This is a genomic window from Sphingomonas dokdonensis, from assembly GCF_002197685.1.
Classification (GTDB): domain Bacteria; phylum Pseudomonadota; class Alphaproteobacteria; order Sphingomonadales; family Sphingomonadaceae; genus Sphingomonas; species Sphingomonas dokdonensis.
Genome location: NZ_NBBI01000002.1, coordinates 113,343 through 225,721, shown reverse-complemented (window position 1 = coordinate 225,721; position 112,379 = coordinate 113,343). Strand labels below are relative to the sequence as shown.

Genomic DNA, 112,379 nt, shown 5'->3' with positions numbered 1-112,379 from the left:
CGCTGACGCTGGGTGGCGGATGTGCGGCGGGCTATGTCGTCTTCGCGTCGGAGGCGAACCGGGTGATGCGGTGCGATGCGCTGACGCCGATCTGGCTCAGCGTGTTTGTGGCAGCGGGCGCGGGGTTGGCTTTGCTGGCGCTGCTCTCTCCGGCCGATCGCAAGGTGCGGCTGGTGCTGGCGGCGATCGTCGGAGGAGCGATCGCGGGGGCGTTTGCCACCCTGTTCCCCCAGTGCCTGTCGCGGCCCGAGCAGGTTTCGGACGAGCTTTACTATAGCTGGCTCAGCAATGTGCGTGAGGCCAAGCCGATATATCGCCACCCGTTCCGTACCGGCTTTCCGCTGGCTGCGCTGCCGGTAATGGGGATCATCGGCGCGGGGATTGCGACGTGGCGGGCGCGTGGCACTGCGCGGCTGGTGGGCTGGGCGTGCGTCAGCCTGTTTGCCTCGTTCTCCGCCGCGATGCTGCTGTGGCAGGTACGTGCCGGACCTGCCGCGCAGATGATGGCCATCCCGGGCGTCACGGCGCTCGCCGCGCTGCTGCTGCCTTGGTTGCTCGCGCAGCGATCGATCTTTGTTCGCGTCTTTGCCGGCGCCGCAGTTTTCGCCCTGATTTCCGGGAGTTTCGCGAGCTTGATGCTGCGCACGCTGCCGATCGACCAGCCCGCGCCTTATGTGCAGCGGGTCAATCGCGCGACCGGGCGGTGCCTGACGGTGCCGGCGCTGGAGCCGCTCAATCAAATGCCGCGGACGACGATTTTCACCTTTGTCGACCTTGGTCCGCGGCTGATCACGCTGACACATCATGACGCGATTGCAGGGCCTTACCACCGTAATGGCGAGGCGATCCTGGATGTGCATCATGCGTTCAAGGGATCGCCGGAGCAGGCGCGGGCGATCATGCTGAAACATGGCGCGACGCTGATGCTGGTATGCCCGAACATGGCCGAATCGACGGTGTATCGGGACAAGGCGCCGGGCGGTTTCTATGACCGGCTGGCGCATGGCGAGACGTTCGACTGGCTGACCCCGCTGCCGCTCCCCAAGGGATCGCCGCTGCGGCTGTTCCGCATAAAGGGGGGGCAGCGCTAGCCTGCTTCCGGGCGCACTTCAGCCTCGAACCGCCGCCAAGCGGCCTGTTTCCGGCATCGTTTCGGCCGCGATCGCCCGTCAGGCGGCCGGCAGGCGCAAAATGAAGCGTGCGCCCTCTCCGGGCGCGCTGTCGACGGTCAGATCGCCGCCCATTGCGCGTGCGAGACGCCGCGCGATGTAGAGGCCGAGCCCGCTGCCACCGGGCTCGCTGGTGTCGACCCGCTCGAACTTGGCGAAGATGCGTTCCTGATCCTCGGGCGCGATCCCCTTTCCCTGATCGGCGACGATGGCATAGACGCGGTCGCCGTCACGCTGGAGCCGCAGCCAGACGATCGCGTCTCGCGGCGAATAGCGGACCGCATTGCCGATGAGATTGACCATGATCTGCAAGGTGCGGCGGAACTCGCCGTGCGCCGGCACCGCGCTGTCGAGATCGCCCCGGTCGATCGTCACCCCGGCGTTGGCGGCGCGGACCGACAGCAGCCCGGCGGCGCGGCGGGTGACGTCGGCAAGGTCGATCCCCTCGTCCTCGACGGTGAAATCCTCGCGCTCGATCGCCTCGATATCCGACAGGTCGTCAATGAGACCCATCAGGTGTCGGCCGGCACTGGCGATGTCGGCGGCGTAATCGGCATATTGCGGGTCGATATCGCCATCCACGCCCGCATTGATGCTGTCGGCATTGGCGACGATGCGGCTGAGCGGCCGGCGCAGGATGGTGTCGAGCTGATGATTGAACCGCCCGGCGATCTCCGCATCGGGGGCCACGTCGCGGCGCACCTGGTGATAGGTGGCGCCGACAAAGCCGTTGAACCCGCCGGTCCGGTCCAGCCGGACGTGCCCGGCGAGCAGCACACGCGCGCCGCTGGCGCCGAGCAGCGCGGGCTGATCGGCGAAATGATCCACCGCCGCCACCGCGTCGAGCAACGGCATGGCGCCGGCATCGTCGCTTTCGAGCTCAAACACGCTGGTGAGTGGCTGGCCGATCACCAGCGTTTCGTCCACGCCGTGATCCTGACCGGCGTCGATCAGGAGCTGGCGAAACTTGAGCTGCGCATCCACTTCCCATGCCCAATCGCCGCCGGGCGGTGGTGGGACGGCGGCGGCGAGCGGGGGGCGCCACGCCGGGCGTTCGCGAATAACCGCGAGTGTCAGCGCCACCTCGTCACCAGTCGGCGCGGCGCGGACCCAGCAATCCATGTCCTGATCGGCATCCGCGATCGTCACCACCCGCGCCACCGGAATCGCGAGCCGGCGCGCCAGACGGGCGAGCGCGGCGAGTGGCGGCGCGGCGAGCGGCTGGCCCACCGCCCCGCCGGCGCGGGCATTCAGCGCCGCAAAGGAGGGATCGGCCTCGACCAGCCGATCCTCGCCGTCGAGCGTTGCCGTATAGGAAGCGGCGTCGATCACCGCGCCGTCGCCCGATCGAGCGCGCCGATCGCCGCCCGGAAGGGTGCCGGCAGCGCCAGCAGCGCCAGCCCCTCGGCCGCCTTGTGCGGCGGCAGCGCGGCGGCGGTGGTGACACGTTCGGCCAGCACCTCAAGATCGCGGCGCGGGTCCGCCTCGCTCAACAGAAAGCCGATGCGCGCAATGGTGGCGCGGTCGAGCTCAAGCGCGCGCAGGGCGAGCCACAGCCGCTCGTCCGCCGGGTCGAGCACCAGGGCACGGACGATCGACTGGTCCAGCACGAGTGCGGCGGATACCAGCGCGATGAAGAGCGCGACATGCCCCTCCTCCAGCGCGCCGACCAACTGCGCCGCGAGCAGGCCTTCTTCGCCGCCCATCAGACCGGCCAGCCGGGTTGCGATGCTTTCCAGCCGATCGGCGTCGTCGTGATCGGCGATGCTGGCTTTCACCGCGTCGGCCAATGCGCGATCGACAAGCGGCTGCGCGGACGATCCCGCCGCCCAGTGATCCCGCAAGGCTGCGGCCAGCGACCAGAGCAGCGTTTCGCGGCAGGGCGGCGGCAGATCCGCAGGCGACCCAGGATGCCGGCGGCCATCGGCCGTGACATAGGCGCGCGCCGCATCGGCGGTCGCCGATTCCCGCTCGGCGATCAGCCGGGCAAGCACCGACGCGGACGCATCCGGCGCCCGATTGGCGCGCAGCGTGTCGCCGAGAATATCCTGCCGGACGCGGGCAAAGAGCGCCTCCATCAGCACCGGCTGGCGAAGCAGCCCCGACGCGTGCAGGCGCCGCTGCACCGCTTCGGCGATTTGGTCGCCGGACCGGTCCAGGCCGGGCACCTGATCGACCACGCGTTGCACAAGATCATCAAACAGCGCCAACAGGTTCGCCCGCAGCGTGGCAGCCGCCGCCGCCCGGGTGCGATCGTCCAGCCGATCGGCATCGGCGCGGAAGAAATCATCGACCTGCGCCGCAAGCCGCGCGGCGCCGCGCGATTCGGCCGCGGCGGCGCGCGCGTGGAAAGCGGGCGAATCCGGCGCCGGGGCGGGTGTGATATCGCTGAGATCAACCGACATGCGACCTGCCCTACTGCCGGTCATGTTAAGGCGCTGCTAAACTGGTGGACGAAGTGCTTCAATGGCGAGCGCGAGCGTGACGGCGGCATAAAGCGCCGCGGCGGCAAGGCCGAGGAACGGCAGGCCCAGGATCGTGCCGAGTGCCAGCACCACGAGGTACGCCGGCGGATCGCCCCATCCGGCGGGTCGCGCCGCCGGCATCGCGCGATGGCCGAGCGCGCCGAGCACCACCAGCACCAGCGCCAACAGCCGCGCGGTCAGCTCCCCGGTCTGTGCGTCGAGCGCGTGGCCGAGCAGCAGCGCGGCGAGCGCCGGCACGCCCAGCGCCGTCCAGCCCATCAGGCGCGCCAGCAGTTCCTCGTCGCGCAGCCACGCGAAGGTAGCGACCAGCATCGCGCCGGCCACGCCCACGGTGCCAAGGATGAGGCCGGCGACCAGCTGGCCGAACCACAAGGCGACCAGGCCGGCGAGCGCCGTCGCCGCCGCGCCGCCCGCCAGCGCGCCGGTGGGCAGGTGGCGGCGCATCAGCGCGGGCATGGCGACGCGTGCGAGCGGGCGCACCACCCAGCGATTGAACCAGCCCGGCCGCGCGGCAAGCGTCGCGCCGACCACCGCACGGCTGCGCGCCTCCAGCGTGTCGCGTCGCGCTTCGACGCCATGGCCGCCGCGCGGCTTGCCCTCGGGCAGCACCAGCCGCAGCGTGCCGGCCTGCGCCGCGACGTGGAGCAGCGCGGATTGCACGTCATAATCGCGAGGCATGGCGGCGACCTGCGACAGGAGCCCGCTATCCACGCGGGCGATCCCGGCCCAGGCATCGCCGCCGCCGATCAGCTCGTACCCGGCATCGGCCTCCGCCTCGGGCACGACGAGCAGCGCGTCGGCATGTTCGCGCGCCAGCGGGCCGAGCACGGTATCGGTGGTGATGAGGCCGTCCGCCAGCACCAGCAGGCGCGCGAGCGGATGGAGCCGCGCGGCGGCCTCCGCGGCGCTGCGCACCGTATCCACGGTGACACCACGCCCGCCGATCCGCGCCACCGCGCCGAGCAGCTCGGGCGTCAGCCGCGCGACCACCACCACGATCTGAGAAACGCCGGCGGCGATAAGCAGCCGCGCCTGATATTCGATCACCGTCATGCCGGCGAACGGCAGGGTGGCGGCAAGCGTGCCCGTCGGCTCGTCCGCATCCCGAACGGCAAAGATCAGCCCTGCAAGCATCGGGCGCTGTTAGGGATTGTCGAGCGGCGGAGCAATCATCAAGCGGGCGGAAACACCCCGAAATTCCGCTGCGTCTACGGGCGGTTCAAAGCCGCGCGATCACCGCGCGCAGGCGTTTGAGCATGGCGGGATCACCGACCGGACGCCGCGTCGCCTCCGTCGCCATCGCCACCAGGCGCACGGCACCGAAGCTGGCGGCCAGGCCCTTGATGCGCCAGCATGCGGCGCGCCATGCATCCTCGTCGGCCGCATCCTCCAGCCCCGCGAGGCCGCGCCGCGCACTGTCGACAAATGCCGCGCGCAGTTCGGCGATCAGTGCAGGATCATCCCCCACCGCCGCCGCCAGCGCCGCATCGATTGCTCCCGGATCGATCGCCATTCGCACGACGCTACAATGAAACGCTTAATCGCAAGTTGCCGCTATTCGCTTTGAAGGCCGGGATTTCATGGTACATCTCGCCGCCATGACCGGGGGGCAGACGATCACCGATATTCGTGCGAGCGACGCAAGCGACACGACCACCATGGCGGCAGCGGCCGTGCCGGCCGAGCCGGCGGCGCCCGATCTGGGGGCCGCGCCCGTCGAGGCCGCGCACGACGAGCCGGCAACCTATGCACCCGCGTTCGACGACGTGACGCCGCGCCCGGCGTGGCAGCACCCTGCACCGATCGCGCTGATGGCGATTGCGGTGATCTGGATCGGTGTGCTGCTGTGGCTGGCGCGCGATCAGCTTGGCACCATGCGCCCGCTGGAGATGGCGCAATTCGCCGCGGCGCTGGTCGCGGTACCGGCGCTGGCCGGCATCGTGTGGCTGATCCTGCTGCGCACCAGCCGGACCGAAGCGCTGCGCTTCACCGCGACGGCGCATGCGATGCGCGAGGAAGCGGCGGCGCTAGAATGGCTGGTCTCCTCGCTAACCGGCACGCTGGAGGAAAACCGCGGGCGGCTGGCGGAACAGGCGCGGCAGATCGGCACGATCGGCAACGAGGCCAATGCGCGGCTGGCGGCGATCGGCCGCGGGCTTTCGGAAGAGATCGACCAGGCGGACGTCCATGCCCGCTCGCTCGCCGAAGCGGCGGACAAGGCGCAGACGAGCCTTGCCGCGCTGCTCGACGCGCTGCCCAAGGCGCAGAACGAGGCGGAGGCGCTGATCGGTCGTATCGAGGGCGCGGGCAATGCGGCGGCCGCACACGCCGCGACGCTGGAGGCGCAGATCGCCGCACTTGCGACGCGCGGGCGCGAGGCGGAAAGCGTGGCCGAGGCGGCAGCGGAAACGCTCGCCGGGCATCTAGCGCGGATGGAAGAAACCAGCGCAGTCGCGGGCACCCGGCTGGAAGCGGTGACGGGCGAGATGTCGGCGACCGTCGACGCCTTGCTCACCCGCACCGCCGATGCGGTAGAAAAGTCGCGCAAGAGCCTGTCGGTGCAGGGCGATGCGATGCTGGCGATGGTGAACACCAACCAGGCCGCGCTCGACACGGCGGCGCGCGAAAGCGCCGAGGCGCTGGCCGAGCGCGTGGCGCGGATCGAGGCGGTGATCGAGCGGATCGCCGAGCGGCTCGACAGCCAGCGTGCGGCCGGCGACGGGCTGGTCGGCGACCTGGAAGGCGGCATCGCGCGGGTCGAGGGCCAGCTCGGCCGGCTGCATCAGCAGGGTGTCGAGCGGTCGCAGACACTGGCCGCCTCGATCAGCGCACTCGGCGGATCGGCCGATGCGATGACGCAGGCGCTGGCCGCGGGCGATGCGATGGCGACCAAGGCGATCGGCACGACCGAGGCGCTGCTGATGGCGCTCGACGCCGCCGCGCGCGAGATCGACGAAACGCTGCCCGCGGCGGTCGACCGGCTCGATTCGCGCGTGGTCGCCGCCAAGCAGGTGGTGGCGGCGGCAAAGCCCGAGCTGCTGGCGCTGGTGACGGCGGCGGAAAGCACGCATTCGGCGATCGAGGCGATCGCGCAGGTGATCTCGGACCAGCGCGGCAATGTCGACATGCTCACCGGCAATCTGCTGGAGACGCTTGCGACGGGCCGCGCCAAGGCCGATGCGATGGGGCAGATGGTGGACGAAGCCGCCGACCGCGCCAATCGCTTCGCGGAGGAGGCCGCGCCGCGCCTCATCGAAATGCTGCTGCGGGTGCGCGACACCGCGAGCCAGGCGGCCGAACATGCCCGCGAAGTGCTGGGCCGGGTGATCCCCGAAGCGGCCGACGCGCTGGGCAAGTCGGGCGCCGACGCGCTGCGCCGCGCGGTGAATGCCGGGCTCGACACGCAGATCCACCAGATCGCGACCACCGCCGAGGTGGCGGTCAAGGCCGCCTCGCAGGCGGCCGACCGGCTGGACGAGCGGCTTAAGGAGATCGAGACCGTCTCCGCCGCGGTCGAGACGCGGATCGACCGGGCGCGGACCGAGCGCGAGGAGCAGGAGCTGGAAAGCTTCGCGCGGCGCGCCTCGCAGCTAATCGAGGTGCTGAATTCCGCCTCGATCGACATCACGCGACGCTTCTCCGCCGACGTGTCCGACAGCGCGTGGGCGGCCTATCTGAAGGGCGACCGCGGCGTCTTCACGCGGCGTGCGGTGCGGCTGCTCGACGAGGTGGATCAGGCGCAGATCGCCGATTATTATCACAGCGACGACGCTTTCCGCGACCAGGTGAACCGCTACATCCACGATTTCGAGGCAATGCTGCGCGTGATCCTGACGCAGCGTGACGGGTCGCCGCTGGGCGTCACCCTGCTGTCGTCGGATATGGGCAAGCTGTATGTCGCGCTGGCACAGTCGATCGAACGGTTGAGCTGATCGGGCGATCGGAGGCGCGGATTGGCTCCTGGCGTGATCTCTGCGCAGATTGCCTGATTGGCGCGCTGCTTGCGCCAACCGCAGCACCAATTCCCGTGATCAGCAGGTTATTCCATAACCTTGGCGCAGACCGGGTTCAGTTGCGGTAACACGGCTCGGGCAGGCGGCGAGTTTCAGGACCGCCTTCCCACCTGGACCCCGGCCTTCGCCGGGGTGGCGTTGTTTTTAGGGGTGAGTTCGGCCGTCCCCACGACGGGTGTGTCGCGGGGTGAACGGCGCCCGCCCCTGCCCGATCAATATTTGGTCATGTCGACCATATCGGGGGTGATCCATTCGAACACATAGTTTGCGTAGAAGAGTGCAAACAGGATCGTCGCGACGATCGTGACGCGCAACGCCACCTTGCCGGGGGCGAAATCATGCGGGGCGCTTTCGGCCTGGCCCTTCACGCGCTCTATTCCTGCCTCGTCGCTGGTGCGTACCCCGAAGGGTAGCACCAGGAAGACGGAGAAGGTCCAGAACAGGATGTAGATGGCCAGTGCCGAGGTCCACCGCATGACGCCTCAGACCTCCAGAAGCAGCACGTCGACGATCGGCTTCTTGCCCGTCCAGCGCGTGGCGCAGCGGCGCACCGACAGGCGGATGTCCTCGCGCAGGCGATCGCGGTCGCGCGCGCTGCCCTTCACCGCCTCGGCGGCGGCATCCTCGGCCTCGGCGATGAACTCGGCCTGCTCTTCCTCGACCGGGATGCCCTGCAGGCGGACCTGCGGGGCGCCGGCGAGACGGCCGTTCTTGGTAACGGCAACCGCGACCGAGATCTGGCCGTAGAGGCCGAGGCGGCGACGCTCGTTGATCGTCGCACCGTCGGCGGGCAGGATCACGTCGCCGTCGAGGACGAGGCGACCGACCTGCGCATGGCCGATCTTCTCGGCCTTGCCGGGGGCCAGACGGACGAGATCGCCGTCGGTCTGTACCAGCGCATTGGGAATGCCCTGCGCCTGGCCGAAGCGGGCATGCTCCATCAGGTGGCGCATCTCGCCGTGGACCGGCACCAGCAGCTTGGGCCGCAGCCAGCCGTAGAGCGCGGCAAGCTCGGGCTGGCCGGGGTGACCGGAGACGTGGACGTGCGCCTGCTTTTCGGTCACCATCTTCACGCCCTTGCCGGCGAGCGCATTCTGGATGCGGCCGATGGCGACTTCGTTGCCGGGGATCTGCTTGGACGAGAAGATCACCGTGTCGCCCGAATCGAGCTTGATCGGGTGGCTACCGGCGGCGACGCGGGCGAGCGCGGCGCGCTCCTCCCCCTGCCCGCCGGTGGCGACGATCAGCACCTCGTTGCGCGGCAGGCGCATGGCTTCGTCGGGCGAGATGGTGTTGGGAAAATCGCGCAGATAGCCGCACGCCTTCGCCACCTTGATGATGCGATCGAGCGAGCGGCCCGCGACGCACAAGGCGCGGCCGGTTTCCTCGGCCACCTCGCCCAGCGTCTGGAGCCGCGCGGCGTTCGACGCAAAGGTCGTCACCAGCACGCGGCCGCGCGCCTTAGCGACCGTTTCCATCAGGCCGGTGCGCACGGTGCTCTCAGAGCCCGACGCCTCGGCGTTGAACACGTTGGTCGAATCGCAGACCAGCACGTCGATGCCCTTGTCGCCGATCGCGGTGAGCTGTTCGGCCGAGGCCGGCTTGCCGATCACCGGATCGGCATCAAGCTTCCAGTCGCCGGTATGGAAGACACGGCCGGCCGGCGTGTCGATCAGCAGCGCGTTCGCTTCGGGAATCGAGTGCGACATGGGCACGAATTCGAAGCCGAACGGGCCGACCTTGAAGCCCTGGCCGGGCTGGATCACGCGCAGCTTGATGCGGTCGGCGATCCGCTCCTCCTCCAGCTTGTGGCGGATGAGCCCGGCGGTGAAGGGGGTGGCGTAGATCGGCACGCCGAGTTCGTCGGCGAGATACGGCAGCGCGCCGATGTGATCCTCATGCCCGTGAGTGATGACGATGCCGTCGAGCCTGTCGAGCTGTTCCTCGATGAAGCTGAGGTCCGGCAGCACGAGATCGATGCCGGGATATTGGTGATCGGCGAAAGTTACGCCGCAATCCACCATGACCCAGCGGCCGCGGCTGCCGTACATGTTTACGTTCATGCCGATCTCGCCCGAGCCGCCGAGGGCGCAGAAGAGAAGTTCGTTGTTCTTGGAAATCACAGTCGTCCTTGATGGTCACCCGCGACGATGCCGTGGGTGCAGGCGCGGGTAGGCGCCATACTTTCGGAGCCTCTTTGTATGGGAGAGGCTGTTCCCCAATCTCTTCGTCATCCCGGACCCGATCCGGGATCCATCCCTCCGCGAGCGCTGGGGGCTCAAACGGAGCGAAGCGCTCGCGGCACCTTGGATCCCGGCGCAAGGCCGGGATGACGCTTGAATCTCAATGCCCGATATGGGCGCGCTCCCACATGATCGCCAGCCCCTGGATGGTAAGATCGGGCTCGATCGCGTCGAAGACGTTCGTATGCTGCTCGAACAAGGTGGCGAGGCCGCCGGTCGCGACGACCTTGGCCGGGCGGCCGATCTCCGCCTTCATGCGCGTGACCAGACCTTCGATCATCGCGATATAGCCCCAATAAACGCCGATGTTCATCTGATCGACGGTGTTGCGGCCGATCACGCCGACGTGCGCCTTGGGCGCCTCGATCGCGATGCGCGGCAGCTTGGCGGCGGCATTGACCAACGCATCGAGCGACAGGTTGATGCCCGGCGCGATGATGCCGCCCTTATAGGCGCCGTTGAAGTCCGACACGTCGAGCGTCGTGGCGGTGCCGAAGTCGATGACGATCAGGTCGCCGGGATGGAGCGCGTGCGCGGCGATGGTGTTAACCGCGCGATCGGCGCCGAGGCTCTGCGGCTCGTCGACGTCGAGCGCGACGCCCCATTCCACCGGCGGGCGGCCGGCGATGAGCGGATCGTGGCCGAAATATTTGGTCGAGAGCACTTCGAGATTGTGCATGGCACGCGGGACGACGGTGGAGATGATCACGCCCTCCACGTCGGACCGCTGATACCCCTCCAGCGCGATCAGCTGGCTGAGCCACACGGCATATTCGTCTGCGGTGCGGCGCGGATCGGTGGCGATGCGCCAGCGCGTCTTGATCTCGCGCCCGCCGCCCTCGCCGATCGCGACCAGCGCAAAGACGACATTGGTGTTCCCCGCATCAATCGCGAGCAGCATCGACCTCTCCGTTAAACCAGGAACACATCGCCCGCATGGATGACATGCACGCGCCCATCCGCCAAGCGCAGCCGTAGCGCGCCATCGGGCGCAAGGCCATCGTAAGCGCCGGTGATCGTCCTGCCATCCGCCAGATTGGCGTTGAGCGGCGTGCCGGGCGGGTGGGCATGCGCCTCCCATTGCGCGACCACTGGGGCGAGCCCCTCGGTGCGCCAGCGGTGCAGCCAGCGCGCGAAAGCGGTGGTGAGGTGCTGGTAAAGTTCCTCGGCGGAGTGGATCCACAACCGCCCGGCAAGGCTGGCGGTGCGGCGTCCCTCGATCGAAGGATGGCTGGCGAGGTTGACGCCGAAGCCCGCGACGATCGCGTCGCCCTGCCGCTCCAGGAGAATGCCCGACAGCTTGGCGCCATCGAGCAGCAGGTCGTTGGGCCATTTGATCGTCACTGCCGGGCAGCCGAGGGTCGCGATCGTCTCGGCCAGCGCGACGGCGCAGACGAGGGCGAGCGAGGCGGGCGACGGGTCGCCAGGTCGCGCGCGCACCAGCGTGCTGGCGAAGAGATTACCCGCGGGCGAGCTCCACGCGCGGCCCTGACGGCCGCGCCCGGCGGTCTGCTTCTCCGCGCGCAGCCAGGTGCCTTCCGGCTCGCCCTCGCTGGCGAGCGCGAGGAGATCGGCGTTGGTGGAGCCGGTCTCGCCGACCGTCAGGATGCGAGCCAGCGCGCTGCCCTCAGAACAGCGCCTGCGCCGCTGCCATGGTCCAGCCGCCGAGCAGCGGGATGGCGAGATAGCCGAGCGGCGAGACGACAACGGCAGCAGCGGCGATCAGGCCGCCCTCCAGCTTGTCGCCTTCGCCGAACTCGGCGGTCGGCTCGTCGAAGTACATCGTCTTGACGACGCGGAGGTAATAATAGGCGCCGATCGTGCTCGCCGCGATGCCCACCACCGCGAGCGGGAAGAGCCCGGCGCGCACCGCCGCATCGAACACCGCAAACTTCGCCCAGAAGCCGAAAAGCGGCGGGATGCCGGCGAGGCTGAACATGAAGATGGCGAGCGCAGCGGCCAGACCGGGGCGCGTGCGCGACAGGCCGGACAACGACGCGATCGTCTCGATCGGCTGACCGTCCGACGCGCGCATCTGCAGCACGACCAGGAACGAGCCGAGCGTCATGACGACGTAGATCGCCATGTATGTCAGCACCGCGGCGACACCCTCCGGCGTACCGGCGGCCAGGCCGATCAGCGCGAAGCCGACGTTGTTGATCGACGAATAGGCGAGCAGGCGCTTGATGTTGCTCTGCCCGATCGCGGCGACCGCACCGAAGATGATCGAGGCGAGCGCCGCGAAGATCACGATCTGGCGCCATTGCGCTTCGGCCGGGCCCATCGCCTCGATCGCGACGCGGGCGGCAAGGCCCATGGCGGCGACCTTCGGCGCGGAGGCGAAGAACGCCGTTACCGGGGTCGGCGCGCCCTCGTAAACGTCGGGCGTCCACATGTGGAACGGTACGGCGCTGATCTTGAACGCGATGCCCGCGAACACGAAGACGAGCCCGAACATCAGCCCGATCGACTTGCCGTCGCCCGACAGCGGGGCTGCGGCATAGGCGCCGGCGATCTCGTAGAAGAGCGTGGAGCCGGTGAAGCCGTACACCAGGCTGATGCCGTAGAGCAGGATGCCGCTGGCGAGCGCGCCGAGCACGAAATACTTCAGCCCCGCCTCGGCCGAGCGCTGGTCCTGCCGCATGAAGCTGGCGAGGACGTACGCCGCAAGGCTCTGCAGCTCGAGGCCGATGTAAAGCGTCAGCAGGTCGCCGGTGGACACCATGATGCCCATGCCGATCGCCGAGAGGAGGATCAGCACCGGATATTCGGGGCGCAGATCGTCACCCGCCGTGCGCTCGAAAAAGCTCGGCGCGAGCAGGATCGCCACCGCCGCCGCGATGTAGATCAGCACCTTGGAGAAGCCGGCGAAGGCGTCCGCATGATACATGCCGTCGAATGCCGACAGGCCGCTCGTCGCGGGGCCGATCAGCGCGAGGCACGCGCCGCCGAGCACCGCCACCGCGGTCCACGACACGGCGCGCGTCGACGACGGACCGCCCCAGGCAGCCACCAGCATCAGCGCCAGCGCGCCGAGCGCCAGCACGATCTCGGGAAGGGTCATCGCGACCTGCGATGCGTAGGTCATTTAGTGCGCCTCCCCGTGCGCGATAGGTTCAGCATGGGCGGCGGGAACGATCCCGGTGCCGGGCGTCGGGCGCGAGTCGCTCACCGGCTGGGCACGCTCGATGCGGGCGAGCAGCCGCTGGGTATCGGCGCGCATCGGCGCGATGAAGCTTTCCGGATACACGCCCATCCACATCACCACGGCGGCGATCGGCGCGAGCAGCCAGAGCTCGCGGCGCGACAGGTCGGGCATGGCGCGGACTTCGTCGGACTTGATCTCACCCCAGACGACGCGGCGGTACAGGTACAGCATGTACGCCGCGCCCAGGATGATGCCGGTGGTGCAGAGCAGCGCGATCGTGGTCGACACCTGATAGGTGCCCATCAGCGCGAGCAACTCGCCCGGGAAGTTGCTGGTGCCCGGCAGGCCGATCGAGGCCATGGTGAACAGCAGGAACAGGATGGCGTAGCGCGGCATGTTGTTCGCAAGGCCACCGTAGCGCGCGATCTCGCGGGTATGCAGGCGATCGTAGATCACGCCGACGCACAGGAAGAGCGCACCCGAGACGAGCCCGTGGCCCAGCATCACCAGCATCGCACCCTCGATGCCCTGCGCGTTGAACGCGAACAGGCCGATGGTAACGATCGCCATGTGCGCGACCGACGAATAAGCGATCAGCTTCTTCATGTCGGACTGCACCAGCGCGACGAGGCTGGTGTAGATCACCGCCACCGCGCTGAGGCCGAACACCAGCCAGACGAGCTGCGCCGAAGCCTCCGGGAACATCGGCAGGCTGAAACGCAGGAAGCCGTAACCGCCGAGCTTCAGCAGCACGCCCGCCAGGATCACCGAGCCCGCCGTCGGCGCCTGCACGTGCGCGTCGGGCAGCCAGGTGTGGACCGGCCACATCGGCATCTTCACCGCGAAGGAGGCGAAGAAGGCGAGCCACAGCCAGGTCTGCACCTCGGGCGGGAAGTCGTAATTCATCAGCGCCGGGATCGACGTCGTATCGGCGGTGATGCTCATGTAGAGCATCGCGATGAACATCAGCAGCGAGCCGAGCAGCGTGTACAGGAAGAACTTGTACGACGCGTAGATGCGGTTCGCGCCGCCCCAGATGCCGATGATCAGGAACATCGGAATGAGGCCGGCTTCGAAGAAGATGTAGAACAGGAAGATATCCTGCGCCGCGAAGGTGCCGATCATCAGCACCTCAGTCAGCAGGAACGCCGCCATATATTCCGGCACGCGCTTCTCGATCGCCTGCCACGAGGCGCCGATGCAGATCGGCATCAGGAAGACGCTCAATGCGATCAGCAGCAGCGCGAAGCCGTCGATGCCGAGCGCCCAGGCGAAGCGGCCGAACAGCGGGGCATATTCGACGAACTGCCACTGCGCGCCGCCCACGTCGAAGCTGAGCCACAGGATCACGCCGAGCGCGAGATCGGCGAGCGTCGCGCCCAGCGCGAGCCAGCGCGCGCTCTGCGCGGACAGGAAGAGGCAGACGACCGCGGCGATGGCCGGGATCGCGAGCATCAGCGAAAGGATCGGGAAGGAAGTCACGCGTTAACGTCCGTTCGCCCTGAGCAGATAAGGAATGGGGTGAGGCTCATCCTGCGATCACCCAGGTTGCCGCGGCGGTCAGACCGATCAGCATGACGAAGGCATAGGTATAGACGTACCCCGTCTGCACCCGGCCGGCGACGCGGCTGGAGAGTGCCACCACCCACGCCGACCCGTTCGGGCCGAAGCGGTCGATCGTGCCTTCGTCGCCCTTGTGCCACAGCAGCCGTCCGATCGCGAAGGCGGGCCGGACGAACAGCAGGTGGTACAATTCGTCGAAATACCATTTGTGCGCAATGAAATCGTACAGCGCGTCGAAAGTCGTGGTGAACCGCTTCGGCAGGTCGGTGCGGCGGATGTAGGCCATCCACGCGCCGAACAGGCCGATCAGCATCACGATCGTCGCGGCGAGTTTCACCATCAGCGGCACGGCATGCATTTCGTGCATCAGATGTTCGTTGAAGAACAGGCTGCCGCGCCAGAACGTCTCTCCCGCCTCCGGCTCGATGAACCAGTGATGGAAGACGAAGCCGGCGAACACCGCACCGAGCGACAGCACGATCAGCGGGATCAGCATGACCAGCGGGCTTTCGTGCGGGTGATACCCGCCGGTGCCCGTCGGCACTTCCTCCGCGTCGGGGCCGTGCGCGTGCGGCGAATGGCCGGCATCCTCGTGCGCGACGCCGCCACCATGCGCCTCGGCAGCATGGTCGTCCGCATCCTGGACCGGGTGATCGTGATGATGCGCGTCGTGAACCGCGTGCTGGATATGCTCCGACCCGGCCCAGCGTGGCTTGCCCCAGAAGGTGAGGAACATGAGACGCCAGGAGTAGAAGCTCGTCAGCAGGGCCGCGATCGTCCCGACCCAGAAGGCACCCTGCCCGCGGCCGGACGCCCAGGCCACTTCGAGGATCGCATCCTTCGAATGGTAGCCGGCGAAACCACCCACGCCATAGATGCCGACGCCCGTGATCGCGAGCGTGCCGAGCAGCATCGCCCAGAAGGTGATCGGGATGTGCTTACGCAGGCCGCCGTAGAAGCGCATGTCCTGCTCGTGGTGCATCGCATGGATGACCGAGCCGGCACCCAGGAACAGCAAAGCCTTGAAGAAGGCGTGCGTGAACAGGTGGAACATCGCTGCGCCATAGGCGCCAACGCCCGCGGCGAAGAACATGTAGCCGAGCTGCGAACAGGTCGAATAGGCGATCACGCGCTTGATGTCGGTCTGCGTCGTGCCGATCGTTGCGGCAAACAGACAGGTCGCGGCACCGATACCGGTGACGAAGGTCAGCGCGGTGGGCGATGCCTCGAACATCGGCGACAGGCGGCAGACCATGAAGACGCCCGCGGTGACCATGGTCGCGGCGTGGATCAGCGCCGATACTGGGGTCGGCCCCTCCATCGCGTCCGGCAACCAGGTGTGGAGGCCGAGCTGCGCCGACTTGCCCATCGCGCCGACGAACAAGAGCAGGCAGAGCACCGTCATGGTGTCGAAGCGATAGCCGAGGAAGCCGATCGTCGAACCGGCCATGCCGGGCGCGGCCTGAAGGATCGCGGGGATCGAGACGGTGTCGAACACCAGATAGGTGCCGAAGATGCCGAGCATGAAGCCAAGGTCGCCGACGCGGTTGACGACGAACGCCTTGATCGCGGCGGCCTGCGCGCTCGGCTTCTTGAACCAGAAACCGATCAGCAGATAGCTGGCGAGACCGACGCCTTCCCAGCCGAAGAACATCTGGATCAGATTGTCGGCCGTCACCAGCATCAGCATCGCAAAGGTGAACAGCGACAGATAGGCGAAGAAGCGCGGCTGATCCGGGTCCTCGCTCATATAGCCCCAGCTATAGAGGTGGACGAGCGCCGACACGCTGGTGATCACCACCAGCATGACGCTGGTCAGCGCATCGACGCGCAGCGACCAGGATGCGTCAAACGAACCCGAGGTGATGAAGTGCAGCACCGGCGTGACGCTGGCTGCCATGCCGCCGGTCATGAAGCCGATGAAGATCGGCCACGACAAGGCGCACGACACGAACAGCGCACCGGTGGTGATGCCCTTGGCGACGGTGCCGGGAATCGACTTGTTGCCGAAGCCCGCGACGATCGCCGCGAGCAGCGGCAGGAAGACGATGAAGAGGATCGAGGTCACGGGTCGTTCAGCCCTTCATCCGGCTGGGATCGTCAACCGAGATCGAGCCCCGGCCGCGGAAGAAGATGACGAGGATCGCCAGCCCGATCGCCGCCTCGCCGGCGGCGACGGTCAGCACGAACATCGCGAACACCTGGCCGACGAGATCGCCCAGCGCCGCGCTGAACGCGACGAGATTGATGTTCACCGCCAGCAGGATCAGCTCGATCGCCATCAGAATGACGATGATGTTCTTGCGATTGAGGAAGATGCCCAGCACGCCCATCGTGAACAGCAGCGCCGCCACGACGAGATAGTGGATGAGCCCGATCGACCCGTTCACAGCTGCACCCCCTGTCCGATTTCCGGCCGCATGTTGCGCGTCGCGTCCTGCGGACGGCGCGCCACCTGCTGCGCGATGTTCTGCGGGCGGACGCCCTGGCGCTGACGATGGGTCAGCACGATCGCGCCGATCATGGCGACCAGCAGCACCAGCCCCGCGCCTTCGAACACGAAGAGATAGCGCGTGTAGAGCAGGTTGCCGATCGCCTGGATGTTGGGGATCGTCGGATCCACCGGCGCGCCGCGACGGGCAAGATCGACACCGCCCGCGCTCCATGCGCCGACTGCAATCAGGATCTCGCACACCAGTGCGACCGCCAGCACCAGCCCGATGCCGAAATAACGAACAAAACCAGCGCGCAATTCGGCGAAGTCGATGTCGAGCATCATGACCACGAACAGGAACAGCACCGCGACCGCGCCGACATAGACGATGACGAGCAGCATCGCGATGAACTCGGCGCCGACCAGGACCATCAGCCCCGCCGCGTTGAAGAACGCCAGGATCAGCCACAGCACGCTGTGCACCGGATTGCGCGAGGCAATCGTCATCGCGCCGGAAACCAGCACGACGATCGCGAAAATGTAGAAGGCGATGGCCTGGATCATGCCGCCACCCCTGAAAGCCGTTGAATCATCGCGCGCCGCCTATCGGTATGCCGCGTCGGCGGCAAGGTTCGCCGCGATGGCGCTTTCCCAGCGATCGCCGTTATCGAGCAGCTTGGCCTTGTCGTAGATCAGCTCTTCGCGCGTCTCGGTGGCGAATTCGTAGTTCGGCCCCTCGACGATCGCATCGACCGGGCACGCTTCCTGGCACAGGCCACAATAGATGCACTTGGTCATGTCGATGTCGTAGCGCGTCGTGCGGCGGCTGCCGTCGTCGCGGGGCTCGGCCTCGATCGTGATCGCCTGTGCCGGGCATACCGCCTCGCACAGCTTGCACGCGATGCAGCGTTCCTCGCCATTGGGATAGCGGCGCAGCGCATGTTCGCCGCGGAAGCGCGGCGACACCGGATTGCGCTCGAACGGATAGTTGATCGTCGCCTTGGACTTGAAGAAATACTTCAAGGTCAAGGCGTGCGCCTTCACGAACTCCCAGAGCGTGAAAGCCTTGATCGTCGATGCGATACCCATATCAGATCCCAACCCGGTTCAGCATCAGCACGCCGGACACGAGGAATACCCAGAACAGCGAGACCGGCAGGAACACCTTCCAGCCCAGCCGCATCAGCTGGTCGTAGCGGTACCGCGGCACCGTCGCCTTCACCCAGCTGAAGCAGAAGAAGAAGAACAGGATCTTGGCGAACAGCCAGATGATCCCCGGCACGTAATACAGCGGCGCCCAGTCGAGCGGCGGCAGATAGCCACCCCAGAACAACGTCGCGTTGAGCGTGCACATCAGAATGACATTGGCATATTCGCCAAGCCAGTAGAGCGCGAAGCTCATCGACGAATATTCGGTCTGGTAGCCCGCGACGAGCTCCGATTCCGCCTCGGTCAGGTCGAACGGTGCGCGCTGCGTTTCCGCGAGCGACGAGATGAAGAACATCACCGCCATCGGGAACAGCAGCGGGTTCAGGAAGAAGCCGTTGACCGGCGTGTTCAGGACGCCACGCTGCGCCTCGACGATCGAGGTGAGGTTGAACGATCCCGCCCACATCACGATCGAGATCAGGATGAAGCCGATCGCGACTTCATAGCTGACCATCTGCGCCGCGGCGCGGATCGCGGAAAAGAACGGATATTTGGAGTTCGACGACCAGCCCGCGAGGATGATCCCGTACACGCCGAGCGACGACGCCGCGAGGACGTAGAGCAGCCCGACGTTGATGTCGGCGAGCACCACGCCGATGTCGAACGGCACCACCGCCCAGACGATCAGCGCCACGGTGAAGGTGATGATCGGCGCGAGCAGGAACAGGCCGCGATTGGCCGCTGCCGGAACGATCGTTTCCTGCAGGAAGACCTTGAGGCCGTCCGCGAAGGATTGCAGCAGGCCGAACGGGCCGACCACGTTGGGGCCGCGGCGTAGCGCCATGGCAGCCCAGATCTTGCGATCGGCATAGATGATCATCGCGACGGCGAGCATCAGCGGCAGCGCGATCACGAGGATGCCGATCAGCGTGGCGAGGAACCACGCCCAGCCGTAGCTCATCGTGATGTGAAGCGCCGACAGGCCGAACAGATTGAAGTCTTGGAAGAAGGCGGTCATTCCGCGGCCTCCGCGAAGGTTTCGCCGTGCACGAGCTCGGCCGAGCAGCGCTGCATCGTCGGCGAGGCGCGGCAGATGGCGTTGGTCAGGTAGAAGTCCTTGATCGGATAGCCGGCGAGCACGCCCTGCGCCTCGGTGCCGAGCGACGGCGGGTTCCAGGCAAAGGTCACCAGACCCTCTTGAGCAAGATCGGGGCAGTCGAGCGCCATGGCGGCACGCAGTTCCTCGATCGTGTCGAACGGCAGGACGTTGCCCAGCCGCTCCGACAGCGCACGCAGGATCGTCCAATCCTCACGGGCATCGCCCGGCGGGAATACCGCGCGATTGCCACGCTGCACGCGGCCTTCGAGGTTGACGTAGGTGCCCGACTTTTCGGCATAACTTGCGCCCGGCAGCACGACATCGGCCGCAGCCGCGCCCTTGTCGCCGTGGTGGCCGATATAGACCTTGTATCCGGTGAACTTGGCGAAGTCCGCCTCGTCCGCACCAAGGAAGAACGCGAGCTTCGCGCCGTGAAGCGCTGAAATCCCGTCCTTTTGTGCATAGCCGAGCATCAGCCCACCCATGCGCGCGGCGGAGAAGTGCACGACATTGTAGCCGTTCCAGCCGTCACGCACGAGGTTCAGCGATTTGGCGAGCTCAAGCGTGGCGCCCTGCGCACCCTTCAGCGCGGCGCCGCCGACGATCACCGCCGGCCGCTCGGCCTTGCCGAATGCCTCGGTCACCGCCTCAGGCAGATCGCCCAGCACGGCCAGATCGTCGCCGAGCCACTCGACCTTGTAGGTCAGCTCGGTCTCGGGGCCGATCGCCCACACCTTGGCGCCGCGCTTGATCGCCTTGCGCACCCGCGTGTTGACGAGGCTCGCCTCCCAGCGGAGGTTGGTGCCGACCAGCAGGATCGCGTCCGCGCGCTCCACACCCGCGATGGTGGTGTTGAAGTTCACCGCGGCGAGGCTCGACGTATCGTACGTCATGCCGGTCTGCCGCCCTTCGAGCAGCGACGAGCCCATCGACTTGAGCAAAGCCTTGGCCGCGAACATCGTCTCGCAATCGACGATGTCGCCCGCCACGGCGGCGACGCTGTCACCGGCGGTCCTGGCGACGTCCGCAATCGCGGCGAACGCCTCGTCCCAGCTTGCGGGCACGAGCTTGCCGTCGCGGCGCACATAGGGGCGGTCGAGCCGGCGGCGCACCAGGCCATCGACGGCGTGGCGCGTCTTGTCGGTCGCCCACTCCTCGTTCACGTCCTCGTTGATGCGCGGCACCGCGCGCAGCACCTGCCGGCCACGGCTGTCGAGCCGGATGTTGGTGCCGACCGCGTCCATGACGTCGATCGTCAGCGTCTTCTTCAGCTCCCACGGCCGCGCCTCGAAGGCATACGGCTTGCTGGTCAGCGCGCCGACCGGGCACAGGTCGACCACGTTGCCGCTGAGCTCGCTCGTCACCGCCTCTTCGAGATAGGAGGTGATCTGCATGTTCTCGCCGCGATAGATCGCGCCGATTTCCTCCACGCCCGATACTTCCTCGGCGAAGCGGACGCAGCGCGTGCACTGGATGCACCGGGTCATGACCGTCTTGACGATCGGGCCCATGTACTTCTCGGTGACGGCGCGCTTGTTCTCCTGGAACCGGCTCTGGCCGCGGCCGTAGGCGATCGACTGATCCTGCAGATCGCACTCGCCGCCCTGATCGCAGATCGGGCAATCGAGCGGGTGGTTGATCAACAGGAATTCCATGATGCCCTCACGGGCATGCTTCACCATCGGCGTGGTGGTGAAGACCTCCTGGTTGTCCGCCGCCGGCAGCGCGCACGACGCCTGCGGCTTGGGCGGGCCGGGCTTCACCTCGACCAGGCACATGCGGCAATTGCCCGCGATGCTCAGCCGCTCGTGATAACAGAAACGCGGGATTTCCTTGCCAGCCGCCTCGCACGCCTGGAGCACGGTGGCTCCGGCGGGCACCTCGACCTCGATCCCATCTACCTTAAGCTTGGGCATTATTCTGCAGCTTCCTGCATGGGGGCGAGACCGCCGCCCTGACGTTCGGTGATGCGGCGTTCCAGCTCGGGGCGGAAATGCTTGATGAGGCCCTGGATCGGCCAGGCCGCGGCGTCGCCCAGCGCGCAGATCGAGTGGCCCTCGACCTGCTTGGTGACCTGCTGGAGCATGTCGATCTCACCGATCTCGGCGTCACCGGTGCGCAGCCGCTCCATGACGCGCCACATCCAGCCGGTGCCTTCGCGGCACGGCGTGCACTGGCCGCAGCTCTCGTGCTTGTAGAAGTACGAGATGCGGCTGATCGCGCGGACCACGTCGGTGGACTTGTCCATGACGATGATGGCCGCGGTGCCGAGGCCCGAGCCGACCGCCTTCAGGCCGTCGAAGTCCATCGGCGCGTCCATGATCTCCTTGGCCGGCACCAGCGGCACTGACGAGCCGCCCGGGATGACGGCCAGGAGATTGTCCCAGCCGCCGCGAATGCCGCCGCAATGCTTCTCGATCAGCTCGCGAAACGGGATGCTCATCGCTTCCTCGACCACGCAGGGCTTTTCGACATGCCCGCTGATCTGGAACAGCTTGGTGCCCTTGTTGTTCTCGGCGCCGAAGCTGGAGAACCATTCCGCACCGCGCCGCAGGATCGTCGGCGCGACCGCGATGCTCTCGACGTTGTTGACCGTCGTCGGGCAGCCATAAAGCCCCGCACCCGCCGGGAACGGCGGCTTGAGGCGCGGCTGGCCCTTCTTGCCCTCGAGGCTCTCGATCATCGCGGTTTCTTCGCCGCAGATGTACGCGCCAGCGCCGCGATGGACGAAGACGTCGAAGTCGTAGCCCGAGCCGCAGGCGTTCTTGCCGACGAGACCGGCGTCATACGCCTCCTGCACGGCGGCGAAGAGCGTTTCGGCCTCGCGGATATATTCGCCGCGGATGTAGATGTACGCGGCGCGCGCGCGCATCGCGAAGCCGGCGACCAGCGCGCCCTCGATCAGCTTGTGCGGATCGTGGCGGATGATCTCGCGGTCCTTGCACGAGCCGGGCTCGGACTCGTCGGCGTTGATGACCAGGAAGCTCGGCCGCTCGGGGCTCGGCGTCTTGGGCATGAACGACCATTTGGTGCCGGTCGGGAAGCCCGCGCCACCGCGACCGCGCAGGCCCGAGGCCTTGATCACGTCGATGATCTTGTCCTGCCCGAGATCGAGCAGCGCCTTGGTATTGTCCCAATCACCGCGCTGGCGGGCGGCCTGCAGCGTCCACGGCTGATAGCCGTAGAGGTTGGTGAAGATGCGGTCCTTGTCCGTTAGGGACGTGATGACGCTCATGCGCTCGCTCCCACGGCCGGCGCGTTCCACTCGGAACGGTAATCGTGATTCTCGTTCACCATCGCGGTGAGCGTGGTCGGCCCGCCAAGCGGCTCCACCGTGTGGCGGCCCGGCTCCTGCGTCCCCGCCTTGGGCTGCTCGCCGCGTGCCAGCGCGTCGAGGATCGCGATCGTGCGATCGTAATCGAGGTCTTCGTAATTGTCGTCGTTGATCTGCACCATCGGGGCCGAGGCGCAATTGCCCAAGCATTCGACTTCGGTCAGCGTGAACAGGCCGTCGGGCGTGGTCTTGCCCTTGATCAGCCCCTTGTTCTTGCACGCCGCCATCACGTCGTCCGACCCGCGCAGCATGCACGGCGTGGTGCCGCAGACCTGCACGTGGAAGCGGCCGACGGGGGCCAGGTTGAACATCGTGTAGAAGGTCGCAACCTCGTACACGCGGATGTACGCCACGCCGATCTCGCGCGCGACGAACTCGATCACGGGCACGGGCAGCCAGCCTTGCGTCTGCGTCTCGGCGCCGACCTGGCGCTGTGCGAGGTCGAGCAGCGGGATCGAGGCGGACTGCTCGCGACCGGCCGGATAGCGCGCGAGGATCGCATTGCGCTTTTCACGGCTTTCGTCGGTCCACTGGAAATTGCCCCAGCGGGCGCGAACCTCTGCCTCGTCTGGGATCTGGGGTGCGTCAGCCATCAGCGGTCACATTCACCAAAAACGATATCCATCGCGCCGAGAATGGCGGTGGTGTCCGCAAGCATGTGGCCGCGGCTCATGAAATCCATTGCCTGGAGGTGCGAGAAGGCGGTCGGGCGGATCTTGCACCGGTACGGCTTGTTGCTGCCGTCCGAGACCAGGAACACGCCGAATTCGCCCTTGGGGCTTTCGGTCGCGACATACACTTCGCCCGCGGGGACGTGATAGCCCTCGGTGTAGAGCTTGAAGTGATGGATCAGCGCTTCCATCGACTGCTTCATCTCGGCGCGCTTGGGCGGCACCACCTTGCGGTCGAGCGAGGCGATCGGCCCTTCGGGCATTTCAGCCAGGCACTGCTTCATGATCCGCGCGGACTGGCGGACTTCCTCGACGCGCACCATGAAGCGATCGTAGCAATCGCCCTTGGTGCCGACCGGGATCTCGAAATCCATCCGGTCGTACACGTCGTACGGCTGCTGCTTGCGCAGATCCCACGGAATGCCGGCGGCGCGGATCATCGGGCCCGAGAAGCCCCAGCGGATCGCGTCGTCGCGGCTCACCACCGCGATGTCGACGTTTCGCTGCTTGAAGATGCGGTTGTCGGCGACGAGGCTGATCGCATCCTCGAACAGGCGCGGCAGGCGCGTGTCGAGCCATTCCGCGATGTCGGTCAGCAGCTTCAGCGGCACGTCCTGGTGAACGCCGCCGGGACGGAAATAATTATGGTGCATGCGCGCACCGGTCGCGCGCTCCAGGAAGCCGTAGCAATCCTCGCGAATCTCGAACAGCCACAGGTTCGGCGTCATCGCGCCCACGTCCATGACGTGCGACCCGAGGTTCAGCATGTGATTCGAGATGCGCGTCAGCTCGGCGAAGAACACGCGCAGATATTGCGCACGCAGCGGCACTTCGATGTCGAGCAGCTTCTCGATCGCCAGCACGAAGCTGTGCTCCATGCACGCCGGCGAGCAATAATCGAGGCGATCGAAATAGGGGATCGCCTGCGCATAGGTCTTGTATTCGATCAGCTTCTCGGTGCCGCGATGCAGCAGGCCGACGTGCGGATCGATCCGCTCCACGATCTCGCCGTCGAGCTCCATGACGAGCCGAAGCACCCCGTGCGCCGCGGGGTGCTGCGGGCCGAAGTTGATCGTGTAGTTCTGGATCGCGACATCGCCATGGGTGTCGTGCGCGTCATCGAGCGCGCCGACGGTCTTCGCGACGGCGGGATCGACGTTGGGGTCTACGAGCGTATCGGTCACTGGTTCTGCCCTCCCTTGCCGGGAACGACATCGGGGTCGGATGGCTTGGGTGTCGCGTTGGGGTGCGGGTTGCCCGCGCCGGTTTCGGCGGTGCTTTCCGCGTCTTCCTTGGCATAGGGCTGGCTGGGCGCATCGGCCGGCTTCTTGTCCGACTGATCGTCGCCAGCCTTGCGGATCTGCTCCGCCGTCACCGGCGTCGGCGCACCCTTGGCCTGCGGCAACGCGGCCTTTTCGTCACCCGGCAGCACGTATTCGGCGCCTTCCCACGGGCTGGTGAAATCGAACGTGCGGAAATCCTGCGCGAGCTGCACGGGCTCGTACACCACGCGCTTCGCTTCTTCCGAATAACGCAGCTCGACATAGCCGGTCAGCGGGAAGTCCTTGCGCTGCGGGTGGCCGCGGAAGCCATAGTCGGTCAGGATGCGGCGCAGGTCCTGGTTGCCGGCGAACAGCACGCCGTACATGTCGTACACCTCGCGCTCGTACCAGCCGGCGACCGGCCACAGCTCGGTCACGCTCGGCACCGGCGTGTCCTCGCTGGCGGTCACATGGACGTGCAGGCGATGGTTGCGGGTGAGCGAGAGGAGGCAATAGACCACCTCGAACCGCTCCTCGCCGCGATCGGGGTAATCAACCCCGGCGATGTCCATCAGCTGCTGATATTCGAGGCCAGGCGTGTCGCGCAGCGCCGTCAGCGCCGCGATCAGGTGATCGCGGTGGACGTGCAGCTGGATCTCGCCGACGTGCGCAAAGGCGTCCTTCAGCCCGTTCGGAATGGCGGAACGCGCCGCATCGAGCGTCGCGTCGTTGAGCTCATAGGCCCAGCGGGGTGCCGGCGCCTTCACCGTTCGATGCTCCCCGAGCGGCGGATCTTCCGCTGCAGCTGCATGATGCCGTAGAGCAGCGCCTCGGCGGTCGGCGGGCAGCCCGGGACATAGATGTCGACCGGCACCACGCGGTCGCAGCCGCGCACGACGCTGTAGCTATAGTGATAATAGCCGCCGCCGTTGGCGCACGAGCCCATCGAGATGACGTATTTCGGCTCCGACATCTGATCGTACACGCGGCGCAGCGCCGGGGCCATCTTGTTGCACAGCGTGCCGGCAACGATCATCACGTCCGACTGGCGCGGGGACGCGCGCGGCGCGGCGCCGAAGCGCTCCAGATCGTAGCGCGGCATGTTGACGTGGATCATCTCCACCGCGCAGCAGGCGAGGCCGAACGTCATCCACCACAGCGAGCCGGTGCGCGCCCACTGGAACAGCTCCTCGGTCGAGGTGACGAGAAAGCCCTTGTCGGTCAGTTCGCCGTTCAGATCGTTGAAGAAGCCGGGATCGGGCTGAACGAGGCCCGTGCCGCTCGAAATGGGGCGGGCGTCGCGCGGCAATTCTACGGGGCCGGAGTGCATGGTCATTCCCAATCCAGTGCGCCCTTTTTCCAGGCGTAAACAAGGCCGAGCGCAAGCTCGCCGATAAAGATCATCATGCTGATCCAGGCCGTCCAGCCGAGATCAAACACGCTGACCGCCCACGGAAATAGGAACGCGGCCTCGAGATCAAAGATGATGAAAAGAATTGCAACAAGATAGAAACGCACGTCAAATTGCGCGCGGCTGTCTTCGAATGCGGGAAAGCCGCACTCATATTCGCTCAGCTTTTCGACCGAAGGCTTGTGCGCGCCGGTCAGCCGCGCAACGGCCATGGGCAGAAACACGAACGCCGACGAAAGCACGAGGGCCACGCCGAGGAACATCAGGATCGGCAGGTATTGCGACAGGTCAACCATCGGCGCTCTTTCGGGGCTTTTCTCGCACAGGCGATCGGAACAGGGCGAACGGAACGGGGGCGCTTTAGGCCCGCCGGGCTGGCGGGGCAAGGCATGGGGCCGGTGAGAATCACTCGCATCTGGCAAGGGGTGGCCGCGTGTCGGGCCTTCGGCTAGCAACCGGCGGCATGACAGCTTTAACGCAACGCGAGGAACAGGCGGTGGCGGCGGCGCATGCCTCACCCATGCTTGAGCGGACGCGCGCCTGGTCGGCAGTGAACAGCGGCACGGGCAATATCGACGGGCTGGCGCAGGTGGCCGAGATGCTGGCGCGCGACTTCGGCGCCCTGCCCGGCACATTGCGGCTGGTCGCGGCGAGCGCGGCCGAGCGCGTGGGTACCGACGGCAGCGTCTCGGCGGTGCCGCACGGCCAGCATCTGCACCTATCGGTACGCCCCGATGCACAACGACGCCTGCTGCTGACCGGGCATATGGATACGGTCTATCCGGCGGATCACCCGTTTCAGACGCTGACCGATCGGCCGGACGGCACGATCAACGGGCCGGGCGTCGCCGACATGAAGGGCGGGCTGGCCGTGATGCTCGCCGCGCTCGAAGCGGTGGAGGCGGTCGGCTGTCCGATCGGCTATGACGTCGTGATCAATTCCGATGAGGAGACGGGCTCCTTCTCGTCGGCCGAGCTGATCGCGGCGACCGCGCGGGGGAAGCTCGCGGCGCTGACATACGAGCCGGCGCTGCCGGACGGCACGCTGGCGGGCGCGCGCGGCGGAACGGGCAATTTCTCGATCGTGGTGCGGGGCCGCGCGGCACACGCCGGGCGCAATCCCGAGGACGGACGCAACGCGATCGTCGCCGCCGCTGCGCTGGCGCTGGCGCTGAACGCCGCCAAGAGCCCGCGGCTGTCGGTGAACCCGGCGCGGATCGATGGCGGCGGGCCGAACAATGTGGTGCCCGACCTTGCCGTGCTGCGGGTCAACTTTCGGCCGAAGGACCTCGCCGAGATCGATCGCGCGCGGGCGTCGATCGATACGGCCGTCGCCGACGTCGCCGCCGCGCACGATGTGTCGATCGAGGTGCATGGCAGCTTCAACCGCCCGCCCAAGCCGATCGACGCGGGCGCGCAGCGCTTGTTCGATCTGGTGCAGTCGGTCGGCGCGGACATGGGCCTGCCGATCGCCTGGCGCGACACGGGCGGCGTGTGCGACGGCAACAACATCGCCGCCGCCGGCACGCCGGTGATCGACACCATGGGCGTGCGCGGCGGGGCGATCCACTCATCGGACGAATATCTGATCGTCGACAGCCTGGCCGAACGCGCCGCTTTGTCCACGATCACCATCCTGCGACTGGCGGAGAACGGCTTGTGACTTTCGTGGTTCGCGCGGCGCGCGACGAGGATCTGGCGCATCTGTACGAGATGGCGAAGCTGACCGGGGGTGGCTTCACCAACCTGCCGCCCGATCGCAGCGCGCTGCGCGCCAAGCTGGAGCGCAGCCACGCCGCCTTCGCGCGCGAGGAAGAGGGCGTGGAGGACGATCTGTTCGTCCTGATTCTGGAAAACACCGCAACGGGTGAGGTGCGCGGCACCTGCCAGATCTTCACCCAGGTCGGGCAGCGGCACCCCTTTTACAGCTATCGTATCAGCATGCTGACGCAGCACAGCCGCGAGCTCGACCGGACGTTCCGCGCCGAGATGCTGTCGCTGACCACCGATCTCGAAGGATCGAGCGAGGTCGGCGGGCTGTTCCTGCACCCCGGCGAGCGCGCGGGCGGGCTCGGCCTGTTGCTGGCGCGCAGCCGCTATCTGTTCATCAAGGCGCACCGCCAGCGGTTCGGCGACCGGATCCTCGCCGAATTGCGCGGGGTGATTGACGAGGCGGGCGGCTCGCCCTTCTGGGACGGCTTGGCGGGGCGCTTCTTCGGGATGAATTTCCAGGATGCGGACGCGTTCAATGCGATCCACGGGCATCAGTTCATCGCCGACCTGATGCCCAAGCATCCGATCTATACCGCCATGCTGTCCGAAACGGCGCGCGCCGCGATCGGCCTGCCCCACCCGTCCGGCCGCGCGGCGATGCGGATGCTGGAGAATGAGGGGTTCGCGTTCGAGAAGTACGTCGACATCTTCGACGGCGGGCCGACGATGACGGCGCGGATCGATGCTGTCCGTTCAATTCGCGACGCGCAGGAAGCGCGCGTCGCGGCGATCGGGCGCGATGCCGGCACCGAGGCGCTGGTGGCGCACGGGCGCTTGTCCGACTTCCGCTGCGCCTTCGGCACGGTGCGCGGCGCCGATGGGGAAATCGTGATCGATCCCGATTGCGCCGCCGCGATCGGGGCGGATGCGCAATCGACCGTGCTGCACGTCGCGCGGGTCTGAGCGAGAGGCGGCATGATCCAGGAAATTAATTTCGACGGCATCGTCGGGCCGAGCCACAATTATGCCGGCCTAAGCCCCGGCAATCTTGCCGCGACGCGAAGCGCGGGCGCCACGGCGCATCCGCGTGCCGCCGCGTTGCAGGGGGTGGCGAAGATGCGCGCCAATCTCGCACTGGGGCTGGCGCAGGGCGTGCTGTTGCCGCACCCCCGCCCCGATCATGACTGGCTGGCGGCGCTGCACACCGATTATGCCGCCGCGCCGGCGCATCTGAAGGCGCGCGCCTTTTCCGCCTCGCCGATGTGGGCCGCCAATGCCGCCACCGTTTCGCCCGCGCCCGATACGGCGGACGGGCGCTGCCACCTGACCGTCGCCAACCTCGTGACCATGCCGCATCGCAGCCACGAATGGCCGGCGACGCTGGCGCAGCTGCAACTCGCCTTCGCGCACGAGGGCTTTGCGGTTCATCCGCCGGTGCCGGCGCCGTTCGGCGACGAGGGCGCGGCCAATCACATGCGGCTGTGCGCGGCGCATGATGCACCGGGGGTCGAGGTGTTCGTCTATGGCGTCTCGGGCGGGCCGTTCCCGGCGCGGCAGCATCGCGAGGCGTCCGAAGTGGTCGCGCGGGCGCACGGGCTTGATCCCGCGCGTACGTTGTTTGTCGAGCAATCGCCCGAGGCGATCGCGGCGGGCGCGTTCCACAATGACGTGGTTGCGGTGGCGAACGAGCACGTGCTGTTCGCGCACGAACAGGCGTTTGCCGATCGCGAGGCTTTCTATGCGGATCTGCGCCGGCTGCTGCCGTCGGTCGAGATCGTCGAGGTGCCCGCCGCGCGCGTGAGCCTGGGGGACGCGATCCGCTCCTATCTGTTCAACGCGCAACTGGTGACGGCGGCGTCGGGCGCGCAGACGCTGATCGTGCCGGGTGAGGCGCGCGAGAACGAGGCCGTCTGGTCATGGCTACAGGAGCATCTGGCAGGCAACGGCCCGATCCGCGCGGTCGAGGTGGTGGACGTGCGCGAATCCATGTCGAACGGTGGTGGGCCGGCGTGCCTGCGGCTGCGCGTGGCGTGTGATCCGGCGCTGGTCGATCATCGCTTCCTAGTCGATGACGCCAGGCTGGACAGGATCGCGGGAGTGATCGCGCAGCATTGGCCCGAGGCGATCGCCGCGGATGCGATCGGCGACCCGGCGGTGGTGGCGCAGGTGATCGCAGCGCGGCGTGCGCTGTACGAAACGCTCGATCTTGTCGGATTGCTTGACAGCTGACGGAGCATGGGCCGTGCTGAATGGCGGTTTTCCGCCGTTGGCCCGGCTCTTGCTGTGTTAATGATATGTTTACCAAGATCGCCCGGTTGTTCACGATCAAGACGAAGTTCGAGGCCTTTATGGTGATCTACGGCCTGGGGCTGGGCGCCACCGAGCGCGGCGTGCATTACCTGCGCGACTATCCGGGATTTGGCGGTTGGCTGCTGTTCGCGGCCTGCCCCGTCGCCGTGTTCATGGCGGGCGGGCGCATCCTTGAATCGGTGGAGCGCAACGCCGAGTGAGTGCGGGCGGGTGCCCGACCCCCTGTCGGCGCGCCTTACATCATGACGGGCGCGCGATCCGGTAGGTCACGGTGCGGCGGCGCGGATCGTCGGCGGCAAAGCTGGCGTGATCAAAGGTCATCGTCGGTTCGTGCATCATGCCGAGCCGCTCCATCAACCGGCGGCTCTTGGCGTTCTGCGCCGCCGTGATCGCAACGATCGTATCTTCCGGGCGATTGGCCCAGCCCCAGGCGATCGCCGCCGCCGCCGCCTCGCGCGCATAGCCGCCACCCCAGTACGGCAATGCCAGCATCCAGCCGATCTCGAGCATCCCGGCGATCGGCGTTTCGGGCGCGCCCGGCTTCAGCCCGCAAAAACCGATCGTCGCGCCGCTCTCGCGCAAGATCACAGCGCGAAAGCCAAGCGGTGCATAGGAAGCGTGGCGGGCGATCGAGGCGTCGCTTTCGGCGGCATTCTTCACCGGCGCTAGATCGGCCATCACCGCCGGATCCGCCCACATCGCGTGGAGCGGCAGGCGGTCCTGCGGCAAGGGCGCGCGCAGCAGCAGGCGATCGGTTTCGATCGGCGGCACCGCGGCGGGATGCATCAGCCGAGCAGGCGCGCGGCGTGCACCGCATGATAGGTCAGCACGCCCGAACAGCCCGCGCGCTTGAATGCGGAGAGCGTTTCCAGCACCATGGCGTCGCGATCGGCCGCGCCCGCCGCGACCGCCGTCTCGATCATCGCGTACTCGCCGGACACCTGATAGGCGAACACCGGCACCTCGAACCGCTCCTTCACGCGGCGCGCGATATCGAGGTACGGCAGGCCGGGCTTTACCATCACGCTGTCCGCGCCCTCGGCGAGATCGAGTGCGACTTCGCGCAGCGCTTCCTCCGCATTGCCGTAATCCATCTGGTACGTCTTCTTGTCGCCCTTGAGCAGCCCGCGGCTGCCCACCGCATCGCGGAACGGCCCATAGAAGGCGGAGGCATATTTGGCGGCATAGGCCATGATCTGGACATTGTGGTGCCCCGCCCCCTCCAGCGCGGCGCGGATCGTGCCGATGCGGCCGTCCATCATGTCCGACGGGGCGACGATGTCGGCGCCCGCCGCCGCCTGATTGAGCGCCTGGCCGACCAGCACCTCCACCGTCGCATCATTCAGCACATAGCCGCGACCGTCGACCAAGCCGTCGTGCCCGTGCGCGGTGTAAGGATCGAGCGCGACGTCGGTAAGGATACCGATGTCGGGCACCGCCTGCTTGATCGCCCGAATGGCGCGGCACATCAGATTGTCGGGGTTCAGCGCCTCGCGGCCATCGTCGCTGCGCAACGCGCCGGGCGTGTTGGGGAACAGCGCGAGGCATGGGATGCCCAGCGCATGCGCCTCCTTCGCGCGCGCGACGATCAGGTCCACCGACCAGCGCGAGACGCCCGGCAGGCTGGCGATCGGCTCCTCGGCGCCCTCCCCTTCGGCGATGAACAAGGGCCAGATGAGGTCGGCCGGGGTCAGCATCGTCTCGCGATGGAGGCGGCGGCTCCAGTCGGCGGCACGGGTTCGGCGCAGGCGCAGGGCGGGGAAAGACGCGGTCATGCCGCTGCCTTGCGCCCCTCCTTTTCGTCACGCAAGCGTTACGGGGGCGAATCGGCGCGCCGTGCGTTGGGCGCGCATGAGCGAGATCCGGTCGGCGGCGTTGATCGTCAATGCGAAGTCCCGCAAGGGGCAGAAGCTGTTCAAGCAAGCATGCGAGCGGCTGCACGGCCTGCCGTTTCCGGTCGATGCGCATGCGGTCGAGAAGCCCGAGCATCTCGAGCGGACGGTGAAGCGGGCGCTGGCGAAGAAGCCCGATTTGGTGATCCTGGGCGGCGGCGACGGTACGGTGAGCGGGCTTGTCGACCTGCTGGTCGGGCCTGACGTGATCCTGGGCGTGCTCCCGCTCGGCACCGCCAATAGCTTCGCCCGAACGCTGGGCGTGCCGCTCGATCTCGACGGCGCGATCCAGGTGCTGGCTGATGGCGTGCCCAAGCGCATCGACCTTGGCATGATCGACGGCGATTATTTCGCCAATTGCGCCGCCATGGGCCTGTCGCCGCAGATCGCCGAAACGGTGCCGCACAATCTGAAAAAGGTGCTGGGCCGGATCGGCTATCTCGGCTGGGCGGGGTTGCAGTATCTGCGGTTCCGCCCGTTCATCCTGACGGTGGACGACGGCGTCGAGGAGAAGCGGATGCGCGTGGTGGAGGTGCGTATCTCCAACGGCCCCTATCATGGCGGCACCTGGCTGGTGGACGAGGCAAAGGTCGATTCGGGGCAGATCGTGGTGCAGGCCGTCACCGGCCGGTACCGGCGCACCTTGCTGAAGAACTGGTTCGCCAGCTTTTTCGGGCTGGCCGCGCGGCATCAGGACACCGTGACCTTCTCGGGCAAGAGCCTGAAGGTGGAGACGCGGCCGCCCTTGCCGATCTCGATCGATGGCGAGGTGCTGGCACGCACGCCGGTGGAGGCGAAGATCGCCGCGCAGGCGATCCGCGTGATGGTGCCGCGCGATCCGGCGGAGCGCGGCGCCCTGCTGGACAGCTGAATCAGGCGGCGGGCTTCAGCGTGCCCGCCGGCTCGATGTCGGCGTGGCTGCGCTCCTCGCAATGCTCCTCGGGCACCAGCAGGCCGCCCTCGCGCCAGCCGCCATAGCGATAGTATAGCGCGGCGAGCAGCGCATTGGCGCCCGATCCAACCGGGAAACTCCACCACAGCGCGTCCGCGCCGATGATCGGCAGCAAGGCATAGGCGACCCCGAGCCGCACCGGGAACATCGACACGGTCATGATGAGCAGCGGACCCCAGACGGCGCCGTTGGCGCGGATCACGCCGAACAGCACCATGGTCGCGCCGAACATGATGAAGCCCCAGGTCGCCAGCAGGTTGATATGGCTGGCGATCGGCACGACCGGGCTGCCGCCGGGAATGAACAGGCCGATGATGTTGCCGTCGAACAGCAGCACCAGCGCCACCGTCGCGCCGGTGATGAGGATGTTGTAGGTGATGCCGGCGCGGGTAATGCGTGCAACGCGATCCCAGCGGCCCGCGCCGATATTCTGCGCCGCCATCGCCGATACCGCCGCGCCGATCGCCATGGCGGGCATCTGCACATAGCCCCACAATTGCTGCACGATGCCATAAGCGGCGACCGTGTCGATGCCGTTGCGGTTGACCAGCCCGACCATCGTCAGCGCCGAGACGGACAGCACCAGCATCTGCGCGCCGATCGGCACGCCCTTGCTGACGATGGTGCGCACCAGCTCGCGCTCGGGCAGGATGTAGCGGATCTCCGCGCCCTTCAGCCGCAGCGGCAGATCGCGCCAACGAATCCACGCGACCAGCGCGCCGAGCGCGACGATGTTGGCAAGCAGCGTCGCGGTGGCGGAGCCGGCGATCCCCATGCGCGGGAACGGCCCCATGCCGGCGATCAGCACCGGGTTCATGCCGGCATCGACCAAGACCGCGAGGCCCATGAACCACAAGGGCGTGACCGAATCGCCGGTGCCGCGCAGCCCCATGAACATCAGCACGAGCAGCATCGACGCGGGCAAGGCGAGAAAGATGACGCGCAGGTAATCGAGCGCCGGCTCGAACGCGTCGGGCGGCGTCGCCAGCAGGCGCAGGATCTGCGGCGCAAAGATCCAGCCAAGCGCGCCGACGATGATCGATCCCATCAGCACCAGCCCGATCGCGGAGCCGAACGCGCGCCGCGCCGCATCCACATCGCGCCGCCCCCAGCTCTGGCCGACAATGATCGTCGCGGCCATGCCGAAGCCGAACACCGCGCCGAACATCAGGAACATGATGATGTTGGCGTTGGAGGTGGCGGCGAGCGCCCCCTCGCCCAGGAAGCGCCCGACCCAGATCGTGTTGATCGAGCCGTTCAGCGATTGGAGGACATTGGACGCGAGCGTCGGCAGCGCGAAGAGGAGCAGCGCGGAGCCGATCGGCCCGGTGGTGAGATCACGCTGACCGGGACGGCCGTGAACCTGCGCACCCGGTTCGTCCATATCCGCCCCCTTTCCTTCCTGCTATGCCGGTTTGCCCGATCGTCGATTGCCCATGCGGCACCCACGGCCGCCCGACAAGGCGCTTTCACCGGCGAGGGTGGCGGCCGGTCTTCTGCCAGACGTCGCGATGGCGGTGGTGCGAGCGGCTCAATCCGCGACGCGTGCGACACCCAGGCGGGGAATATCGACGGCGGGGCAGCGATCCATCACCACCTTCAGCCCGGCCGCTTCGGCGCGCTCGGCGGCGGGCTGATTAATCACGCCCTGCTGCATCCACACCGCCTTTGCGCCCGCGGCGATCGCCTCGTCCACCGCGTCGCCGGCAGCCTCCGAGCGGCGGAAGATATCGACCATGTCGATCGGCTCGCCGATCTGGCTCAGGTCACGGAAGATGAACTCGCCGTGGACATGCTCGCCGGTGATCTGCGGGTTGACCGGGATCACGCGATAGCCGTGCGCCTGCAACTGCTGCATCACGCGGTAGCTCGGGCGATCGGGCCGGTCGGACGCGCCCACGAGCGCAATGACGCGGGTTTCCTCCAGCAGCGCCTTGATCTCGGCATCGGCGGTCAACGGCATGATGGGCCTTTCAGCTATGGTTTCCTCGCTAACGCGCGCCGCCCCCGCCGGTTTCCAGCCAGGCGGCAACCGCGCCGGCCAGCGGGCGGAAGATCGCGTCGTCCGGCTCGGCCGCCGGCGGCTGGCCGGCATCGGAGGCGGTGCGGATCGCGATGGTGAGCGGCACGCGGCCAAGGAACGGCACGCCAAGCTCGCGCGCGGCCGCTTCCGCCCCGCCGCTCCCGAACGGGTCTGACACCTCGCCGCAATGCGGGCAGACATAGCCCGCCATGTTCTCGACCAAGCCGATGATCGGTATGCCGGCCTTGTTGAACAGGTCGATCGCGCGCGTCGCGTCGATCAGCGCCAGATCCTGCGGGGTGGATACGATCACCGCGCCGGCCGGGCGATATTTCTGGATCATAGTCAGCTGCACGTCGCCGGTGCCCGGTGGCAGATCGAGCACCAGCGTATCCGCCGCGCCCCAATCGGCCTCGACCAGCTGGCCCAGCGCACCCGCCGCCATCGGCCCGCGCCAGGCGATCGCCTTACCCGGCTCGATCAGCTGTCCCATCGACAGCATCGGCACGCCATAAGGCGTCGGCACCGGCATCAGCACCTTGTCCTTCGCCTCGGGCCGCGCGCCTTCGGCCGCCATCAGGCGCGGCTGCGACGGGCCGTAGATGTCGGCATCGACCAGCCCAACCCGGCGGCCGTGATGGCGAAGCGCGATCGCGAGATTGGCGGCGAGCGTGGACTTGCCCACCCCGCCCTTGCCGCTCGCGACCGCGATCAGCCGCCGCGTGCTGCGCTCGGCCGTCACCACCACGCGCGCGCCCGGCCCGGCGGCCATGCGCACCGCCGCCTCCATCGCATCGCGCGCCTTGGCATCAAGGCCGGTCGCATCCACCACCACGCCGACCCGCTCGCCATCGATCCGTACCGTTGCGCGGCCGCCGGAAACCGCGGCAACGGCTTGCTTCACGTCATTCTCGTCCATGGCAACAAGTCGTTACGCGCGTTCCGCCCCGAGGGGCACTGTTTTTCGAGCCGAGGAACCCTATAAAGACTGTCATGACCATCCTGCCGCCGTGGCTGCGCCGACCTTCGATCCTGATGAACAATCCCTCCAACGGCCCGTGGGGCGGCGGTGACGATGGTGATGGTGGGCCGCGCAATCCCTGGGCGGTGCCGCCTGGCGGCCGCAAGGGCGCGCCCAAGCCGACAGCGCTCGACGAGTTCCTGAAAAAGGCGCGCGGCGGGCCGGGCGGTGGTGGCGGCGGCGCCGGTGGCGGGCCGCAGTTTCCGATCGGCGCCAATGCGCGCAACCTGTGGTTGATCGGCGTCGCGATCGTGGCGGCGGTATGGCTGATTTTCACCTCGTTTCACCAGATCGGGCCGCAGCAGCGCGGCGTGGTGACCTTCCTTGGCCGCTATTCGGGCATGCTGGAGCCGGGCTTTCGCCTGACGCTCCCCGCCCCGCTCGTGGCCGTGCAAAAGGTCGACGTGGAAGCGGTGCGGGTCGATGAATTCCCGCGCGACGGCAGCGAAAGCGTGCTGACCGGCGACCAGAACATCATCGACCTTGCCTACACCGTGCGCTGGCGGGTCGATAATCCGCGCCAGTTCGTGTTCGAGATCAAGGATCCGACCGAGACGGTGCGCGCAACGGCGGAAAGCGCGATGCGCGCGGTGCTCGCCACGACCACGCTGAACCAGGCGATCGGCGCTGGCCGGACCGACATCGAGGCGCGCGTCGCCACGATGATGCAGCAGATCCTAAACGATTACGAAGCGGGCGTGCGCGTCCAGGGCGTCTCGATCCGCCAAGCCGCGGCGCCGGCCAGCCTGATCGACGATTTCAACGCCGTGACCGCCGCGCAGCAGGAGGCCGTCGCCAACCTCAACAATGCGCGCAGCTATTCGCAGCAGGTGATCGCCCGCGCGCAGGGCGAGGCCGCAGCGTTCGACAAGGTGTACGAGCAGTATCGCCTTGCCCCCGAGGTGACGCGTCGCCGCATGTATTACGAGACCATGGAGGCCGTGCTGGCCAAGACCGACAAGACGATCGTCGAAACCCCGGGCGTCGCCCCGCTCCTGCCGCTCGACCGCGCGCGCAAACTGGAGGAGCCGGCGGTGGATAGCGCGCCGGCGCAGGGAGCCGCACGATGAAGGGCTTCTTGCGCAATCCGGTGGCGCTCGCCTTTGCCGCGCTGTTCGTCGTTATTCTGGCGGCGATGACTTTTGCCATCGTGCCGGAAACCAAGCAGGCGGTGATCCTGCGGCTGAACAATCCGGTGGGCGAGCCGGTCAACCAGTACCAGCCGGGTCAGGTGATCGGCCGCACCGGCGCCGGCCTGATCGCGCGCATCCCGCTGATCGACAAGATCGTGTGGGTCGACAAGCGCGTGCTCGATGCCGATCTCGACAATACGCTGGTGCTGTCCACCGATCAGCTGCGGCTGAACGTCGACGCCTTTGCGCGTTTCCGCATTACCGATCCGCTGCGCGCGGTGACCTCCACCGGCAGCACGTCGAACACCGAGGAGCGCGTGGCGGATCAGCTGCGCCCGCTGCTCGGCACCGCGCTGCGCAACGAATTGGGCAAGGTGCCCTTCTCCGTGCTGCTCAGCCCCGAGCGCGGCCGGGTGATGGACGCGATCCAGAATTCGCTGGAGCGGCAGGCGCGGCAATATGGCGCCACCATCGTCGACGTGCGGATCAAGCACGCCGACCTGCCCGAGGGCAGCCCGCTGGACAGCGCGTTGCAGCGCATGCGCACCGCGCGCCAGCAGGAGGCGAACACCATCCGCGCACAGGGGCAGAAGCAGGCGCAGATCGTGCGCGCCGAGGCGGACGCCACCGCCGCGCGCGTTTATGCCGAAGCGTTCAGCAAGGATGCGAGCTTTTACGATTTCTATCGCGCCATGCAGTCGTACCGGCATACGTTCGGTGCGGACGGCGGCCCGCGGCCGGAAGGCTCGACCAATATCATCATGGGCCGCGACAATGCCTATCTAAGGGAATTCAACGGCCGGTAAGCCGGCAACGCCAAAGCGGCAGGATCGTTGAGCATTCAAATGCTGTTCATCGTCCTGCCGGCATTATCCAACGGTTAGGCCGATTCAGAGGCCAAACGAGAGGAACATGACGATCGTGCGTTACGCCTACGCCCTCACTGGTGCCCTACTCCTGGGCGGCACTGCCGCCTCGCTCGCGCTGCAGAACCCGGCCACTGCGCAAAGCGCGCAGAACGAGCCCGGGACGATCCAGGCCGCTGCGCCCCGCCCGGGCGCGCCGGGCAGCTTTGCCGACATGGTGGCAAAGCTCCAGCCTGCCGTGGTGAACATTTCCACCGACCAGAAGGTGACGGTGGCGCAGCCGGCGAACCCCTTCTCCGGCACGCCGTTCGCGGAGCTGTTCGGTCAGTTCGGCGGCGGTCGCGGTGGACAGAATAGCGCGCCGGTGACGCGCGAGGCGCAGTCGCTCGGCTCTGGCTTCATCATTTCGCCAGACGGCTATGTGGTGACCAACAATCACGTGGTGGCGCCGGGCAACAGCCGCGCGACCGTTGAGGCGATCCGCGTCACGCTGCCCGATCGCAAGGAATATGTGGCGAAGCTGGTCGGCCGCGATGCCGCGTCGGATCTCGCGCTGCTGAAGATCGATGCCAAGGCGCCGCTGCCCTACGTGAAGTTCGGCGATTCGGCACGCGCGCGCGTCGGCGACTGGGTGGTGGCGATCGGCAATCCGTTCGGCCTGGGCGGCACCGTGACGGCCGGCATCGTCTCCGCGGTGCACCGCGTGACCGGCCAGGGTGGCGCGAACGACCGCTTCATCCAGACCGACGCCTCGATCAACCAGGGCAACTCGGGTGGCCCGATGTTCAACCTGAATGGCGAAGTGATCGGCATCAACAGCCAGATCTTCTCGCAGTCGGGCGGCAACATCGGCATCGGCTTCGCGATCCCGGCCGAGGACGCCAAGCCGATCATCGACACGCTGATGAAGGGCAAGCCCGTTCAGCGCGGCTATATCGGGGTGAGCATCCAGCGGCTGACCGACGATATCGCCGCCGCACTCAACCTGCCGAAGGATTCGGGCGAGATCATCGCACGCGCCGAGCCGGGTGGCCCCGCGGCCAAGGCTGGCTTACGCGCGGGTGATGTGGTGACCCGCGTGAACGGCACGCAGGTGACGCCCGATACGACGCTGTCGTACCTCGTCGCCAACGTGCCGCCGGGCGAGCAGGCGAAGCTGGACGTGATCCGTGACGGCAAGCCGACCAGCGTCACCGTCACCACGGCAGTCCGTCCGGCCGAAGAGCAGCTCGCGCAGCAGCTCGGCGGTGACGACAGCTTCTCCGAGGACAATGACGCCGAGACGCCGTCCGCCAGCGGTGCCAACGGTATCGGCGTGACGGTTCAGCCGCTTACCCCCGCGATCGCGCGCCAGGTCGGGGTCGATTCGACCGTGCAGGGCGTGGTGATCGGTGCGGTCGATCCGGCGAGCGACGCCGGGCAGAAGCTGCGTCGCGGCGACGTGATCGTTTCGGTCAATTCGGTGCCGGCGCGCAGCCCGGCAGACGTCGCGCGCGGCGTGCAGGCGGCAAAGGCCGCCGGTCGTCCGCAGGTGCTGCTGTCGGTCGTGCGCGGTCGCAACCCCGCCGTGTTCATCGCGGTGAAGCTCAAGTAACACCAACGATCATACGGTTGAGGAGGGCCTCGCACCGTGGTGCGGGGCCCTTTCTTTTTGCGCGGGCCGTTCGCGCCATTTCGCTCGACGCAGCGCCGCTTGCGCTCCTAGAACCGCCGCACAAGCGGAGAACGGCGTTGAGCGATAGCATCTTCATCGGGGCGGGCGAGCAGGGCATCGATCCGCAAGCGCTGAACCTGCGCCTCGCCAACCGGCACGGCCTGATCGCGGGTGCGACGGGTACCGGCAAGACGGTGACGGTACAGGGTGTCATCGAGAATCTGTCGGCAGCCGGCGTCCCCTGCTTCGTTGCCGATGTGAAGGGCGATCTTGCCGGGCTGGCGATGGCCGGGTCGCCGCTCGCCAAGCCGCACAGCGTCTTTGCCGCGCGCGCCGCCGCGATCGGCCTTGCCGACTGGCATTATGCCGCGGCGCCGGTGCAATTCTGGGATCTGTATGGCGAGCAGGGTCACCCGATCCGCACGACCATCTCGGAAATGGGGCCGCTGATGCTCGCGCGGCTGCTCGGGCTCAATGAGGTGCAGGAAGGCGTGCTGACCATCGCCTTTCACGTCGCGGACAAGGATGGACTGCTGCTGCTCGACCTCGACGATCTGCAGGCAATGCTGGCGCATTGCGCGGAGCGGGCGAGCGAGCTCACCAGCACCTATGGCAACGTGTCGAAACAGTCGATCGGGGCGATTCAGCGCGCGCTGTTGCAGCTGCGCAGCCAGGGCGGCGAGCGTTTCTTCGGCGAGCCGGCGCTCGACCTTGCCGATTTCCTGAGCACCGACGAGTCCGGCCGCGGCGTCGTCAACATCCTGGCCGCCGACAAGCTGATGGCGGCGCCCAAGCTCTACGCGACGTTCCTGCTGTGGCTGTTGTCCGAATTGTTCGAGACGTTGCCCGAGATCGGCGATCCCGACCGGCCGGTGCTGTGCTTCTTCTTCGACGAGGCGCACCTCCTGTTCGACGACGCGCCCACCGCGCTGGTCGACAAGATCGAGCAGGTCGTGCGGCTGATCCGGTCCAAGGGCGTGGGCGTGTATTTCATCACGCAGAACCCGATCGACATTCCCGATGCCGTGGCGGGGCAGCTCAACAACCGCATCCAGCACAAGCTGAACGCCTTTACGCCGCGCGATCAGGCGGCGGTACGCAGCGCAGCGACGACGTTTCGCGCGCGGCCCGGGCTGGATGTCGCCGCGGCAATCACCGAGCTGAAGATCGGTGAGGCGCTGGTGTCGCTGCTCCAGCCGGACGGCGCGCCGGCCCCGGTCACTCGCTGCCTGATCCGTCCGCCCGCCAGCCGGGTCGGCCCGCTGACTGCCGCCGAGCGCGAAACGCTGATCGCGACCGATGCGATCGGCACCAGATACGACACCGCCGTCGATCGCGAGTCGGCGGAGGAACTGCTCACCGCCCGCGCCGCCGCGGCCGCAGGAGATCGCGCGGAGGCCGAGGCGGCGGCCGCACGCGACAAGGCGGACGCCAAGGCGGCGCGCACCGCAAGCCGTCGCGAACCCGCCTCCCCCTGGGATCAGGCGATCGCCTCCGCCACGCGCGCCGCCGGCTCGTCGATCGGGCGACAGGTGGCGAACGAGGTCGGGCGCCAGGTCTTCGGCTCACGCCGCGGCAAGGGCAGCTCCGGGCTGGTCGGATCGATCGTGCGCGGGATGCTGGGCGGGCTGTTTCGCGGCCGCTAAGGCGGTGTGACGGCAGCGGATGTTTCGTTTCGATTGCAACAACTGCTTTGGTCTGGTGAATTTGCGCGCTAGGCTCGCCCACAAAGCGGGCCTCGTGCCCCGACGACCGGACCTTTTGGGAGCGTATTCTTGCCCATCATTCCCGCGATTGCCGTAGGCTTTCTTGCGATCATGCTGGCCGGCGGCACCGCCGGCGTCCTGAAGAAAGGCCCGGATTTCCTTGGCCATCCCAAGGGGCTCTACGTCCTGTTCTTCGCCGAGATGTGGGAGCGTTTCTCCTATTACGGCATGCGGGCGCTGCTGATCTTCTACCTGACAAAGCATTGGCTGTTCGATGACGGCAAGTCGAACCTGATCTACGGCGCCTATACCAGCCTGGTGTATATCACCCCGGTACTGGGCGGCTATCTCGCCGATCGCTTCCTCGGGCAGCGCAAGGCGGTGACGTTCGGCGCGGCGATGCTGACGCTCGGCCACCTGCTGATGGCGGTGGAGGGCGATGGTGGCCAGGGGTCGGCCGCAATCAACATCTTCTGGCTGGCGCTCGCCTTCATCATCGTCGGCACCGGCTTCCTAAAGGCGAACATCTCGGTGATCGTCGGGCAGCTGTATCCACTCACCGACACGCGTCGCGACGGCGCCTATACCATCTTCTACATCGGCATTAACACCGGCGCGGCGATCGGCACGATCATGGCCGGCTGGCTGGGCGAGACCTATGGCTGGTCCTATGGCTTCGGCGCGGCGGGCGTCGGCATGCTGGCGGGCCTGATCGTCTTCATCCTCGGCAAGCCGCTGCTGCTGGGCAAGGGCGAGGCACCGCGTCCGCTGGCCAAGCGCACCGAATGGTCGTTGTACGGCATCGGCCTCGCCTCGGTCGGCGTGATCTGGGCGCTCGTCCAGTATCAGGACGTGATCGAGACGCTGCTGATCATCTCGGGCGTCGCAATGCTCGGCTATGTGCTGTTCGAAAGCTTCAAGCTGGAGCCGCATGCCCGCGACCGGATGTTCGCCGTGCTGTTCCTGATCGCGCTGAACCCGGTGTTCTGGGGCCTGTTCGAGCAGGCCGGCGGTAGCCTGAACCTCTATACCGATCGCTTTGTCGCGCGTGGTGGGGTGCCTGCCTCGCTCTTCCAGTCGATCAACCCGATCTACATCGTGCTGCTCGGCCCGATCTTCGCCGGGCTGTGGGTGTGGCTCGGCAAGCGCGGGCTGGAGCCGTCGGCGCCGGCCAAGTTCGGCCTCGCGCTGGCGCAGGTCGGCCTGTCGTTCCTTGTCTTCGTTTGGGGCGCCAACACCGTCGGCGTCGAAGTGGCGACGCCGGTGTTCTTCGTCTTCGCGATCTACTTCCTGCAGACCACCGGCGAGCTTTGCCTGTCGCCCGTCGGCCTTAGCGCGATGAACCGTCTCGCGCCCAAGCACCTCGCCAGCCTGATCATGGGCGCGTGGTTCTACATGACCGCAGTGGGCAATTTCGTTGCGGGCAAGATCGGCGAGGCGACCGGCGGCGAAAGCGGCGAGATGACCAAGGAGGGGACGCTCGCGGTCTATTCCACCATCGGTTGGTGGACGATCGGTATCGCCGTGGTGGTGCTGGGGCTCAGCCCGCTGGTGAAGCGCCTGATGCACCTCGACACGCTGCACGACGATGCGGATCACGCCATGGCGGGGCAGGAAGAACTGGCCGAGCCACAGGCGGCCGGGCTGAACACGCGCGGCGAAACGCGGCATTGATCCCGCCGCGCCTCGCCCCTCATCATGCCGGCGCCCCGCGTGTTCGCGGGGCCGCCGACAGGAGATTGTGATCTAAACAACCGGGCGGGAGAGACGCAGATGGGCAATGTCGTGGCCGCAGCACTGGCGTTCGTGGGTACCCATTTTCTTCTCTCGCATCCGCTGCGTGCGCCGCTGGTGCGCGCAATTGGCGAGAAGGGCTTTCTGGGGCTCTACAGCCTGGTGGCGGCAATCACGCTCGGCTGGCTTGCCCTCGCCTATCGCGCGGCGCCTGTGGGCGCGCCGCTCTGGCCCGTCGGTGACGTGCTGTGGGCGATCGCGACCGTGCTGATGCTGCTCGCCGCGATCCTGTTCATGGGATCGCTGGTGCGCAATCCCGCGCTACCGGAGGCCGCAAAGGGCAAGGTGCCCGAGGCGCGCGGCGTCTTTGCGATCACGCGCCACCCGATGATGTGGAGCTTCGCCATCTGGGGCGCGGTCCACATCCTCGTCTTTCCCGATCCGTCGAACATCGTGCTGGCGCTCGCCATTATCGTGCTGGCGCTGGTCGGCGCGCACCTGCAGGATCGCAAGAAGGAGGCGTTGCAGCCCGAATTCTGGCGCGAGTGGGAGCGGCGGACGAGCTATTGGCCCTTTGCCGCCGTCGCCGCAGGCCGCGCGCGGATCGGCAAGATCGGCATGCATGCGCTGGCGGGCGGCGCCGTCGTCTGGCTGGCCGCGACCTGGGCGCATATGCCGCTGGCGGGCTGGCCCGCCGGTATCTGGCGCTGGATCGCCTGACCGGCAACGGCGCTCAATCGCAGAGCGCCGCCAGGTCCTCTCGCGTGTTCACGTTCGCCGGCATGGCAGCGAGCACCACCTCTCTCGCTCCCACGGCAGCCGCCCAGCGGCGCACAGCGCGCGGCTGATCGGCAGCGAGCCAGTCGGACAGGTGATCGGCGAGCGACGCCGGCCACCAGCCGATCACCGGCAGATCGGCGACATAGGCCGGGCCGTCACCCGCCAGTGCGGCCTGCAGATCGCGCGGCAGAAGCGGCGCGTCGCACGGGGCGCTCAGCACCGCGGCATAGCCGTTCGCCTTGGCCCAGCGCAGTGCGCCGGCGATCGCACCCAATGGCCCGAGACCCGGCGCCGGATGATCCGCCACACTCACCAGAGACCCATGCTTGCGGCCAACCACGATCAGGGCGCTGGTTTGCGCCCACAAGGCAGCCGCGACATGATCGATCAGCGGCACGCCATGGAACAGCGCCACCGCCTTGTCCGATCCGAAGCGGCTGGATGCGCCGCCCGCCAGAATCGCGCCGATCGTGCGATGCTGCCCACTCACGTCATGTTCCTTATGTCATCACTACAGCCGAAAGGCCCGGCGATCACTCGCCGGGCCTCGGTTACGCGCCGTTACTTTCGGCTAAAAGATTTATTGCATCAATGGCTTAGCGACAGGTTACCTGGCCGCGATCGACCGTGCGACCGAGCAGCGCACCCGCACCGGCGCCGATCAGCGCGCCCAGCGTGTTCGACCCGCCGTTGGTGAGCAGGCTGCCCAGCACGCCGCCGCCGAGGCCGCCGACGATCAAGCCCGTCGTGCCGTCGTTCCGGCGGCAGTAATAGCGCCCGTTATTGCCGCGATAGATGCGGTCGTTCCGACCGAGGCGGCGCTGCTGATAATAGCGGCCGTCGCGGTAGAAATTGTCGGCGTAGTACGCGCGCTGGCCCGGCGGCAGACGGTTGTAGTCATAGCCGCGCCATTGCTGGCGATTGTTGCGCCAATCGTTGCGCGCGTCGCGGCGATAATCCTTTCGCGCGTCGCGAACGTCGCGGCGATAATCGCGCTGTGCCTCGCGCACGTCCCGACGCGAGTCCGCGCGGCGCAGATCCCGGCGATAATCGCGCTGGGCCTCACGAACGTCCTGGCGGTACTCGCGACTGGCCTGCGCCTGCACCGGCAGCGCGGTGACACTGGTCATCGTGGTGGCCGCCACGGCTGCGGCGAAGAGAATACGCATGAAACAACTCCTGGCTGACTATACCGTATCAACCGACCGCCAAGACACTTAGTTGCGTGAACGAGAAACTACATCTCGTTCACCATTGCGAAAGTTAACTGTCGAGCGCGTGCGTCAGCGTGATTTCCGCATTCAATACTTTGGAAACAGGACAGTTCTTCTTCGCCTCGCTGGCGATCTTCTCGAACTCGTCCGCTGCGATCCCGGGCACCTTGGCATGCAGATCGAGCGCGGACTTGGTGATGGTGAAGCCATCGCCGTCCTTTTCCACCGTCACCTTTGCGCTGGTTTCCAGCGTGCCGTCCGAATAGCCGGCACCCGCGAGCGCGAAGCTCAGTGCCATGGTGAAGCAGCTCGCATGCGCGGCGGCGATCAGCTCCTCCGGGTTCGTGCCCGGCTCATTGTCGAACCGCGTGCCGAAGCCGTAATGCTGCTCCTTGAGGACACCCGACTGTGTCGAGATCCAGCCCTTGCCGTCTTTTCCGAGACCCTCGTACCGGGCCGAGCCACTGCGCGTTGGCATGATATTCGCCTCCTCATGAAGACGAGGCGCGACCAGCACGGTCGCGCCCCGATGTCAGAAATGGTGGATGCGGCTTAGCGGCAGCGGCGCTTGCTCGTGCCGCGCTCGACCTCGCGGCCGGCCAGCGCACCGACGGCTGCGCCGCCCAGCGTACCCAAAGTGCGATCGCCGCGGGTGTCGATGGTACGGCCGAGCAGCGCGCCGGCGACGCCGCCGACGATCAGGCCGGTGGTGCCATCGGGCTTGCGGCAGCGCCAGCGGCCGTCATTGCCCTTCCACTCACGATACTTGTAGCGGCGCTGTGCATCGGCCTGGGTAGTGGTGACCATCACGCTCGGCAGCACCATGGCGGAGGCGCCAAGCGCCAGCATAATCTTACGCATTTTACACTCCCTCGTATAAGTCGCGAATAATGAAATCAGGTACGCGATCGTAACGTGCGCTAATGGCGCCGGTTGCATGAACCTGAAACAACGTCGCGTTCATCGGGGGGTGTGACGGGCCGATCCGCGGCCCGTCGTAGGGTGGGACGGGAGCGCCCCGCCCCGCTTCGTCAGTCGCGCAGCAGCTCGTTGATGCTGGTCTTGGAGCGGGTGCGCTCGTCCACGCGCTTCACGATCACCGCACAATAGAGGCCGAGGTTGCCGCCGGTGGAGCCGGGGACGACGACGGCATAGGGCGGCACCTCGCCCATGAAGGTTTCGCCGGTCGCGCGATCGATGATCTTGGTCGACGCGCCGAGATAGACGCCCATCGAGAGCACCGCGCCCTCGCCCACCCGTACGCCCTCGGCCACTTCGGAGCGGGCGCCGATGAACGCGCCATCGCCGATGATGACGGGATCGGCCTGGAGCGGCTCCAGCACGCCGCCGATGCCGACGCCGCCCGACAGGTGGACGTTCTTGCCGATCTGCGCGCAGCTGCCCACCGTCGCCCAGGTGTCCACCATGGTGCCCTCGCCGACATAGGCGCCGATGTTGACGAAGCTAGGCATCAGGATCGCGCCCTTACCGATAAAGGCGCCGCGGCGCGCAACGCTGCCGGGTACCGCGCGGAAGCCGGCGGCGCGGAACGCCGCCTCATCCCAGCCGGAGAATTTGGACGGCACCTTGTCGAACCAATGGCCGGCGCCGGGGCCGTTATCGATCAGGGCATTGTCGTTGAGCCGGAACGACAGCAGCACCGCCTTCTTCAGCCACTGGTTGACGCGCCAGCCGCCCCCCTCTGCACCTTGGGCGCCGTCGGGCTCCGCCACGCGCGCCTCGCCGGCGTCGAGCAGCGCAAGCGCACGATCCACCGCGACGCGCACCTCGCCCATCGTGGCAAGGCCGATCTCGGCGCGGTTTTCCCAGGCGGCGTCGATGATGTGTTCGAGGTCGGTCATGCGTCTTCCAATATCCCCAGGAGCCACGCGGTGAGATCGGGCGTGGTGTAGTCGATGAAGCTGCGGTCGGCGTCGGCGGCCTGTTCGGAGCCGTTGTCGACCCACACCGTGGTCATGCCGATCGCCTTGGCCGGCGCAAGATTGCGCGCCATGTCGTCGGCGAACAGGGCGGTGGCGGGGTCGATGTCGAGCGCCGAACACAGCCCGGCATAGGCCGACGGCGCGGGCTTGGGCGCGAGGTCCATCGCGTGAATGTCGTGGATCGCCTCGAAACTCTCGCCCAGCCCCAGCCGCTCGAGCACGCGCGTGGCATAGGGGCCGTCGCCGTTGGTGAAGACCACTTTGCGCCCCGGCAGCTTCGCCACCGCCGCGGCGAGCGGCACGTTCTCTTCCAGCACATCCATCTCGACATCGTGGACGAAGGCGAGGAAATCGTGCGGATCGACGTGATGCTCGGCCATCAGCCCGGCGAGCGTGGTGCCGTGGCCGAGAAAATACGCCTTCTGGATGCGATGCGCCTCCGCCCGGTCCAGCCCGAGCAGGCGCGCGATGTAATCGGTCATCTTGGTGTCGATCTGCGCGAACAGATCGGCGCTCGACGGGTACAAGGTGTTGTCGAGATCGAAGACCCAGGCGCGGATATGGTCAAGTCCTGGCGGCATGGCGCGCGTCGTACCCAAGCGAGGGGGTTCAGGGCAAGCCAATCCACCCCGCCACGCCCCAGCAAAGCTTGGCCGCGGCCAAGAAGCGCTTGGCCACGCACGCCCGCGTCCAAGGTTGCGATCCGCAACCCTTCGGCCCACATTCTCCCCATGACCAACTATTCGCTGCTCGATCTCGTCCCCGTCGTCGAAGGCGGCACCGTCTCCACCGCGCTCGCCAATGCCGCGGACCTGGCGCGCCATGCCGAGGCGCATGGCTTCAACCGCTATTGGATGGCCGAGCATCACGGCATGGAGGGTATCGCGTCGGCCGCGACGGCGGTGGTGATCGCGCATGTCGCCGCGGCGACGAGCACCATCCGCGTCGGCGCGGGCGGGATCATGCTGCCCAACCACGCGCCGCTGCAGATCGCCGAACAGTTCGGAACGCTGGACGCGCTATTCCCCGGCCGCATCGACCTTGGGCTCGGCCGGGCGCCCGGCAGCGACCAGCGGGTGGCACATGCGATCCGCCGCACGCTCGACAGCGATCCCAATGCCTTCCCGAACGACGTGGTGGAGCTGCAAAGCTACCTCGCCGACGACGGACGCACCGGCATTCGCGCAACGCCCGGTGCCGGCGCGAAGCCGGACCTGTGGATCCTCGGCTCCTCCACCTTCGGGGCGCAGCTCGCCGCGATTCTTGGTCTGCCCTACGCCTTCGCCTCGCATTTTGCGCCCGATGCACTCGACGAGGCGATGGCGATCTATCGCCGCGATTTCCGCCCGTCGGCGCAGCTCGAGCGGCCCTATGCGATGGCCGGCTTCAACGTCTTCGCCGCCGACACGCGCGCCAAGGCAGAGCTGCTCGCCAGCTCGCAGCAGCAGCAGTTCGTGGCGCTGCGCACCGGCAATCCGGGCAAGATGAAGCCGCCGGTGCCCGGCTATCGCGACAGCCTGCCGCCGATGCATGCGCGCATCCTCGACTCGGTGCTGTCGTGCAGCGCGATCGGCGACCGCGACGACGTGGCGGCCGGCATCGCCCGCTTCGTCGAGCGCACCGGGGTGGACGAGGTGATGCTCACCAGCAGCATCTACGACCATGAGGCGCGCAAGCGGTCGATCGCCATCGCGGCCGAGGCGATGCGGGTGCCCGAACTGGCCTGACCTTCACCGTGATGCCGGGCACCGTGATGCCGGGCACCGTCATGCCGGGTTCGTCCCGGCATGACGCACGTGTCACGCCGCCGCGCGGCCCTCATCCGCCTGCGCGCGCACGCCCAGCAGGTGGCAGATCGCGAAGCTCAGCTCGGCGCGGTTCAGCGTATAGAAGTGAAACTGCTTCACCCCGCCGGCATATAGCTTGCGGCACAATTCCGCCGCGAGCGTCGCGGAGACCAGCTGCCGCGCAGCGGGGAGGTCATCCAGCCCGTTGAACAGCCGCCCCATCCACGCCGGCACCTCGGTGCCGCACATCGCCGACATGCGCTGGACGGCGGCGAAATTGCTTACCGGCATGACCCCCGGCACGATCTCGGCATCCAGCCCGGCGGCCGCCACCGCATCGCGATAGCGGAAGAATACGTCGGGCGAGAAAAAGAACTGGCTGATCGCGCGCGTCGCGCCCGCATCGATCTTGCGCTTCAGATTGTCGAGATCGGCCACCGCGTCGTTCGAATCGGGGTGACATTCGGGATAGCAGGCGACCGAAATCTCGAACGGGTGCAGCCGGCGCAACCCCTCCACCAGCGCGGCGGCATTCTCGTAACCGCCGGGATGCGCGGCATAGCGCTCGCCCGCGCGCGGCGGATCGCCGCGCAGCGCGACGATGTGGCGCACGCCGGCGGCCCAATATTCCTCGGCCACGGCATCGATCTCGTCGCGGGTCGCCTCGACGCAGGTGAGGTGCGCCGCCGCCGGCACGTTCGTCTCGCGTGCGATCCGCGCCACGGTGGCGTGCGTGCGCTCGCGCGTGGTGCCGCCCGCGCCATAGGTTACCGATACGAAGCGCGGGCCGAGCGGCGCGAGCGTCGCGATCGACTGCCACAAGGTCGCGTCCATCGCTTCGGTCTTGGGCGGGAAGAACTCAAAGCTGACGTCGATGTCACCCGCCACATCGGCGAACAGCGGCGCCTCCAGCGCGTGGCGCGCTTCTTCCAGCTGGTTGATCGAAAGGGTCATGCTGCCTGTGCCTCTTGGAATGTGCCGCGCTGCTGCTTCGGATTGCCGGGCGCCGGTTTGCGTCCCAGCCAGATCTTGACGGTCAGTTCGCCGCCTTCGAGCGTCTCGGTCTGCGCGATCGAAAGCCCGGCGATCTCGAACCAGCCGGCCATCTGCGCATCGGAAAAGCCGAGCCGGGTATGCGCGTCCTGGGCGCGCAGCTCCTCGCGATCGTGCGGCGCGAAATCGGCGATCAGCAGCCGGCCACCGGGCGCCAGCGCGCGCGCCGCCTCGACGATCGCGGCGCCGGGCTGCTGCGCATAATGCAGCACATGGTGGACGATGGCGACATCCGCGCCGCCATCCGCCACCGGCAGCGAATACAGATCGGCCTGACGCAATTCGGCATTGGCGAGCCCACGCTCTCCGATCTTGGCGCGCGCGATGCGCAGCATTTCCGAGCTGCGATCGATGCCCAGCGCGCTGGTGGCGCGCGGTGCGAACAGCTCGATCATTCGCCCGGTGCCAGTGCCGATATCGACCAATCGGCCGAGCGGCGCCTCGCCAAGCAGCCGCCGCATCGCGCCCTCCACTTCGCTTTCGGCGATATGGAGCGAGCGGATCGCGTCCCACTCGCTGGCATGCGCTTCGAACCATTGCGAGGCGGAGGCGGCACGATCGGCGCGCACCGCAGCCAGCCTCGCCGCGTCGGTCGTACCTTCCGCGTCGGCCGTTACGCCGTCCAGCGCGTCGATCGCGGCGAGCACCGGCTCCACCAGCCGGCGCGCGCCGAGCGCCACGAACACCCAGCTGCCTTCCTTTCGCCGCTCGGTCAGGCCGGCATCGCACAGGATCTTCACATGGCGGCTGACGCGCGGCTGGCTTTGCCCCAGCACCAGCGCCAGCTCCCCGACGGACAGCTCCATGGTGCGCAACAGGCGCAGGATGCGAAGACGGGACGAGTCCGCCAGGGCACGAAAGGTTTCCAGCGCTTGGGTCACGCAAATAGATATAAAGATATCTTTATATCTCGTCAAACGAACAGATCAGGATAGTCTGACGATCGGCGACCGTCGGCAATTACGGACCCAAATGGGCCGACGCGACGTTTCAGGCGCGGAACGCCGCGATGCGGCACCGGATATCAAAAGGGAGATAGTTCATGAAATTCCTCGCTACCGCCGCTACGTTTGCGACCGCCGTTGCGCTCAGCGCCTGCAGCCCCAATGCGCAGAACGAGACGTCCGAAGCCGCCGACGCGGTCGGCGCGGACGTCAGCGCAACCACCGAAAACGCGGTGAACGACGTCGATCGCGCGACCGACGAGGCGCTTGGCTCGGCCGAGGCGACGCTCGACAACGCCGGCGATCGGGCCGAGGCAGGTGCGGACCGGGCGGGCGCCGCGATGGAGCGCGGCGCGGACCGCGCGGCCGACGCGACCGGCAACGCGATGATCGACGCTGGCCGCGAGATCCGCCAGTAATGATCCGTCCTGATCGGGGGGCGCGGCTCGCGCTCCCCTTTCTGTTGCTGCTCGCGGCCTGCTCGGCCGAGCCGACCGCGCCCGACGCGCCATCGGCCGATGAGGATCAGCAACTCAACGACGCGGCGGCCATGCTGGACGCCAACAGCGTGTCCCTCGACAATGTGAATGATGGAGCCGTGCAGTGAAGCAGCGCCTTGGTTCGTCCGACTTGCAGATCGCGCCACTGGTGCTGGGCGGCAATGTGTTCGGCTGGACAGCGGACCGCGAGGCGAGCTTCGCCGTGCTCGACGCCTTTGTCGCCGGCGGTGGCACGATGATCGATACCGCCGACGTCTATTCCGCCTGGGTGCCCGGCCACAAAGGCGGCGAGTCCGAAAGCATGATCGGCGAATGGCTGAAAGCATCGGGCAAGCGCGACGACGTGCTGATCGCGACCAAGGTCGGCATGCTGCCCGGCGAGGGCGGCGAGAAGCTGGCGCCCGACCGGATCGAGGCGGCGTGCGAGGCATCGCTCAAGCGGCTCGGCACCGATCGCATCGATTTGTATTTCGCGCATCAGGATGATGAAGACACGCCGCAGGAGGCGGCGCTGGAAGCGTTCGCCAAGCTGGTCGACGCCGGCAAGGTGCGCGTGCTCGGCGCGTCGAACTTCCATGCCGCGCGGCTGAAATCCGCCAATGAAAAGGCGCGCGCTGCCGGCCTGCCCCGCTACGACGCGCTTCAGCCCGAATATAATTTGGTCAGCCGCCACAAGTTCGAGGGCGAGTTGCAGGATTATTGCGTGGAGTGGAACGTCGGTGTGGTGCCCTATTACGGGCTCGCCTCGGGCTTCCTTACCGGCAAATACCGCTCGCGCGACGATCTGTCGAAAAGCGTGCGCGGCGGCCGTATGGGCGACCTGCTGGAAGGCAAGGGCGCGGCGGTGCTGAAGGCGCTCGACAGCGTGGCGGAGGAAACCGGCGCGACACTCGCCCAGATCTCGCTCGCATGGCTGATCGCGCAGGCGGGCGTCACCGCGCCGATCGCCAGCGCCACCAGCGTGAAGCAGATCGAGGAATTGCTGCCGGCGATGACGCTCGACTTGTCGCAGGACCAGCTGGAGCGCCTGAACGAGGCCGGCGCCTGAACCTGTCCACATGCGGGACAGATAGGGCGCCCGATCGGTGCGCCGGTGGTGACCGACGGGCAAAGCTGATAGGGCATTAACCGTGTCATATCAGCCTCGCGCAACCATCCGGGCCTAAGGCAGGATCATGCTTACCCGCAGCCTCGCCATCATCGCCGCGATCGCCGCCCTGATCGGCGCGGTCGCTTTCGTCGCCACGCGCTCGCTGCGCGAAGCGGCGCCGGCACCCGCCGCCCAGGCTGCCGCGCCGGCGAAGGCGGCAGCGCCAACGGCGAGCGAGGCTCCTGAAACGCCAGGCCCCGCCCCGCTCGAAAGCCTCGATCCCGACGCCTATACGATCAAGTCGATCCTGCCGATCGACGGCCCACTAAAGATGGGCGATTATCATTGGGACGAAAGCGCGGCGCCCAAGACGGGCACGCTCGTCGTCACCGTCGATCTCGCCGCGCAGGTGCTCAGCGTCTTCCGCGACGGGCATGAGATCGGCGCCGCCGCGATCCTGTTCGGCGCGGATGCGAAACCGACGCCGCTTGGCGTCTACCCGATCACGCAAAAGGACGCGGATCACGTATCCAACCTCTACGATGCGCCCATGCCCTACATGCTGCGCCTGACCAACGACGGCGTGGCGGTGCACGCGAGCGAAGTGGCCGAGGGTTACATGACGCACGGCTGCATCGGCGTGCCGCTGCCCTTCGCCAAGAAGCTGTTCGACGTGGCGAAGCTGGGCGACAAGGTCATCATCACGCGCGGCGAGACGCTCTCGGTCGGCGAGCCGGTCAAGGCAATCTGAGGCAGTGGGGCTTCCCGCCGCTCAGTCCCCAGCGAAGGTCAGCGCCGAGACTCGCCGCTCGCGCTCGTTGATCGTCAGCGCGCGCCCGGCGGGGGCGGCGGCGCGCTGCGGGCAATCGGCGCGCACGCACTGCCGGCACCCCAAACCGATCGGCATCGCCGCGCCGGCCAGATCAAAGCCGCGCGCGGCCGAAAGCGACCCGGCATGCGCCGCCGCCACCCCGATCCCTACCGCGAACTCGGCCGAGACCAGCCCATAGCGCTGGCCCTGCGGCGTTACCGTGCGCGCCATCGTCAGCCAGCGTTCGCCGTCCTCCAGCTCGACCAGTTGCACCGCCAGATGCCCCGGCCGATCGAACGCGTGATGCAGCTGCCACAGCGGGCAACGCCCCTCCGCCTCGACCAGCGCCGCCCCGCTCGCCCCGGCGAACCGCTTCGATGACTGCCCCGCACGATCGACGCGGATCATGAAAAACGGCAAGCCCCGCGCGCCCACGCGCTGCAGCGTCGTCAGCCGATGCGCGACATGCTCGAACCCCGCACCGAAACGGCGCTGCAACAGCTCGATGTCATAACCCGTCGCCTCGCACGCGCGCAGGAAACGCGCGTAGGGCATCATCACCGCGGCGGCGAAATAGCTGGCGAGATGCCGGCGAAACAGGCGATCCGCCGCGATCTGGCCGAAGGCGGCGCCGGTCACCAGCGCGTCGATCTCGCCGCGCGCCTCGATCAACGCCAGCTGGAACGCGGCGGCAAAGGTGCGGCTGGCGGGATCGAGCAATTCCGAAAGCTGAAGCTGGCGCGCATGAAGGTCCAGCCGCCGCAGCACGTCGGGCAGCACGTCGACCGGCAGCACGCGGATCGCGATGCTGTGCTTCACGCGCAGCCGTTCGCTGATCGCACCGTACAGGTCGCCCGCGCCCAGCCTTAATTCGTCCGCCAGCGCTTCCGCCGCCGCGTCCAGATCGGGGAAATGGTTGCGCCACCGCCCGATCTCGCGCCGCACCAGCGCGACCGGATCGTCGCTCGGCGCCGCCGTCGCCGCCCCCTGTCCCATCCGGTCGAAGGCGCGCGCGAACGCCTCCGCCCCGCCGGGCGCGGCGGCAAGCCATTCCTCCAGCTCGTTGCGGTCAATCTCCAGGTCGGCGAACATCGGGTCCGCCAGTCGCCGCCGCATCGCGTCGCGCCCGCCGCCCGGTTCGGCCGCGGTCAGCGCGCGCGGGTCGAAGTCGAACGTCTCGGCCAGCTTCACCAGCAACGTCGCCGACACCGGGCGCTGGTTGCGCTCGACCAGATTGAGGTAGCTCGGGCTGATCCCCAGCATCTCGGCCATCGCCGCCTGGCTCAGTGCCTGCTGCCGGCGCAGCCGCCGCACCACATGCCCTGCCATCAACTTGCGCTCTGCCATCCCGCCACGCTGACGATGCCGACCGCGCCTGTCAATTCTTTACAGCTTTACAGTAGCGAACGCCTGGTTGCCCGACCCATTTACACCGAATCACCTCGGAGCCGCGTTGTGAATTTGTGTCAGATGCTGTTCTTACGATCTCAGTTGTAAGCATTCACACAGGAGGAACGACCATGGACGCTACCCCGCAGCGCAGCCGCGCCGTTTTCTCGACCGAGGACTTCGGCCTCATGAAGGAAGCCATCGGCGAGCATATCAAGAAGATCGCCGACGATCCCCGCTCTGCCAAATTCTCGAACCTGTACCACCGCCTCGGCCGCCTCGGCTGATCCAACCCGCCTGATCGACCCAGACTGCGGGATCGGTCCCGCGTGCCACCATCCGCGACAGGAACAATCATGACCTACCAGGAACAGACCAGTCAGATCGGCCAGCTCGTTGCCAGCTACAATGGCACGTGGGACGGGATTGACGCTGAATCCGTGGCGCGGATGCGGCTGCAGAACCGGTTCCGCACCGGGCTCGACATCGCGCGCTACACCGCGGGCATCATGCGCCGCGACATGGCCGCTTACGATGCGAATCCGGCCGAATACACCCAGTCGCTGGGCTGCTGGCACGGCTTCATCGGGCAGCAGAAGCTCATCTCGATCAAGAAGCATTTCGGCACCACCAAGGGGCGGTACCTGTACCTCTCCGGCTGGATGGTCGCGGCGCTGCGCAGCGAGTTCGGCCCGCTGCCCGATCAGTCGATGCACGAGAAGACGAGCGTGCCGGCGCTGATCGAGGAGCTTTACACCTTCCTGAAGCAGGCCGATGCGCGCGAACTGGGCATGATGTTCCGCGATCTCGATCATGCGCGGGAAAGCGGCAACGAGATCGAGGCGCAGCGGCTGACGCAGGCGATCGACAATTACGAGACGCACGTCGTGCCGATCATCGCCGACATCGACGCCGGCTTCGGCAATGCCGAGGCGACGTATCTGCTGGCCAAGAAGATGATCGAGGCGGGCGCCTGCGCGCTCCAGATCGAGAACCAGGTGTCGGACGAAAAGCAGTGCGGCCACCAGGACGGCAAGGTCACCGTGCCGCATGAGGACTTCCTCGCGAAGGTCCGCGCTTGTCGCTACGCCTTCCTCGAACTGGGCGTCGATGACGGCATCATCGTGACGCGCACCGACTCGCTCGGCGCCGGTCTCACCAAGCAGATCGCGTTCTCCAAGGAGAAGGGCGACATCGGTGACCAGTACAACGCCTTCCTCGATTGCGAGGAAGTGACCGACCTGTCGACCCTGCGCGGCGACGTGGTGATCGAGCGCGACGGCAAGCTGATGCGCCCGAAGCGCCTGCCGTCGAACCTGTTCCAGTTCCGCGAAGGGACCGGTGCCGACCGCTGCGTGCTCGATTGCATCACCAGCCTGCAGAACGGCGCCGACCTGTTGTGGATCGAGACGGAAAAGCCGCACATCGAACAGATCGCGTCGATGGTAGACCGCATCCGCGAAGTCGTCCCCAACGCCAAGCTGGTGTATAACAACAGCCCGAGCTTCAACTGGACGCTGAACTTCCGCCAGCAGGTGTTCGACGCCTGGGTCGAGGCCGGCAAGGACGTGTCCGCCTATGACCGCGCGAAGCTGATGAGCGTCGACTATGACGACACCGATCTGGCGGCAGAAGCCGACGAGCGGATCCGCACCTTCCAGAAGGATGCGGCAGCGCGGGCCGGCATCTTCCACCACCTCATCACGCTGCCGACCTATCACACCGCGGCGCTGTCGACCGACAATCTCGCCAAGGAATATTTCGGCGAGGCGGGCATGCTCGGCTACGTCAAGGGCGTGCAGCGCAAGGAGATCCGCGAAGGGATCGCCTGCGTGAAGCACCAGAACATGTCGGGCAGCGACATCGGCGACGATCACAAGGAATATTTCGCCGGCGAGGCCGCGCTGAAGGCCGGCGGCGCCCACAACACGATGAACCAGTTCGCGGCGTAGCGCGGGCAAGGGCAGCCCAGCTGCCCTAACCTCGCGCACGCCCGGCCGGCGGCGCTCCTAGAGCGCCGTCCGACGACGCGGCTCCGCCGCGGCGCCACCCGGCCACCCACTTCGGCCAATCGGCCACCAAGTTCCTGGGGAGGAAGGATGCCCGTCGGTGCCAGTCACCGGCGGGTATTTCCATGCACCCCCGCCAAATCAACGGCTTGAGCCATCCACCGCACAGTGACACAACCAGCGCCATGACGCGTTTTGTCGCCACCCTCGCCGCGCTGCTGCTGTCGCTCGCCGCGCTGCCCGCCCATGCGGCGGTGACGATCACGTTCTGGAGCCACGAGTTCGGCAACCACTTCCCGCATGCGTTCTTCACGCTGCGCGGCACGCCCGATGCGGGTGGCGCGCCGGTGGACCTCAACTACGGCTTCACGCCCAAGGCGATCACGCCCGCCATCCTGTTCGGCCCGGTGAAGGGGCGGATCGACATCGCCAAGCGCGGCTATATGGACGGCAGCGACGCGCAATTCTCACTGACGCTCACCGACGCGCAATATGCGAGCATTCTGCGACTGGTCGACGAATGGGACGAGACCAAGGGCGACAACACCTATCGCATGAACAGCCGCAATTGCGTGCATTTCACGCAGGAGGCCGCGCGCCGCGCGGGGCTGGTGCAGGTCGACTTCCCCGACCTCATGAAGAAGCCGCGCTCGTATCTGAAGGCCGTGGCGGCGGCCAATGCGGCGCAGGTCACCGTAGTCGATCGCCACGGCAAGGAATATCTCGCCGCGCTGGAGGCGGAGGCCGCAACCCCGCAGCCAGCATCGCCGCCGCCCGCCATGATCGCCCCCGCGACGCTGGAGGCGGTGCGCTAGGCGAGGCCGCTCCCGCTACGAAGCCGCCGGTACCAGCTCGATCACGTCCACCAGTGACTCAAACGCCGGCAGCGGCAGCACCAGCCGCCATTGCCGCTCCCCCACCCGATCGACAAAGCCGGCGAGGTCGCGGCTCTGATCGCGGCCGTACGCGATCGGGCGCGTCTCGTCGCCCAGCATCAGCGTGCCGAGGAACACCGGGCGCCCCGCCGGATCGGGGAAGATCCGCCCGACCGGCCGCTGCGATCCAGTGATCTTCTCCAGCCGCAGCAGCGCGCCATCGCGCGCGATCCGGCAGGTGAAATATTGATAGGCGACATAGTTCAGCCCGCCGGCACCCTTTGCACCCAGTTTGAACACGCGGCAGCGGTAGTCGCCTGGCGGCGGCAGCGGATCGGGCAGCCGGGTGTCGGGCAGCAGCAGCGCGCCTTGCGCGGCGATCGCCTGCGCCGCGCCGCTCGCCCGCGCACGCGCCAGCGCATCGACCCAGCTGTCGCGCCAGGCGCGCAGCCGCTCACGATCGGCCGGCGTGGCGATCGCGCGCCAGCTGCTTGCCGGCGCTTGCTCCGCTTCACGTCGCCCCGCCTCGGCGGCCGGCGGTGATTTGCGTCCGCCACAACCTCCCAGCGTCGCCGCCAGCGTCAATGCGATCAGCACCTGCCTCATGCGGACGACCCTTTTCTTTCGCACCGGAGCTAGCCGGTGATCAGGCGGTGGTCCAGCCGCCGTCCATCGAAAGGTTGGCGCCCGTCACCGACGCCGCCTCGTCGCGGCACAGGAACAGCGCAAAGGCCGCAACCTGTTCGGGCGTCACGAATTCCTTGGTCGGCTGCGCGGCGAGCAGCACATCGTTGACCACCTGCTCACGTGTCAGCCCGCGCGCCGCCATCGTGTCGGGGATCTGGTTCTCGACCAGCCCGGTCCAGACGTAGCCGGGCGAGATGCAGTTCACCGTGATCCCGTCGGTCGCGGTTTCCAGCGCCACCGTCTTGGTCAGCCCGACCACGCCGTGCTTGGCCGCGACATACGCCGATTTGTTGGGGCTGGCGACCAGGCTGTGCGCCGAGGCGGTGGAGATGATTCGCCCCCAGCCGGCCTTGCGCATCAGCGGCACGGCGGCACGCATGACGTGAAACGCGCTCGTCAGGTTGATCGCGATGATCGCATCCCATTTGTCGATCGGGAAATCGGCCACCGGCGCGACATGCTGAATACCGGCATTGTTGATGACGATGTCGGGCCCGCCAAGCTCCTCATGGCAGCGCGCGACCATCGCCGCGATCGTTTCCGGCTTGGTCATGTCCGCGCCATCATGCAGCGCCGCCGCGCCGCTCGCCGCCGACAGATCGGCGCATTGCCGCGCGATCGCGTCGTCGTCACCGAAGCCGTTGATCATCACCGCCGCGCCCGCGCCCGCCAGCGCCTTCGCATAAGCCGCGCCGATGCCCGAGGTGGAGCCCGTCACCAGCGCCGTCTTGCCCTTCAGAAACATGCCGCTCTCCCGTCTGCCGTCACGCCGTCCGCGCTGCCGCGCTGCCGCGCCACCATTGCCGCGCGCGCCCGCCCGATCAACCCGCCGGCGCGTGCAACCGCTACTCGGCTTCGCGCATTCATGCCGGAACAGTAACAAAGGGGCTTCCGCGATGCGGCTCGACGATTTCGACAACGACATCAACGTCGAGGATCAACGGGGGCAAAGTTTCGGCGGCGGCGGGGGTGGCGGGCTGCTGCTCGGGCTGTTGCCAATGATCGGCAGCCGCTTCGGCTGCGGCGGCATCGTCGTCGTGCTGCTGATCTTTGCGGTGTTCGGCGGGCTCGGCAATCTTGGCGGACTGCTCGGCGGCGGCGGCAGCGCGCCCTCGACACAGGTCAGCCGGAACGATGCCGGCAGCACGGGCAGCGGCGCGGCGGCGTCCTGTTCGGTCGATGCGGCGACGCGCTCGACGTGCAACGCCTTCTCCTCGGCGGAAAACACGTGGGAGCGGCTGTTCGCGCAGTCGGGCGAACGGTTTCAGGCGCCCAAGCTGGTGTTCTACGGCGGCCAGGGCATGTCGGGCTGCGGCGCGGCGGCGTCCGCCATGGGTCCGTTCTACTGCCCTTCGGATCAGGGCATCTATATCGACACCAGCTTCTTCCAGGAACTGGAGCAGCGCTTCCGCGCCGCCGGCGATTTCGCCCAATATTACGTCGTGGCGCATGAATTCGGCCACCACATCCAGACGCTGACCGGCGCCTCGCAGCAGGTCCGCCAGGCGCAGCAGCGCGCCAGCCGCGCCGAAGGCAATGCGCTGTCGGTTCGGCTCGAACTGCAGGCGGATTGCTATGCCGGCGTCTGGGCGGCGCAGAACCGCAACCGGCTGGAGCCCGGCGACATCGAGGAAGGAATGCGCGCCGCGCAGGCGATCGGCGACGATACCTTGCAGCGCGAGGCGCAGGGCCGCGTGGTGCCCGAAAGCTTCACCCACGGCACCTCGGCGCAGCGCCAGGCGTGGCTGCGCCGCGGGCTGGAAAGCGGCGACCCGGCGGTATGCGATACGTTCAGCGGTGCGATCTGATCACACCGAAAGCGGGGCAACGATCTGAAGGACAGGGGGCGTTGCCGCATCATCGGCAACGCCCCCTCTTTTGCGGTCAGACGCGGACCAGCATCTTGCCCTTGTTGGCGCCGGTGAACAGGCCAAGGAACGCGTCGGGCGCCTTCTCCAACCCGTCGAAGATCGTCTCCTCGCGCTTCAGCGTGCCGTCCTTCAGCCACTGGCCCATGTCGGCATAGAAATCCGCCACGCGCGCCATGTGATCGCCGACCAGGAAGCCCTTGATCGTCACGCGCGCGCCGATCACCTTGGCGAGATACTTCAGCGCCTGCGGCTGCCCTTCGTTGTAGATGTCGATCATGCCGCAGATCGCGAAGCGCGCGTGCATCCGGCACGCAAGCAGCGCGGCATCGAGGTGATCGCCGCCGACATTGTCGAAATACACGTCGATGCCGTCGGGCGCCGCCTTGGCCAGCGCCTGCACCACGTCGCCGGCCTTATAATCGATCACGTCGTCGGCGCCGAGCGACTTCACCCAGTCGCACTTGTCCGCGCCGCCGGCCGAGCCGATCACCGTCATCCCCTTCGCCTTGGCGATCTGCACCACCGTTGATCCGACCGCGCCGGCGGCGGCGGAAACGAACACCGTCTCGCCCGCCTTCGCCTCGGCGACGTCGAGCAGCCCGAAATACGCGGTCATGCCGGGCATGCCGAACTGCCCGAGGAACGCCTCATCCGGCACGTCCATCGACGGCAGCTTTTGCGCCTGGCTGGCCGACAGCACGGCTTCGTCGCGCCAGCCCATCATGTGCTGCACCTTGGTGCCGACCGGCACGTCAGCCGCGCGGCTTTCGATCACCTCGCCGATCGCGCCGCCCTGCATCGGCTCGCCCAGCGCGAACGGCGGCACATAGCTTTTCACGTCGTTCATCCGCCCGCGCATGTACGGATCGACCGACAGGAAGCGGTTGGCGACGCGGATCTGATTGTCTTCCAGCGTGGCGGACGGCTGGTCGACCAGCGCGAAATTGTCGGCCGTCGGCATGCCCTTCGGGCGCGATTTCAGGGTCCAGGCGCGTGGCATCATTCTCTCCCGTGTTGTTCGGTTTGCGCCACCATGCCCCAGCACCCGCTCCAACGCAAAGAGCCCGGGCGACACGCCCGGGCTCCCCGCTCGCCTGGCCGCAGAGGGAAACGGCCGGCGATTGGCTCGGCTCGATCAATAGGTGCCCGAGAAGCTCCGATCGAGATTGGTGCGATCGCCCGACGTGGTCTGACCTGACTGACCGCTCTGGGTCGTCCGGCTGCCGTCGCGATCGGCCGTCTTGTCACCATAGTTGAACATGGCGCTGCTGTTTTCCTCGTCGCGCCAATGCTTCTTGGCTTGGTCGGCGGTCTTGGACAGCGTCACGTTGGTGTCGACGCTGCTGATCCAGCTCGACGGGATCGAATGGTGGTGGCCATCGGCATCCTTGTCGTTCTTGGTCAGCAGGATACGATCGCCGCGCACCTTGTCGACGGTGCCGACATGCGAGCCGTCGGAGCCGACGACGTCCATATGCTCCGTCACCTTGTTCAGCGAATCGCGCTGCGTCTGACGGTTGGAGCGCCAGGACGAGAATTCATTCTCGAACTTGCCACGGTTTTCGTTGCGATATTCGGCATAGTCACGGTCGAGCGCCGCAATCTGCGACCGGCGCCACGAGCCGTAGTCGGAATCGCGATCGTGCCCGTACTGGTTGCCGTAATCGCGCTCGTCATAGCGCATGTCGGCCTCGCGGCGGCGCTCCGCCTCGTCGTCGCCGAACCACGAGCGGACCTCGTCGCCGGCCCGGGCGAAGAAACCGCGATCCTCATAGTCATAGCCCTGCGGCATGCCGCGATAGCCGCCGCGCTGGCGATTGCCGCCACCCATCCGGTCGCCACCCATCCGGTCGCCGCCCATGCGCTCACCACCCATGCGCTGACGCTGCCCGCCGAACTCGCGATCGCGATACCGGTCGTTGTTGTCGAAGCGGCGCCCACCGCCACCATAGCCACCGCCGTAGCCACCGCGATTGTCATCGCCATAGCCGCCGCGGCCATATTGGTCGCCGCCCGATTGGCCATAGAACTGGCTGCTGCCGCCACGATCGCCCCAGTCGCGCGTGTCGTTGTCGCGATCGTTCCAGCCGCCGCGGCCACCGCCGCGCCCGCCATAACCGCCGCCCGCACCATAGCCACGGCCGCGATCGTTGCGCTCGCCGTAAGGCACGAAATTTTCGGTGTAATCGCGATCGTCGTCACGCTGCGACCCGCGCTGGCGACCGCCATCGAAGGCGCCGGCCGCGCTGTAATCACGCGCGCTGGAATAGCTGTAGTCCCGGCCCGACCCGTAGTCGCGGCCAAAATCCTGGGGGTCGCGGCGGCCGTTGTAATCGCCACGTGGATAGCGTTCGTAGCCCATGTCCCGTCTCCTTCCGTCTGCGGACGGCGCCGGGCTCTGGCGCCCGATCGCCATGCCCGATTCAAGCGACGACAAGGGCTTATGTTCCGATCGGATTTACCACTTTCGGCCAAGTGCAGCGGGCCATCGGTGAGTTGCATCGGGCGGCCGGGCACTACCGAAGAGAAGCCGTTGCATCGCCGTACAACGCAAGCTAAGGGCGACGCTCCCGGCTGCGCCGGGATCCGGGCGGGGCCGTAGCTCAGATGGGAGAGCGCTGCAATCGCACTGCAGAGGTCAGGGGTTCGATTCCCCTCGGCTCCACCACCCCGCCACCTGGAAAATCGGTTCACAACCTGGGCGGCTGCCGCCTGTGCCGTATCGCTTTCCGGCCCCAGAGGGTTGTCGCGCGGTGACGGCGCTCACCCCCATCTTCAGCGACCAGCTCTCCTTGGCCTGTCGTCACCCGACTGCGCCGATCTCACCCAGGTTCGCCTCTGGTATTTCGAGAACCATCTCGATGCTTACGAAAGGGTCCAGTTGCTCGACACGCTCGGCATGAGCCAGTTCGGAGACGGCGGGCTTGGGTCCAAACCCTTTATCCCATTGGCGCGTATTCGAGACCTGCGACGACCCGATACGCGCGCGCAGGCCGATGGCTTTCTCACGACGCTCGATGCTGCCGGTGGCTACCATTGGCAGTCACCACCCGCCCCAAAGTCCGTCCCGCCCCAGCCTGCCCGTGATGCGGCTTCGCCAACGGCCGGCGCGGCCAGGCACCTGAATCGCTGCCCCCTGATCCGCGACAAATGAACCGTTTTCGTTACAAACTGTTTCTCGGATGATACTGCGACCCGGAGAAATGTCATGGCCCCGCCTTTCGCCCGCGGCGACACGATCATCGGCCACGGCTCCGGGGGACGAAGCATCGCCGCAATGATCGTCGGCGGGCTCCTCGCGCTGATCGGGGTCGTGCTTGCGGGCGGGGGCATCTGGCTCGCCGCCGTTGGTGGCTCGCTTTATTATGCCATCACCGGTGTCGCCATGATCGCGGCGGGCTGGCTGCTGTTCCGCCAGCACGTGCTTGGCGCCTGGCTTTACGCCGCCGTCGTCGCCCTCACCGTGATCTGGGCCTTCTGGGAAGTCGGCACCAACGGCTGGGCGCTTGTGCCGCGGATCGTCGCGCCGATCGTGCTGCTTATCGCCGTGCTGCTGGTGGTGCCGCTGCTCTCCACCGCGCATCGCTGGCGCACCTCACTGATCGCGATTGCCGCCGTGATCGGCGTCACCGCGCTCACCTTTGTTGTGCTGGGCCAAATCAATCGCTCGCCGGTGCTCATGGCGCTGCCCGCACCGGGCGGCGCCATGGCCGATCCGGCGCAGATGCAGGCGGGGGCGGACTGGCCGGCCTATGGCGGCTCGTACAGCGCGCGGCGTTTTTCGCCGCTGGGCCAAATCACGCCCGCCAACGTCGGCAAGCTGGAACGGGCGTGGATGTTCCACACCGGCGACCTGCCGTCGCAGGCGGCGAAGGGCACGTACGGCGCGGAGAACACGCCGCTGAAGATCGGCGACACGCTTTATGTGTGTACGCCCAAATCCATGGTGATCGCGCTTGACCCCGCCACGGGGCGGCAGCGCTGGCGGTTCGATCCGCAGGTGCCCGACACCGCCATCCCCTACACCGCTGCCTGTCGCGGGGTCAGCTATTATGCCGTGCCCGGTGCGGATGCGGCGCAGGCCTGCGCCACACGGATCATCTGGGGCACCCTCGACGCCCGCATCTTCGCGATCGACGCGCGGACCGGCCGGCTGTGCCAGGACTTCGGCAGCAACGGCCGTGTCGATGCAAAGATCGGCATGGGCGAAACACCCGATGGCTATGTCTCGATCAACTCGCCGCCCACCATCGTGCGCGGCGTGGTCGTCACCGGCCATCAGGTGCTCGACGGGCAGAATCGCTGGGCGCCGTCGGGCGTCATTCAGGGGTTCGACGCCGTCACCGGCCGGCTGCGCTGGGCGTGGGACATGATGCACCCCGATTGGAACGGCTACCCCCCCGCCGGGCAGACCTGGGCGCGCGGCACCCCCAATATGTGGACGATCGCCAGCGGCGATGAGCAGCTTGGCCTTGTCTATCTGCCGATGGGCAATGCCTCGGCCGATTATTACAGCGCCTCGCGCCGCCCGCCGGAAAACAAGTTTGCCACCTCGCTCGTCGCGCTGGACGTCACCACGGGCAAACCGCGCTGGCGCTTTCAGGCGGTGAAAAAGGACGTGTGGGATTACGATTTCGGCGCCCAGGCAAGCCTGGTCGATTATCGTGGCACGCCCGCCTTGGTCCTGCCGAGCAAACAAGGCGACATCTACGTGCTCGATCGCCGCACCGGCCGGCCGCTCACTCCGATCGGCACGATCAAGGCGCCCGGCGGCGGCGTCGAGCCGCAGGAGCGCGCGCCGACGCAGATCGTCTCGACCTGGCAAACGCTGCGCAAGCCGCCGCTAACCGAGCGGGACATGTGGGGCATGTCGCCAATCGATCAGATGATCTGCCGCATCCAGTTCCGCAAGGCGAGCTACAAGGGCTTCTTCACCCCGCCAGAGGCGGATCGGCGTTCGGTCACCTATCCTGGCTACAATGGCGGCACCGATTGGGGCGGCGTTGCGATCGATCCGCAACGCGGCGTGATCGTCGCCAATTACAACGACATGCCCAATTACACCCGGCTCGTGCCGCGTGCGGTCGCCAACAAGCGCGGCTGGGCGCCGCGCGATCAGGCTCGCGGCAGCATCGGCGGCGCGGAAGGTGCGGGCGATCCGCAGGCCAATACGCCTTATGCGGTTGACGTGAATGCCGGCTGGCGCATGAAATTCACCGGCATGCTGTGTAAGCAGCCGCCCTATGGCGGCATCCGCGCCATCGACATGGCGACCGGCAAGACGATCTGGGATCGCCCCTTCGGCACAGCACGCACGAACGGCCCGTTCGGCATCCCTTCCATGCTGCCGCTGACGATCGGCACGCCCAATAACGGCGGCTCGGTGGTAACGGCCAGCGGCCTCATCTTCATCGCCGCCGCCACCGACAATCTGATCCGCGCGATTGATCTCGCGACCGGCGAGACTTTGTGGACCAAGACGCTGCCGGGCGGCGGACAGGCGACCCCGATGGTCTATGAAGCCAACGGGCGTGAATATCTCGTGATCTACGCCGGCGGCCACCACTTCATGGAGACGCCCGTCAGCGATCAGGTGATCGCTTACGCCCTCCCGGCCGGCTGATCGGCAGGCGTGGCCGTTTTGCGCCGGCAGCAGGCCGACGGTACCGCCCTCGTGGCCGATCTTCGCCGGGAGCAGGCCAGGGTCTTGCCGGCTTTTGTTGCGGCGCGGCGTGACTTTCCTGCGCGGCAGTCGTTAAGTCGATCGCATGAGTGACGACCTGCCCGACGCGATTCCCGCTGCCACCCTTATCATCTTTCGCGAAGCAAAAGCCGGCCCGCCCGAGCTGCTGATGGTGGAACGGGCCAAGGCAATGGTCTTCGCCGGCGGCGCAATGGTCTTCCCCGGCGGCCGCATCGACCCCGCGGATTACGCCATGGCCGAGTTGATCGGGGGCGACGAGGAAAGCGCCAGCCGCATTGCCGCCATTCGCGAAACCATTGAAGAGGCAGGACTTCCGATCGGATTATCTACGCTGCCCTCAGCCGATCGACTGGCCGAGATGCGTGCCGCGCTCCACGCCGGGGAGACGCTGGCAGAGGCGCTCGCCGCAGCCGAGGCGACGCTCGATCTCAGGCAATTGGTGCCTTGGGCACGCTGGCGGCCCGCGCACCGCAACATGCGCATCTTCGACACGCGCTTCTACCTCGCCGAACTACCCGCCAACGCGCCGCGCGCAACCGTCGACCAGACGGAGAACGTCCGGCTGGTATGGGCAACCGCCCAGCAGGTGTTAGCCGACGCCGACGCCGGCAAGCTGGAGGTGATCTTCCCCACCCGCCGCAATCTCGAACGATTGGCGCAGTTCAACAGCTTCGCCGACGCCGCTGCGCATGCCGAGGCTACGCCGATCCGCACCGTGACGCCCTGGTCGGAAACCCGCAACGGGGAGGAGCATCTTTGTATCCCCGATGATTGCGGCTATCCTGTCACCTCCGAGGTGATCGCCCGCGCCATGCGCGGCTGATGCCGCGCAAGAAGCGCGCGCCTGGCCGCGTGCGCCGCGTGTTGGGATTGCTCATCACGCTGGCGATCGCCGCTTTTCTGGCGCTGCTCGGCTATGGCTGGATCCGCCAGCATCCCGAAGACACGCCGTGGGCGCCGCTCGATCTGTCACAGCCGATCGGCATGTTCACGGGGCGCAAGCTTGTCGCGCTGGGCGACGATTTCCCGCGCTGTCGCAAGCTGCTGGATCGCGCGGGGGTGGAATATACCGCGCTTGCCCCGCTGCGCGAGGGTGCGCAATGCGGCTATGACGATGCGATCCGCTTCGACGCTGGCGATCCGCGCATCACACCGTTCAAGCCCGCTCGCCTCGGCACGGCCTGTCCGGTCGCGGCCGCGCTGGCGCTGTGGCAATGGGAGGTGGTGCAGCCGGCGGCGGAGCGCCACTTTCGCATGCGGGTGACCGAAATCGATCACCTCGGCAGTTACAATTGCCGCCGCCTCTATGGCCGGAGCAGCGGCGATTTCAGCCAGCATGCGACCGCCAACGCCGTCGATATCGCCGGTTTCCGCCTGGCGGACGGCAAGCGGATCACCCTGCTGGGCGACTGGAAGAAGGATGGAGCGGAAGCTGCGTTCCTGCGCGATGTGCGTGACGGCGCGTGCCGGCTGTTCGCCACCGTGCTGTCGCCGGACTATAATGCCGCGCACCGCGATCACCTGCATCTCGATCAGGCGGATCGCGGCGCGACAGGCTGGCGCGCCTGCCGGTAAACGCCGCAACAGCGTGGCTTCCCCCCCGGGCCGCCACGCTGCCAAGCCTCAATGCGGCAGTGCGCCGACCTCCACCTTTTCGACCCAATAGGGATAGAAGGCCGGTTGCCGCGACGACCAGCCAGACGCCGTCGCGGCCGCCTCGCTGATCGATTGAAGCAGCTTGCGCCGCAGTTCCGGGTGAAGGTGCGGCAGCGCCGCGGCGGCGCAGAACGCCCCAGGCAACCACGGGCGCACCGCCGCGCCGATCAACCGTTCGTAGAGGAAGCGATACGCCGAAAAGCTGGTGATCCGCTGCTGGCCGAGATCAAAGGCACTGACGGTGATAAGCGGCCCCAGAAAGGACTCCACCGCATCGAGTCCACTATCGTCCGGCACCATTGCGCGGATGTCGGGCAGTCGATCGTAATGACGGGCCTGCGCGCGAATGCTCGCCGCCTCCACCAGATCGCGCGACCAGCGCGCCATGGCGTCGTCGCGATCCAGCCCGATATCGAGGCTGCGTCTGATGTAGCGCTGCGTGGAAGCGCTGAACCCTGCGAATTCCTTCATTTCTGCCAGCGTCATCACGCCTTCCGCTGGCTTCATCCTGGCACTCATTTGACCACCCCGCCCGCATTGTCGAAGCCGGGTCACCATGCGCCAGGATGAATGTCTTTATCCTTAACGCCGCACTCACCGGCGCTCAGATACGACCATGCAGCTTGCCGCGCTGCAACATGCAATGCGACGAACAGAGCGTCCTGATTACGAAATGGCGCGGAATGCGCCATTTACGCAACATTCAAGCGTCGCGCTGACGCTCTGCCTCTTCGCTGTAGCCAGACGATGGCGCAGGATCGGCGCGGCCCGGCTGCGTGTTCGCGGGTGGGTCGGACGCGTCCATCGATTCATCAAGGCCCGCATCAAGCTGCGCGTCCTTGCTCTCCGGGTGCTTGTCCAGCCGCTTGGCGATCGATTCATCGCGGCCGGCGTCCTGCGACGGGGGTTGTTGCGTGGGCATCCGCTTCTCCTTTGGAACGCCCGCTCAACGATCAACAGCACGTCGGTGTTCCTTACCCCAGCATAGCGAACCCGGCGGACGGCTCAGCTTACAGCCGCCGGACGGTTACCGATTGAGCGAACAGCTGCGCGGTGCCGAAGATCGTCATGAAAGCGATGTCGGTCGCGTCACGGCCTACCGCTACGCGCACCATGTCCGAAGCATCGGACATCCCGGTCGCGTCGACGAGATGCCATTCGCCCGCCAGCCACAACTCGGCCACCGCATGGAAATCCGCCGGCTGGACCCCGGGGGCATAGACAGCCACGCAGCGCGCGGGGATCTCGGCCGCGCGCGCCAATGCGACGAGGAGATGGGCATAGTCGCGGCACACGCCCCGCCGCTCCGCAAACGTGGTCAGCGCCCCGCCCCCCCGCTCGGTCGCGGCCGAGCTATATTCCAGCGCGCCGCGCACCCAATCGACCAACGCCGCGCCAAGCGCGCCGCCGCTCAGCCCGGTAAACTGCCGCCGCACGAAATGCTCGAACCGGTCTGACTCGCAATATCGGCTTGGCAACAGGTACCGGATCACCTCGGGCGGCAACTCGCGGACCGGCGTTGCGCCAAGCGCTTTAAGGTCGATCGAACGCCGCTCCACGGAGACAATCGCGTGATAGTCGGCGACGAGGCGCTGCTCGGCATGCGCCCAGCATCGTTGGCCGATGCCGTCTTCGCCGGTCACGGCACGGATCGGATGATCGGAATGGATGACCAGCGACTCGGAGTCCATCCGCTGGTCTGGCAGCGCTGCCGCCTCCACCTGCAACAGGACGTCCGCCGGTTCGGGGAAGGCGTAATCCAGATGAACGTCGATCGCGAGGCGCATCGCCGGGTCCTGTCAAAACGAGAGCAACACAACACGCCAGATGGCGCCGCAACGCATTTGGGCAAAGAAAAAGGCCCGGCGGAATGAACCGCCGGGCCTCGTGTCTCAGCCGTGTGACCGCTTATTCACGGCTACCCATGAACGAGAGCAGGAACTGGAACATGTTGATGAAGTCGAGATACAGCGACAGTGCGCCCATGATCACGGCCTTGCCCATCATGTCCGTGCCCGCAACATAGGCGTACATTTCCTTGATACGCTGCGTGTCATAGGCCGTCAGACCAGCGAACAGCAGCACGCCGATCGCGCTGATGCCCATCTGCAGCGCCGTGCTCTGCACCCACAGGTTCAGCAGCGAGGCGACGATCAGGCCGACGACACCCATGATCAGGAACGTGCCGAACGCCTGCAGATTACGCTTGGTGGTGTAGCCGTAGAGGCTCAGCGACAGGAACGCGACAGCGGTGGCAAAGAAGGTCGTTGCGATCGACGCGCCGGTATAGACGAGGAAGATCGTCGACATCGACATGCCCATCACGGCCGCGAACGTCCAGAAGATCGCCTGTGCCGCGCCGGTCGACAAACGGTTGATGCCGAAGCTCAGCACCATCACGAATGCCAACGGCGAGAACATGATGACATATTTCAGGATGCCGGGCGCCATGAAGATCTGCGCCGCGAGGCTTTCACGCCCGCCACTGGCGAACAACAACGCAACGATACCGGTGAGCAGCACGCCGGATGCCATGTAATTGTACACCGACAACATATATTTGCGGAGACCCGCATCATATGCCGTGCCGCGCGTGCCCGGTACGCTCGCGCCGAAGGCGTTCGCCGTCGGACGGGGGTCGGACCAGTTAGCCATTGTCAGTTTGCTCCTTCACCCGGCAAAGGGCCGGATACGCCTTGGAATATCGCGTTGCCCGCCCCAAAGTTCAAGTTCGCGGGTCACGGGCAATGGTTCGTCACAATCTGAGGAGGAGCCGCCGATGCATCGCCTGTTCGTCGCGCTGCGCCCGCCCCGCGATATACGCGATGCGCTGGCCGATGTCATGGACGGCGTGCCAGGCGCGCGGTGGCAAGACGACGATCAGCTGCATCTCACCACCCGCTTCATCGGCGCCGTCGAGCGCCCGGTCGCCGAAGACATTGCTGCGGCACTCGGCAGCCTGCATGCGCCGCGGGTGGAGGCGGCGATCTCTGGTGTCGGGCAGTTCGGCCAGCGCGGGCGCAGCGAGGCGCTGTGGGCCGGCGTGACACCGCATGCTGCGCTCGCTGCGCTGCACCGGAAGGTCGATCAGGCGATGGTGCGCGTGGGCCTGCAGCCCGAGCGGCGCGCCTATTTGCCGCATATCACGCTCGCCCGCCTGCCGCGGGCGCTGAACGCCGGGCCGGAGATTGCGGCGTGGCTCGCCCGTCATGCCGGATTGACGAGTACGCCCTTCAGCTTCGAACACCTGATCTTGTACGAAAGCCAGCTCGGCCGCACCGGCGCCAGCTATGAGCCAATCGCCCGCTGGCCCCTCGAATGATCGTCTGATACGCCGTGGCAAAGAACCGGTTGAGGGGAGCAGGATGAACACGACCGCGGACGGCGAATATCGCGCCACAGGCTATGCCTGGTACGTGCTCTCGATCCTTTTCGTGGTGTACATCCTCAATTTCATCGACCGCCAGGTGATCTCAATCCTTGCCGAGGACATCAAGCGTGACCTGAACCTGCGCGACGAGGATCTCGGCTTTCTCTACGGCACCGCCTTTGGCGTGTTCTACGCACTGTTCGGTATTCCGCTCGGGCGACTGGCCGACAGCTGGCACCGTGTTCGCCTGATCAGCGTCGGGCTGGCGCTCTGGTCGACGATGACGGCGCTGTCCGGGCTGTCGCGCACCGGCGGGCAATTGGCCGCCGCCCGCATCGGCGTCGGCATCGGCGAGGCCACGGCAAGTCCGTCCGCTTATTCGCTGATCTCGGACTATTTCCCCAAGAAGCTGCGCGGCACGGCGCTGTCGATCTATTCGGCGGGCATCTATGTCGGCGCCGGTATCTCGCTCTTCATCGGCGGGCTGATCGTGCAAAGCTGGAATGCGACCTACCCGAACGGTGGCCCATTCGGACTGGCTGGATGGCAGGCGGCTTTCCTGGCGGTCGGCCTGCCGGGCCTCATCATCTCGCTGTGGATCGCCACCCTTCGCGAGCCGGTGCGCGGGCTTTCCGAAGGGCTGGCGCAGCCGCCGCACCCGGCGCCGTTCAAGGCGTTCTTCGAAGAATTGCTGACCATCGTGCCGCCGTTCACGCTGATCGGCGCCGCGCGCCTCGGCACCCGCACCCTGCTGTGGAACCTAGTCGCCGCCGCGGTGATCGCGGTCGGGGTCGCGATACTTGTCGCCTTTGGCGAACCGCTGCCGCAATGGATCGCGGTTGGCATCGGCTTCTACGCCGTCTTCTCCTGGGCCAGCGCGCTGCGTCACCGCGACGCCCCCACCTTCGCGCTGATCATCGGCACGCCGGCTTTTCTGTGCACGGTCGTCGCCTACGGCCTGAACGCATTTCTTAGCTATGCGGCCGGTTTCTGGGCCGCGCCTTATGCCATGCGCGAGCTGGGTGTGTCGCCGGCAGAGGCCGGGCTGATCCTCGGCGGGATGGGCGCGGTGTCGGGTTTCCTTGGGGTCACGATCGGCGGCATCCTGGGGGATCGGCTGCGGCAGAAGCATCCCGGCGGACGCCTTGTGATGGTGGCGTTGGGCGCCGTGCTGCCCGCGCCGTTCCTGGCGGTCGGCTTTACGACCGACACGCCGCTTGTTCTCTACATCTGCCTCTTCCTCGCGCAGTTCACCGCCAGCTGGGCGTTGGGCAATTCGGCCGCTACGACGCAGGATCTGGTGTTGCCGCGAATGCGCGGCGCGGCGACGGCCACGTATTTCATCGGCACGACGCTGCTTGGCCTCGCGCTCGGGCCGTATCTTGCAGGCCGCGTGTCGTCGCTGACCGGCAGCCTGTCGGTCGGCATGCTGTCGCTGTTGGTGACGGTGCCGATCACGCTTGGCGCTGCCATCGCCGCGTTCAAGCTCGTGCCTGCGGCTGAGGCGACGCGTGAGGACCGCGCACGCGCCGCGGGCGAGACCGACTTCACTTGATCCGGCTAGTCCTGCGCGTGGCGGCGCTGCTGCTGGCGCTGCTGCTCGCCCTGCCCTGCCACCTGCTGTGGCGGCTGCTGCGCCTGCCGTCGCCATGGCCCACGTGGTTCCTCGGCAGCGTTGCCTGGATCATCGGTGCGCGGCGGCGGGTGATCGGCACACCGCTGCGCCGCGATGTCGTGTTCGTATCCAATCACCTCAGCTGGATGGACATTCCCATCCTGGCCGGGTGCAACGGCAGCGCCTTTGTCGCGAAGGCGGAGCTGCGCGCCGTGCCGCTCGTCGGCTGGCTCTGCACGCTGAACGGCACGATCTTTGTCCGGCGCGAGGATCGCATGGCGGTGGCGGACCAGATCAACGCCCTGCGCGAGGCGCTGTCCGAAGCATGGGCAATCACCATCTTTCCCGAAGGCACGACCGGCGACGGCACCGCGCTGCTGCCGTTCAAAGCCGCACTGCTCGCCGTGCTGGATCCCCCGCCGCCCGGCGTTTTGGTGCAGCCGGTGCGGGTCGACTATGGCGCGGCAACGGGAGAACTCGCCTGGGTCGGCGACGAGCCCGGCACCACTCATGCCAGCCGCGTGCTGCGCCGCCGCGGCTCCTTTTCGGCTACGCTCCACTTCTGCGATCCCTTCGACCCTCACGACTTTCCCGGACGCAAGGCGATTGCGGCAGAGGCGCGGGCACGGATCGCCGCCGCTGGTGGCGGAGAAGCCGCGGCTTCGCTATAGGCGCGGCGCCATGAAGCCAGCCCCAAAAACCTTCGCCGTCAAATCCTTCGGCTGCCAGATGAACGTCTACGATGGCGAGCGGATGGCCGAACTGATGGCCGCTCAAGGCATGACGGCCGTTGCCGACGCGAATGCGGCCGATCTTGTTGTGCTCAACACTTGCCACATACGCGAAAAGGCTACCGAGAAGGTGTTTTCGGACATCGGACGGCTGCGCAAGGATCGCGCCGGGCGCGGGGAAGCGGCACCGATGATCGCGGTCGCGGGCTGCGTCGCGCAGGCCGAGGGCGCGGAGATCGTGCGCCGCGCAAAGGTCGACGTGGTGGTCGGCCCGCAGGCCTATCACAACCTGCCCCGTCTGGTGGCGGACGCTGCCGCCGGCACCGCTGCGCTCGACACCGACATGCCCGCCGCATCCAAGTTCGGCGCGCTGCCCGCACGGCGCAAGGTTGGGCCGAGTGCGTTCCTGACGGTGCAGGAGGGATGCGACAAATTCTGCACCTATTGCGTGGTGCCCTACACCCGCGGCGCCGAGGTGAGCCGGCCGTTCGCCGCCATCGTCGACGAGGCAAAGGCGCTGGTCGATGCCGGCGCACGCGAGATCACGTTGCTGGGCCAGAACGTCAACGCCTGGACTGACGGCGACGACCGCGGCCTCCACGACCTGATTCGCACGCTGGACCGGATCCCGGGGCTCGCCCGCATCCGCTACACCACCAGCCACCCCAACGACATGGCGCAGGGCCTGATCGACGCACACCGCGACGTCGAAAGCCTGATGCCGTTCCTCCACCTGCCGGTGCAGGCGGGCAGCGACCGGGTGCTGAAGGCGATGAACCGCAGCCACACGTGCGATTCGTACCTTCGCCTGCTTGACCGCGTGCGCGCGGCGCGGCCCGATATTGCGCTGTCGGGTGACTTCATTGTCGGCTTTCCCGGCGAGACCGACGCGGAGTTCGCCGAAACGCTGCGCCTGGTGGATGCCGTCGGCTACGCCCAGGCGTTCAGTTTCAAGTACAGCCCGCGCCCCGGCACCCCCGCCGCAGACATGGGCGATCAGATTCCGGACGCTGTCATGGTCAATCGTTTGCAGCAGCTTCAGGACGCGCTGAATCGCGACCAGCTTGCCTTCAACGAGGAGTCGGTCGGCCGCACCTGCGAGGTTTTGATCGAGCGAAACGGCAAGCTACCCGGGCAAAAACTCGGCAAATCGCCGTGGCTCCAATCGGTTCTGCTCTCGGGCGAGCACCGGATCGGCGATCTCGTAACCGTGCAGCTTACCGAGGCGGGACCCAACTCGCTGAAGGCGACAACGAATTTTGCATCGTAATTTCGTGACAAGTTATTGACAGGTTTCGCAAGAAACGAGAGGTTCTTTCCATAAGAACAGACAGAGTTAAGCCGACGAACGTACTATTATATCATGGTGGTCCGCTTTCAGGGCCATTCCTGCTCGAGATATAGGTGCCCGTCCTACGCACAGCGTAGACGTGATCGTTGCGTTTAGCGTTGCCCCTGTCTGTCGGGATTGGGAGGACGATAACAATGTCAACTGTTGAAGCACCAACCGGCGCGATGTGCCAATGCCCGGCATGTACCAGCGGCGGCGAGCACCCGGCAGGCACGTTCTGGGATGACGGCCGCTATGTCAGCTACGGTTCGGTCGATCCCGATGCCGGCGGCACGTACAACGGCAAGCCGATCTGGGACGTTACCACGATCAACGCCAACCTAAACCGCACGGGCCAGGATTGGTACACCAACAACTATGGCGTGCTGGACGACGGCGTCCTCAATTTCGGGTTCTGGAAGAACTACGGCGAACTCGCGAACAGCTATTATGTCAACGCGACCGGAACGGATTCTTTCGAAGAAGCGATCCGCGCGAACTTTTCGGCCTTCAATGCCGGCCAGCGCGGCATTGCGCGCTCCTCTATCAACCTCTGGGATGACCTGATCAACATCTCGTTCCGGGAAACCAAGTCCTACGACGGCGACATCAACTTCGGCAACACGGCAACCGGCGGCGCGCAGGCTTACGCCTATCTGCCGTTTGGCGACATTTACGACGCCAGCTACAAGGAAGCATACGACTTCACGCAGATCGGCCGTCTGGCCGGCGACGTGTGGATCGACGGCTTTGTCGGCTCGAACTTCAACCCGCTGGCGAACAGCTATTACGCTGTCACGACCATGATCCATGAGATTGGTCACGCGATCGGCCTGAGCCATCCGGGCGATTACAACGCCACCGACGACAATGATGGCGACGGCGTGGCGGACCCGATCACCTACGCGAACGACGCGAAGTTCGCGCAGGACTCGCGCCAATATTCGATCATGAGCTATTTCGACGCTTATGAAACGGGCGCGCAACACATCGATTTCACGCTGACGAACTTCGCCTATGCGGCGACGCCGCTGGTGCACGACATTTCGGCAATCCAGGCCATCTATGGCGCCGATATGACGACGCGCACGGGCAATACCACTTACGGCTTCAATTCGAACGCGCGTGAAGACGCTTTCGACTTCACGCTCAACACGCGCCCGATCGTCACCATCTGGGATGCCGGCGGCCGTGACACGCTGGACTTCTCCGGCTGGGATACGCCCTCGATCATGGATCTGAACGAAGGCGCCTTCTCCTCCGGTGGCGGCGTGATCGAGTTCCCGTCGCTCGAAGAAGTGAACGCCAAGCGTGCAGAGCTGGGCTTCGCCGCCCGCACCCAGGCGCAATACGATTATTATGTCGATCTGCGTAACGAGCTAGGTTTGGAGAACGGCCTGTTCACCGATAACGTCTCTATCGCCTACGGCACGGTAATCGAGAATGCCGTCGGCGGCGGCGGCGATGATCTGATCATCGTCAACAGCGCGGCAAACCGCATCGATGGCGGCGCGGGCGTCGACACCGTCAGCTACGAAACGGCAACGTCGGGCGTGACCGTATCGCTCGCGAACGGCGTCGGCTCGGCCGGTGCAGCCGGTGATCGCTTCACCAGCATCGAGGGCGTGATCGGCTCCAAGTTCGACGATCGTCTCACCGGCGATGCCGGCAACAACATCTTCGAAGGTGGTGCAGGCGACGATCGTCTGATCGGCGGCGGCGGACGCGATGCGTTCGTGTTCAAGCTGAACAACGGCGGGACGGGAATCGACCGTATCACCGATTTCGGCCGTGATGACATGATCGTCACGGACCGGGCGCTGTCCGATCCGAACAACGACGGGATCATCAAGGTTGGCAGCTCCGGCAATCTGGCGCTCGATCTCGAGACGGGTTCGCGCGTCATCCTGCAGAACTTCGATGCCGGCGAGGGCCTTCAGTTCCTCGGCGAACAGAAGGGCCTGTTCTATTACGGGTACGCCGACGCCACCACGCCGGTAGCAACGGTGACCAGCGCTTTTGCCGCTGGCCGCGTCTACGAAGCAGCCTCGCCTGCGCCGTTCGCCCTCGGCGCCGACGACGTGTTCGCGCCGAGCACGTCGAACGCTCCGTCGGTCGGCGCCGGCGCGTTCGACTTCAGCGACCTCCGCCTCGCCAATGGCGGCGGCCTGGGCGGTTTCGGCGGCGGTTCGGCCGGCAGCTTCGACGCTGCGCTGTTCGTGTCCTCGGCATCGCCGGTCCACTCGCTGGAGACGATCAACTGCGTCATCGCTTGATGTCGTAAACTGACGGCGCTGGGTCGGTTGCGGTAATTCCGCAACGATCCGGCGCCGTTTCCGTTTGGGCTTGGGAGGGGTCTTACCTTTGCCCCCTCCCGCTGCCACATTGGCGGGGCATGACGCACCTTCAGGGAGCCAGATGAGTCGAAAGCCCGTAGCCGCCCAAGCGGGCGAACGTAGCAGGGTCGAACTTACCTTCGATCGTCCCCAATCGCTCAGCGCGTTGTTCGGCCAATATGACCGCAACCTTGTTGCGTTGGAGAACCGGCTGGGTGTTTACATTACCGCGCGCGGCAATCGTGTCGGGCTTGAGGGGACGGCCGAGCAGGTTGCCCTTGCCCGCGACGTGCTGAACGACCTGTATGCCCGCATTCAGCGCGGCGAAGAGGTGGACAGCGGACTCGTCGACGCCTCCATCGCCATGGCTGCCGAACCGACGCTGGACGGCATCATTTCGGCGGAGAAAACCGGCGGCGCGCCGCCGATCATGATCCGTACGCGCAAAAAAACCATCGTGCCGCGCACCCCGGCGCAGGCGCATTACATGCGCGAGCTGGTGCACAATGACATGATCTTCGCGCTGGGTCCCGCGGGCACCGGCAAGACCTATCTCGCCGTCGCCCAGGCCGTCGCGCAACTCATCACCGGCAGCGTGCAGCGGCTGATCCTCTCGCGTCCAGCCGTCGAGGCGGGCGAGCGGCTCGGCTTCTTGCCGGGCGACATGAAGGAGAAGGTCGACCCCTATCTGCGCCCGCTTTACGACGCCTTGTACGACTGCCTTCCCGCGGAGCAGGTCGAGCGGCGCATCGCCAGCGGCGAGATCGAGATCGCACCCATCGCCTTCATGCGCGGGCGGACGCTGGCCGATGCCTTTGTGATTCTGGACGAGGCGCAGAACACCACCCCCGCGCAGATGAAGATGTTTCTCACGCGATTCGGGCAAAACAGCCGCATGGTGATCTGCGGCGACCCCAACCAGACCGACCTACCCGGCGGCGTGGCAGCGAGCGGCCTTGCCGACGCGACCATGCGGCTTAATGGGGTCGAGGGGATCGCGATGGTCCGCTTCAGTGCGGCCGATGTGGTGCGTCACCCTATCGTCGGCCGGATCGTGGAAGCTTACGAAGGGCGAGACGCATGATGCGCTTCGACGTCCATTTTACGCGAGCCTGCCATGATTGAAATTGCCCTCCTTCAGGAAGAGCCGTGGCCGGATGGCCGGTGGGAACAGCTTGCCGATGCGGCGGTGCGCGCCGCGATCGGCGCGACGCCGTTCGGCACGCTCCTGTCATCTCCAGCCACGATCGAGGTCAGCGTTCGCCTGACCAGCGATACCGAGGTGCAGACGCTCAATGGGCAATACCGCGGCAAGGACAAGCCGACCAACGTTCTGTCCTTCCCGATGGTGCAGCCCGACCTGATCGACACCGTCAGCCAGAACTCCGACGATGGCGAGGTGCTGCTAGGCGATATCGTCCTGGCGCACGGCGTGTGCACCAGCGAGGCGGCCGAGCGCGGGATCGCCGCGGCGGATCACGCCACCCACCTGATCGTCCATGGCACCTTGCATCTGCTGGGCTATGATCACATGAACGACGACGAAGGGGATGCGATGGAGGCGATCGAGCGCGATGCGCTTGCGACGCTCGGCATCGCGGATCCCTACCTTATACGAGAGGACTAAGTGTCCGAGGACCGAAGTAGCGTCGGCAACGGCGAGCCGCATGAAGGCAGTATTTGGCGTGGCCTGCGCTCCCTGATCTTCGGGGATTCCGAAGGCGCCACGCTCCGCGACGTGCTAGAAGCCGCGATTGACCGCCATGAAGAGGTCGCCGGGCCGGAGGCAAAGGGCGATCTGACCGCGCTCGAGCGGCAGATGGTGCGCAATCTGCTCCATTTCAGCGAGCGCGATGCCGGCGACGTGGGCGTGCCGCGTGCCGACATCATTGCAGTCGAGGAGCAGACCACCTTTGACGAGGTGGTGCATGTCTTCGCCGACGCCGGGGTGAGCCGCCTGCCGGTCTATCGCGAGCGGCTCGATACGATCATCGGCATGGTCCACATCAAGGACGTGTTCGCGATCCTGGCCGGCGAAGACCCGCGTCCCACCGACATTGCCGCCCTGATCCGCCAGCCGTTGTTCGTGCCGATGAGCCGTGGCGCGCTCGATCTGCTGGCGGACATGCGCCAGACCCGCGTTCACCTTGCCGTGGTGCTGGACGAATATTCCGGCACCGAAGGGCTGGTGACGATCGAGGACCTGATCGAGGAGATCGTCGGCGAGATCGAGGACGAGCATGACGAGGCACCCGCCGCCATGCTCGTGCCGCTCGACGGCGGCGCGTGGGAGGCTGATGCGCGCGCCGAGCTGGAAGACATTGGGGAGACGGTGGACGAGCGGCTCGCAGAGGCCGACAGCGACGTTGATACGATTGGCGGGCTGACCGCCGTGCTCGCGGGCCGCGTGCCCGAGCCGGGCGATTGTATCGATCACCCCAGCGGCTGGCGGTTCGAGGTGATCGACGCCGACGAACGCCGCGTCAACCGCGTTCGCCTCCATCCGCCCCAACCGGAGCCTGAGGACGGCGAATAGGCTAGACCCAGAACGGGGCAGGTAGCGGCTGCCCCTTCCGGTATCGCTTGGCCGCGCATCTTCGCACAACGCTAAGTCGCCGAAGTATTGGCGTTGCGGCCGCGCGATCAGCCGCGGCACCAAGCGCTCTAATGGCGACGCCAACAGCGGCGCCGCGGCTGCCTCACTTGAAATTGTCGGCGTAGCTCTGCAGCTTCAGCGTCTTGGTCGGCGCGGGCACGACCGTATAGGCGACGCCCTCGCGCTCGGCATAGGCGACCGCCGCCTCCATCGTCGGGAAACCGAGGCGGATCTGCCCGCGGGTGTCGCCGCTGCCGGCCCAGCCGGTGAGCGGATCGGGCCGCTGCGGCTCGGCAGGCTCATATTCGAGCTGCCAGCGATCGGTGCGGGCCTTGCCCGATTGCATGGCATTCTTCGGGCGCTGATAGATACGGGCGGTCGGCATGGGCATGTCCTTATCGCGATCCGCGCGCTCTTGCATCGGCATTTTTCGTGCGCAGCGTGGCGGACGCCGCCGCGGGGTCGTCGGGCCAGGGATGGCGCGGGTAGCGGCCGCGCATTTCCTTGGCCACCGCGGCCCAGCTTCCCGCCCAGAAGCCGGGAAGATCGCGCGTCGTCTGAATGGGGCGACCCGCCGGCGATGTCAGCGACAGCACCAGCGGCACGCGATCCGTGCCGATTGTCGGATGCTCCGAAAGCCCGAACAAAGCCTGGACGCGCAGCTCGACGCGCGGGCCGCCCTCGGCCGAATAATCGATGGAATGAGTGCTGCCGGCCGGGCTGGTGAAGCTGGGCGGCGCCATGCGATCGACCCGCTGCGCCTCCTCCCAGGACAACAGGTTACGCAGCGCATCGGCCAGGGCACCGGGCGCAATGGCATCGAGCCGCCGCTTGCCCGCTACCAACGGCGGCAACCACTCATCGAGACGCGCCACCAGGCTTTCGTCGTCGAACGGCAGGCCAGCGTAGCTTGCGCGTTGACGAAAGGCGCGTGCCCCCTCTCCCCATGGCAGCAACGAAAGGCCGTGCCGGCGCACGCCCTCGATCAGCGCAGCCTCGACGTCGGCAGGCGCCGCATCCGGATCGGGTGCGCTGGCCAGACGAATGGTGCCAAGGCGGCGCTCGCGCACCGGACGCACGCTGCCAGTGCCGGCGTCAAATTCGGCAAGGTATCGTGTTTCGATTCGTTCGCCGAACAGCGCAACGATCGTTTCTTCGGCGATCGCGACGGCCGAAAGGATGCGCGCGCCCGCCGCTATGCCCTGCGTCTCCGCCACCGCCAGCCATTCCTCGCGCGCCAGCGATGACGAGGGATCCAGCTTTAACCCACGGCCGCCAACCGAGGCCCAGCGTTCGCCAGATGCGTCGCGGCGGCGCGCGATCCGGTCGGGAAAGGCGAGCGCCACGGCGACATCTGCTCCCGTGGCGGCGGCAGGCACGGGGTCGGCCTGCGTCGAAGCGGGTCGTTCCGCGGCACGCGCCCATCGCGTTGCAAGCTGCCTTGCCCCCTTGGCCTTCGGCGACCCGTCGTTGCGCCAGCGGCGCAGGCGCAGGTCCAGATCGACATCATTGCCGCCAAGCCCGCGCTCGCTCAGCAGCACCGCCACATCTGCCGCGATGCTGGCCCGTCCAAGCTCACCTGCCCGCAGCAGCATGTGCGCAAGCCGCGGCGGCATCGGCAAGGCCGCAATGGCTCGGCCATGGTGGGTGGGGCGGCCGTCGCCGTCGAGCGCGCCAAGCGTGAGAAGCCGTGCTCTCGCCTCGCTTACCGCGGCGTCTGGCGGCGGATCGATCCAGGCGAGGTCGCGCGGGTCGGCGACGCCCCAGATCGCGGCGGCAAGCACAAGCGAAGACAGGTCCGCTTCCAGGATCTCGGGCGGATCGAAGCGCGGCAGCCCGGCGGTCGCCGCCTCCTCCCACAAACGGTAGGCGACGCCGGGGCCTTGCCGCGCCGCGCGGCCCGCACGCTGGGTCACGGCCGCCTGGCTTGCTCGTTCGGTCACCAGCCGCGTCATCCCGGCCGCACGGTCATAGCGCGGGCGTCGGGCAAGCCCCGAATCCACCACGATCCGGATACCATCAAGCGTCAGGCTGGTCTCGGCGATGCTGGTGGCCAGCACCAGCTTGCGATGCCCGTCGGGTTCGGCGCGGATCGCAGCGCGCTGCGCAGCCGGGTCGAGGCTGCCGTGTAGGCGATGCAGCGCGACGTCGGTCATCTGTTCGAGCCGCTCCGCCGTGCGCTCGATCTCCGCCACGCCGGGCAGAAAGGCCAGCACGCCGCCATCCGCCTCGGTCAGCGCCTGCCGCACCGCTGCGGCCACCGCATCCTCGATCCGGTCGTGCGTGCGGCCAAGGTGCACCAGCGACAGCGGCCAGCTGCGGCCCGCGCTTTCGATCACTGGCGCATCGCCAAGCAGCGCGGCGAAACGCGCGCCGTCGAGCGTCGCCGACATTGCGACCAGCCGCAAATCTTCGCGCAGCCCCGCTTGTGCGTCGATCGCCATAGCCAAGCCGAAATCGCCATCCAGACTGCGTTCGTGCACTTCGTCGAACAGCACGGCGGAGACGCCGGCAAGCTCGGGATCGCGCTGGATGCGGGCGGTGAAGATGCCCTCCGTGACCACCGTGACGCGCGTATCGGCCGAACGCTTGGTGTCGAGGCGCGTGGCATAGCCGAACGTTTGCCCGACCGGCTCGCCCGCCAGCGCCGCCATCCGCTCCGCTGCTGCCCGCGCAGCCAGACGGCGGGGTGAGAGCAGCAGCACCTCGCCGGTGCACCATGGCTGATCGAGCAGCGCCGGTGCGACTGCCGTCGTCTTGCCAGCGCCCGGCGGCGCCACCAGCACTGCTGACGAGCGATCACGCAGCGTCGCCAGCAGGTCAGGCAAGACGGCATGGATCGGCAGGTCGCTGGCAGGCATCATTGCGATGCTGTGGCAGCCGGCGTCAGCGATTTGAAGCCGTGACGAACCTTGGCGACCGGCATTACTGCAGCGCCGCTACCGGCGCGGAAGACAGACATTTTTCGATCCGGGACTCGTCGCCGCGTGGCGGCTGTGAACCTACGGGTGGCACAGTCAGGGGCCGTCCAAGCCCGACCGGTGCGAAGCGCGCGGGATCGAAGCCGGCGCAGCGCATGACGGCCGATAGCATCCGCGGCGGCGTATCGCGCGCTTCATAGCTCAGGCGAAAGGTGCCCCAATGGATAGGCACCGCGCGTGACGGGGCCATGCGGCTGAATACCCGCACCGCATCCGGCGGGCCGATGTGGCTGCCGGACGCCATCTGCGCTGGCACGAAGCGAAAGGCGCCGATCGGGATAAGCGCCAGCCGTACCGGGCCATGCGATGCTGCTTCGGCCGGCCATTGGCCATCGCCGAGCCCCGTGTCGCCGGCGAAGAACAGATTGCCGCCCGGCAAGCGAATGGTGAAGGCCGACCAGAGCGCGCGATTACGATCGGCAAACCAGCGGCTGCCCCAATGGTGATTGCGCGAGACGATCACCTCCACACCCGGACGCACCACGACGCTTTGCCCCCAGTCGACCGCTCTTGCGGGCACTCCGACCTGCCCGATCACGCTATCGTTGCCGAGGCTGGTGACCACCAGCGGCCGGTCGCGCTGCCATAACCGTTTCAGCGTTTCCTGGTCGAGGTGGTCGTAATGGTTGTGGCTGACGAGCACGAGATCGATCTTGGGCAGATCGTCGAAGCGCACGCCCGGCGCCGTCACCCGCGTGGGGCCGAAACCGAGCGGCCCGGCGCGATCCGACCAGATGGGATCGGTAAGGATATTGAGCCCTTGCGTCTGCACCAGGACGGTGGCGTGGCCGATCCACGTCGCCACCATCCGATCGCCCATAACGCGCCGCTCGGGCACGCTGGGTTTCACCGTAACCTTGTCTGGCCAGGGTGGCCGGCCATCGCTGCCGGACAGAAATCGCCACAGAAAGCCGGCACGACTGCCTCCCGTGGGTGGACGTGCAGTGTCGTCCTCGCCGTCGGGATTGAAGAAACGGCTGCCATTGAAGTGATCGGTCGCTGGGCCGCGATAATAAATGCGGTCGAGGAAGCGCGGCACGATGGTTGCTGCGAGACCCGCCACCACCGTCAACAGCAACAGCGCAGTGGCCGCCAACTTCAGGACCCGCCTCAACCCATCTCCTCCCAAATCACCGTCATCTTCAGCGTCAAACGCACGGTGGCAGGTTTCAGCGCATCAGCTCGGCGCGCACGCGGTTGGCCTCCATGGAATTGCTCACCTCGATCATGAAGCAGGACAGGCTGGCGATCAGTAGCAGCATCGCCAGAATGAAGGCGATCGCCACCAGTTGACCGATGTGCAGACTGGCCAGCACGCCGACGAACAGGGTGGCGACCACCGCGCAGGTCATCACGGCGGAGCTGACCGCCAGAAACAGGGCGCGGTTGATGATGGTCATGCGGCGATCAAGCAGGCGAAGCTCCCACGCGCGCCGCGTACGGTCCTCATCCGACATGGCCGCCGGCGCGGCCTCCAGGGCGCGGGCACGGTCGATCACGCGGGAGAGGCGCCCGGCCAGTACGTTAAGCAGGGCGCCGATACCGGCAAGCATGAAGACCGGGCTGAGCGATAGCTGGATCGTCTGCGCGATCGTCAGCACCTCGGGCGAGTAATCCATTCGGGACCATGTGGTGCGATTGGATTGCGGCAACAAGTTGCAAGGTGCTGGTAACGGAATTTGGGTTAAGGGCGGCGCATGTCGAGACATCTGTCACCAAGCGCGCTGTCCAGCCTGAGCGGCACCCCGCGCGCTGCGTTGGTGACGGGGCTTTCCCCGCTGATCGACGGGGTGGCGGAGGCGGCACCGGCGAGCCATGGCTTCCTTCGCAGGGCGTGGTTCGATGCCGCGTTGCAGGTTTATGGCGGGCGGGCGAAGACGCTGATCGCCAGCGAGGGCGAGCGGGCGGTGCTTGCCTTGCCGCTGCGATTCACCGGCCCTGTTTTGGCCGGTTTGGCATCGGTACCGGGATGTTTCTGGCCGTTCCGCAGCTTCCCTTTGGCCGCGAATGCAGGTGACGCGGCCTTGGGCGCGGCGCTGGACGAATTGGCGCGATCTGTCACCGTGCTGCGCATCGGGCCGGTCTATGATGGCGACGCTTCCGCCGCACCGCTGATCGCTGCGGCGCGTGCGCGCGGGTGGAAGACCGTGAGCCGCACGGTCGCGACCAGCTTCCTGCTCGACATGGCGGCGGCGCAATCGGCCGGCACCTGGCCGCGCAATTCGACGCTGCGCAAAAACCGCTTCCACGAAAAGCATCTGGCCGAGCATGGCACGCTGCACTGGTCGTTCCTGTCGGGCGATGCCTGGCCCGAGGCGTTCGACGATCTGGCGAATGTGGAATGGGCGAGCTGGATTGCGAGCCGCACCGATGGGCGCGACGCGAAGTTCACGCGGGCCGGCCACGGCGCGTTCTGGCGGGCGGCGGCGGCGGACCCGGTGTTGGCCGACATGTTTCGCGCCGCGCTGTTGACGGTCGACGGACGGCCGGCGGCATTCTCGTTCGACATCGATGCCGGCGACCTGAAATACGCGATCGCCAACAGCTACGATCCCGCCTTTGCCAAACATTCGCCGGGCAAGCTGCTGTATTACCGCAATCTCGTCCACGCGATCGAGCGCGGCATCACGCGCGTCGATTGGGGCGCGGGGGACAGCGGCTACAAGCGCACGATCGGCGCCGAGGCGGGGCCGGTGATCCGCGACTGGCTGCTGCTGCGGCCCGGCGTGCCGGCGCTGCTCTCGCCGGCGGTCAGGCTGGCCTGGCGGGACCAGTAAGGATCGCCTCCACCGCATCGATCATGCCGTCTAGCGCGACCGCCTCGCCCCAATAGGGGTGATCGGCGCCGACACCGGCATCGCGCGCCGCCTCACGCCCGGCCAGCAAGGTGCGTAGCGACAGCCCGGCAAACAGCAGCCGCTGGTTGACGAGCGCCAGCGGCAGGTGATCGAGCAGGCGGTGGAAGTGCGTGAGGCAGCGCACGTAGCCCGCGGAGTGCTCGCCGCCGGCCCATTCATCGAACATCTGCCGCCGCTCGGTCTGCATGCTGGTCATGAAGCGGAAATAGGTGTCGCCCTCTCCCGTCTCGCCCTGCAGTTCGGCATTGGGGATGACGAGCGCGCGCACCACGTCGCGCAAGGCCAGGTCGCCGCGCGCCTCCGCCTCGTCGAGCATCCGCATGCGCGCCTCGTCGATCAGGTCCGCCCCCTCGACCACCAGTTCGCGCAAGAGATCGTCCTTGCTGCCAAAGTAATAATGCACCGCCGCCGCGTTGCGCTGCCCCGCGGCCTCGACGATTTCGCGCATGCCGACGGCGGCGATCCCGCGTTCGGCGAAGAGCCGGCGCGCCGCGCGCTTCAGCTCGTTTCGGGTGGTGCCGCCGCGACCGGCGGATTGGGGACGCACAAGGTTCATGCGGCGGGAGCATCGACCATGCTGCCGCGCGGTTCAAGTCACCCGGCTTACATTGACGCGTATCGAGCGGCGCTTATGGTAAAGCGAACGACTTATCAGCGGGAGAGGATAGTGGCGGCACTGGCGCACGATCGCGAGGCCTGGGCGGAGCTGATCGACCTCGATACGCTCGCCCGCTGGATGGACGGCAAGGGGCTGGGCAGCGGCCCGATCGACGGTGCCGAAACGCTGGGCGGCGGCACGCAGAACATCCTGCTTCGCTTCACCCGCGCCGGCCGCCCCTATGTGCTGCGCCGCCCGCCGCGCCGGCCGCGCCCCGAGAGCGACGAGGTGATGCGCCGCGAGATGAAGGTGCTGGCCGCGCTGGCCGGATCGGACGTGCCGCATCCCGGCTTCATCGCCGGCGAGGGCGATCCGGCGGTATTGGGCACCGCCTTCTACCTGATGGAGCCGATCGACGGGTTCAACGCCACCGTTGGCCTGCCGCCGCTCCATGCCGGGAGCGCCGAGGTGCGCCGCGGCATGGGCGAGGCGATCGTTGATGGCGCGGTGGCGCTGTCGCGGATCGATCCGCATGAGGCGGGGCTGGACGACCTGGGCAAGCTGGACGGCTGGCTGGAGCGGCAGGTGCCGCGCTGGCGCGCGCAGCTTGACGGCTATGCCAAGTTCGAAGGCTGGACCGGCTATGCCGCCCTGCCCGACGTCGACGCGATCTGCGCCTGGCTGGAGGCGAACCGCCCGACCAGCATGAAGCCCGGGCTGATCCACGGCGACTATCACCTCGCCAATGTCATGTACCGGCCGGATTCGCCGGCGCTGGCGGCGATCGTCGACTGGGAGCTGGCGAGTCGCGGCGACCCGCTGCTCGATCTCGGCTGGCTGACCGCGACGTGGCGCGACCCCGACGAGCCGCAGCAGCGCGTGTCGGTGACGCCGTGGGACGGCTTTCCGACGATGGGCGAGATCGTCGACCGCTATCTGTCCGCCACCGGCCGCACGGCGGCGGAGGCGCGCTGGTATACGGTGCTGGCGCCGTTCAAGCTGGGCGCGATTCTGGAGGGCAGCCATGCGCGCGCCTGTGCCGGGCTGACGCCCAAGCCGATCGGCGACCAGCTGCACGCGCACACCATCTCGCTGTTCGAGCGCGCGCTGCGCCGGATCGACAAGCCGCTGATGTAGGCGGCGGGGGCTTACGGCTCCTGCGCCAGCAGCTCTTCGGTGCGACTCAGTGCCGAGTGGGTGCCGGGCGTGGCGGGAACGTTGGTGGCGAAATAGGCGACACCGGTGCCGCGCGCCCGATCGACCCACAGCCCCGAGCGCAGGCCATAAGCCTCGCCCGCATGGCCGATCCGCCCGCGGCCATCACCCATCGGATCGTCGCGGCAGCCGGGCAGCGGGGTGGCAGTGAAGCTGACGGCGAGGCCATAGCGGCAGTTGAACCCGCCGGGCTGCACGCCGCTTTCCGCCTCCTCGTTCTGCACGCCGTTGCTGCCGTTGAAGGTCCATTCGGGCGTGGCGAGCGCCGCCATCGATGCGGGTGACAGCAGCCGCACACCGTCCACCGTGCCGTTGCTCAGCAGCAGGCGGCCAATCTTGGCGAGGCCGCGCATCGAGATCCGCAGGCCGCCCTGCGGCGAGAACAGGGCGCCGTTCACGCCCGGCCGCCAGGTGGCGAGATCGCACGAACCGTCGCTCGCCGGCGTGACCGGGCAACCGGCGACGAAGGCGGCATCGTCGCGCACCACCTTGCCGCCATCGTACAGCACCACCGCACGCGCCTTTGCCGCGGGGCTGCACGTCGCCCAGTTGAAGCAGGCGTCGAGCGCGAGCGGCTGGAGCACCAGCCGCTGCATCAGCCGATCGAAGCGTTCGCCGGTGGCGCGCTCCATGATGCTGGCGACCACCGGAAAGTTCAGATTGGTGTAGCGGAAGAAGCGGCCGGGCGCGTGCTCCCGATCCCACACCGCGGGATCGGCCATCTTCTCCTGCAGGCGATCGTCGAGCGCGAGCAGATAGCCGCCCGCATCGGTGATGCTGGACTGATGCGACAGCAGCAGGCGCAGCGTGATCGGTGTGTCGGGAAAGGCGGGGTTGCGCAGTCGCCAGCCGAGTTGCGCCGAAACGTCGGCGTCGAGATCGAGCTTGCCCTGCTCCACCAGCCGCATGACGCCGATCGCCGTTACCAGCTTGGAGATGGAGGCGATCCGGACGGGATCATCGGCGGTGACGGCACGGCGCGCGGCGACATCCGCGAACCCGGTGGTGGCGACCGCCGTTTGCTGTTCCCGGTCGAATGCGACGCGCACGGTGGCGGCGGGCTGCGGGATCGCGACGGCGGCGGCGGCGATGAGCAGGATCAAGCGGTACACTCCATGTCCGCGATGGTCGCAAGCGGGTCAGCGAAAGGCAACGGCACTTAGCAAAGAAAACGATCGACTTAATTGTCAGGTGCGCTACCCCTTTTGCGACGCGGCCGCACGACCCGCGATCGGGAGGGGAATGCCGCATGACGATCCTTCTGCACCAATATGACAGCTCGCCCTTCTCCGAGAAGGTGCGCATCTGCCTTGGCATCAAGCAGCTTTCCTGGGCGGCGGTCGATCAGCCGGTGATCATGCCCAAGCCGGACCTGCTGGCGCTGACCGGCGCGTATCGCCGTATCCCGGTGATGCAGATCGGCGCCGACATCTATTGCGACAGCGTGCTGATCGTGCGCGAGCTGGAACGCCGCTTTCCCGAGCGCACGCTGTTTCCCAGCGGCACGGCGGGGATCGACCATGCGCTGGCGCAATGGACCGACCGGTCGTTCTTCCAGGCGGCGGTGGCGGTGATCTTTGGCGGGCTGGGCGACGCGGTCGATCCCGCCTTCAAGAAGGACCGCGAGCAATTGAGCGGTCAGCCGTTCGACCCCGCCGCAATGCGCGCCGCCGTGCCGCATATGGCGGGGCAGCTGCGCGCGCATGCCGCGCTGATCAGCGAGCAACTGGCGGATGGCCGCGCATTCCTGTCTGGCGACCAGCCGGGGCTGATCGACGCGACCTGTTATTACAATCTGTGGTTCGTCCGCTCTTTCCATGCGCCCGGCGCAGCGGCGTTCGAGGATCTGCCGGGGCTTGGCGCCTGGTACGATCGCGTGCGGGCCATCGGTCACGGCACCCGCAGCGCCGCGACTCGCGAAGAGGCGATCGCGGCCGCGCATGACGCATCGCCGGATGAAGCGACGGTGTTGCCGGAAGACGCGGCGCTTGCCGGCGCGCCGGTAAGCGTTTCGGCCACCGATTACGGACGCGATCCGATCCGCGGCACATTGGTTGGCTCCACCCTGCATCAATGGTCGATCGCCCGCGAAGACTCGCGTGCGGGCGCGGTGGTGGTTCACGTGCCGCGCCTGACCTTCGCCCTGGCGCCCGCGACCTGATCAAACAAATAATTAGCAAAACGTATTCGATTTGGTGCGGAAGAACCCGTAGAACGCAACGATCAGTAAAGGATCGTCTGGCATAACCTGCGTTCGTGAACTCACCGTCCATCCAACGCCCCATGCCGATTCTGCTCGGGCAATTGCTCGGCATACGTGACGGCGACGATCCGGTTTTCTGGGGTCGTCTGCGCGCGACTCAGTTGTTTGCCGGGCGGCGGCTTGCGCCATTCGTGCTCGCCGCCAACCTGTTCGGCGGCGTGGCGGTGGTTGCGCTGTTCGGCGACCGCGTGCCGGCCCTGTGGCTGGCGGGCTGGTTTGCCGGCCTGACCGTCGTCGCTGCGGTGGTGGCGCTGCGCCGGCTGCGCACCGCGCATCTGGCGGAAGGCGCGGCCTCGCTGCAGGACCTGCGCGATACGGCGCTGGAGGGATTGGCGCTTGCCACCATGTGGAGCTTCCCCCCGCTGGTGTTTGCCGCGCTGACGCCGGGATCGACATTCAACCTGTGGATGATCCTGGCGGTGCTGATGGCCGCGGCGGCGCTTGCCATGGCGCCGCTGGTGCTGGCGGCGCTGGCGTTCATCGGCGGGGTGACCTTTGCCGCGGCGCTGCTGCTGGCGCTGGAACAGCAATGGCTTGCCGCCGGCGCCACGCTCGCGCTCGGCGGGTTGATGGCCGCGACCTGCCTTGCCCGTGCGCGCGTGCTGCTGGCGCTGCGCGCATTCGAGATGAACCTGTCGGACAGCCACGAAACGGTGAGCCTGCTGCTCGGCGAATTCGAGGACAGTGGGGCCGATTGGCTGTGGGAAACCGATTCGCAGCGCCGCCTGTGCAAGGTGACGCCGCGGCTCGCGCATGCGCTGGGCAGCACGCCCGAGCGGCTGGAGGGGATGCCGGTGCTGCAGGCGCTGGCCGGGGCAAGCTGGGAAACGGGCGATTTCGCGCCGGCGCTGCGGCTGCTGGCGGACAAGCTGAAGCGGCGCGAGGCGTTTCGCGATCTGTCGCTGCCGCTGGTGGTGAACGGCGAGCAGCGCTGGTGGGAGATCACCGCCAATCCGCGACTCGACGATCGCGGCCAATATGTCGGCTTTCGCGGCGTGGGCTCGGACGTGACCGAGCAGCGCGCCTCGGCGGACAAGATCAACCGCATGGCGCGGTTCGATGCGCTGACGGGGCTGCCCAATCGACTGTTCGTCAACGAGGCATTGGGCCGCGCGCTCGCGGAGGCGGAGCGTTGGGGCACGCGCGCGGCGTTCATGATGATAGACCTCGATCGCTTCAAGGCGGTGAACGACACGCTCGGCCATCCAATCGGCGACCGGCTGCTCGGGCGGGTTTCGGAGCGACTGGCGGAGCTGATCACCGACAACGAGCTGATCGGCCGGCTGGGCGGCGACGAATTCGCGGTGGTGATGAACGATGCCACCGATGCGAGCCGCGTCGAGCGGCTGGCGCAGCGGATCATCGAAACGCTGTCACGCCCCTATGAGGTGGACCAGCACACGCTGTACATCGGCGCGTCGGTCGGCGTCGCCACCTCGCCGCGCGACGGGCGCACCGCGGAGACATTGGTCCGTTCGGCCGATCTGGCGCTGTACCGATCCAAGGATGCCGGCGGCGGCGTGTTCCATGCGTACGAGCCGCAGCTGCACGTCGACGCGGAGGAGCGGCGCGTGCTCGAAATGGCGCTGCGCAAGGCGCTGGAAAAGGGCGAGCTGCATCTCGATTATCAGCCAGTGGTGGATGCCGGGAGCGAGCGGCTCGTCGGGTTCGAGGCGCTGCTGCGCTGGAACAGCCCGGAGCATGGGCCGATCTCGCCCGCCAAGTTCATCCCGATCGCCGAGGAAACGCGGCTGATCGGTCCGATCGGCGAATGGGTGGTACGTACCGCGTGCGCGGAAGCGGCCGGTTGGCCCGAGGACGTGCGCGTCGCGGTGAACGTGTCGCCCGAACAATTGCACAATCCCAATTTCGCATCGGTCGTCGCCAAGTCGCTGTCGGCGAGCGGGCTGGCGCCGCACCGGCTGGAGCTGGAGGTCACCGAAAGCGTCTTCATGCGCGAGGCGACCGGCGCGGTGCAGGCGCTGGAGCGGATGCTGGAGCTGGGCGTGCGGCTGAGCCTCGACGATTTCGGCACCGGCTATTCCTCGCTCGGTTACCTGTCTCGCACGCGCTTTTCGACGATCAAGATCGACCGCAGCTTCGTGACCAGCGCGTCGCGTGGTGTGCCCGAAGCGCTGGCGATCATCCGCGCCGTCGTTGCGCTGGCGAACAGCCTGGGCATGGCCACCACGGCGGAGGGCGTCGAAACCGCGGACGAACTGGCGCTCACCCGCATGCTGGGCTGTTCCAAGATCCAGGGGTATCATTTCGGGCGCCCGCTGCCGGTTGCCGAGGCGCGCGCCATCGCCCTACACACGAAAACGGCCATTCGCGCCGCTTGATCAGCGCGCGCGCCGCCGCTAAGGGCGGTGCCGCTGCAGGGGTGTAGCTCAGCTGGTTAGAGCGTCGGTCTCCAAAACCGAAGGCCCTCGGTTCGAATCCGAGCTCCCCTGCCAGTTTCTTCGCGGTGCGGCCGACTGGCCTGCTTTTGCGCCGCGGGTCAGTGCTCTTCCATCCTCACCTGACCGGAAAGCCGAATGAAAGCATCGTCACATATCGTTGCCGTCGCGCTTGTCCTCGCCGGCTGCGACTCGGCGCCTGGCAGCACGCCCGTCGCCGCGACCGAGGAAGCCGCAAACCCCGACATCGCGACTTGCGAAGGGCTGACCACCGCGAGCGAGAGCGGCAACAGCTCGCTGCGCGCCGCGTTCGTTTCCACGCCGGAAGGACGCGATTATGGCGGGGGCGTGATCCGGCAGCTGGTGGACGACGGCAAATACCGCTTTGCCGGCGCGGAGATGGTCGGCGAAACCTGCTACGCTTATGCCGAGGCGCGCGGCGAGCAATGGGGCAAGGTCTTCAACCTCGCCTGGCGCTGCCCGGTCAAGGTGGTGACCGGCAATCCCGCCGAGCCGGGCAAGAGCGTGCTGGAGGTGGTGGACGACCGGGTGTGCGATTTCGACACCGAGCGCGGCGCCCCCAAGATCCGCGACACCCAAGTGGAAATGATCCGCCAATAAGGCACGGGATTGCGCGCGAAAGCGGCTCCACCCTTGCTCTTGGGCCGGTGCGGCGCTATCTCGCCGGTCGCATCCGACAGCGCGGACGGCCGTTTCACCGGTTCCCTTCTCCAGGGAAGCGGTAGAGAGGGCATGCCCCCGCTTCCGGTTCGAACGATTAAAAGGCAAGGCACGTGGCGAAGACGTCCCCGATCGAATTCATCAACCAGGTTCGCGCCGAGACCAAGAAGGTCGTCTGGCCGACCCGGCGCGAGACGATCATGACCGGCGTCATGGTGATGATCATGACGACGATCCTGGCGCTCTTCTTCCTTGGCGTGGACACGATGTTCAACGCCATCGTGAACGCGCTGCTGAGCCTGGCCAAGTAACCAAGAAGGACGCGTCCCCCCATGGCACGCTGGTACATCATCCACGCTTATTCCGGCTTCGAGGGCAAGGTTCGCGACGCGATCATGGCCGAGGCCAATCGCATGGGCCTGGAACAGCTCGTCGAGCGCATCGAGGTGCCGACCGAGACGGTGCAGGAAGCGCGCCGCGGCAAGAAGATCCAGGTCGAGCGCAAGTTTATGCCCGGCTATGTGCTGGCCAAGCTCGACATGACCGACCAGGTCTATCACCTCGTCAAGAACACGCCCAAGGTGACGGGATTCCTGGGCTCCTCGGGCAAGCCGCAGGCGATCAGCGAGGCGGAAGCCACGCGCATGCTGAACAGCAAGGAAGAAGCCGCCGCCGCGCCCAAGGCCAAGATCAAGGTCGATTTCGAGATCGGCGATGCGGTCAAGGTGCTGGAAGGCCCGTTCGCGAGCTTCAACGGCACCGTCGAGGAACTGGATTTCGACAAGTCCAAGGTGAAGGTGTCGGTGTCGATCTTCGGCCGCGCCACGCCGGTGGAGCTCGATTTCGAGCAGGTCGAGCGCAGCAAGTAAGGGGTAGTCGGGGAGCGGCGCTCCGCTCCCCGATCCCTTCTCAACAATCTGGCTTGTCGCGCTAGATCACGCGCGGGCGCGCCACCCGTTCCAGCCATGGGCGCAGCACCAGGGCGCTGGCATCGACCAGCGTGTGCAGCAGCATGACGAGCCATAACAGCCCGGTGGCGAGATAAAGCCAGGCGAGCACCGCGCCGACCAACCCCACCGCAGCCATGCCGAGCGCGCCCTGATAGCGGTGCGCCAGCGTGAAGGCCGCCCAGCCCAGCACGCAGCCCGCGACACCGCTGCCGAAGACGATGGCGCCGAGCAGCGGAATGGCGAGGCGGAAGAACAATTCCTCCCCCACCCCGGCCGCTGCCGACAGCACCAGCGCGGCTCCCGCTTCCCGCGTGTTCATTGCGGCTGAAGGCGAACGGTACATCCGCACTACTCGCCAGCCGCGCCGAGTCATGACGATGACCGTCAGCGCGCCGAGCAGGAAGCCGCCGGCGAGCGACCAGGCGATCTCCGCTACTGCTTCAAGCGCGATCGGGGCGATACTAAGCGCGCTTGCCGCCACGCCAAGTTCGGGCGGCAACACCGTCACCGCAGGCAGCCGCCCGAGCAACGCCAGGCCGACCAGCGCCGTTACGCCGTACGTAACGACAATCGCGAGCGCCCAGCCGAGCGTCGCGCGCGGCCGTGACATGGAACCGGCGCGGACCGCCCAGGCAATCCGCGCCGCAAAACTTCGCTTGGTGAACCAGCCGTGCGCCAGCAGGCCGAGCGCGGCGACGAGCAGCGCGGCGGCCAGCATGCGTCAGCGCCGCCGGATCAGCGATCCAGGCGGTGCTCGCCCTTCACCCAGCGCACCGTGCCCGACGAGGCGCGCATCACCACGCTTTCGGTGGTCATCGTCTTGCCGCGGCGCTTCACGCCCTCCAGCAGCGACCCATCGGTGACGCCGGTGGCGGCGAAGATGCAGTCGCCCTTCGCCAGTTCCTTCAGATCATACTGCTTGTCGAGATCGGTAATGCCCCACTTGCGGGCACGTGCGCGCTCGTCCTCGTTGCGGAACAGCAGGCGGCCCTTGAACTGCCCGCCGACGCAGCGCAGCGCCGCGCACGCCAGCACGCCTTCCGGCGCGCCGCCCGAGCCCATGTACACATCGATCGTCGTGTCGGGGTTGGTCGTCGCGATCACGCCGGCAACGTCGCCGTCGCCGATCAGCACCACGCCGCAGCCGATCGAGCGCAGCTCCGCGATCAGTTTCTCGTGGCGCGGGCGATCGAGGACGCAGGCGATGATCTCGTTGGGCTTCACGCCCTTGGCGGCGGCGATCGCCTCGACATTCTGCGTCGGCGTCTTGTCGAGGTCGATGATGCCGTCGGGCAGGCCCGGGCCGACCGCCAGCTTGTCCATGTACACGTCGGGGGCGTTGAGCAGGCAGCCCTCCTCGCCGATCGCCAGCACGGCAAGGCTGTTCGGACCGGCCTTTGCGCAAATGGTGGTGCCTTCCAGCGGATCGAGCGCGATGTCGATCTTGGGGCCGCTGCCCTGCGCCGCGCCGACCTTTTCACCGATAAAGAGCATCGGCGCCTCGTCGCGCTCGCCCTCGCCGATCACGACCGTGCCGTCGATGTCGAGCGTGTTCAGCGCCTCGCGCATCGCCTCGACGGCGGCGGCATCGGCGGCCTTTTCGTCGCCGCGCCCGATCAGGGTGGAAGCGCCGATCGCCGCTGCCTCCGTCACGCGCACCATTTCGAGCACCAGGACGCGATCGAGCACCTTGCTGGCTGTCGGCATTAAACCCCCTAAGAATCCGTTGTTTCAGGCGAGCGATAGGCGGGTCGTGTGGCGGTGTCGAGACAGCGCTTGCCGCTGCGCGGCCACCGCGAGACAAGTGGCGCATGGCCAGGCCGAAGGGCTAATGCACACCGGCCGGATTACACAACGTCCGTGTCGCGGCGCCAAGCCCGCCCTTTAGTCGACGCCGAGCATGAGGTCGCTTGTGCAAGCGCTGTCGAAGGAACCGATCCGGTGTGAAGCGGCAAGCCGCGACCGTGTATTCGATAAGAGGAGCCCGACACCCGGGCAGCCGAAGATGGAGTGTCAGCGAACTACTGCTGGCCTGCCGGTTGCTTAGCCCTCAATAAAGAAGCGCTAATGGGGGGAATGATGTTCATGCGTGTCGCACTGGCTGCCAGCGTGGCAGTTGCGGTGGTTGCGGCGCCTGCCGTGGCGCAGACCGTCGATGCGACGGGGCGCACCACTTACGACGCGGCGTTTTTCCAGCGTTTCCAGCCGGCCAATGCGCTGGAGCTTGTCCGCCGCGTACCCGGCTTCACGCTGGAGCAGGTGCAGCAGGACGTGCGCGGCTTCGGGCAGGCGGCGGGCAATGTCGTTATCAACGGCCAGCGGCCTTCATCGAAAAGCGACACGATCGAGGTCGTCCTGGCGCGCATTCCCGCTAATCGCGTGGCACGCGTCGAGGTGGGGCCGGGCACCGCCTTTGGCGCGGAATATAGCGGCAAGGCGCAGGTGGTAAACCTGATCCTGACGGGCGCCGGTGGTCTCGCCGGCACCGTCACCGGAACGCTGCGGCGGCAATATGACGGCCCGCTGCTGCCAGAAGGGAGCGTATCGACGCTGCTGCGCCGGGGCGATTCCACCTTCAACGCCTCGATCGGCGTCAACAACAACCTGACCAACGACGAAGGATTTGACACGCTGCGTGCGCTGCCTTCCGGCGATCTCCTGGAATATCGGCGCAAGATCAACGATGTGCGCGATCCTAACGCGTTCGTATCGGGTTCGTGGGATTACAAGGCGTCACAGTTCGAAACCGCGCGGTTCAACGCCCGCTATGCCTTTGATCGCTTCCGATTGAGCCAGACCAACGCGGTGCTGCCCACCGGCGGCATCGCGCGCGACGATCGGCTGACGCAGCGACTTTACTTCGACGAATGGGAGGTCGGCGGCGACGTCCAGCGGCCGTTGATGGGCGGCGGCGTGAAACTGATCGGCCTTGCCTCTCGCCGCGACCGTGCCGAGCGCGAATTGTCGCTGCTGCGGGTGCCCAGCGGCTTGATCGGTGGCAACGAGCAACAGGGGCGCAGCCAGCGCGATGAAGCCGTTCTGCGTGGTTTGTGGACCCGGCCCGACCTGAACGGCTGGGCGGTGGAGACGGGGCTGGAGGGCGCGCTGAACCGCCTGCGCAGCAAGGTCGACCTGTTCGGCTTTGCAGGGGACGGAGTGCGCCGCCGTATCGACCTGCCGGTGGATGACGCGATCGTCACCGAATATCGCGCCGAGGGCTTTGCCAACGCCAGCCGCGCGCTCTCGCCCAAACTGCGCATGGATCTGGCGCTGAACTACGAAGTATCGCGCCTGAGGGTCGACGGGGATGCGGACGCGAAACGCTCGCTGCGCTTTCTGAAGCCGAAAATGAACGTCGAGTGGCGCCCCGGGAATGTCTGGCGCGCGCAATTGTCTGTGGTGCGGACGGTGGCGCAGTTGCGTTTCGAGGAATTCATCAGCGCAGCGGAACTCGCCAACGAGCGGGTTAACGGCGGCAATGCCGACCTGGTGCCGCAGCGCTCCTGGGAAACGCTGGCGACGGTCGAGAAGCAGGTGCTGGGCGATGGCTTGGTGAAGATCGAGCTTGGCTACACCCGCACCGCGCTGGTGCAGGATCGCGTGCCGACGCCCGAAGGCTTTGACGCGCCCGGCAATCTTGGCGATGGCACCAGCAAGATCGCGCGCGCCACCTATGACATTCCAGTCGCGAAGCTAGGGATCAAGGGCGGGCGGATCTCCGGCCGGCTGAGCTATGTCGGCACGTCGGTGCGTGATCCGTATACCGGCCGACAGCGGCCGTATTCGGGCGCATCCCCCTTTGTGTACGAGGTGAACTGGCGACAGGATCTGGGCAATTTCGCCTGGGGTTTCGGCCTCGCCGGCAACGATCCGTACACTTACTACCGGCGAAACGAGCTGGACACAGGCTATCCATCCAATCCGTATATCACCGGCTTTGCCGAATATCGGCCGACGCGAACCACCACCGTGACGCTGACCATCGACAATCTGAGCGATGCCGACACCCGGCGCCAACGGCTGTTCTTCGACCCCGATCGGCGCTCCACCACCCCCGTTCGCGTGGAGGATCGGGTGCGCAGCCAGCACATCCTGCCGTCGCTGACGATCAAGCATAATTTCGGCTGAGCATCGCGCTCGGCGGCAACAGCCTCTCCCGTGCGGGCGGCGGATCTGTTAGCCGGCGGGCATGGAGCCGCCCGCAATCCTCCTCCCGGCGCTCGCGCCCTGGTTCGACCTTGCCGGGCTGGCCGTCTTTGCCGCTTCGGGCGCGCTGGCGGCGGCGCGGCGGGGGCAGACCATGGTGACGCTGGCGTTCTTCGCGCTGATCACCGGAGTAGGCGGCGGCACGGTGCGCGACCTGCTGATCGGCGCGCCGGTGTTCTGGATCGTCGACAGCCGCGCGGCGGCGGTCTGCCTATCGGTCGCGCTGGTGATCTGGGTGACGCCCGAGCGGTGGTGGCGCGGTGCGGCGCTCGACTGGTTCGATGCGGTGGGGCTGGCGGCCTATGCCGTGTATGGCGCGGCGAAGGCGCTGGGCTATGGCGTGCCGCCGGTGCCGGCATTTCTGATGGGCGTCGTCACCGCCTGCGTCGGCGGCATCATCCGCGACGTGCTGGCGGGCGAGCCGTCGATCCTGATGCGGCCCGAGCTGTACGTAACGGCGGCGGCGCTCGCCTCCGCGCTGTTCATCATCCTGTCGCTGTCGGGAATGCGCGGCGCGTTCGCGGCGATGATCGCGGCGGGTGCCGGCTTTGCGCTGCGGACGGCGGCAATCCGCTGGCAGATCCACCTGCCCGCCTATCGCCAGCGCCGCTGACCGCTTACGGCAGGACGATCCCGACATCGGCGAAGCGGCGCGGCTCGGCCGGCGACACGACGCTATCGGCAAGCGGGCGCTGCCAATAGCCGACGTCCACCCACTGGCCATGCTTGTAGCCGACCTCTCGGAAATGCCCGGCGCGACGGAAGCCGACCGCCTCGTGCAGCGCCACCGACGGTTCGTTGGGCAGCGCGATAACGCCCATCGCCTGGGTAAAGCCTTGGGTGCGCAGGGTGGCAATCAGGGCGCCGTAGAGGCTGCGGCCCACTCCTTGCCGCTGCGCGGCATCCGCGAGATAGATCGACGTTTCCACCACCCAGCGATACGCCGCGCGCTCGCGGAAGCGGGTGGCATAGGCATAGCCGATCACCGCCGCCTCATCGCCCGCGCCGGCGGTTGCGACCAGCCACGGGTATAACCCGGCGGACGCCGTCATCCGGTCACGCATCTGCGCCTCGTCGGGGGCCGCCGTCTCGAACGAGACCGTCCCGGCGAGCACATGCGGCGCGTAGATCGCGGCGATGGTCGCGGCATCGGCAGGCACCGCGGCGCGCAGGGCGATCACGGGCGCTTGCTCGCGCCGGTCACCGCTGCTCGACGCCGACCGACAGGTTGCTGGCGCCGCCGTCGTGCAGCACGCCGCGCAGCCGGGCGCGGCGCGGGGCGGCGCCGGCTGCGACGTGCACGCCGTAGATGCTGAGCTCGCCCGCGCCATCATCGCGGCAGCGCACGTCGAGCGACTGAACGTCCGACAGTCGGCTGAGCATCCGGCGCGCTTCCGCCAGCGACCCGGCATCGACCGGCTTGCCCGCGATGACGAGCCGATCGAGCGTCGCTCCCGTTCCGGCAGCCGGCGTGCTCGTTACCTGCACCTCATAGACCGAAGCGTCGCAGGCGAAGCGCCCGCTGAGCGTCCGCTGCGCGGCGGGCCGGATCTCCACGACCGCCGGCGCGGGCGCGCTCGCCTGCAGCAACACGGCCAGCGCGACGATCACAGCCCGAGCCGTGCCAGCAGCAGATCAAGCAGCCGCTGGTCGCCCGCCGCAGCCTGCACCGGGCCAGCGGGGCCGCATTCCAGGCAGCGCGCCTGAATGCCGCCGCCCATTGCCAGCCGGCGCACGTCGCCCGCCGCCTGTGCCAGCACCTGGCGCTGCTCCCAGGCGATACGGCCCAGCGCGTCGGTCGGCGCGGCGCCGCTTTCGTCCTCGCCGTTGTTCATCTGCTGCACCAGTTGCGCGGCCCAGCTCGGCTTCTTTTCGAGGTACACCGGCTTTGCGGTCGCCGGATCGATCTTGGCGCGGCGCGCGGCCTCCTTGATCGCGTCGCCCAGCGTGCCGAAGCGATCGACCAGGCCGATCTGCCGCGCGGTGCCGCCATCCCACACGCGGCCCTGCGCGATCTCGTTCACGCGTGCGACGGGGATCTTGCGTGCGCTCGACACGCTGGTGATGAACCTCTGATAGACCTGCTCGATGCTCGACTGAATCATCGCGCCGGTTTCGTCGTTGATCCCGCCGATGAGGTCGGGTTGGCCGGAAAGCGGCGTCAGCTTCACCCCGTCGCTGGTGACGCCGATCTTGGCCAGGCTCTTTTCGAAACTGGGCAGCACCCCGAACACCCCGATCGACCCGGTAATCGTGTTCGGCTCGGCAAAGATCATGTCGGCCGGGGTGGATATCCAATAGCCGCCCGAGGCCGCGACGCCGCCCATCGACACGACCACCGGCAGCCCGCGCCGCTTCGCCTCCATCACCGCCAGGCGGATGCGCTCGGACGCCATCACCGACCCGCCGGGCGAATCGACGCGCAGCACCAGCGCCTTCAGCTTCTTTTCCGCCAAGCCCTTCAGCAGGTAATTAGCGATGGTGTCGCCGCCGGCCCTGCCCGGCGCGGCCTTGCCGTCGACGATCTCGCCGGCCACCGTCACCACGCCGATCGTGCCGTCGTCGGGCGCGGGGCTGGCGCGCGTGTAAGCATAATACGGAATCTGGGCGAAAGACCCCGCCGGCTTGTCATCGTCGGCCGCGCCGGCGATCTCAGCAACGCGCCGACCAAAGGACAGTCGATCGCCGACCTTGTCGACCAGCCCGGTCGCAAGGTTCGCCTTTGACAGGTCGCCGCCGGCATTCTGCACCAGCCGCGCCGGCTGCGCGAACCAGCCGGCAAGCTGCGCCTTGGGGCGCGCCTGCGCCACCGCGCTTTTCCACTGGTCGAACAACGCGCCATAGAGCGCCTGCGAGGCGGCGCGCGCTTCCGGGCTTTGATCGGCGCGGGTGTAGGGCTCCACCGCCGATTTGAACTGGCCGACGCGATAAACGTGGGTGGTGACGCCAAGCTTGTCGATCAGCCCCTTGTAATAGGGCTGGCTGCCGCCCGGGCCGTTCAGCACCACGCCGCCCAGCGGATCGACCCAGACCTCGCTCGCCGCCGCCGCCAGGCGATAGCCGCCATCGGTATAGCCGGTGGCATAGGCAAGCACCGGCTTGCCGCTCTGTCGCACGCGGATCAGCGCCTCGGCCACCTCGCCGAGTATCGCCGGATAGGCGCCGCCGAAGCGATCGAGATCAAGGACGACGGCCTTTACGCGATCGTCGGTACGCGCCGTATCGATCGCGTGCACCACGTCGCGCAGGCGATATTGCCTGCCGATCTGCTGCCCCGAAACAAAGGCGAGCGGCGAAATCTCGGCGGGCTGCTCGACAATCGGGCCGTCCAGATCTAGGACCAGCGCGCCGTCCTTAATCGCCGGAGCGCTTGGCCGCGCGTTCAGCGCGGCGAACACCAGCGCGAAAAACAGCAGCATCGCCACCAGCACCAGCGCATCCTTGATGCCGACCAGCAGTTTCCAAGCGCCGCGTACAAGCTTCATTCTCAATTCCCGGATAGTCGCCACCCGACGTAGCCGATGGTGTATGGGTGGAGCAATACGGCCGAGCATGCGGACATGCCGGCGCCCTTTCCACCGGATCGGAAACGGCCTACCTGCGCGCTCCCATGCATGTCGCCGCCGCACCGCCGTTGACCGAGACGCGCCCGGCGAGCGACCGGGCCGAGCTGGCGGCGCTTGTCCGATTGGCGGGGCCGCTGGTCGGGGCGAACCTCCTCCAGATGGCCGTTTATGCGATCGACGTCGTGTTCGTCGCGCGACTCGGCACGGTCGAGTTCGCCGCGGCGACTCTGGGCGTGTTTCTCTACAGCCTGGTCATGTGGGCGCTGATGAGCATGGCGACCGCCTGCGCGCCGATCATCGCGGCGGAGCTTGGCCGTCGGCGCCACTCGGTGCGCGAGGTCCGCCGCTCGTTCCGCATGGCGCTGTGGCTGGCCGGCTTTTCGGCGCTCCCGTTCGGGGCGGCGCTGATGGCGGGTGAGCCGATCCTGCTCGCCGCCGGACAGGATCCGCAGGTTGCCGCGCGCGCGGGCGATTTCCTGGCCATCATCGTCTGGGCGCTGCCCGCCTCGTTGTTTGCGGCGGTGATGCGCACGGTTGCCGCCACGCTTGGCCGGCCCGGCTGGGCGATGGGGGTCACCGCCATGGCCGTTGGGCTGGCGCTGGTGGCGAACTGGGCCTTGGTGTTCGGCAATCTCGGCTTTCCGGCGCTGGGGTTGGAGGGCTCCGCCTGGGCGAGCGTGATCGTCAGCGTGGCGATGATGGTGGCGTATCTCGCCATCCTGCTGCTCGATCCGGTGCTGCGGCGCTGGCGGCTGTTCGGCCGCTGGTGGCGCACCGAATGGCCCCGCATGATCGAGATCCTGCGGCTCGGCATCCCGATCTCGCTCGCCGTGACCATGGAAAGTGCGCTGTTCGGCGGGGCGGCGGTACTGATGGGGCTGATCGGCGTGACCGAGGTCGCCGCGCACGCCATCGCGCTCAACATCGCCGCGCTCGCCTTTCAGGTGCCGCTCGGCGTGGCGCAGGCGGCCACGATCCGCGTCGGCATGGGCTATGGCGCAAGGGACGCGGCGTGGGTCGCCCGTGCGGGGCGGGTCGCGCTGATCGTCGGCATCGGCTTCATGCTGGTGACGGCGGGGCTGATGTGGGCGATCCCGCGCACGCTGATCGGCATCTATATCGATGTGGACGTGGCGAGCGAGGCGGCGGTGGTCGCGCTGGCAACGCGATTGCTCATGGTAGGCGCGGTATTCCAGCTGGTCGACGGGGCGCAGGCGGTGGCGGCCGGGGTGCTGCGCGGCCTGCAGGATACGCGCGTGCCGATGCTGATTGCGCTGTTCGGCTATTGGGTGGTCGGCTTCGGCGCGTCCGTGCTGTTCGGGTTCTACACTGGTGGGGGCGCGGTGGGGATCTGGATCGGGCTTGCGGTCGGATTGCTCGTTGTGTCCGCCCTGCTGCTGTGGCGCTGGCGCGCGCGCGAACGGCTCGGCCTCGTTCCACGCACGATCTGACGAACGGTTCCGCTTTTTTGTGCGGACCACCCGTTGACGCTGTGCGGCACCAGACACATATGGCCCGTGCTGGCACTCGATTCAGTCGAGTGCCAAAAAACAGTCACACCGCTCAAAAGAGGGTAACAGCCATGAACTTTCGTCCGCTGCACGACCGCGTGCTCGTGCGCCGCGTCGAGGCCGAGGAAAAGACTGCCGGCGGGATCATCATTCCCGACACCGCCAAGGAAAAGCCGCAGGAGGGCGAGGTTGTCGCCGCCGGTGCCGGCGCCAAGTCGGAAGACGGCAAGGTCAGCCCGCTCGACGTAAAGGCCGGTGACCGCATCCTGTTCGGCAAGTGGTCGGGCACCGAGGTCAAGGTGAACGGCGAAGACCTGCTCATCATGAAGGAATCGGACATCCTCGGCATCCTCGCCTGAGATTTCGTTCGATCTCCTCAACTTTCTCAACATTCGCGAATTGAAAGGGTAGCCACATGGCAGCCAAGGACGTGAAATTCGGCCGCGACGCACGCGAGCGCATCCTCAAGGGTGTCGACATTCTCGCCGACGCGGTGAAGGTGACGCTCGGCCCGAAGGGTCGCAACGTCGTGATCGACAAGAGCTTCGGCGCACCGCGCATCACCAAGGACGGCGTCACCGTCGCCAAGGAGATCGAGCTCAAGGACAAGTTCGAGAACATGGGCGCGCAGATGGTGCGCGAAGTGGCCTCGAAGACCAACGACATCGCCGGTGACGGCACCACCACCGCGACCGTTCTCGCCCAGGCGATCGTTCGCGAGGGCATGAAGTCGGTCGCCGCCGGCATGAACCCGATGGATCTGAAGCGCGGCATCGACATCGCCGTGACCAAGGTCGTGGAGGACGTGAAGGCCCGTTCGAAGCCGGTTGCCGGTTCGAGCGAAATCGCCCAGGTCGGCATCATCTCCGCAAACGGCGACAAGGAAGTCGGCGAGAAGATCGCGGAAGCGATGGAGAAGGTCGGCAAGGAAGGCGTGATCACCGTCGAAGAGGCGAAGGGTCTCGAATTCGAGCTCGACGTCGTCGAGGGCATGCAGTTCGACCGCGGCTATCTGTCGCCGTACTTCATCACCAACCCGGAAAAGATGTCGGTCGAGCTGAACGATCCGTACATCCTGATCCACGAGAAGAAGCTGTCGAACCTGCAGGCGATGCTCCCGATCCTGGAAGCCGTCGTTCAGTCGGGTCGTCCGCTCCTGATCATCGCCGAGGATATCGAGGGCGAGGCTCTGGCCACGCTCGTCGTCAACAAGCTGCGCGGCGGCCTAAAGGTCGCAGCGGTCAAGGCACCGGGCTTCGGCGATCGTCGCAAGGCGATGCTCGAGGACATCGCAATCCTGACCAAGGGCGAAGTGATCAGCGAGGATCTCGGCATCAAGCTCGAGACCGTCACGCTGGGCATGCTCGGCACCGCCAAGCGCGTGTCGATCGACAAGGACAACACCACCATCGTCGACGGTGCGGGTGAAGCCGATTCGATCAAGGGCCGCACCGAAGCGATCCGTCAGCAGATCGAGGTCACGACCTCGGACTATGACCGTGAGAAGCTGCAGGAGCGTCTCGCCAAGCTCGCTGGCGGCGTTGCGGTGATCAAGGTCGGTGGTGCGACCGAGGTCGAGGTGAAGGAGCGCAAGGACCGCGTCGACGACGCGCTGCACGCGACCCGCGCTGCCGTCGAAGAAGGCATCGTCCCGGGCGGCGGCACCGCGCTGCTGTACGCGACCAAGTCGCTGCAGGGCATGACCGGTGCCAACGAGGACCAGACCCGCGGTATCGACATCGTTCGCAAGTCGCTGACCGCGCTGGTGCGCCAGATCGCCCAGAACGCCGGCCATGACGGTGCGGTGGTTTCGGGCAAGCTGCTCGACCAGGACGACACCTCGTTCGGCTTCAACGCATCGACCGACGTGTACGAGAACCTGGTATCGGCCGGCGTGATCGACCCGACCAAGGTCGTGCGCACCGCGCTGCAGAACGCCGCATCGGTGGCGGGTCTCCTCATCACCACCGAGGCGACCGTTTCCGAGCTGCCGGAAGACAAGCCCGCGATGCCGGCGATGCCGGGCGGCGGCATGGGCGGCATGGACTTCTGATTTCGGACGGGCGCAGCACCAGCTGCGCCCGACACGAAATCAGATCGGCCAGCGGGTTGGCGCCAGCCAATCCCGTCTGACGCCCAGCAGCGGCTCCGCCGCTGCGCTGATCAGAAAAGAGGACCGGGTGCCCCGCGCATCCGGTCCTTTTCTGTGTTCGCCTCATGCGCGCCGATCAACGCCGCTTGGCGCATCGGCCGCGCGCCCCTATCTGCCGCCTCCATGGCTGCTCCAATCCTAGCATATGAAGACCTCGGCCTCGTTCAGGGCGCCGGCTGGCTGTTTCGCCATCTGAACTTCTACGTCGGCCCGCGCGATCGCCTGGCGCTGATCGGTCGCAACGGCGCCGGCAAGACCACGCTGCTGAAGCTGATCGCCGGCACGGTAGACGCCGACGAGGGCCGGCGCACGATCGTACCGGGCACCCGCGTCGTCCTGCTGGAGCAGGACCCGAATCTCGCCGGCTTTGCGACGCTGGCCGATTACGTCATGTCCGGCAGCGACGCCCCGCAGCATTTCGAGGCGGAGGCGATCGCCGACCAGCTCGGCATCGACCTCACGCGCGAAGCCGCGACCGCATCGGGCGGCGAACGGCGCCGCGCGGCGATCGTGCGCGCATTGGCGCAGGACCCTGACGTGCTGCTGCTCGACGAGCCGACCAACCACCTCGACATCGGCGCGATCGAGTGGCTGGAGGAGTGGCTGGGGCGCTTCCGCGGCGCATTCGTGGTGATCAGCCACGACCGCACGTTCCTGACGCGGCTAACCAAGCAGACCCTGTGGCTCGACCGTGGGAACATGCGGCGCGCCGAGGTCGGCTTTGGTGGATTCGATGCCTGGACCGAACAGGTCTATGCCGAGGAGGAACGCGCGGCCGAGAAGCTCGACGCCAAGCTGAAGATCGAGGAGCATTGGCTCCAGCGCGGCGTGACGGGGCGGCGGCGGCGCAACCAGGGGCGCCTGTCCAAGCTGAAGGAGATGCGCGCCGAGCGTGCCGCGATGATCGGGCCGCAGGGCGCCGCGGCGCTGGCAATGGGCAGCGACGATAACAAGACGAAGGTCGTGATCGACACCGATCATGTCACCAAAAGCTATGACGGGCGCACGATCATCCGCGACCTGACGTTCCGCGTGACGCGCGGCGACCGGATCGGCATCGTCGGGCGCAACGGTGCGGGCAAGACCACCCTGCTGCGGCTGCTGACCGGGGAGCTGGCGCCCGACAGCGGCACGGTGAAGCTCGCCAAGACTCTGGACGGGATCGTGATCGATCAGCAGCGCAAGCTGATGGCGCCGGACAAGACGGTGCGCGAGGTGCTGGCGGATGGCGGCGACTGGATCGACGTGCTGGGCGCGAAGAAGCACATCCACGGCTATCTCAAGGAGTTCCTGTTCGACCCCAATCTGACCGAGGCGAAGGTCGGGACGCTATCGGGCGGGGAGCGGTCACGGCTGTTGCTGGCGCGGGAATTTGCGCGGCATTCCAACCTGTTGGTGCTCGACGAGCCGACCAACGATCTGGATCTCGAAACGCTCGACCTCCTGCAGGAGGTGATTGCGGATTATGAGGGCACCGTGCTGATCGTCAGCCACGACCGTGACTTCCTCGACCGCACCGTCACCGTCACGCTGGGGCTCGACGGCTCGGGCAAGGTCGATGTGGTCGCCGGCGGCTATGAGGATTGGGAGCGCAAGCGGGCGCCGCAGGTGGAGCGCAAGGCGGCAAAGGCCGCTGCCGCGCCCCCTCCCCCGCCGGTGCAGGCCAGGACCAAGCTGAGCTACAAGGATCAGCGCGATTACGATCAGCTGCCCAAGAAGATCGAGCAGCTGGATGCGGCGATCGCGCGCGACGAGGGGTTGCTGGCCGATCCGGCGCTGTATGCGCGTGACCCGGCGACGTTCGACCGGCTGATGAAGGCGATCGCGGCGGCGCGCGATGAGAAGGAAACGGCGGAACTGCGCTGGCTCGAATTGGCCGAGATGGCAGAGGCGTTGGCCTAGAGGCGGCGCAAAATGGCCTCGATCGCAGCAGTGCCGGCCTTATAGCATTTTGCCCGCCCGGCCGGCGAGATCGACGACATATTGCCAGGCGACGCGGCCCGAGCGGCTGCCGCGCTTGGTCGCCCACAACAAAGCGTCCTGCGGATCGAAGGCGAGATCGTAGCGATCGGCATAGCCGCGCACGATGTCGAGATAGAGCGGCTGGTCGACGACGTGGAAGCCGAGGCTGAGGCCGAAGCGATCGGCGAGCGCGAGGTGATCGTCCACCGCGTCGCGCGGGTTGATCGCGCTCTCCTGCTCCTCGACGTTGCGCGGGATCAGGTGGCGGCGGTTGGAGGTGACGACGAGGCGCGCATTGGCGGGCCGCGCCTCCGCCCCGCCCTCCAGCAGCGAGCGGAGGGTGCGTGCGTCGGCAGCGGCGTCGAAGCCGAGATCGTCGAGGAACAGGACGAACGAGCGCACGACGCCAGCGATGGTGTCGAACAGCGCGGGCAGGCTGTCGAGGCGATCGGCGGTAACCTCGACCAGTGCGAGCCGGCCGCCCGCCGCCTGGATCGCGCCGACGCAGGATTTGACCAGCGCGGACTTGCCGGTGCCGCGCGCGCCCCACAGCAGGACGTCCTGCGCGGCGTGGCCCGCCGAAAGCCGTTCGAGATTGGCGAGCAGCGGCGCACGCTGCGCCTCCACCCCGCGCAGGAGATCGAGCGGCAGCGGCGCGAAGGCACGCGCGGCGACCAGCACGCCATCGCGCCAGACGTAGGCGGGGTGCGCCAGCGGATCGGCGGGCGCGGGCGGCGGTGGGGCGAGGCGCTCCAGCGCGGCGGCGATGCGGGCGAGATCGTCCATGCGCTGCTGCTAGGGTGGCGGCTGCCTGCCCGCAACCGCCGCACGTCGCTAGCTGCCGAGCAGGTTCAGCAGCGCGGTGGCGGAAGCGCGGTCGGGGAACGAGGGGTCACGCAGCGCGGCGGTGATCCGCTGGCGCGCCTCGGCGGCCCGGCCGGCGTCGGCGAGCGCCTGGCCGAGATGCCAGCTGATGCCGGCGTGATTGGGCGCGAGCGTTGCGGCCTTTTGCAGCACCTGCAGCGCCGCGCGCGTGTCGCCCTGTTCGTAGAGCGCCCAGCCGAATGCGTCGGTTGCGGCGGGGTTCAGCGGGGCGAGGCGGTAGGCGATGCGGGCGTGCGCCAGCCCGGTCTGTGGGTCGCCCGCGGCGGTGAGGGCGTAAGCGAGTTGCGCCTGGATCAGCGCATCGTTGGCGCCGATCGCGTCGTTCAGCCAGCCGAGCGTCTCGATCGCGGCGGGCCATTCACGCGCGGCAAGTTGCAGGTTCGCGAGCGCGCGGCGGGCGACGAGGCTTTGCGGGTTTTGCGACAGGTAGAGCGCCAGCGCGGCAGTGGCATCGCGCGGGCGGCCGGCGCGATTGGCCGCTTCGGCGAGGCGCAGCATGACGGGTGCATCGAAGCGCAGGTTGGCGGCCTGCTGGTAGCGGGCGAGCGCCGCGGCAAAGCGGCCCTGCGTCGCCGATACGTCGCCGGCGAGCAATTGCGCGTCGGGTGCGCCGGGCGAGGCGTTGGCGATCGCGGTGGCGCGCTCGGCGGCGAGATCGGCCTGTCCGGCATCGACGAGGCTGCGGGCATAGCCGACCGCGACGGTGGGATCGCCGGGCGCCCCGGCCACCGCGGCGGCGAGCGCCCCGGCGCTGCCGTCGCCGGCAAAGGGCTGCGGATCGGCGAGCGCCGGGCGCGCGGCGCGATCGAGAAAGCGCGCGGCCCAGTCACGCTCGCCGGTCGCCTCGAACGCACGGCCGGCGAGCGCCAGCGTGTAGCTGTCGGCGTCGGGGCGAACCGCGATCGGGCGCAGCGTGGCGAGCGCGCCCTTGGCATCGCCCGAGCGCAGCAAGGAGGCGCCGAGGAGGCGCCGCGCGACGAGGTTCATCGGCTGGCGCCCGACGACCTCGCGGAAGCTGACGACCGCCTGCTCGTAGCCGCCATCGGCATAGGCCAGCATGCCGGTGAGCAGCACGACGCCGGGCATCGAAAGGCCGGCGTCACCCATGCGGGCAAGCAAGGTGCGCGCGAGCTCGTTGTTGCCGGCGCGCGCCGCCATCACCGCCTGGAGATAGAGCGCTTGCGGGCTGGCCGGCCGGGCGGCGAGCGCGCGGCGGGTGGCGCTGAGCATGTCGGCATAGCGCCCCGCCTCGCCGGCGGTGGCGGCATATTGGATCAGCGCCGGGTGATAATAAGCGTCCTGCGCGAGCGCGCGTTCGAACCACGGCAAGGCGGCGAGCAGGCCATAGCGGCTGCGCACCACTTCTCCCGCCAGCACGATCGCATCGAGATTTGCAGGATCGAGCGCCACCGCGCGGCGGGCGGCCTGGTCGGCGCCGAGCACGTCGCCAGCGGCCAGGCGCACGCGCCCGAGATCGGCATAGGCCGCCGCATCGTTCGGGCGCCGCGCGATCACGGCCTGCAGCAGCGCGGTGCCGGCGGGCACGTCGCCCTTTGCCGCCATTGCGCGCGCGCGGACCCGTGCGGCGTAATCCTGGTAGGGCGCCGTGGCACGCGCCGCTTCGGCAAGGGCGCGATCTTCGTCGCCTTGGGCGAGATAGGCATCGGCAAACAATTGGTGGAGCCGCGTGTTCGGCATCCCCGCCGCGACCGCGCGATTGAGCGCACCCTCTGCCGCATCCCCGTCGCCAAGCAACAGATAGGCGCGGCCGAGCACGGCATTGGCGCGGGCGGCGTCCGGGCCTTCGCCAGCGGCGATCGCGTGATTGCGCGCGGCGCTGTAGTTGCCGCGCTTCAGTGCCGCGAGGCTGGCGACATATTCCTGCGCGGGATCGGGCCGCGCGGCGCGGCGCGCGACCAGCACGATGCCGGCCACCACCAAAGCGGCGAGCGCGAGCATCGCCCCGATGCGCGCGAGCCGCCAGCGGCGCTGGCGCACGGCATCGCTGATCGGGCGCGACCGCGTGCCGCGCCGCCGCCGCCCGCGCAGCAACGGATAGCGCCTGCCTGCGTCAGTCATGCAGATCGTAGCTTTTCAACAGGTCGTACAAGGTCGGGCGGCTGACGCCGAGCAGCCGGGCGGTTTGCGAGATATTGCCGTCCGCCCGCGCCAGCGCGTGACGGATCGCGCGGCGATCGGCGGCCTCGCGCGCGGCGCGCAGGTTCACGCCGTCGTCCTGCGCGGCGGCGAGATCGAGATCGGCGGCGGTGACCGACTTGCCGTCGGCCATGATCACCGCGCGCTTCACGCGGTTTTCCAGCTCGCGCACGTTGCCGGGCCAGTCATGCGCGTCGATGGCGGCGCGCGCGTCGGATGAAAGGCCGGATACGGCGGGGTTCATGCTGGCAGCGTAGCGCGTGACGAAGTGGCGGGCGAGCAATGCCGCATCACCCGGCCGCTCGGCCAGCGACGGGATGCGCACGACGATCTCGGCCAGCCGGTAATAGAGGTCCTCGCGAAACTCTCCGGCCGCCACCATCGCGTCGATGTCGCGGTGGGTGGCACAGACGATGCGCGTGTCGACCGGGATCGGGCGGCGACCGCCGATCCGCTCGATCACCCGCTCCTGCAGGAAGCGCAGCAGCTTCACCTGAAGCGGGAGCGGCACGTCGCCGATCTCGTCGAGGAAGAGCGTGCCGCCGGCGGCCTGCTCGATCTTCCCCTCGGTGGTCTTTACCGCGCCGGTGAAGGCGCCCTTTTCGTGGCCGAACAGCTCGCTTTCGAGCAGCGTTTCGGGAATCGCGGCGCAGTTGATCGCGACGAACGCGCCGCCGGCGCGGCGCGAGGCATCGTGCAGCCCGCGGGCGAGCAATTCCTTGCCCGTGCCGCTGGCGCCGAGCAGCATCACCGAGACGTCGGCGGGCGCGACCCGCTCAACGGTGCGCATGACCTTGATCATCTCGGGCGCGGCGGTGATCAGCCCGCCGAGCGCCGGTGCGGCACCGCGTGCGGCGAGGCGGCGGTTTTCGGCTTCGAGTTCGTGGACGTGAAAGGCGCGCGCGACGATGTGGCCGAGCGCGTCGATGTCGATCGGCTTCTGGTAGAAATCCCACGCGCCGTCGGCGATCGCCTGTATCGCGCTTTCGCGCGCGCCGTGGCCGGAGGCGACGATCACCTTGGTCTCAGGCTTCAGCGACAGGATGTCGGCGAGCGCGGCAAAGCCCTCCGTCGTGCCGTCGGGATCGGGCGGCAGGCCGAGATCGAGCGTGACGACGGCGGGTTCCTCCGCGCGGATCATGTCGATCGCGCTTGGCCGGTCGGCGGCGACGAGCACCTCATATCCCTCATACGCCCAGCGCAACTGGCGCTGGAGCCCGAGATCATCCTCCACGATCAGCAATTTGCGCAGGCCGGTCATGCCACCAGATCCATTCCTCTTGCAGCAGGCGCGGCGAGCGGCAGCGCGATGCGAAAGCTGGTGCCGGCGCCCTCGCGGCTCGTCACCGCGATGGTGCCGCCCATCCCCTCGGCAAGCTGGCGCGCCTCGAACGCGCCGAGGCCGAAGCCGCCCGGCTTGCCCGACACGAACGGGCGGAACAGCTGATCGCGGATGAAAGCGGGGCTCATGCCGCCGCCCTGATCGGTGACGGTGATGCTGGCCTCTCCATCCGCCGCCGCGACGTGCAATTGCACGGGGGCACCGGGCGCGCTTGCCTCCACCGCGTTCTGGACGAGGTGCGACAGCAAGGTCTCAAGTGCCGCGGGATCGGCCATGACATAAGCGTTCGCATCACCCGAAGCGGTGACCGGATGTTGCGCCCGGCGGCTGCTAGCGGCGCGTTGTGCCAGCTCCAGCAGCGACACGGCCACGGCCTTTTCGGCGCGCGCGGCGTGATGCTGCGACAGGCGGGCGAGCAGCGCGTTCATGCGGGCCGACGAATCGGTCAGCGTCGCCACCATGTCGGCGCGGAAGGCGGGATTGTCGGCGTGCCGCTCCGCATTGCGGGCGACCAGCGTCAACTGGCTGACCAGATTCTTCAGGTCATGCATGATAAAGGCGAAGCGACGGTTGAACTCGTCGAAGCGCTGCGCATCGGCGAGCGCGGCATGCGCGCGCGCCTCCGCAAGATAGCTTGCCGCCTGGCGGCCGGCGACGCCGAACAGGTCGAAATCCTCCCAGTCGAGCGCGCGGTCCATGAGCGGGCGGGCAAGAACGATCGCTCCGGCGAGCTCGCCGAGGTGGAGCAGCGGGACGACGACCCAGGCGGTGCTGTCGTCGCGCAGCCAGGCCGGCGCACAGGCGACGTCCGCCGGATCGGCCGTGCCTGCGCGCACCGCGTCGAGCTCGATGATGCGGCCCGTTGCGGCGAGATGGGCGAAGAGCGGCGCGTCGGGCTGATCGACGGCGGGCGCATCGGGCCAGTTCCACGCGGTCGCGGTGCCGTCGGGCAGCAGCAGGCGACCGCCGGGCGAGGCGGTGAAATCCGCCATCGCCTTGACGACACGCTCGGCGAGCGGCGTCGCGCCCTCGCCCGGCGCGCCGAGCGTTTCGGTGAAGCGCAGCCATTCGGTGCGATAATCGTAGCGGTGGCTGAACAGGTGCTTCGACACGAGCACGCGCGCCCAGGCCCGCGTCCATGGCGTCGACACCAAAGTGAGCAGCGCCGCGGTGGTGCCGAAGATCAGCGCCGTCTGCACGATCCGCGCGTAGCTGCCGCCGACCGAGCCGATCATCGCGGTCGCCAGCGCCGTCACCGCGACGTAGAGCGCCACCGCGACGGCGGCGAGCGACAGGAGCGCGAGCGTGCGCGAGGCCTGCATGGTGCGCCCCTCGCCGCGCTGCACGGCCAGGCCGAACAGCGGGGTGAGCGCCAC

Annotated in this window: 106 protein-coding genes and 2 tRNA genes (2 of these 108 cut by a window edge); 48 read left to right on the top strand and 60 right to left on the bottom strand. The window is 67.4% G+C overall.

Annotated features, from left to right (window positions below):
* Positions 1 to 1,091: the 3' portion of a hypothetical protein gene (locus SPDO_RS05970; RefSeq protein WP_088366565.1), read on the top strand. 700 nt of this gene lie to the left of the window's left edge; 1,091 of the gene's 1,791 nt are visible here — the last part of the coding sequence; its start codon lies beyond the left edge, outside the window; it ends in the stop codon at positions 1,089 to 1,091.
* A gap of 78 nt (positions 1,092 to 1,169) precedes the next feature.
* Here SPDO_RS05970 and SPDO_RS05965 read toward each other — a convergent pair whose 3' ends face one another.
* The 4 genes from SPDO_RS05965 to SPDO_RS05950 form a co-directional block, all read right to left on the bottom strand.
* Complete coding sequence (locus SPDO_RS05965; protein WP_088366564.1) at positions 1,170 to 2,501, bottom strand: sensor histidine kinase; 1,332 nt, start codon at positions 2,499 to 2,501, stop codon at positions 1,170 to 1,172.
* Positions 2,498 to 3,574 carry a DUF2336 domain-containing protein gene (locus SPDO_RS05960; RefSeq protein ID WP_158212154.1) on the bottom strand — a complete coding sequence of 359 codons (1,077 nt, stop codon included), beginning with the start codon at positions 3,572 to 3,574 and terminating at the stop codon, positions 2,498 to 2,500. The genes SPDO_RS05965 and SPDO_RS05960 overlap by 4 nt, the downstream gene beginning before the upstream one ends.
* A 36-nt stretch (positions 3,575 to 3,610) precedes the next feature.
* Positions 3,611 to 4,789, bottom strand: coding sequence for a hypothetical protein (locus tag SPDO_RS05955; protein ID WP_088366562.1), 1,179 nt, complete (start codon positions 4,787 to 4,789; stop codon positions 3,611 to 3,613).
* Positions 4,790 to 4,874: 85 nt separating this feature from the next.
* Positions 4,875 to 5,168, bottom strand: coding sequence for an Hpt domain-containing protein (locus tag SPDO_RS05950; protein ID WP_088366561.1), 294 nt, complete (start codon positions 5,166 to 5,168; stop codon positions 4,875 to 4,877).
* Positions 5,169 to 5,235: 67 nt separating this feature from the next.
* On the opposite strand from SPDO_RS05950, the gene SPDO_RS05945 reads away from it, so the two are divergent.
* Positions 5,236 to 7,587 carry a coiled-coil domain-containing protein gene (locus SPDO_RS05945; RefSeq protein ID WP_245829226.1) on the top strand — a complete coding sequence of 784 codons (2,352 nt, stop codon included), beginning with the start codon at positions 5,236 to 5,238 and terminating at the stop codon, positions 7,585 to 7,587.
* Between the two features lie 293 nt (positions 7,588 to 7,880).
* Here SPDO_RS05945 and SPDO_RS05940 read toward each other — a convergent pair whose 3' ends face one another.
* The 18 genes from SPDO_RS05940 to ndhC all read right to left on the bottom strand — a co-directional run bounded on the left by SPDO_RS05940 (position 7,881) and on the right by ndhC (position 26,278).
* Entirely contained in the window at positions 7,881 to 8,144 is a 264-nt protein-coding gene (locus SPDO_RS05940) for a DUF1467 family protein (protein ID WP_088366560.1), read from the bottom strand.
* 6 nt (positions 8,145 to 8,150) lie between these two features.
* Entirely contained in the window at positions 8,151 to 9,788 is a 1,638-nt protein-coding gene (locus SPDO_RS05935; protein ID WP_169716248.1) for a ribonuclease J, read from the bottom strand.
* Between the two features lie 223 nt (positions 9,789 to 10,011).
* Positions 10,012 to 10,812 (bottom strand): type III pantothenate kinase, encoded by an 801-nt coding sequence (locus tag SPDO_RS05930; RefSeq protein ID WP_088366559.1) that lies wholly within the window; start codon positions 10,810 to 10,812, stop codon positions 10,012 to 10,014.
* 11 nt (positions 10,813 to 10,823) lie between these two features.
* On the bottom strand, positions 10,824 to 11,519 hold the full coding sequence (locus tag SPDO_RS05925; RefSeq protein ID WP_088367004.1) for a biotin--[acetyl-CoA-carboxylase] ligase: 696 nt from the start codon (positions 11,517 to 11,519) through the stop codon (positions 10,824 to 10,826).
* A gap of 19 nt (positions 11,520 to 11,538) precedes the next feature.
* Complete coding sequence (nuoN, locus tag SPDO_RS05920) at positions 11,539 to 12,999, bottom strand: NADH-quinone oxidoreductase subunit NuoN (RefSeq protein WP_088366558.1); 1,461 nt, start codon at positions 12,997 to 12,999, stop codon at positions 11,539 to 11,541.
* On the bottom strand, positions 13,000 to 14,541 hold the full coding sequence (locus SPDO_RS05915; protein ID WP_088366557.1) for an NADH-quinone oxidoreductase subunit M: 1,542 nt from the start codon (positions 14,539 to 14,541) through the stop codon (positions 13,000 to 13,002).
* 46 nt (positions 14,542 to 14,587) lie between these two features.
* A complete protein-coding gene (gene nuoL, locus SPDO_RS05910; RefSeq protein ID WP_088366556.1) occupies positions 14,588 to 16,690 on the bottom strand; it encodes an NADH-quinone oxidoreductase subunit L in 2,103 nt (700 codons plus the stop codon).
* A 7-nt stretch (positions 16,691 to 16,697) separates the two neighbouring features.
* Positions 16,698 to 17,000 (bottom strand): NADH-quinone oxidoreductase subunit NuoK, encoded by a 303-nt coding sequence (gene nuoK, locus SPDO_RS05905; RefSeq protein WP_076743936.1) that lies wholly within the window; start codon positions 16,998 to 17,000, stop codon positions 16,698 to 16,700.
* Between the two features lie 8 nt (positions 17,001 to 17,008).
* Positions 17,009 to 17,620, bottom strand: a complete 612-nt coding sequence (locus SPDO_RS05900) for an NADH-quinone oxidoreductase subunit J (RefSeq protein WP_088366555.1) — start codon at positions 17,618 to 17,620, stop codon at positions 17,009 to 17,011.
* Positions 17,621 to 17,659: 39 nt separating this feature from the next.
* Positions 17,660 to 18,145, bottom strand: a complete 486-nt coding sequence (nuoI, locus tag SPDO_RS05895; RefSeq protein ID WP_088366554.1) for an NADH-quinone oxidoreductase subunit NuoI — start codon at positions 18,143 to 18,145, stop codon at positions 17,660 to 17,662.
* 1 nt (position 18,146) lies between these two features.
* On the bottom strand, positions 18,147 to 19,223 hold the full coding sequence (nuoH, locus tag SPDO_RS05890) for an NADH-quinone oxidoreductase subunit NuoH (RefSeq protein WP_425441929.1): 1,077 nt from the start codon (positions 19,221 to 19,223) through the stop codon (positions 18,147 to 18,149).
* The gene (nuoG, locus tag SPDO_RS05885; RefSeq protein ID WP_088366553.1) at positions 19,220 to 21,220 is read right to left on the bottom strand and encodes an NADH-quinone oxidoreductase subunit NuoG; all 2,001 of its coding nucleotides are present in this window, start codon (positions 21,218 to 21,220) and stop codon (positions 19,220 to 19,222) included. Before nuoG ends, nuoH begins: the two co-directional genes overlap by 4 nt.
* Positions 21,220 to 22,539, bottom strand: a complete 1,320-nt coding sequence (nuoF, locus tag SPDO_RS05880; protein ID WP_088367002.1) for an NADH-quinone oxidoreductase subunit NuoF — start codon at positions 22,537 to 22,539, stop codon at positions 21,220 to 21,222. Before nuoF ends, nuoG begins: the two co-directional genes overlap by 1 nt.
* A complete protein-coding gene (locus SPDO_RS05875; protein WP_088366552.1) occupies positions 22,536 to 23,231 on the bottom strand; it encodes a complex I 24 kDa subunit family protein in 696 nt (231 codons plus the stop codon). Before SPDO_RS05875 ends, nuoF begins: the two co-directional genes overlap by 4 nt.
* Positions 23,231 to 24,397, bottom strand: coding sequence for an NADH-quinone oxidoreductase subunit D (locus SPDO_RS05870; RefSeq protein WP_088367001.1), 1,167 nt, complete (start codon positions 24,395 to 24,397; stop codon positions 23,231 to 23,233). The genes SPDO_RS05875 and SPDO_RS05870 overlap by 1 nt, the downstream gene beginning before the upstream one ends.
* Positions 24,398 to 24,489: 92 nt before the next feature.
* Complete coding sequence (locus SPDO_RS05865) at positions 24,490 to 25,338, bottom strand: NADH-quinone oxidoreductase subunit C (RefSeq protein WP_088366551.1); 849 nt, start codon at positions 25,336 to 25,338, stop codon at positions 24,490 to 24,492.
* Positions 25,335 to 25,901 (bottom strand): NuoB/complex I 20 kDa subunit family protein, encoded by a 567-nt coding sequence (locus SPDO_RS05860; RefSeq protein ID WP_088367000.1) that lies wholly within the window; start codon positions 25,899 to 25,901, stop codon positions 25,335 to 25,337. Before SPDO_RS05860 ends, SPDO_RS05865 begins: the two co-directional genes overlap by 4 nt.
* Positions 25,902 to 25,903: 2 nt before the next feature.
* On the bottom strand, positions 25,904 to 26,278 hold the full coding sequence (gene ndhC, locus SPDO_RS05855) for an NADH-quinone oxidoreductase subunit A (protein ID WP_088366550.1): 375 nt from the start codon (positions 26,276 to 26,278) through the stop codon (positions 25,904 to 25,906).
* Positions 26,279 to 26,445: 167 nt separating this feature from the next.
* Here ndhC and SPDO_RS05850 point away from each other — a divergent pair, with 167 nt between their 5' ends.
* The 4 genes from SPDO_RS05850 to SPDO_RS05835 all read left to right on the top strand — a co-directional run bounded on the left by SPDO_RS05850 (position 26,446) and on the right by SPDO_RS05835 (position 30,205).
* Positions 26,446 to 27,645 (top strand): hydrolase, encoded by a 1,200-nt coding sequence (locus SPDO_RS05850; protein WP_088366549.1) that lies wholly within the window; start codon positions 26,446 to 26,448, stop codon positions 27,643 to 27,645.
* The gene (locus SPDO_RS05845; RefSeq protein WP_088366548.1) at positions 27,642 to 28,658 is read left to right on the top strand and encodes an arginine N-succinyltransferase; all 1,017 of its coding nucleotides are present in this window, start codon (positions 27,642 to 27,644) and stop codon (positions 28,656 to 28,658) included. Before SPDO_RS05850 ends, SPDO_RS05845 begins: the two co-directional genes overlap by 4 nt.
* A 12-nt stretch (positions 28,659 to 28,670) precedes the next feature.
* Positions 28,671 to 29,924: an N-succinylarginine dihydrolase gene (locus SPDO_RS05840; protein WP_088366547.1), complete on the top strand. Its 1,254-nt coding sequence runs from the start codon at positions 28,671 to 28,673 to the stop codon at positions 29,922 to 29,924.
* 65 nt (positions 29,925 to 29,989) lie between these two features.
* The gene (locus SPDO_RS05835; RefSeq protein ID WP_088366546.1) at positions 29,990 to 30,205 is read left to right on the top strand and encodes a hypothetical protein; all 216 of its coding nucleotides are present in this window, start codon (positions 29,990 to 29,992) and stop codon (positions 30,203 to 30,205) included.
* A 40-nt stretch (positions 30,206 to 30,245) separates the two neighbouring features.
* Here SPDO_RS05835 and SPDO_RS05830 read toward each other — a convergent pair whose 3' ends face one another.
* Together SPDO_RS05830 and hemB are read right to left on the bottom strand one after the other, a co-directional pair.
* Positions 30,246 to 30,791, bottom strand: coding sequence for a GNAT family N-acetyltransferase (locus tag SPDO_RS05830; RefSeq protein ID WP_088366545.1), 546 nt, complete (start codon positions 30,789 to 30,791; stop codon positions 30,246 to 30,248).
* Positions 30,791 to 31,780: a porphobilinogen synthase gene (gene hemB / locus SPDO_RS05825; protein WP_088366544.1), complete on the bottom strand. Its 990-nt coding sequence runs from the start codon at positions 31,778 to 31,780 to the stop codon at positions 30,791 to 30,793. The genes SPDO_RS05830 and hemB overlap by 1 nt, the downstream gene beginning before the upstream one ends.
* 76 nt (positions 31,781 to 31,856) lie before the next feature.
* Between hemB and SPDO_RS05820 the strand changes: the two genes are divergently transcribed.
* A complete protein-coding gene (locus tag SPDO_RS05820) occupies positions 31,857 to 32,768 on the top strand; it encodes a diacylglycerol/lipid kinase family protein (RefSeq protein ID WP_088366543.1) in 912 nt (303 codons plus the stop codon).
* Position 32,769: 1 nt separating this feature from the next.
* On the opposite strand, the gene SPDO_RS05815 is transcribed toward SPDO_RS05820, so the two are convergent.
* The 3 genes from SPDO_RS05815 to SPDO_RS05805 form a co-directional block, all read right to left on the bottom strand.
* Positions 32,770 to 34,233: an MATE family efflux transporter gene (locus SPDO_RS05815; protein WP_088366542.1), complete on the bottom strand. Its 1,464-nt coding sequence runs from the start codon at positions 34,231 to 34,233 to the stop codon at positions 32,770 to 32,772.
* 147 nt (positions 34,234 to 34,380) lie between these two features.
* Positions 34,381 to 34,812: a CoA-binding protein gene (locus tag SPDO_RS05810; protein ID WP_088366541.1), complete on the bottom strand. Its 432-nt coding sequence runs from the start codon at positions 34,810 to 34,812 to the stop codon at positions 34,381 to 34,383.
* A 28-nt stretch (positions 34,813 to 34,840) separates the two neighbouring features.
* Entirely contained in the window at positions 34,841 to 35,791 is a 951-nt protein-coding gene (locus SPDO_RS05805) for an Mrp/NBP35 family ATP-binding protein (protein ID WP_088366540.1), read from the bottom strand.
* Positions 35,792 to 35,865: 74 nt separating this feature from the next.
* Between SPDO_RS05805 and hflK the strand changes: the two genes are divergently transcribed.
* From hflK to SPDO_RS05775, 6 genes are all read left to right on the top strand, one after another.
* Positions 35,866 to 36,963: a protease modulator HflK gene (gene hflK, locus SPDO_RS05800; RefSeq protein WP_088366539.1), complete on the top strand. Its 1,098-nt coding sequence runs from the start codon at positions 35,866 to 35,868 to the stop codon at positions 36,961 to 36,963.
* Positions 36,960 to 37,832 carry a protease modulator HflC gene (hflC, locus tag SPDO_RS05795; RefSeq protein ID WP_088366538.1) on the top strand — a complete coding sequence of 291 codons (873 nt, stop codon included), beginning with the start codon at positions 36,960 to 36,962 and terminating at the stop codon, positions 37,830 to 37,832. The genes hflK and hflC overlap by 4 nt, the downstream gene beginning before the upstream one ends.
* 115 nt (positions 37,833 to 37,947) lie before the next feature.
* Positions 37,948 to 39,486 carry a Do family serine endopeptidase gene (locus SPDO_RS05790; protein ID WP_088366999.1) on the top strand — a complete coding sequence of 513 codons (1,539 nt, stop codon included), beginning with the start codon at positions 37,948 to 37,950 and terminating at the stop codon, positions 39,484 to 39,486.
* 137 nt (positions 39,487 to 39,623) lie between these two features.
* Entirely contained in the window at positions 39,624 to 41,192 is a 1,569-nt protein-coding gene (locus SPDO_RS05785; RefSeq protein ID WP_088366537.1) for a helicase HerA-like domain-containing protein, read from the top strand.
* 171 nt (positions 41,193 to 41,363) lie between these two features.
* The gene (locus tag SPDO_RS05780) at positions 41,364 to 42,926 is read left to right on the top strand and encodes a peptide MFS transporter (RefSeq protein ID WP_088366998.1); all 1,563 of its coding nucleotides are present in this window, start codon (positions 41,364 to 41,366) and stop codon (positions 42,924 to 42,926) included.
* A 99-nt stretch (positions 42,927 to 43,025) separates the two neighbouring features.
* Positions 43,026 to 43,706, top strand: a complete 681-nt coding sequence (locus SPDO_RS05775; protein ID WP_088366536.1) for an NnrU family protein — start codon at positions 43,026 to 43,028, stop codon at positions 43,704 to 43,706.
* 13 nt (positions 43,707 to 43,719) lie between these two features.
* Here the strand turns inward: SPDO_RS05775 and mobA are convergent, their stop codons facing one another.
* From mobA to SPDO_RS05745, 6 genes are all read right to left on the bottom strand, one after another.
* On the bottom strand, positions 43,720 to 44,256 hold the full coding sequence (gene mobA, locus SPDO_RS05770) for a molybdenum cofactor guanylyltransferase (RefSeq protein ID WP_088366535.1): 537 nt from the start codon (positions 44,254 to 44,256) through the stop codon (positions 43,720 to 43,722).
* Between the two features lie 106 nt (positions 44,257 to 44,362).
* On the bottom strand, positions 44,363 to 44,935 hold the full coding sequence (locus SPDO_RS05765) for a glycine zipper 2TM domain-containing protein (RefSeq protein WP_088366534.1): 573 nt from the start codon (positions 44,933 to 44,935) through the stop codon (positions 44,363 to 44,365).
* Positions 44,936 to 45,029: 94 nt separating this feature from the next.
* Positions 45,030 to 45,458 (bottom strand): OsmC family protein, encoded by a 429-nt coding sequence (locus tag SPDO_RS05760; RefSeq protein ID WP_088366997.1) that lies wholly within the window; start codon positions 45,456 to 45,458, stop codon positions 45,030 to 45,032.
* Positions 45,459 to 45,532: 74 nt separating this feature from the next.
* Positions 45,533 to 45,841, bottom strand: coding sequence for a glycine zipper 2TM domain-containing protein (locus tag SPDO_RS05755; RefSeq protein ID WP_088366533.1), 309 nt, complete (start codon positions 45,839 to 45,841; stop codon positions 45,533 to 45,535).
* Between the two features lie 170 nt (positions 45,842 to 46,011).
* Entirely contained in the window at positions 46,012 to 46,842 is an 831-nt protein-coding gene (gene dapD / locus SPDO_RS05750) for a 2,3,4,5-tetrahydropyridine-2,6-dicarboxylate N-succinyltransferase (RefSeq protein ID WP_088366532.1), read from the bottom strand.
* Positions 46,839 to 47,504: a pyrimidine 5'-nucleotidase gene (locus SPDO_RS05745; protein WP_088366531.1), complete on the bottom strand. Its 666-nt coding sequence runs from the start codon at positions 47,502 to 47,504 to the stop codon at positions 46,839 to 46,841. The genes dapD and SPDO_RS05745 overlap by 4 nt, the downstream gene beginning before the upstream one ends.
* Positions 47,505 to 47,654: 150 nt before the next feature.
* Between SPDO_RS05745 and SPDO_RS05740 the strand changes: the two genes are divergently transcribed.
* A complete protein-coding gene (locus SPDO_RS05740; protein WP_088366530.1) occupies positions 47,655 to 48,650 on the top strand; it encodes an LLM class flavin-dependent oxidoreductase in 996 nt (331 codons plus the stop codon).
* Between the two features lie 72 nt (positions 48,651 to 48,722).
* On the opposite strand, the gene metF is transcribed toward SPDO_RS05740, so the two are convergent.
* Both metF and SPDO_RS05730 read right to left on the bottom strand, forming a co-directional pair.
* On the bottom strand, positions 48,723 to 49,664 hold the full coding sequence (metF, locus tag SPDO_RS05735; protein ID WP_088366529.1) for a methylenetetrahydrofolate reductase [NAD(P)H]: 942 nt from the start codon (positions 49,662 to 49,664) through the stop codon (positions 48,723 to 48,725).
* Positions 49,661 to 50,644: an ArsR/SmtB family transcription factor gene (locus SPDO_RS05730; protein WP_088366528.1), complete on the bottom strand. Its 984-nt coding sequence runs from the start codon at positions 50,642 to 50,644 to the stop codon at positions 49,661 to 49,663. The genes metF and SPDO_RS05730 overlap by 4 nt, the downstream gene beginning before the upstream one ends.
* Positions 50,645 to 50,805: 161 nt before the next feature.
* Here SPDO_RS05730 and SPDO_RS05725 point away from each other — a divergent pair, with 161 nt between their 5' ends.
* From SPDO_RS05725 to SPDO_RS05710, 4 genes are all read left to right on the top strand, one after another.
* On the top strand, positions 50,806 to 51,126 hold the full coding sequence (locus SPDO_RS05725; protein ID WP_088366527.1) for a hypothetical protein: 321 nt from the start codon (positions 50,806 to 50,808) through the stop codon (positions 51,124 to 51,126).
* A complete protein-coding gene (locus SPDO_RS05720) occupies positions 51,126 to 51,314 on the top strand; it encodes a hypothetical protein (protein ID WP_088366526.1) in 189 nt (62 codons plus the stop codon). Before SPDO_RS05725 ends, SPDO_RS05720 begins: the two co-directional genes overlap by 1 nt.
* A complete protein-coding gene (locus SPDO_RS05715) occupies positions 51,311 to 52,255 on the top strand; it encodes an aldo/keto reductase (protein ID WP_088366525.1) in 945 nt (314 codons plus the stop codon). Before SPDO_RS05720 ends, SPDO_RS05715 begins: the two co-directional genes overlap by 4 nt.
* A gap of 127 nt (positions 52,256 to 52,382) precedes the next feature.
* Complete coding sequence (locus SPDO_RS05710; RefSeq protein ID WP_088366524.1) at positions 52,383 to 53,048, top strand: L,D-transpeptidase family protein; 666 nt, start codon at positions 52,383 to 52,385, stop codon at positions 53,046 to 53,048.
* A 21-nt stretch (positions 53,049 to 53,069) separates the two neighbouring features.
* On the opposite strand, the gene SPDO_RS05705 is transcribed toward SPDO_RS05710, so the two are convergent.
* Positions 53,070 to 54,455, bottom strand: a complete 1,386-nt coding sequence (locus tag SPDO_RS05705; RefSeq protein ID WP_088366523.1) for a helix-turn-helix domain-containing protein — start codon at positions 54,453 to 54,455, stop codon at positions 53,070 to 53,072.
* Between the two features lie 173 nt (positions 54,456 to 54,628).
* Between SPDO_RS05705 and SPDO_RS16925 the strand changes: the two genes are divergently transcribed.
* The 3 genes from SPDO_RS16925 (at position 54,629) to SPDO_RS05695 (ending at position 57,321) form a co-directional block, all read left to right on the top strand.
* Positions 54,629 to 54,784, top strand: coding sequence for a hypothetical protein (locus SPDO_RS16925; RefSeq protein WP_169716238.1), 156 nt, complete (start codon positions 54,629 to 54,631; stop codon positions 54,782 to 54,784).
* A 69-nt stretch (positions 54,785 to 54,853) separates the two neighbouring features.
* Complete coding sequence (locus SPDO_RS05700; protein WP_088366522.1) at positions 54,854 to 56,449, top strand: isocitrate lyase; 1,596 nt, start codon at positions 54,854 to 54,856, stop codon at positions 56,447 to 56,449.
* A 242-nt stretch (positions 56,450 to 56,691) separates the two neighbouring features.
* Positions 56,692 to 57,321, top strand: coding sequence for a hypothetical protein (locus tag SPDO_RS05695; protein WP_211280007.1), 630 nt, complete (start codon positions 56,692 to 56,694; stop codon positions 57,319 to 57,321).
* Between the two features lie 15 nt (positions 57,322 to 57,336).
* Here the strand turns inward: SPDO_RS05695 and SPDO_RS05690 are convergent, their stop codons facing one another.
* Positions 57,337 to 57,987: a DUF4893 domain-containing protein gene (locus tag SPDO_RS05690; RefSeq protein ID WP_088366521.1), complete on the bottom strand. Its 651-nt coding sequence runs from the start codon at positions 57,985 to 57,987 to the stop codon at positions 57,337 to 57,339.
* Positions 57,988 to 58,027: 40 nt separating this feature from the next.
* The gene (locus SPDO_RS05685; RefSeq protein WP_088366520.1) at positions 58,028 to 58,813 is read right to left on the bottom strand and encodes a 3-hydroxybutyrate dehydrogenase; all 786 of its coding nucleotides are present in this window, start codon (positions 58,811 to 58,813) and stop codon (positions 58,028 to 58,030) included.
* A 151-nt stretch (positions 58,814 to 58,964) separates the two neighbouring features.
* On the opposite strand from SPDO_RS05685, the gene ypfJ reads away from it, so the two are divergent.
* On the top strand, positions 58,965 to 59,876 hold the full coding sequence (gene ypfJ, locus SPDO_RS05680; protein ID WP_088366519.1) for a KPN_02809 family neutral zinc metallopeptidase: 912 nt from the start codon (positions 58,965 to 58,967) through the stop codon (positions 59,874 to 59,876).
* A gap of 76 nt (positions 59,877 to 59,952) precedes the next feature.
* Here ypfJ and SPDO_RS05675 read toward each other — a convergent pair whose 3' ends face one another.
* Positions 59,953 to 60,939, bottom strand: a complete 987-nt coding sequence (locus SPDO_RS05675; protein WP_211280020.1) for an NADP-dependent oxidoreductase — start codon at positions 60,937 to 60,939, stop codon at positions 59,953 to 59,955.
* A 135-nt stretch (positions 60,940 to 61,074) separates the two neighbouring features.
* Positions 61,075 to 62,301, bottom strand: a complete 1,227-nt coding sequence (locus tag SPDO_RS05670) for a DUF2171 domain-containing protein (protein WP_088366517.1) — start codon at positions 62,299 to 62,301, stop codon at positions 61,075 to 61,077.
* A gap of 230 nt (positions 62,302 to 62,531) precedes the next feature.
* Here SPDO_RS05670 and SPDO_RS05665 point away from each other — a divergent pair.
* A tRNA-Ala gene (locus tag SPDO_RS05665) sits at positions 62,532 to 62,607 on the top strand.
* A 135-nt stretch (positions 62,608 to 62,742) separates the two neighbouring features.
* On the opposite strand, the gene SPDO_RS17360 is transcribed toward SPDO_RS05665, so the two are convergent.
* Positions 62,743 to 62,976, bottom strand: coding sequence for a hypothetical protein (locus tag SPDO_RS17360; protein WP_158212153.1), 234 nt, complete (start codon positions 62,974 to 62,976; stop codon positions 62,743 to 62,745).
* Positions 62,977 to 63,147: 171 nt separating this feature from the next.
* Between SPDO_RS17360 and SPDO_RS05655 the strand changes: the two genes are divergently transcribed.
* From SPDO_RS05655 to SPDO_RS05645, 3 genes are all read left to right on the top strand, one after another.
* On the top strand, positions 63,148 to 65,562 hold the full coding sequence (locus SPDO_RS05655; protein ID WP_088366515.1) for a membrane-bound PQQ-dependent dehydrogenase, glucose/quinate/shikimate family: 2,415 nt from the start codon (positions 63,148 to 63,150) through the stop codon (positions 65,560 to 65,562).
* A gap of 145 nt (positions 65,563 to 65,707) precedes the next feature.
* Positions 65,708 to 66,466: an NUDIX hydrolase gene (locus SPDO_RS05650; RefSeq protein WP_088366514.1), complete on the top strand. Its 759-nt coding sequence runs from the start codon at positions 65,708 to 65,710 to the stop codon at positions 66,464 to 66,466.
* A complete protein-coding gene (locus SPDO_RS05645) occupies positions 66,466 to 67,218 on the top strand; it encodes an extensin-like domain-containing protein (RefSeq protein WP_088366513.1) in 753 nt (250 codons plus the stop codon). Before SPDO_RS05650 ends, SPDO_RS05645 begins: the two co-directional genes overlap by 1 nt.
* 48 nt (positions 67,219 to 67,266) lie before the next feature.
* Here SPDO_RS05645 and SPDO_RS05640 read toward each other — a convergent pair whose 3' ends face one another.
* The 4 genes from SPDO_RS05640 to SPDO_RS05625 all read right to left on the bottom strand — a co-directional run bounded on the left by SPDO_RS05640 (position 67,267) and on the right by SPDO_RS05625 (position 69,954).
* The gene (locus SPDO_RS05640) at positions 67,267 to 67,806 is read right to left on the bottom strand and encodes a hypothetical protein (protein ID WP_425441927.1); all 540 of its coding nucleotides are present in this window, start codon (positions 67,804 to 67,806) and stop codon (positions 67,267 to 67,269) included.
* Positions 67,807 to 68,002: 196 nt separating this feature from the next.
* Entirely contained in the window at positions 68,003 to 68,221 is a 219-nt protein-coding gene (locus tag SPDO_RS05635; RefSeq protein WP_211280006.1) for a hypothetical protein, read from the bottom strand.
* 88 nt (positions 68,222 to 68,309) lie between these two features.
* Positions 68,310 to 69,086: a transglutaminase-like domain-containing protein gene (locus SPDO_RS05630; RefSeq protein WP_088366511.1), complete on the bottom strand. Its 777-nt coding sequence runs from the start codon at positions 69,084 to 69,086 to the stop codon at positions 68,310 to 68,312.
* Positions 69,087 to 69,207: 121 nt separating this feature from the next.
* Positions 69,208 to 69,954 carry a Bax inhibitor-1/YccA family protein gene (locus tag SPDO_RS05625; RefSeq protein ID WP_088366510.1) on the bottom strand — a complete coding sequence of 249 codons (747 nt, stop codon included), beginning with the start codon at positions 69,952 to 69,954 and terminating at the stop codon, positions 69,208 to 69,210.
* 124 nt (positions 69,955 to 70,078) lie between these two features.
* Between SPDO_RS05625 and thpR the strand changes: the two genes are divergently transcribed.
* From thpR to SPDO_RS05585, 8 genes are all read left to right on the top strand, one after another.
* Positions 70,079 to 70,621: an RNA 2',3'-cyclic phosphodiesterase gene (gene thpR, locus SPDO_RS05620; protein WP_088366509.1), complete on the top strand. Its 543-nt coding sequence runs from the start codon at positions 70,079 to 70,081 to the stop codon at positions 70,619 to 70,621.
* 43 nt (positions 70,622 to 70,664) lie between these two features.
* The gene (locus SPDO_RS05615; RefSeq protein ID WP_088366508.1) at positions 70,665 to 72,224 is read left to right on the top strand and encodes a spinster family MFS transporter; all 1,560 of its coding nucleotides are present in this window, start codon (positions 70,665 to 70,667) and stop codon (positions 72,222 to 72,224) included.
* Positions 72,221 to 72,955, top strand: coding sequence for a lysophospholipid acyltransferase family protein (locus tag SPDO_RS05610; RefSeq protein ID WP_088366507.1), 735 nt, complete (start codon positions 72,221 to 72,223; stop codon positions 72,953 to 72,955). Before SPDO_RS05615 ends, SPDO_RS05610 begins: the two co-directional genes overlap by 4 nt.
* 10 nt (positions 72,956 to 72,965) lie before the next feature.
* Positions 72,966 to 74,285: a tRNA (N6-isopentenyl adenosine(37)-C2)-methylthiotransferase MiaB gene (miaB, locus tag SPDO_RS05605; protein WP_088366996.1), complete on the top strand. Its 1,320-nt coding sequence runs from the start codon at positions 72,966 to 72,968 to the stop codon at positions 74,283 to 74,285.
* Positions 74,286 to 74,500: 215 nt separating this feature from the next.
* Positions 74,501 to 76,621: a M10 family metallopeptidase C-terminal domain-containing protein gene (locus SPDO_RS05600; RefSeq protein ID WP_088366506.1), complete on the top strand. Its 2,121-nt coding sequence runs from the start codon at positions 74,501 to 74,503 to the stop codon at positions 76,619 to 76,621.
* 142 nt (positions 76,622 to 76,763) lie between these two features.
* On the top strand, positions 76,764 to 77,765 hold the full coding sequence (locus SPDO_RS05595; protein WP_088366505.1) for a PhoH family protein: 1,002 nt from the start codon (positions 76,764 to 76,766) through the stop codon (positions 77,763 to 77,765).
* A 33-nt stretch (positions 77,766 to 77,798) separates the two neighbouring features.
* The gene (gene ybeY / locus SPDO_RS05590; RefSeq protein WP_088366504.1) at positions 77,799 to 78,308 is read left to right on the top strand and encodes an rRNA maturation RNase YbeY; all 510 of its coding nucleotides are present in this window, start codon (positions 77,799 to 77,801) and stop codon (positions 78,306 to 78,308) included.
* Positions 78,309 to 79,217: a hemolysin family protein gene (locus tag SPDO_RS05585; RefSeq protein ID WP_088366503.1), complete on the top strand. Its 909-nt coding sequence runs from the start codon at positions 78,309 to 78,311 to the stop codon at positions 79,215 to 79,217.
* 163 nt (positions 79,218 to 79,380) lie between these two features.
* On the opposite strand, the gene SPDO_RS05580 is transcribed toward SPDO_RS05585, so the two are convergent.
* The 4 genes from SPDO_RS05580 to SPDO_RS05565 all read right to left on the bottom strand — a co-directional run bounded on the left by SPDO_RS05580 (position 79,381) and on the right by SPDO_RS05565 (position 83,859).
* A complete protein-coding gene (locus SPDO_RS05580; protein ID WP_088366502.1) occupies positions 79,381 to 79,662 on the bottom strand; it encodes an ETC complex I subunit in 282 nt (93 codons plus the stop codon).
* 10 nt (positions 79,663 to 79,672) lie between these two features.
* Positions 79,673 to 82,138 (bottom strand): ATP-dependent helicase HrpB, encoded by a 2,466-nt coding sequence (gene hrpB, locus SPDO_RS05575; RefSeq protein WP_088366995.1) that lies wholly within the window; start codon positions 82,136 to 82,138, stop codon positions 79,673 to 79,675.
* Positions 82,139 to 82,202: 64 nt separating this feature from the next.
* A complete protein-coding gene (locus tag SPDO_RS05570) occupies positions 82,203 to 83,372 on the bottom strand; it encodes an MBL fold metallo-hydrolase (protein ID WP_088366501.1) in 1,170 nt (389 codons plus the stop codon).
* Positions 83,373 to 83,427: 55 nt separating this feature from the next.
* Complete coding sequence (locus SPDO_RS05565) at positions 83,428 to 83,859, bottom strand: DUF2721 domain-containing protein (RefSeq protein WP_342746656.1); 432 nt, start codon at positions 83,857 to 83,859, stop codon at positions 83,428 to 83,430.
* A 96-nt stretch (positions 83,860 to 83,955) separates the two neighbouring features.
* Here SPDO_RS05565 and SPDO_RS05560 point away from each other — a divergent pair, with 96 nt between their 5' ends.
* On the top strand, positions 83,956 to 85,035 hold the full coding sequence (locus SPDO_RS05560; RefSeq protein WP_088366499.1) for a GNAT family N-acetyltransferase: 1,080 nt from the start codon (positions 83,956 to 83,958) through the stop codon (positions 85,033 to 85,035).
* On the opposite strand, the gene SPDO_RS05555 is transcribed toward SPDO_RS05560, so the two are convergent.
* Complete coding sequence (locus tag SPDO_RS05555; protein ID WP_088366498.1) at positions 85,010 to 85,672, bottom strand: TetR/AcrR family transcriptional regulator; 663 nt, start codon at positions 85,670 to 85,672, stop codon at positions 85,010 to 85,012. The two genes, SPDO_RS05560 and SPDO_RS05555, sit on opposite strands and share 26 nt — an antisense overlap.
* Positions 85,673 to 85,783: 111 nt before the next feature.
* On the opposite strand from SPDO_RS05555, the gene SPDO_RS05550 reads away from it, so the two are divergent.
* Positions 85,784 to 86,851, top strand: a complete 1,068-nt coding sequence (locus SPDO_RS05550; protein WP_245829222.1) for a phosphotransferase family protein — start codon at positions 85,784 to 85,786, stop codon at positions 86,849 to 86,851.
* 11 nt (positions 86,852 to 86,862) lie between these two features.
* Here SPDO_RS05550 and SPDO_RS05545 read toward each other — a convergent pair whose 3' ends face one another.
* On the bottom strand, positions 86,863 to 88,032 hold the full coding sequence (locus SPDO_RS05545; RefSeq protein ID WP_425441926.1) for a serine hydrolase domain-containing protein: 1,170 nt from the start codon (positions 88,030 to 88,032) through the stop codon (positions 86,863 to 86,865).
* A 146-nt stretch (positions 88,033 to 88,178) separates the two neighbouring features.
* On the opposite strand from SPDO_RS05545, the gene SPDO_RS05540 reads away from it, so the two are divergent.
* The 6 genes from SPDO_RS05540 (at position 88,179) to nusG (ending at position 93,141) form a co-directional block, all read left to right on the top strand.
* The gene (locus SPDO_RS05540) at positions 88,179 to 89,090 is read left to right on the top strand and encodes a glutathione S-transferase family protein (RefSeq protein ID WP_088366496.1); all 912 of its coding nucleotides are present in this window, start codon (positions 88,179 to 88,181) and stop codon (positions 89,088 to 89,090) included.
* Between the two features lie 122 nt (positions 89,091 to 89,212).
* Positions 89,213 to 91,534 (top strand): putative bifunctional diguanylate cyclase/phosphodiesterase, encoded by a 2,322-nt coding sequence (locus SPDO_RS05535; RefSeq protein WP_088366495.1) that lies wholly within the window; start codon positions 89,213 to 89,215, stop codon positions 91,532 to 91,534.
* Positions 91,535 to 91,571: 37 nt separating this feature from the next.
* Positions 91,572 to 91,648: transfer RNA gene (locus SPDO_RS05530), tRNA-Trp, on the top strand.
* A gap of 81 nt (positions 91,649 to 91,729) precedes the next feature.
* Positions 91,730 to 92,212 carry a hypothetical protein gene (locus SPDO_RS05525; protein ID WP_088366494.1) on the top strand — a complete coding sequence of 161 codons (483 nt, stop codon included), beginning with the start codon at positions 91,730 to 91,732 and terminating at the stop codon, positions 92,210 to 92,212.
* 173 nt (positions 92,213 to 92,385) lie between these two features.
* A complete protein-coding gene (gene secE / locus SPDO_RS05520) occupies positions 92,386 to 92,583 on the top strand; it encodes a preprotein translocase subunit SecE (RefSeq protein WP_088366493.1) in 198 nt (65 codons plus the stop codon).
* Positions 92,584 to 92,604: 21 nt separating this feature from the next.
* Positions 92,605 to 93,141 (top strand): transcription termination/antitermination protein NusG, encoded by a 537-nt coding sequence (gene nusG, locus SPDO_RS05515; RefSeq protein ID WP_088366492.1) that lies wholly within the window; start codon positions 92,605 to 92,607, stop codon positions 93,139 to 93,141.
* Between the two features lie 61 nt (positions 93,142 to 93,202).
* Here nusG and SPDO_RS05510 read toward each other — a convergent pair whose 3' ends face one another.
* Together SPDO_RS05510 and glpX are read right to left on the bottom strand one after the other, a co-directional pair.
* Positions 93,203 to 93,940: a CPBP family intramembrane glutamic endopeptidase gene (locus SPDO_RS05510; RefSeq protein WP_088366491.1), complete on the bottom strand. Its 738-nt coding sequence runs from the start codon at positions 93,938 to 93,940 to the stop codon at positions 93,203 to 93,205.
* 17 nt (positions 93,941 to 93,957) lie between these two features.
* Entirely contained in the window at positions 93,958 to 94,929 is a 972-nt protein-coding gene (gene glpX / locus SPDO_RS05505; protein ID WP_088366490.1) for a class II fructose-bisphosphatase, read from the bottom strand.
* Positions 94,930 to 95,307: 378 nt separating this feature from the next.
* On the opposite strand from glpX, the gene SPDO_RS05500 reads away from it, so the two are divergent.
* The gene (locus SPDO_RS05500; RefSeq protein WP_158212152.1) at positions 95,308 to 97,350 is read left to right on the top strand and encodes a TonB-dependent receptor plug domain-containing protein; all 2,043 of its coding nucleotides are present in this window, start codon (positions 95,308 to 95,310) and stop codon (positions 97,348 to 97,350) included.
* A gap of 61 nt (positions 97,351 to 97,411) precedes the next feature.
* Positions 97,412 to 98,041 carry a trimeric intracellular cation channel family protein gene (locus tag SPDO_RS05495; RefSeq protein ID WP_088366488.1) on the top strand — a complete coding sequence of 210 codons (630 nt, stop codon included), beginning with the start codon at positions 97,412 to 97,414 and terminating at the stop codon, positions 98,039 to 98,041.
* 4 nt (positions 98,042 to 98,045) lie between these two features.
* Here the strand turns inward: SPDO_RS05495 and SPDO_RS05490 are convergent, their stop codons facing one another.
* From SPDO_RS05490 to sppA, 3 genes are read right to left on the bottom strand one after another with little or no spacing between them, the layout of a single operon-like run.
* Positions 98,046 to 98,609: an arsinothricin resistance N-acetyltransferase ArsN1 family B gene (locus SPDO_RS05490; RefSeq protein WP_088366487.1), complete on the bottom strand. Its 564-nt coding sequence runs from the start codon at positions 98,607 to 98,609 to the stop codon at positions 98,046 to 98,048.
* Positions 98,610 to 98,628: 19 nt separating this feature from the next.
* Positions 98,629 to 99,039: a hypothetical protein gene (locus tag SPDO_RS05485; RefSeq protein WP_088366486.1), complete on the bottom strand. Its 411-nt coding sequence runs from the start codon at positions 99,037 to 99,039 to the stop codon at positions 98,629 to 98,631.
* On the bottom strand, positions 99,036 to 100,913 hold the full coding sequence (gene sppA, locus SPDO_RS05480) for a signal peptide peptidase SppA (RefSeq protein ID WP_088366485.1): 1,878 nt from the start codon (positions 100,911 to 100,913) through the stop codon (positions 99,036 to 99,038). Before sppA ends, SPDO_RS05485 begins: the two co-directional genes overlap by 4 nt.
* Positions 100,914 to 101,038: 125 nt before the next feature.
* Here sppA and SPDO_RS05475 point away from each other — a divergent pair, with 125 nt between their 5' ends.
* From SPDO_RS05475 to SPDO_RS05460, 4 genes are all read left to right on the top strand, one after another.
* Complete coding sequence (locus tag SPDO_RS05475; protein ID WP_088366484.1) at positions 101,039 to 102,445, top strand: MATE family efflux transporter; 1,407 nt, start codon at positions 101,039 to 101,041, stop codon at positions 102,443 to 102,445.
* A 131-nt stretch (positions 102,446 to 102,576) separates the two neighbouring features.
* Positions 102,577 to 102,864, top strand: coding sequence for a co-chaperone GroES (groES, locus tag SPDO_RS05470; protein WP_088366483.1), 288 nt, complete (start codon positions 102,577 to 102,579; stop codon positions 102,862 to 102,864).
* A gap of 56 nt (positions 102,865 to 102,920) precedes the next feature.
* Positions 102,921 to 104,558 (top strand): chaperonin GroEL, encoded by a 1,638-nt coding sequence (groL, locus tag SPDO_RS05465; protein WP_088366482.1) that lies wholly within the window; start codon positions 102,921 to 102,923, stop codon positions 104,556 to 104,558.
* A gap of 222 nt (positions 104,559 to 104,780) precedes the next feature.
* The gene (locus SPDO_RS05460; RefSeq protein WP_088366481.1) at positions 104,781 to 106,559 is read left to right on the top strand and encodes an ABC-F family ATP-binding cassette domain-containing protein; all 1,779 of its coding nucleotides are present in this window, start codon (positions 104,781 to 104,783) and stop codon (positions 106,557 to 106,559) included.
* Between the two features lie 39 nt (positions 106,560 to 106,598).
* Here the strand turns inward: SPDO_RS05460 and SPDO_RS05455 are convergent, their stop codons facing one another.
* The 4 genes in view from SPDO_RS05455 to prsK are tightly spaced (at most 48 nt apart) and all read right to left on the bottom strand, a layout consistent with a single transcriptional unit that may run on beyond the window.
* Entirely contained in the window at positions 106,599 to 107,405 is an 807-nt protein-coding gene (locus SPDO_RS05455; protein ID WP_088366480.1) for an ATP-binding protein, read from the bottom strand.
* Between the two features lie 48 nt (positions 107,406 to 107,453).
* On the bottom strand, positions 107,454 to 109,583 hold the full coding sequence (locus SPDO_RS05450) for a tetratricopeptide repeat protein (protein ID WP_088366479.1): 2,130 nt from the start codon (positions 109,581 to 109,583) through the stop codon (positions 107,454 to 107,456).
* Positions 109,576 to 110,922: a PEP-CTERM-box response regulator transcription factor gene (prsR, locus tag SPDO_RS05445; RefSeq protein ID WP_088366478.1), complete on the bottom strand. Its 1,347-nt coding sequence runs from the start codon at positions 110,920 to 110,922 to the stop codon at positions 109,576 to 109,578. Before prsR ends, SPDO_RS05450 begins: the two co-directional genes overlap by 8 nt.
* Positions 110,919 to 112,379 carry the 3' portion of an XrtA/PEP-CTERM system histidine kinase PrsK gene (prsK, locus tag SPDO_RS05440; RefSeq protein ID WP_245829214.1) on the bottom strand. Its footprint extends 594 nt past the window's final position, so only the last 1,461 of its 2,055 coding nucleotides appear in the window; its start codon lies off the right edge, out of view; the stop codon is at positions 110,919 to 110,921. Before prsK ends, prsR begins: the two co-directional genes overlap by 4 nt.

What these genes read in the sequence shown, in the direction of transcription:
- miaB (WP_088366996.1), top strand. Translation starts at nt 72,966, where the DNA reads ATGAAGCCAGCCCCAAAAACCTTCGCCGTCAAATCCTTCGGCTGCCAG.
- SPDO_RS05600 (WP_088366506.1), top strand. Translation starts at nt 74,501, where the DNA reads ATGTCAACTGTTGAAGCACCAACCGGCGCGATGTGCCAATGCCCGGCA.
- SPDO_RS05460 (WP_088366481.1), top strand. Translation starts at nt 104,781, where the DNA reads ATGGCTGCTCCAATCCTAGCATATGAAGACCTCGGCCTCGTTCAGGGC.
- SPDO_RS05755 (WP_088366533.1), bottom strand. Translation starts at nt 45,841, where the DNA reads ATGCGTAAGATTATGCTGGCGCTTGGCGCCTCCGCCATGGTGCTGCCG.
- SPDO_RS05500 (WP_158212152.1), top strand. Translation starts at nt 95,308, where the DNA reads ATGCGTGTCGCACTGGCTGCCAGCGTGGCAGTTGCGGTGGTTGCGGCG.
- groL (WP_088366482.1), top strand. Translation starts at nt 102,921, where the DNA reads ATGGCAGCCAAGGACGTGAAATTCGGCCGCGACGCACGCGAGCGCATC.
- SPDO_RS05705 (WP_088366523.1), bottom strand. Translation starts at nt 54,455, where the DNA reads ATGGCAGAGCGCAAGTTGATGGCAGGGCATGTGGTGCGGCGGCTGCGC.
- SPDO_RS05455 (WP_088366480.1), bottom strand. Translation starts at nt 107,405, where the DNA reads ATGGACGATCTCGCCCGCATCGCCGCCGCGCTGGAGCGCCTCGCCCCA.
- SPDO_RS05840 (WP_088366547.1), top strand. Translation starts at nt 28,671, where the DNA reads ATGATCCAGGAAATTAATTTCGACGGCATCGTCGGGCCGAGCCACAAT.
- SPDO_RS05675 (WP_211280020.1), bottom strand. Translation starts at nt 60,939, where the DNA reads ATGCCACGCGCCTGGACCCTGAAATCGCGCCCGAAGGGCATGCCGACG.
- nuoH (WP_425441929.1), bottom strand. Translation starts at nt 19,223, where the DNA reads ATGACCGCCTTCTTCCAAGACTTCAATCTGTTCGGCCTGTCGGCGCTT.
- SPDO_RS05615 (WP_088366508.1), top strand. Translation starts at nt 70,665, where the DNA reads ATGAACACGACCGCGGACGGCGAATATCGCGCCACAGGCTATGCCTGG.
- thpR (WP_088366509.1), top strand. Translation starts at nt 70,079, where the DNA reads ATGCATCGCCTGTTCGTCGCGCTGCGCCCGCCCCGCGATATACGCGAT.
- hflC (WP_088366538.1), top strand. Translation starts at nt 36,960, where the DNA reads ATGAAGGGCTTCTTGCGCAATCCGGTGGCGCTCGCCTTTGCCGCGCTG.
- ybeY (WP_088366504.1), top strand. Translation starts at nt 77,799, where the DNA reads ATGATTGAAATTGCCCTCCTTCAGGAAGAGCCGTGGCCGGATGGCCGG.
- SPDO_RS05930 (WP_088366559.1), bottom strand. Translation starts at nt 10,812, where the DNA reads ATGCTGCTCGCGATTGATGCGGGGAACACCAATGTCGTCTTTGCGCTG.
- SPDO_RS05635 (WP_211280006.1), bottom strand. Translation starts at nt 68,221, where the DNA reads ATGCCCACGCAACAACCCCCGTCGCAGGACGCCGGCCGCGATGAATCG.
- SPDO_RS05560 (WP_088366499.1), top strand. Translation starts at nt 83,956, where the DNA reads ATGTCGAGACATCTGTCACCAAGCGCGCTGTCCAGCCTGAGCGGCACC.
- groES (WP_088366483.1), top strand. Translation starts at nt 102,577, where the DNA reads ATGAACTTTCGTCCGCTGCACGACCGCGTGCTCGTGCGCCGCGTCGAG.
- SPDO_RS05950 (WP_088366561.1), bottom strand. Translation starts at nt 5,168, where the DNA reads ATGGCGATCGATCCGGGAGCAATCGATGCGGCGCTGGCGGCGGCGGTG.
- SPDO_RS05700 (WP_088366522.1), top strand. Translation starts at nt 54,854, where the DNA reads ATGACCTACCAGGAACAGACCAGTCAGATCGGCCAGCTCGTTGCCAGC.
- SPDO_RS05900 (WP_088366555.1), bottom strand. Translation starts at nt 17,620, where the DNA reads ATGATCCAGGCCATCGCCTTCTACATTTTCGCGATCGTCGTGCTGGTT.
- SPDO_RS05875 (WP_088366552.1), bottom strand. Translation starts at nt 23,231, where the DNA reads ATGGCTGACGCACCCCAGATCCCAGACGAGGCAGAGGTTCGCGCCCGC.
- SPDO_RS05555 (WP_088366498.1), bottom strand. Translation starts at nt 85,672, where the DNA reads ATGAACCTTGTGCGTCCCCAATCCGCCGGTCGCGGCGGCACCACCCGA.
- SPDO_RS05670 (WP_088366517.1), bottom strand. Translation starts at nt 62,301, where the DNA reads ATGGGCTACGAACGCTATCCACGTGGCGATTACAACGGCCGCCGCGAC.
- SPDO_RS05810 (WP_088366541.1), bottom strand. Translation starts at nt 34,812, where the DNA reads ATGCCGTTGACCGCCGATGCCGAGATCAAGGCGCTGCTGGAGGAAACC.
- SPDO_RS05765 (WP_088366534.1), bottom strand. Translation starts at nt 44,935, where the DNA reads ATGCGTATTCTCTTCGCCGCAGCCGTGGCGGCCACCACGATGACCAGT.
- SPDO_RS05780 (WP_088366998.1), top strand. Translation starts at nt 41,364, where the DNA reads ATGCTGGCCGGCGGCACCGCCGGCGTCCTGAAGAAAGGCCCGGATTTC.
- nusG (WP_088366492.1), top strand. Translation starts at nt 92,605, where the DNA reads ATGGCACGCTGGTACATCATCCACGCTTATTCCGGCTTCGAGGGCAAG.
- ypfJ (WP_088366519.1), top strand. Translation starts at nt 58,965, where the DNA reads ATGCGGCTCGACGATTTCGACAACGACATCAACGTCGAGGATCAACGG.
- SPDO_RS05540 (WP_088366496.1), top strand. Translation starts at nt 88,179, where the DNA reads ATGACGATCCTTCTGCACCAATATGACAGCTCGCCCTTCTCCGAGAAG.
- SPDO_RS05760 (WP_088366997.1), bottom strand. Translation starts at nt 45,458, where the DNA reads ATGCCAACGCGCAGTGGCTCGGCCCGGTACGAGGGTCTCGGAAAAGAC.
- SPDO_RS05510 (WP_088366491.1), bottom strand. Translation starts at nt 93,940, where the DNA reads ATGCTGGCCGCCGCGCTGCTCGTCGCCGCGCTCGGCCTGCTGGCGCAC.
- SPDO_RS05595 (WP_088366505.1), top strand. Translation starts at nt 76,764, where the DNA reads ATGAGTCGAAAGCCCGTAGCCGCCCAAGCGGGCGAACGTAGCAGGGTC.
- glpX (WP_088366490.1), bottom strand. Translation starts at nt 94,929, where the DNA reads ATGCCGACAGCCAGCAAGGTGCTCGATCGCGTCCTGGTGCTCGAAATG.
- hrpB (WP_088366995.1), bottom strand. Translation starts at nt 82,138, where the DNA reads ATGCCTGCCAGCGACCTGCCGATCCATGCCGTCTTGCCTGACCTGCTG.
- SPDO_RS05625 (WP_088366510.1), bottom strand. Translation starts at nt 69,954, where the DNA reads ATGGCTAACTGGTCCGACCCCCGTCCGACGGCGAACGCCTTCGGCGCG.
- nuoN (WP_088366558.1), bottom strand. Translation starts at nt 12,999, where the DNA reads ATGACCTACGCATCGCAGGTCGCGATGACCCTTCCCGAGATCGTGCTG.
- SPDO_RS05645 (WP_088366513.1), top strand. Translation starts at nt 66,466, where the DNA reads ATGCCGCGCAAGAAGCGCGCGCCTGGCCGCGTGCGCCGCGTGTTGGGA.
- SPDO_RS05725 (WP_088366527.1), top strand. Translation starts at nt 50,806, where the DNA reads ATGAAATTCCTCGCTACCGCCGCTACGTTTGCGACCGCCGTTGCGCTC.
- SPDO_RS05815 (WP_088366542.1), bottom strand. Translation starts at nt 34,233, where the DNA reads ATGGACGAACCGGGTGCGCAGGTTCACGGCCGTCCCGGTCAGCGTGAT.
- nuoI (WP_088366554.1), bottom strand. Translation starts at nt 18,145, where the DNA reads ATGGGTATCGCATCGACGATCAAGGCTTTCACGCTCTGGGAGTTCGTG.
- SPDO_RS05805 (WP_088366540.1), bottom strand. Translation starts at nt 35,791, where the DNA reads ATGGACGAGAATGACGTGAAGCAAGCCGTTGCCGCGGTTTCCGGCGGC.
- sppA (WP_088366485.1), bottom strand. Translation starts at nt 100,913, where the DNA reads ATGAAGCTTGTACGCGGCGCTTGGAAACTGCTGGTCGGCATCAAGGAT.
- SPDO_RS05630 (WP_088366511.1), bottom strand. Translation starts at nt 69,086, where the DNA reads ATGCGCCTCGCGATCGACGTTCATCTGGATTACGCCTTCCCCGAACCG.
- SPDO_RS05695 (WP_211280007.1), top strand. Translation starts at nt 56,692, where the DNA reads ATGACGCGTTTTGTCGCCACCCTCGCCGCGCTGCTGCTGTCGCTCGCC.
- SPDO_RS05650 (WP_088366514.1), top strand. Translation starts at nt 65,708, where the DNA reads ATGAGTGACGACCTGCCCGACGCGATTCCCGCTGCCACCCTTATCATC.
- SPDO_RS05535 (WP_088366495.1), top strand. Translation starts at nt 89,213, where the DNA reads ATGCCGATTCTGCTCGGGCAATTGCTCGGCATACGTGACGGCGACGAT.
- SPDO_RS05525 (WP_088366494.1), top strand. Translation starts at nt 91,730, where the DNA reads ATGAAAGCATCGTCACATATCGTTGCCGTCGCGCTTGTCCTCGCCGGC.
- metF (WP_088366529.1), bottom strand. Translation starts at nt 49,664, where the DNA reads ATGACCCTTTCGATCAACCAGCTGGAAGAAGCGCGCCACGCGCTGGAG.
- SPDO_RS05580 (WP_088366502.1), bottom strand. Translation starts at nt 79,662, where the DNA reads ATGCCGACCGCCCGTATCTATCAGCGCCCGAAGAATGCCATGCAATCG.
- SPDO_RS05835 (WP_088366546.1), top strand. Translation starts at nt 29,990, where the DNA reads ATGTTTACCAAGATCGCCCGGTTGTTCACGATCAAGACGAAGTTCGAG.
- SPDO_RS05775 (WP_088366536.1), top strand. Translation starts at nt 43,026, where the DNA reads ATGGGCAATGTCGTGGCCGCAGCACTGGCGTTCGTGGGTACCCATTTT.
- SPDO_RS05685 (WP_088366520.1), bottom strand. Translation starts at nt 58,813, where the DNA reads ATGTTTCTGAAGGGCAAGACGGCGCTGGTGACGGGCTCCACCTCGGGC.
- SPDO_RS05655 (WP_088366515.1), top strand. Translation starts at nt 63,148, where the DNA reads ATGGCCCCGCCTTTCGCCCGCGGCGACACGATCATCGGCCACGGCTCC.
- hflK (WP_088366539.1), top strand. Translation starts at nt 35,866, where the DNA reads ATGACCATCCTGCCGCCGTGGCTGCGCCGACCTTCGATCCTGATGAAC.
- dapD (WP_088366532.1), bottom strand. Translation starts at nt 46,842, where the DNA reads ATGACCGACCTCGAACACATCATCGACGCCGCCTGGGAAAACCGCGCC.
- SPDO_RS05450 (WP_088366479.1), bottom strand. Translation starts at nt 109,583, where the DNA reads ATGACTGACGCAGGCAGGCGCTATCCGTTGCTGCGCGGGCGGCGGCGG.
- nuoF (WP_088367002.1), bottom strand. Translation starts at nt 22,539, where the DNA reads ATGAGCGTCATCACGTCCCTAACGGACAAGGACCGCATCTTCACCAAC.
- SPDO_RS05955 (WP_088366562.1), bottom strand. Translation starts at nt 4,789, where the DNA reads ATGCTTGCAGGGCTGATCTTTGCCGTTCGGGATGCGGACGAGCCGACG.
- SPDO_RS05945 (WP_245829226.1), top strand. Translation starts at nt 5,236, where the DNA reads ATGGTACATCTCGCCGCCATGACCGGGGGGCAGACGATCACCGATATT.
- SPDO_RS05960 (WP_158212154.1), bottom strand. Translation starts at nt 3,574, where the DNA reads ATGTCGGTTGATCTCAGCGATATCACACCCGCCCCGGCGCCGGATTCG.
- SPDO_RS05940 (WP_088366560.1), bottom strand. Translation starts at nt 8,144, where the DNA reads ATGCGGTGGACCTCGGCACTGGCCATCTACATCCTGTTCTGGACCTTC.
- SPDO_RS05640 (WP_425441927.1), bottom strand. Translation starts at nt 67,806, where the DNA reads ATGAAGCCAGCGGAAGGCGTGATGACGCTGGCAGAAATGAAGGAATTC.
- nuoG (WP_088366553.1), bottom strand. Translation starts at nt 21,220, where the DNA reads ATGCCCAAGCTTAAGGTAGATGGGATCGAGGTCGAGGTGCCCGCCGGA.
- SPDO_RS05690 (WP_088366521.1), bottom strand. Translation starts at nt 57,987, where the DNA reads ATGAGGCAGGTGCTGATCGCATTGACGCTGGCGGCGACGCTGGGAGGT.
- SPDO_RS05475 (WP_088366484.1), top strand. Translation starts at nt 101,039, where the DNA reads ATGCATGTCGCCGCCGCACCGCCGTTGACCGAGACGCGCCCGGCGAGC.
- SPDO_RS05820 (WP_088366543.1), top strand. Translation starts at nt 31,857, where the DNA reads ATGAGCGAGATCCGGTCGGCGGCGTTGATCGTCAATGCGAAGTCCCGC.
- ndhC (WP_088366550.1), bottom strand. Translation starts at nt 26,278, where the DNA reads ATGGTTGACCTGTCGCAATACCTGCCGATCCTGATGTTCCTCGGCGTG.
- SPDO_RS05740 (WP_088366530.1), top strand. Translation starts at nt 47,655, where the DNA reads ATGACCAACTATTCGCTGCTCGATCTCGTCCCCGTCGTCGAAGGCGGC.
- SPDO_RS05850 (WP_088366549.1), top strand. Translation starts at nt 26,446, where the DNA reads ATGACAGCTTTAACGCAACGCGAGGAACAGGCGGTGGCGGCGGCGCAT.
- SPDO_RS05710 (WP_088366524.1), top strand. Translation starts at nt 52,383, where the DNA reads ATGCTTACCCGCAGCCTCGCCATCATCGCCGCGATCGCCGCCCTGATC.
- prsR (WP_088366478.1), bottom strand. Translation starts at nt 110,922, where the DNA reads ATGACCGGCCTGCGCAAATTGCTGATCGTGGAGGATGATCTCGGGCTC.
- SPDO_RS05745 (WP_088366531.1), bottom strand. Translation starts at nt 47,504, where the DNA reads ATGCCGCCAGGACTTGACCATATCCGCGCCTGGGTCTTCGATCTCGAC.
- SPDO_RS16925 (WP_169716238.1), top strand. Translation starts at nt 54,629, where the DNA reads ATGGACGCTACCCCGCAGCGCAGCCGCGCCGTTTTCTCGACCGAGGAC.
- SPDO_RS17360 (WP_158212153.1), bottom strand. Translation starts at nt 62,976, where the DNA reads ATGGTAGCCACCGGCAGCATCGAGCGTCGTGAGAAAGCCATCGGCCTG.
- SPDO_RS05720 (WP_088366526.1), top strand. Translation starts at nt 51,126, where the DNA reads ATGATCCGTCCTGATCGGGGGGCGCGGCTCGCGCTCCCCTTTCTGTTG.
- SPDO_RS05830 (WP_088366545.1), bottom strand. Translation starts at nt 30,791, where the DNA reads ATGCATCCCGCCGCGGTGCCGCCGATCGAAACCGATCGCCTGCTGCTG.
- SPDO_RS05860 (WP_088367000.1), bottom strand. Translation starts at nt 25,901, where the DNA reads ATGCACTCCGGCCCCGTAGAATTGCCGCGCGACGCCCGCCCCATTTCG.
- SPDO_RS05495 (WP_088366488.1), top strand. Translation starts at nt 97,412, where the DNA reads ATGGAGCCGCCCGCAATCCTCCTCCCGGCGCTCGCGCCCTGGTTCGAC.
- hemB (WP_088366544.1), bottom strand. Translation starts at nt 31,780, where the DNA reads ATGACCGCGTCTTTCCCCGCCCTGCGCCTGCGCCGAACCCGTGCCGCC.